The 115051-nt window shown below is 68.1% G+C and carries 93 protein-coding genes, 3 tRNA genes, 3 pseudogenes and 1 riboswitch (2 of these 100 only partly in view); of the genes and pseudogenes, 42 read left to right on the top strand and 57 right to left on the bottom strand.

From position 1 onward, the window contains the following. The 5 genes from BLQ10_RS12300 to BLQ10_RS12280 all read right to left on the bottom strand — a co-directional run. Positions 1-1155 carry the 5' portion of a glycogen debranching N-terminal domain-containing protein gene (locus BLQ10_RS12300; RefSeq protein WP_091562343.1) on the bottom strand. The gene continues 801 nt to the left of window position 1, outside the view, so only the first 1155 of its 1956 coding nucleotides appear in the window; it begins with the start codon at positions 1153-1155; the stop codon falls past the left edge of the window. 26 nt (positions 1156-1181) lie between these two features. Further along, positions 1182-2372, bottom strand: a complete 1191-nt coding sequence (locus tag BLQ10_RS12295; RefSeq protein WP_175558595.1) for an ABC transporter ATP-binding protein — start codon at positions 2370-2372, stop codon at positions 1182-1184. Continuing rightward, entirely contained in the window at positions 2369-3961 is a 1593-nt protein-coding gene (locus BLQ10_RS12290; RefSeq protein ID WP_091562340.1) for an ABC transporter permease, read from the bottom strand. Before BLQ10_RS12290 ends, BLQ10_RS12295 begins: the two co-directional genes overlap by 4 nt. Positions 3962-3966: 5 nt before the next feature. Then, on the bottom strand, positions 3967-5022 hold the full coding sequence (locus BLQ10_RS12285; RefSeq protein WP_091562337.1) for an iron ABC transporter substrate-binding protein: 1056 nt from the start codon (positions 5020-5022) through the stop codon (positions 3967-3969). 180 nt (positions 5023-5202) lie between these two features. Beyond that, complete coding sequence (locus BLQ10_RS12280; protein ID WP_091562334.1) at positions 5203-6393, bottom strand: glycoside hydrolase family 76 protein; 1191 nt, start codon at positions 6391-6393, stop codon at positions 5203-5205. A 192-nt stretch (positions 6394-6585) separates the two neighbouring features. Here BLQ10_RS12280 and BLQ10_RS12275 point away from each other — a divergent pair, with 192 nt between their 5' ends. Next, positions 6586-7419, top strand: a complete 834-nt coding sequence (locus BLQ10_RS12275) for an SDR family NAD(P)-dependent oxidoreductase (protein WP_091562331.1) — start codon at positions 6586-6588, stop codon at positions 7417-7419. Positions 7420-7514: 95 nt separating this feature from the next. Next, positions 7515-8711 carry an acyl-CoA dehydrogenase family protein gene (locus BLQ10_RS12270; RefSeq protein ID WP_091562490.1) on the top strand — a complete coding sequence of 399 codons (1197 nt, stop codon included), beginning with the start codon at positions 7515-7517 and terminating at the stop codon, positions 8709-8711. Positions 8712-8720: 9 nt separating this feature from the next. Here the strand turns inward: BLQ10_RS12270 and BLQ10_RS12265 are convergent, their stop codons facing one another. Both BLQ10_RS12265 and BLQ10_RS12260 read right to left on the bottom strand, forming a co-directional pair. Beyond that, positions 8721-9566, bottom strand: coding sequence for a DUF1684 domain-containing protein (locus BLQ10_RS12265; protein WP_091562329.1), 846 nt, complete (start codon positions 9564-9566; stop codon positions 8721-8723). Further along, positions 9553-10224, bottom strand: coding sequence for a TetR/AcrR family transcriptional regulator (locus BLQ10_RS12260; RefSeq protein WP_254785535.1), 672 nt, complete (start codon positions 10222-10224; stop codon positions 9553-9555). The genes BLQ10_RS12265 and BLQ10_RS12260 overlap by 14 nt, the downstream gene beginning before the upstream one ends. A 188-nt stretch (positions 10225-10412) precedes the next feature. On the opposite strand from BLQ10_RS12260, the gene BLQ10_RS12255 reads away from it, so the two are divergent. The 3 genes from BLQ10_RS12255 (at position 10413) to BLQ10_RS12245 (ending at position 14551) form a co-directional block, all read left to right on the top strand. Further along, complete coding sequence (locus tag BLQ10_RS12255; protein ID WP_091562327.1) at positions 10413-11093, top strand: NADPH-dependent F420 reductase; 681 nt, start codon at positions 10413-10415, stop codon at positions 11091-11093. A 239-nt stretch (positions 11094-11332) separates the two neighbouring features. Then, positions 11333-14146 (top strand): phosphoenolpyruvate carboxylase, encoded by a 2814-nt coding sequence (gene ppc / locus BLQ10_RS12250; protein ID WP_091562325.1) that lies wholly within the window; start codon positions 11333-11335, stop codon positions 14144-14146. 99 nt (positions 14147-14245) lie between these two features. Continuing rightward, on the top strand, positions 14246-14551 hold the full coding sequence (locus BLQ10_RS12245; RefSeq protein ID WP_091562323.1) for a hypothetical protein: 306 nt from the start codon (positions 14246-14248) through the stop codon (positions 14549-14551). On the opposite strand, the gene BLQ10_RS12240 is transcribed toward BLQ10_RS12245, so the two are convergent. Beyond that, on the bottom strand, positions 14548-15183 hold the full coding sequence (locus BLQ10_RS12240; RefSeq protein ID WP_091562488.1) for a DedA family protein: 636 nt from the start codon (positions 15181-15183) through the stop codon (positions 14548-14550). The genes BLQ10_RS12245 and BLQ10_RS12240 overlap by 4 nt on opposite strands. A 26-nt stretch (positions 15184-15209) precedes the next feature. Further along, positions 15210-16178: an RluA family pseudouridine synthase gene (locus BLQ10_RS12235; protein ID WP_091562321.1), complete on the bottom strand. Its 969-nt coding sequence runs from the start codon at positions 16176-16178 to the stop codon at positions 15210-15212. A 686-nt stretch (positions 16179-16864) separates the two neighbouring features. On the opposite strand from BLQ10_RS12235, the gene BLQ10_RS12230 reads away from it, so the two are divergent. Continuing rightward, positions 16865-17575: a winged helix-turn-helix domain-containing protein gene (locus BLQ10_RS12230; protein ID WP_091562319.1), complete on the top strand. Its 711-nt coding sequence runs from the start codon at positions 16865-16867 to the stop codon at positions 17573-17575. After that, a complete protein-coding gene (locus BLQ10_RS12225) occupies positions 17568-18260 on the top strand; it encodes an SRPBCC family protein (protein WP_091562316.1) in 693 nt (230 codons plus the stop codon). The genes BLQ10_RS12230 and BLQ10_RS12225 overlap by 8 nt, the downstream gene beginning before the upstream one ends. A 203-nt stretch (positions 18261-18463) precedes the next feature. Here the strand turns inward: BLQ10_RS12225 and BLQ10_RS12220 are convergent, their stop codons facing one another. Further along, entirely contained in the window at positions 18464-19999 is a 1536-nt protein-coding gene (locus BLQ10_RS12220) for a MocR-like transcription factor YczR (RefSeq protein ID WP_091562313.1), read from the bottom strand. 61 nt (positions 20000-20060) lie between these two features. Between BLQ10_RS12220 and BLQ10_RS12215 the strand changes: the two genes are divergently transcribed. Further along, positions 20061-20747 carry a membrane protein YczE gene (locus tag BLQ10_RS12215; protein ID WP_254785534.1) on the top strand — a complete coding sequence of 229 codons (687 nt, stop codon included), beginning with the start codon at positions 20061-20063 and terminating at the stop codon, positions 20745-20747. Positions 20748-20762: 15 nt separating this feature from the next. Here BLQ10_RS12215 and BLQ10_RS12210 read toward each other — a convergent pair whose 3' ends face one another. From BLQ10_RS12210 to BLQ10_RS12170, 10 genes are all read right to left on the bottom strand, one after another. Then, entirely contained in the window at positions 20763-21629 is an 867-nt protein-coding gene (locus BLQ10_RS12210; RefSeq protein ID WP_091562308.1) for a DNA-formamidopyrimidine glycosylase family protein, read from the bottom strand. Continuing rightward, positions 21622-26889: an Lhr family helicase gene (locus BLQ10_RS12205; RefSeq protein WP_091562306.1), complete on the bottom strand. Its 5268-nt coding sequence runs from the start codon at positions 26887-26889 to the stop codon at positions 21622-21624. The genes BLQ10_RS12210 and BLQ10_RS12205 overlap by 8 nt, the downstream gene beginning before the upstream one ends. 119 nt (positions 26890-27008) lie before the next feature. Continuing rightward, entirely contained in the window at positions 27009-27608 is a 600-nt protein-coding gene (locus BLQ10_RS12200) for a DUF4232 domain-containing protein (protein WP_368086515.1), read from the bottom strand. Between the two features lie 180 nt (positions 27609-27788). Continuing rightward, positions 27789-27932, bottom strand: coding sequence for a hypothetical protein (locus BLQ10_RS22385; RefSeq protein ID WP_175558594.1), 144 nt, complete (start codon positions 27930-27932; stop codon positions 27789-27791). Next, entirely contained in the window at positions 27919-28164 is a 246-nt protein-coding gene (locus tag BLQ10_RS12195; RefSeq protein ID WP_091562302.1) for a hypothetical protein, read from the bottom strand. Before BLQ10_RS12195 ends, BLQ10_RS22385 begins: the two co-directional genes overlap by 14 nt. 134 nt (positions 28165-28298) lie before the next feature. Continuing rightward, positions 28299-29399, bottom strand: a complete 1101-nt coding sequence (locus tag BLQ10_RS12190; RefSeq protein WP_091562300.1) for an ABC transporter permease — start codon at positions 29397-29399, stop codon at positions 28299-28301. After that, positions 29399-30508: an ABC transporter permease gene (locus tag BLQ10_RS12185; RefSeq protein ID WP_091562297.1), complete on the bottom strand. Its 1110-nt coding sequence runs from the start codon at positions 30506-30508 to the stop codon at positions 29399-29401. Before BLQ10_RS12185 ends, BLQ10_RS12190 begins: the two co-directional genes overlap by 1 nt. Then, positions 30505-31443, bottom strand: a complete 939-nt coding sequence (locus BLQ10_RS12180; RefSeq protein ID WP_091562295.1) for an ABC transporter ATP-binding protein — start codon at positions 31441-31443, stop codon at positions 30505-30507. The genes BLQ10_RS12185 and BLQ10_RS12180 overlap by 4 nt, the downstream gene beginning before the upstream one ends. Positions 31444-31598: 155 nt before the next feature. Beyond that, on the bottom strand, positions 31599-32174 hold the full coding sequence (locus tag BLQ10_RS12175) for an SRPBCC family protein (protein ID WP_091562294.1): 576 nt from the start codon (positions 32172-32174) through the stop codon (positions 31599-31601). 12 nt (positions 32175-32186) lie between these two features. Next, positions 32187-33197: a LacI family DNA-binding transcriptional regulator gene (locus tag BLQ10_RS12170; RefSeq protein WP_091562291.1), complete on the bottom strand. Its 1011-nt coding sequence runs from the start codon at positions 33195-33197 to the stop codon at positions 32187-32189. Positions 33198-33455: 258 nt separating this feature from the next. Between BLQ10_RS12170 and BLQ10_RS12165 the strand changes: the two genes are divergently transcribed. The 13 genes from BLQ10_RS12165 (at position 33456) to BLQ10_RS12105 (ending at position 48408) form a co-directional block, all read left to right on the top strand. Beyond that, entirely contained in the window at positions 33456-35000 is a 1545-nt protein-coding gene (locus BLQ10_RS12165) for a sugar ABC transporter ATP-binding protein (protein ID WP_091562290.1), read from the top strand. Next, a complete protein-coding gene (locus BLQ10_RS12160) occupies positions 34997-36043 on the top strand; it encodes an ABC transporter permease (RefSeq protein WP_091562287.1) in 1047 nt (348 codons plus the stop codon). The genes BLQ10_RS12165 and BLQ10_RS12160 overlap by 4 nt, the downstream gene beginning before the upstream one ends. Further along, positions 36036-37118, top strand: a complete 1083-nt coding sequence (locus tag BLQ10_RS12155) for an ABC transporter permease (protein WP_091562285.1) — start codon at positions 36036-36038, stop codon at positions 37116-37118. The genes BLQ10_RS12160 and BLQ10_RS12155 overlap by 8 nt, the downstream gene beginning before the upstream one ends. An 80-nt stretch (positions 37119-37198) precedes the next feature. Next, entirely contained in the window at positions 37199-38266 is a 1068-nt protein-coding gene (rhaS, locus tag BLQ10_RS12150; RefSeq protein WP_091562283.1) for a rhamnose ABC transporter substrate-binding protein, read from the top strand. 193 nt (positions 38267-38459) lie between these two features. After that, entirely contained in the window at positions 38460-39908 is a 1449-nt protein-coding gene (locus BLQ10_RS12145) for an L-fucose/L-arabinose isomerase family protein (protein WP_091562281.1), read from the top strand. Continuing rightward, positions 39905-40288 (top strand): L-rhamnose mutarotase, encoded by a 384-nt coding sequence (locus tag BLQ10_RS12140; protein ID WP_091562279.1) that lies wholly within the window; start codon positions 39905-39907, stop codon positions 40286-40288. The genes BLQ10_RS12145 and BLQ10_RS12140 overlap by 4 nt, the downstream gene beginning before the upstream one ends. Continuing rightward, positions 40285-41463 carry an L-rhamnose isomerase gene (gene rhaI / locus BLQ10_RS12135; RefSeq protein ID WP_091562278.1) on the top strand — a complete coding sequence of 393 codons (1179 nt, stop codon included), beginning with the start codon at positions 40285-40287 and terminating at the stop codon, positions 41461-41463. Before BLQ10_RS12140 ends, rhaI begins: the two co-directional genes overlap by 4 nt. A 5-nt stretch (positions 41464-41468) precedes the next feature. Next, positions 41469-43508: a bifunctional aldolase/short-chain dehydrogenase gene (locus BLQ10_RS12130; protein WP_091562276.1), complete on the top strand. Its 2040-nt coding sequence runs from the start codon at positions 41469-41471 to the stop codon at positions 43506-43508. Beyond that, on the top strand, positions 43505-44998 hold the full coding sequence (locus BLQ10_RS12125; protein WP_091562274.1) for a rhamnulokinase: 1494 nt from the start codon (positions 43505-43507) through the stop codon (positions 44996-44998). The genes BLQ10_RS12130 and BLQ10_RS12125 overlap by 4 nt, the downstream gene beginning before the upstream one ends. Continuing rightward, the gene (locus tag BLQ10_RS12120) at positions 44995-45798 is read left to right on the top strand and encodes a (Fe-S)-binding protein (protein ID WP_091562272.1); all 804 of its coding nucleotides are present in this window, start codon (positions 44995-44997) and stop codon (positions 45796-45798) included. The genes BLQ10_RS12125 and BLQ10_RS12120 overlap by 4 nt, the downstream gene beginning before the upstream one ends. Continuing rightward, a complete protein-coding gene (locus tag BLQ10_RS12115) occupies positions 45795-47378 on the top strand; it encodes a LutB/LldF family L-lactate oxidation iron-sulfur protein (RefSeq protein ID WP_091562270.1) in 1584 nt (527 codons plus the stop codon). The genes BLQ10_RS12120 and BLQ10_RS12115 overlap by 4 nt, the downstream gene beginning before the upstream one ends. Then, positions 47375-48013 (top strand): LutC/YkgG family protein, encoded by a 639-nt coding sequence (locus BLQ10_RS12110; protein ID WP_091562267.1) that lies wholly within the window; start codon positions 47375-47377, stop codon positions 48011-48013. The genes BLQ10_RS12115 and BLQ10_RS12110 overlap by 4 nt, the downstream gene beginning before the upstream one ends. Before the next feature lie 128 nt (positions 48014-48141). Next, positions 48142-48408 carry a hypothetical protein gene (locus BLQ10_RS12105; RefSeq protein WP_091562265.1) on the top strand — a complete coding sequence of 89 codons (267 nt, stop codon included), beginning with the start codon at positions 48142-48144 and terminating at the stop codon, positions 48406-48408. Between the two features lie 149 nt (positions 48409-48557). Here BLQ10_RS12105 and BLQ10_RS12100 read toward each other — a convergent pair whose 3' ends face one another. From BLQ10_RS12100 to BLQ10_RS12055, 12 genes and pseudogenes are all read right to left on the bottom strand, one after another. After that, a complete protein-coding gene (locus BLQ10_RS12100; protein ID WP_139164223.1) occupies positions 48558-49553 on the bottom strand; it encodes a patatin-like phospholipase family protein in 996 nt (331 codons plus the stop codon). Positions 49554-50381: 828 nt separating this feature from the next. Next, on the bottom strand, positions 50382-53510 hold the full coding sequence (locus BLQ10_RS12095; RefSeq protein WP_091562263.1) for an FG-GAP-like repeat-containing protein: 3129 nt from the start codon (positions 53508-53510) through the stop codon (positions 50382-50384). A 24-nt stretch (positions 53511-53534) separates the two neighbouring features. Further along, positions 53535-54047: pseudogene (locus BLQ10_RS23085) on the bottom strand (Ig domain-containing protein); the annotation flags it as partial. 142 nt (positions 54048-54189) lie between these two features. Continuing rightward, a pseudogene (locus BLQ10_RS23080) lies at positions 54190-54653 on the bottom strand (cyclophilin-like fold protein). Next, complete coding sequence (locus tag BLQ10_RS12090) at positions 54580-55122, bottom strand: cyclophilin-like fold protein (RefSeq protein WP_091562261.1); 543 nt, start codon at positions 55120-55122, stop codon at positions 54580-54582. Before BLQ10_RS12090 ends, BLQ10_RS23080 begins: the two are co-directional and overlap by 74 nt. Before the next feature lie 175 nt (positions 55123-55297). After that, a complete protein-coding gene (locus BLQ10_RS12085) occupies positions 55298-56059 on the bottom strand; it encodes a glucose 1-dehydrogenase (RefSeq protein ID WP_254785533.1) in 762 nt (253 codons plus the stop codon). 2 nt (positions 56060-56061) lie between these two features. Continuing rightward, the gene (locus tag BLQ10_RS12080; protein ID WP_091562256.1) at positions 56062-56466 is read right to left on the bottom strand and encodes a DUF2255 family protein; all 405 of its coding nucleotides are present in this window, start codon (positions 56464-56466) and stop codon (positions 56062-56064) included. Continuing rightward, entirely contained in the window at positions 56463-57206 is a 744-nt protein-coding gene (locus tag BLQ10_RS12075; protein WP_091562253.1) for an SDR family NAD(P)-dependent oxidoreductase, read from the bottom strand. Before BLQ10_RS12075 ends, BLQ10_RS12080 begins: the two co-directional genes overlap by 4 nt. Before the next feature lie 38 nt (positions 57207-57244). Further along, positions 57245-57910, bottom strand: a complete 666-nt coding sequence (locus BLQ10_RS12070; RefSeq protein WP_091562249.1) for an SDR family NAD(P)-dependent oxidoreductase — start codon at positions 57908-57910, stop codon at positions 57245-57247. A gap of 171 nt (positions 57911-58081) precedes the next feature. Continuing rightward, positions 58082-58978 carry a helix-turn-helix transcriptional regulator gene (locus tag BLQ10_RS12065; RefSeq protein WP_091562484.1) on the bottom strand — a complete coding sequence of 299 codons (897 nt, stop codon included), beginning with the start codon at positions 58976-58978 and terminating at the stop codon, positions 58082-58084. A gap of 352 nt (positions 58979-59330) precedes the next feature. Then, positions 59331-60284 (bottom strand): alpha/beta hydrolase, encoded by a 954-nt coding sequence (locus BLQ10_RS12060; protein ID WP_091562246.1) that lies wholly within the window; start codon positions 60282-60284, stop codon positions 59331-59333. A gap of 45 nt (positions 60285-60329) precedes the next feature. Next, positions 60330-61562 carry an MFS transporter gene (locus tag BLQ10_RS12055; RefSeq protein ID WP_091562242.1) on the bottom strand — a complete coding sequence of 411 codons (1233 nt, stop codon included), beginning with the start codon at positions 61560-61562 and terminating at the stop codon, positions 60330-60332. A gap of 617 nt (positions 61563-62179) precedes the next feature. Here BLQ10_RS12055 and BLQ10_RS12050 point away from each other — a divergent pair. Next, a complete protein-coding gene (locus BLQ10_RS12050) occupies positions 62180-62806 on the top strand; it encodes a type 1 glutamine amidotransferase domain-containing protein (RefSeq protein WP_254785532.1) in 627 nt (208 codons plus the stop codon). A gap of 359 nt (positions 62807-63165) precedes the next feature. On the opposite strand, the gene BLQ10_RS12045 is transcribed toward BLQ10_RS12050, so the two are convergent. Beyond that, positions 63166-63252 (bottom strand) — tRNA-Ser (locus tag BLQ10_RS12045). 127 nt (positions 63253-63379) lie between these two features. On the opposite strand from BLQ10_RS12045, the gene BLQ10_RS12040 reads away from it, so the two are divergent. The 3 genes from BLQ10_RS12040 to BLQ10_RS23075 are packed head-to-tail and all read left to right on the top strand — an operon-like array spanning position 63380 to position 67285. Beyond that, the gene (locus BLQ10_RS12040; protein ID WP_091562238.1) at positions 63380-64438 is read left to right on the top strand and encodes a zinc-dependent alcohol dehydrogenase; all 1059 of its coding nucleotides are present in this window, start codon (positions 63380-63382) and stop codon (positions 64436-64438) included. A gap of 3 nt (positions 64439-64441) precedes the next feature. Further along, positions 64442-64840 carry a 6-pyruvoyl trahydropterin synthase family protein gene (locus BLQ10_RS12035; RefSeq protein WP_091562237.1) on the top strand — a complete coding sequence of 133 codons (399 nt, stop codon included), beginning with the start codon at positions 64442-64444 and terminating at the stop codon, positions 64838-64840. Between the two features lie 9 nt (positions 64841-64849). Further along, on the top strand, positions 64850-67285 hold the full coding sequence (locus tag BLQ10_RS23075; protein ID WP_368086514.1) for a DNA glycosylase AlkZ-like family protein: 2436 nt from the start codon (positions 64850-64852) through the stop codon (positions 67283-67285). A gap of 10 nt (positions 67286-67295) precedes the next feature. Here the strand turns inward: BLQ10_RS23075 and BLQ10_RS12020 are convergent, their stop codons facing one another. After that, positions 67296-67796, bottom strand: a complete 501-nt coding sequence (locus tag BLQ10_RS12020; protein WP_028277768.1) for a nucleoside deaminase — start codon at positions 67794-67796, stop codon at positions 67296-67298. 89 nt (positions 67797-67885) lie between these two features. On the opposite strand from BLQ10_RS12020, the gene BLQ10_RS12015 reads away from it, so the two are divergent. From BLQ10_RS12015 to BLQ10_RS12000, 4 genes are all read left to right on the top strand, one after another. Then, a complete protein-coding gene (locus BLQ10_RS12015; protein WP_254785531.1) occupies positions 67886-68740 on the top strand; it encodes a phosphatase PAP2 family protein in 855 nt (284 codons plus the stop codon). Between the two features lie 12 nt (positions 68741-68752). Beyond that, positions 68753-69388 carry a uracil phosphoribosyltransferase gene (gene upp, locus BLQ10_RS12010; RefSeq protein WP_018774274.1) on the top strand — a complete coding sequence of 212 codons (636 nt, stop codon included), beginning with the start codon at positions 68753-68755 and terminating at the stop codon, positions 69386-69388. A gap of 72 nt (positions 69389-69460) precedes the next feature. Then, entirely contained in the window at positions 69461-69838 is a 378-nt protein-coding gene (locus BLQ10_RS12005) for a glyoxalase superfamily protein (protein ID WP_091562233.1), read from the top strand. 89 nt (positions 69839-69927) lie between these two features. Next, positions 69928-70608, top strand: a complete 681-nt coding sequence (locus tag BLQ10_RS12000) for an HAD-IA family hydrolase (RefSeq protein ID WP_091562230.1) — start codon at positions 69928-69930, stop codon at positions 70606-70608. A gap of 44 nt (positions 70609-70652) precedes the next feature. On the opposite strand, the gene BLQ10_RS11995 is transcribed toward BLQ10_RS12000, so the two are convergent. The 7 genes from BLQ10_RS11995 to BLQ10_RS11960 all read right to left on the bottom strand — a co-directional run bounded on the left by BLQ10_RS11995 (position 70653) and on the right by BLQ10_RS11960 (position 80622). Next, on the bottom strand, positions 70653-72743 hold the full coding sequence (locus BLQ10_RS11995) for an ArnT family glycosyltransferase (protein WP_091562228.1): 2091 nt from the start codon (positions 72741-72743) through the stop codon (positions 70653-70655). A 6-nt stretch (positions 72744-72749) separates the two neighbouring features. Beyond that, positions 72750-74801, bottom strand: a complete 2052-nt coding sequence (locus BLQ10_RS11990; RefSeq protein ID WP_091562225.1) for a glycosyltransferase family 39 protein — start codon at positions 74799-74801, stop codon at positions 72750-72752. Continuing rightward, positions 74802-76235 (bottom strand): bifunctional glycosyltransferase family 2/GtrA family protein, encoded by a 1434-nt coding sequence (locus tag BLQ10_RS11985; RefSeq protein WP_091562224.1) that lies wholly within the window; start codon positions 76233-76235, stop codon positions 74802-74804. A 161-nt stretch (positions 76236-76396) separates the two neighbouring features. Next, positions 76397-76870 carry a hypothetical protein gene (locus BLQ10_RS11980; protein WP_091562221.1) on the bottom strand — a complete coding sequence of 158 codons (474 nt, stop codon included), beginning with the start codon at positions 76868-76870 and terminating at the stop codon, positions 76397-76399. 181 nt (positions 76871-77051) lie between these two features. Further along, complete coding sequence (locus BLQ10_RS22040; protein WP_139164220.1) at positions 77052-77867, bottom strand: aggregation-promoting factor C-terminal-like domain-containing protein; 816 nt, start codon at positions 77865-77867, stop codon at positions 77052-77054. Positions 77868-77871: 4 nt separating this feature from the next. Further along, positions 77872-78030, bottom strand: a riboswitch (cyclic di-AMP (ydaO/yuaA leader). Positions 78031-78201: 171 nt separating this feature from the next. Beyond that, on the bottom strand, positions 78202-79860 hold the full coding sequence (locus BLQ10_RS11965) for a sensor histidine kinase (protein ID WP_091562216.1): 1659 nt from the start codon (positions 79858-79860) through the stop codon (positions 78202-78204). 21 nt (positions 79861-79881) lie between these two features. After that, positions 79882-80622 (bottom strand): response regulator transcription factor, encoded by a 741-nt coding sequence (locus BLQ10_RS11960; RefSeq protein ID WP_091562214.1) that lies wholly within the window; start codon positions 80620-80622, stop codon positions 79882-79884. 241 nt (positions 80623-80863) lie between these two features. Here BLQ10_RS11960 and BLQ10_RS11955 point away from each other — a divergent pair, with 241 nt between their 5' ends. The 5 genes from BLQ10_RS11955 to BLQ10_RS11935 all read left to right on the top strand — a co-directional run bounded on the left by BLQ10_RS11955 (position 80864) and on the right by BLQ10_RS11935 (position 85274). Then, complete coding sequence (locus tag BLQ10_RS11955) at positions 80864-81871, top strand: hypothetical protein (protein WP_254785541.1); 1008 nt, start codon at positions 80864-80866, stop codon at positions 81869-81871. A gap of 543 nt (positions 81872-82414) precedes the next feature. Further along, the gene (locus BLQ10_RS11950) at positions 82415-83278 is read left to right on the top strand and encodes a winged helix-turn-helix domain-containing protein (RefSeq protein WP_091562212.1); all 864 of its coding nucleotides are present in this window, start codon (positions 82415-82417) and stop codon (positions 83276-83278) included. A 385-nt stretch (positions 83279-83663) separates the two neighbouring features. Further along, positions 83664-83867, top strand: coding sequence for a dodecin family protein (locus BLQ10_RS11945; RefSeq protein WP_091562209.1), 204 nt, complete (start codon positions 83664-83666; stop codon positions 83865-83867). A gap of 55 nt (positions 83868-83922) precedes the next feature. After that, positions 83923-84450, top strand: coding sequence for a SixA phosphatase family protein (locus BLQ10_RS11940; protein WP_090582526.1), 528 nt, complete (start codon positions 83923-83925; stop codon positions 84448-84450). Between the two features lie 137 nt (positions 84451-84587). After that, positions 84588-85274 (top strand): hypothetical protein, encoded by a 687-nt coding sequence (locus BLQ10_RS11935; protein ID WP_091562208.1) that lies wholly within the window; start codon positions 84588-84590, stop codon positions 85272-85274. A gap of 54 nt (positions 85275-85328) precedes the next feature. Here BLQ10_RS11935 and BLQ10_RS11930 read toward each other — a convergent pair whose 3' ends face one another. The 5 genes from BLQ10_RS11930 to BLQ10_RS11910 all read right to left on the bottom strand — a co-directional run bounded on the left by BLQ10_RS11930 (position 85329) and on the right by BLQ10_RS11910 (position 91136). Next, a complete protein-coding gene (locus BLQ10_RS11930; RefSeq protein ID WP_091562205.1) occupies positions 85329-85958 on the bottom strand; it encodes a hypothetical protein in 630 nt (209 codons plus the stop codon). A gap of 17 nt (positions 85959-85975) precedes the next feature. Next, entirely contained in the window at positions 85976-86638 is a 663-nt protein-coding gene (locus BLQ10_RS11925; protein ID WP_091562204.1) for a TetR/AcrR family transcriptional regulator, read from the bottom strand. Further along, positions 86635-88707, bottom strand: a complete 2073-nt coding sequence (locus tag BLQ10_RS11920; RefSeq protein ID WP_091562200.1) for a YhgE/Pip family protein — start codon at positions 88705-88707, stop codon at positions 86635-86637. The genes BLQ10_RS11925 and BLQ10_RS11920 overlap by 4 nt, the downstream gene beginning before the upstream one ends. Continuing rightward, positions 88704-89444 carry an ABC transporter ATP-binding protein gene (locus BLQ10_RS11915; protein WP_091562198.1) on the bottom strand — a complete coding sequence of 247 codons (741 nt, stop codon included), beginning with the start codon at positions 89442-89444 and terminating at the stop codon, positions 88704-88706. Before BLQ10_RS11915 ends, BLQ10_RS11920 begins: the two co-directional genes overlap by 4 nt. A gap of 156 nt (positions 89445-89600) precedes the next feature. Further along, on the bottom strand, positions 89601-91136 hold the full coding sequence (locus BLQ10_RS11910; RefSeq protein WP_091562196.1) for a dihydrolipoyl dehydrogenase family protein: 1536 nt from the start codon (positions 91134-91136) through the stop codon (positions 89601-89603). Positions 91137-91322: 186 nt separating this feature from the next. Between BLQ10_RS11910 and BLQ10_RS11905 the strand changes: the two genes are divergently transcribed. Beyond that, a complete protein-coding gene (locus tag BLQ10_RS11905) occupies positions 91323-92051 on the top strand; it encodes a FadR/GntR family transcriptional regulator (RefSeq protein ID WP_091562478.1) in 729 nt (242 codons plus the stop codon). Positions 92052-92190: 139 nt separating this feature from the next. Here BLQ10_RS11905 and BLQ10_RS11900 read toward each other — a convergent pair. Then, positions 92191-92264, bottom strand: a tRNA-Arg gene (locus tag BLQ10_RS11900). A gap of 276 nt (positions 92265-92540) precedes the next feature. Between BLQ10_RS11900 and BLQ10_RS11895 the strand changes: the two genes are divergently transcribed. Both BLQ10_RS11895 and BLQ10_RS11890 read left to right on the top strand, forming a co-directional pair. Continuing rightward, positions 92541-94394 (top strand): phosphoenolpyruvate carboxykinase (GTP), encoded by a 1854-nt coding sequence (locus BLQ10_RS11895; RefSeq protein WP_091562193.1) that lies wholly within the window; start codon positions 92541-92543, stop codon positions 94392-94394. Positions 94395-94558: 164 nt separating this feature from the next. Continuing rightward, positions 94559-95944, top strand: a complete 1386-nt coding sequence (locus BLQ10_RS11890; protein WP_091562190.1) for an FAD-binding oxidoreductase — start codon at positions 94559-94561, stop codon at positions 95942-95944. Positions 95945-96103: 159 nt separating this feature from the next. Here the strand turns inward: BLQ10_RS11890 and BLQ10_RS11885 are convergent, their stop codons facing one another. The 3 genes from BLQ10_RS11885 to BLQ10_RS11875 all read right to left on the bottom strand — a co-directional run bounded on the left by BLQ10_RS11885 (position 96104) and on the right by BLQ10_RS11875 (position 99806). After that, the gene (locus tag BLQ10_RS11885) at positions 96104-97264 is read right to left on the bottom strand and encodes a globin domain-containing protein (protein WP_091562188.1); all 1161 of its coding nucleotides are present in this window, start codon (positions 97262-97264) and stop codon (positions 96104-96106) included. Positions 97265-97509: 245 nt separating this feature from the next. Further along, complete coding sequence (locus BLQ10_RS11880) at positions 97510-98196, bottom strand: response regulator (RefSeq protein ID WP_091562186.1); 687 nt, start codon at positions 98194-98196, stop codon at positions 97510-97512. Further along, positions 98193-99806 carry an ATP-binding protein gene (locus BLQ10_RS11875; RefSeq protein WP_091562184.1) on the bottom strand — a complete coding sequence of 538 codons (1614 nt, stop codon included), beginning with the start codon at positions 99804-99806 and terminating at the stop codon, positions 98193-98195. The genes BLQ10_RS11880 and BLQ10_RS11875 overlap by 4 nt, the downstream gene beginning before the upstream one ends. Before the next feature lie 258 nt (positions 99807-100064). On the opposite strand from BLQ10_RS11875, the gene BLQ10_RS11870 reads away from it, so the two are divergent. Genes BLQ10_RS11870 through BLQ10_RS11860 form a run of 3 tightly spaced genes read left to right on the top strand, consistent with a single transcriptional unit; the run spans position 100065 to position 102963 of the window. Further along, complete coding sequence (locus BLQ10_RS11870) at positions 100065-100913, top strand: ABC transporter ATP-binding protein (RefSeq protein WP_091562182.1); 849 nt, start codon at positions 100065-100067, stop codon at positions 100911-100913. Then, positions 100910-101788: an ABC transporter permease gene (locus tag BLQ10_RS11865; protein ID WP_091562180.1), complete on the top strand. Its 879-nt coding sequence runs from the start codon at positions 100910-100912 to the stop codon at positions 101786-101788. Before BLQ10_RS11870 ends, BLQ10_RS11865 begins: the two co-directional genes overlap by 4 nt. 59 nt (positions 101789-101847) lie before the next feature. Then, positions 101848-102963: an ABC transporter substrate-binding protein gene (locus tag BLQ10_RS11860; RefSeq protein ID WP_217635811.1), complete on the top strand. Its 1116-nt coding sequence runs from the start codon at positions 101848-101850 to the stop codon at positions 102961-102963. Positions 102964-103087: 124 nt separating this feature from the next. Here the strand turns inward: BLQ10_RS11860 and BLQ10_RS11855 are convergent, their stop codons facing one another. The 3 genes from BLQ10_RS11855 to BLQ10_RS11845 are packed head-to-tail and all read right to left on the bottom strand — an operon-like array spanning position 103088 to position 105464. Next, entirely contained in the window at positions 103088-103537 is a 450-nt protein-coding gene (locus BLQ10_RS11855; RefSeq protein WP_091562177.1) for an RrF2 family transcriptional regulator, read from the bottom strand. Positions 103538-103557: 20 nt separating this feature from the next. Further along, positions 103558-104043, bottom strand: a complete 486-nt coding sequence (locus BLQ10_RS11850) for a hypothetical protein (protein WP_091562176.1) — start codon at positions 104041-104043, stop codon at positions 103558-103560. Between the two features lie 2 nt (positions 104044-104045). Next, a complete protein-coding gene (locus BLQ10_RS11845) occupies positions 104046-105464 on the bottom strand; it encodes a phosphomannomutase/phosphoglucomutase (protein ID WP_091562173.1) in 1419 nt (472 codons plus the stop codon). A 115-nt stretch (positions 105465-105579) separates the two neighbouring features. Here BLQ10_RS11845 and BLQ10_RS11840 point away from each other — a divergent pair, with 115 nt between their 5' ends. After that, entirely contained in the window at positions 105580-107820 is a 2241-nt protein-coding gene (locus tag BLQ10_RS11840; protein ID WP_091562170.1) for a RecQ family ATP-dependent DNA helicase, read from the top strand. Here the strand turns inward: BLQ10_RS11840 and BLQ10_RS11835 are convergent. The 4 genes and pseudogenes from BLQ10_RS11835 to BLQ10_RS11820 all read right to left on the bottom strand — a co-directional run bounded on the left by BLQ10_RS11835 (position 107765) and on the right by BLQ10_RS11820 (position 113585). Next, entirely contained in the window at positions 107765-109249 is a 1485-nt protein-coding gene (locus BLQ10_RS11835) for an MFS transporter (protein WP_091562474.1), read from the bottom strand. The two genes, BLQ10_RS11840 and BLQ10_RS11835, sit on opposite strands and share 56 nt — an antisense overlap. Positions 109250-109271: 22 nt before the next feature. Continuing rightward, positions 109272-110917 (bottom strand): annotated as a pseudogene (locus BLQ10_RS22955) (phytoene desaturase family protein). A 145-nt stretch (positions 110918-111062) separates the two neighbouring features. Beyond that, positions 111063-111150, bottom strand: a tRNA-Ser gene (locus BLQ10_RS11825). 155 nt (positions 111151-111305) lie between these two features. Next, the gene (locus BLQ10_RS11820; RefSeq protein ID WP_091562167.1) at positions 111306-113585 is read right to left on the bottom strand and encodes a prolyl oligopeptidase family serine peptidase; all 2280 of its coding nucleotides are present in this window, start codon (positions 113583-113585) and stop codon (positions 111306-111308) included. A gap of 84 nt (positions 113586-113669) precedes the next feature. On the opposite strand from BLQ10_RS11820, the gene BLQ10_RS11815 reads away from it, so the two are divergent. Then, a protein-coding gene (locus BLQ10_RS11815; RefSeq protein ID WP_091562164.1) for an FAD/NAD(P)-binding protein crosses the window boundary here: on the top strand, positions 113670-115051 show its 5' portion. Its footprint extends 871 nt past the window's final position; only the first 1382 of its 2253 coding nucleotides appear in the window; the start codon lies at positions 113670-113672; its stop codon lies off the right edge, out of view.

The following is a 115051-nucleotide window of genomic DNA, read 5'->3' as shown; positions in this document are numbered from 1 at the left end:
GGCAGCGAGCAGCCACTCCGCGGCGCGTGCCGCATTCGGCAGCAGCGACCGGACTGCGTCGTCGTCCCGGCCGGCGCGCCAGAGTTCACCGAGCAGGCAAAGCCACAGCGGGGTGGAATCCACGGCCCCGAAGTACACCGGCGGCAGGCGCAGGCCCTGGCTCTCCAGCACTAGCTCCTTGGACCGCAGCTCGTGCAGGATCTTGCCGGGTTCCTCGGCGGCCGCGGCGTCCGTCCGGGTGCCCTGGAAGGCCGCCAGTGCGCGCAGTGTGCCCGCCGCAAGCCCAGTGTCCAGTCCGGTGTCCAGCGGCAGCAGCAGCCGCGCGGCCCACAGCGAATCCCGCCCGAACAGCGTGAAGTACCAGGGCGCCCCGGCGGCGATGAACGGAGCGTCAGGCAGCTGGCGGGTTGCCAGCCGGAGCCCGGCCAGCTCATCGAGGGAGTTATCCAGCAGCAGGCCCAGCGCCCCGGCCGGTCCGGTCCGCTGCGGCCGGGCCGAGGGCGGTCGGGCCGCCACCACGGCGTCGTCGTCATCGGTGAGGACGGCCTGCCATTCGGCCTCGAACGGCCGGCCCCGGCCCAGGGTTCCGCGCCAGGCGAGGTGGCCCTCCGGGGTGACGGCGCCGGAGGCCGCCACCGCAAGGGTCTTGCCGCCCTCCTTCCAGCGCAGTGCAGACTGGTCGGCAGAGATCGGCCCGGTCGCGTCGCGGAAGCGGCTGAGGCGGATCTGGGCCATGTCGGTGAAGTCGGCGGCAAGTTCAATGTCGATTTCGATGTCGAGGGAATCCAGTGAGGTGCGCAGCTGCAGGGTGTGCCGCACCACGCCCGGCGTCACGGTCCAGGTCTGGAGGAGCTCGACCGCGGGATCCTCCGTGGGTCCCGGGATGCCCCGGACCAGGCCCCGGACGCGCAGGACGCCGCCGGGCTCGGTCTCGACGGCCGCCGGCTCGGGTTCCAGGCCGTTGACGCGCACGAGCGCCCGGCAGAGCATCCGGGTGTCGCCGTGGAGCAGCCCGGTGAACCCGGCCGGGTCAGCAGGGTCACCGGCTCCGGGCGGTTTGACCTCGCCGGCCAGGCGGCCGTCCGGATCGAGCCACAGCTGAGTGGGGGCGGCAACGGAGCAGTATTGGCGGTGCAGGCCTGGCTGAACAGTCATCCGCCCACCCTATCTCCAGAGCAAGCTTACGGAGCCTGCTGCTCCTCCACCGGGAAAGCCACGGCCTCGCCCACCACGCGAAGCCGTAGCTCCGTGCCGGGGCGGGCGATAGAGGCGTTCCAGTGCCGGATGGTGATGATTTCCCCGCCGCCGGGGTAGCGGTGGTCCGGGACGGCGCCGGCGGCAAGGACCGGCGGAATCGGGAGCTGGAGCCGTACCGTGGTCTCGGGGCCGAAGTAGTCGGTGTCCACCACTGTGCCGCGAATGGGGCCGTCCTCGGAAATGCGGATCTGCTCGGGCCGCAGCATCAGCTGGACCCGGCCCTGGGCCGGCGGGCGGCGCACGGGGATCCCGCCGAGCGAGCACGTGGCCAGGGAGCCTTCCATCCAGGCATCCAGGATCACGGCGTCGCCCAAGAATTCGGCGGTAGCACGGTCCGCCGGACGCGTGTAGACGACAAACGGGTTGCCGATCTGGGCCAGCCTGCCGCCGCGCATCACCGCCACCTGGTCGGCGAAGGATAACGCCTCGGCCTGGTCATGCGTGACCAGGATTGTGGTGACGCCGGCGTCCTTCAGGACCTGGGCCACGGCGCGGCGGGTGGCCACCCGCAGGCCGGCGTCCAGGGCGGAGAACGGCTCGTCCAGCAGCATCAGCGCGGGCTTGCGGGCCAGCGCCCGGGCCAGGGCGACCCGCTGCTGCTGGCCGCCGGAGAGCTGGTGCGGGCGGCGCTTGGCCATGGCCGGGTCCAGGGAGACCATTTCCAGCAGCTCCGCGACCCGCGCCTTGACGCCGCGGTGCCCTCCGGGGAGCTGCGCGGCGTCCAGGCCAAAGGAAATGTTCTGCCCGACCGTCAGGTGGGGGAACAAGGCACCGTCCTGGGCCACGTAGCCGACATGGCGCTTGTGGGCGGGGACCCAGGCGTTCTCGCCTGCCACCTTGCTGCCGCTCAGCGAGATGCTGCCGGTGTCGGGGTGTTCGAAGCCAGCAATCAGGCGCAGGAGCGTGGTCTTGCCGGAGCCGGACGGTCCCACGATCGCCGTCGTTCCGCCCCTGGCGACGGAGAGGTTGACGCCCCTGAGGACGGCCTGGGACCCAAAGTTCTTGGTGACCGCGTCGATTTCCAGGTGGCTGTTGGTGCTGGTGGCCACGGAAGCCGCGACTCGCGGCTCGGGGAGACGCGAGGGGGCCTCACGCGATGGGTAGACATCGGTCACTGTCCGGCTACTTTCTTGGACTGCTGGAAGAGGAGATAGGTCATGGGCGCCGAGATCAGGATCATCAGCAGCGCGTACGGGGCTGCGCCAGCGTAATCGATCTCGCTGCTCTTGCTCCAGAACTCGGTGGCGAGGGTGCGCGTCCCGTTGGGAGAGAGCAAAAGGGTGGCCGTGAGCTCGTTGACAATCCCCAGGAACACCAGGGCCGCGCCGCCGGCCGCGGCTGGGGCGGTGAGGCGCAGCGTCACGCGGATGAACGCCAGCAGCGGCGGCTTGCCGAGCACCTGGGCCGCCTCGTCGAGTTCCTTCGGTGCCTGGGACAGCCCCGAGCGGATGTTCACGAGAGCACGCGGGAGGAACAATAGCACGTAGGCCGCGATGAGGAGCGCTGAGGTCTGGTACATGCTGGGCACCATCCGGATGCTCACGGTCACGAAGGCCAGGCCCACCACAATCCCGGGCATGGAGCTGGTGATGTAGTTGGACAGCTCCAGGGACTTGCTGAACCAGCTTGGACGCCGCACGGCCAGATATGCCATGGGGAACGCGACCACGGTGGTGACGACGGCCGCCGCAAGGCCGTACGCCAAGGTCTGCAGGAGGGCCGGCATGAACTCCTCGGCAGCCCAGATTTCGGGGCCGCCGGCGATGATCCAGCGCAGCACAAACGTCAACGGCAGGCCGAATGCCAGCCCGGTGAGGGCGATCAGGGACAGCTGGGCCGGGAGCTGGTAGGCGTGCAGGGGCAGGCGCAGGGCGCGCGCCTGGGCGCCCGAGCCGATCCTGGCGTACCGGGCGCTGCCGCGGCTGCGGACCTCCACGAGCAGCAGGATCAGGCACAGGAACACCAGGACGCTGGCCAACATGTTCCCCGCGGTCCCGTTGAACGTGGACTGGTACTGCACCATGATCGCGGTGGTGAAGGTGTCGAAGCGGATCATCGCGAACGCCCCGTATTCGGCCAGCAGGTGCAGCGCGACCAGCAGCCCGCCGCCGGTCATGGCGACGCGCAGCTGCGGCAGCACCACGCGGAAGAACGCGCGCCAGGCGCCGAGTCCGAGGGAGGCGGCGGACTGTTCGATCGCCGGGTCCAGGCGGCTGAGCGTCGCGGCGGCCGGGATGTACACGAGCGGGAAATAGGACAGGGTGGCGATCAGGACCCCGGACCACAGCCCGCCGAGCGAAGGCACCGCGGACACCCAGGCGTAGCTGTTGACAAAGGCGGGGATGGCCAGCGGGGCGGCGAGCAGCACGGCCCACCACTTCCGGCCCACGAGGTTGGTGCGTTCGACCAGCCACGCGCCGCCGACGCCCAGGACCAGGCACAGCGGCACCGTCACCACGGTCAGCAGCACGGTGTTCAGCAGGAGTTCGCCGACGCGCGGGCGGAGGATCAGGGCCGCGGCGGTGTCCCAGCCGGTGGAGGCCGTCATGAAGACCACATAGGCCAGAGGCACCAGGGAAAACAGGGCGATCAGGACCGCAATGATGGAAACAACAGAAACGCCGAAAGGCGGGCGAGGGCGCTTGCCCCTGCCCGCCGTCGTCGTGTCCCCTGATGTGCCGGGGACCGCCAGCTTGGTAGTCACTGCTGCTACAGCAGCCCTGCCTGGGTCATCAGCTCGGTGACCTTGGCGGAATTGAGCTTGGCGGGATCCACTGTGGGTGCCTGCAGCTCCTTGAGCGGAACCAGCTTGTCATTGGACGGGACGCCCGAAGCGACGGCGTACTCGAAGGAGGTGCCCTTCTGGAGCACTTCCTGGCCCTTCTTGCCCGTGATGAACTTCAGGAAGGACTGGGCCGCCGCGGCGTTCTTCGAGGACTTCAGCACGCCGCCGCCGGAGACGGAGACGAATGCGCCCGGGTCCTGGTTCTTGAAGTAGAACGGCGTGACCTTGTTGGAGTTCTCGCCGGTCTTGGCCTGGTCGCCGTAGTAGTAGTAGTGGTAGATCAGGGCGGCGTCCACTTCGCCGGCGTTGACGGCCTTCATGGCCGTGCTGTTGCCCTTGTACGCCTTGGAGTTCTCCTTCATGCCCTTGAGCCATGCCTGCGTGGCGGCCTCGCCCTTGAGTTCCAGCAGGGCCGAGACGATCGCCTGGAAGTCGGCGCCCGAGGGCGAGGCGGCCCACTTGCCCTTCCACTCGGGGTTGGCCAGGTCCAGCATGGACTTGGGCAGCTTGTCGGCGCTGATCTTGTTCTTGTCATAGACCAACACGGTGGAGCGGGCTGCGATGCCGGTCCACTTGTTGGTGGAGGGACGGAATTCAGCGGGAACCTGGTCCACGGTGGCCTTGTCCACATCCGCAAAGAGGCCGGCGTTTTCCACCTGGGCCATGGCGGGGGAGTTCTCGGTGAGGAAGACGTCCGCCGGTGAGGCCTGGCCTTCCTGGATGATCTGGTTCGACATTTCGGTGTCGTCGCCCTGGCGCAGTGTGACCTTGATGCCGGTTTCCGCCGTGAAGGCGTCTACCCACTCTTTGGTCAGGGACTCGTGCTGGGCGTTATAGACCGTGATCTCGCCGGCGGCCGAGCCGCCGGCCGCTCCACTGCTGCCAGCCGGGGCAGCCGAACCGGAGCCGCAGGCGGCCAAGCCCAGGGCGGCGGTGGCTGCCAGGGCGATGCCCGCCAGTGCGTTGTTGCGGATCTTCATGGGGCTACTTTCTGCAAGGAATTCGTCGTCGGTGCCCTGACCCCCGTAAGCGGGGAAGTTAGGGCATGCTCACTACGAACGACTGTAGGTTAGCCAAACCTAAGCAACCAACCTGAAGGCCCATTAAGTGATCAGGATCACATGAATTACGAAACTGTTGCATGACGTAATTGGCGCAGGTTACGGGGCGGGCGCCGAAGCGACCGCCGCGGCCGCCTCCAGCACCATCCAGGCCTGGAGCTGCGTAGACAGCTCGACGGCGGCGCCCTCCGGATAGCTGCGGCGTGCCGGCAGTTCGGTGCGGTCGGAGAAGACCAGATGGCTGCCGGGGCGCGCGAGGCGGTCCTGCGCCGGCAGGATCCGGCGGCCTTCCCAGAGGGCCTCGGCTGTATCGTTCACGAGTGCCGCCGCCGTGGCCCGGGTTTCGGCGGGCAGCCGTTCGTCGACGGCGGCCAGGGCCAGGTAGCGGACGAGGATCCCGGTGAAGAGCCCGCCGTCGCCCGTTCCCTCGCACCGCAACACCGCGGCGGTGCGCCCCAGCAGCGGGGCCGGATGCGTGAGGTTGCGCGCCGCGGCGTCCACCAGTGCGGCCGCCCGTCCGAGGTTCGCCTCGCCCCCAAGTTCCAGTAAGGCCCCGAGAACTGGCCCCTGGTTGTAGGTGTAGATGGTTTCTTCGAGCACCACGTCACCCGTCCCGGAAATCCGCAGGCCGTCCTGGTAGAGGCCCTGTGCGGGCTCGTAGAGCTTGGCGTCCAGCCAGTCCAGCAGGGCCTGCGCCTTGGCCTGGTTGCCCGTCCGGGCGTAGTAGAGGGCCACCGGCGCGGTGGCCGGCGTGTTCTTGAAATCGCGCTTCGTGCTCCAGAAGGTGCCGCCGCCCAGGTCGTCCGTGGAGGCGGAGTCGAACTGCAGAGTCAGGCGCTGCAGGACCTTGGCGTTGCGCTCCCGGCCGGTGTGTTTGCGGGTGTCCTCGGCGAGCTTGTCCAGCCGGAGGGTGGCCAGGGCCAGCCAGGCCATGTCGTCGTAGTAGTTGTTGACCACCGTGAGGAAATTGCGCAGCCGGATGCCCGTGACGAGCCGGGAGGCAAGGCGGCCGGCGCTGGGCCGGTTCTCGCCGTCGAACTTGGCGCCCGGACGCCCGGGCGAGCCCAGTTCCCGGCGGCCGGCGTCTACAAGGCAGTCGAGGTAATGCGCCTGCCACCAGTAGTGCCAGGGCCGGGACAGGTTCTTCAGCCGGCCGGACGGCCGGAGGATCGCGGCGATGTGGGTTCCCGGCAGGAAGAAGAGCCGCTGCCCGAATAGCCTGGTCACCGAGCGGGCGGCCTCGTCCGCGCGGAAGGACCAGTTGGGGGCGGAGGCGTCGGCTCGGGTCATGACCCAAGCCTAATCGCGGGAGCCGGTCCGGACCGCGATCGTGACCGCGCCACCGCGTGTGCGCCCAAAGGTGCGCAATGGCCGCATTCCAGTTAACATTCACTAACTAATGTTCCCCACGGGCCGCTGCTTCAGGCGCCGCCCGCGTTGAGGCTTCGCGGCCGGGGTTCGGTTCCACATCAAGGAGGATGGATGGACATCAAAGGTACTGTCGCGCTGATCACGGGCGGAGCCTCGGGTCTTGGAGCGGCCACGGCCAGGCGCCTGTTCGACGCCGGTGCGTCGGTGGTGCTCGTGGACCTGCCGGGTTCCGCCGGGGACGCCTTTGCCGCCGAATTGACCGCCTCCGCCGCTGGCGAAGGTGCCGCCGCTCCCGCCGAGGCGCCGGCCGGAGGCGGCCGCACGGCAGTCTTTGTCCCCGCCGACGTCACGGACGAGGTGCAGGTGCAGTCCGCCGTCGACGCCGCCGCCGCCCTGGGCCCGCTGCGCATCGTGGTGAACTGCGCGGGTATCGCGACCCCCGGCAAGGTCCTGGGCCGCGACGGCGTGTTGCCGCTGGAGGCCTTCAACCGCGTCATCCAGATCAACCTCGTGGGCACCTTCAACGTGATCCGCCTTGCCGCGGCCGCCATGGCAGCCACCGAGCCCGCCGCCACCGAACTCGGCGGCCCTGAACGCGGCGTCATCATCAACACCGCCTCCGTTGCCGCGTTCGACGGCCAGATCGGCCAGCCCGCCTACGCCGCCTCCAAGGGCGCCGTTGCCGCCATGACGTTGCCGATCGCCCGCGAACTCGCGCGCTCGCTGATCCGGGTGGTCACCATCGCACCGGGCATCTTCGAGACTCCCATGATGGCCGGCCTGCCACAGGAGGCCCAGGACTCCCTGGGCCAACAGGTGCCGCACCCCTCGCGGCTGGGCCGCCCCGCCGAATACGCGAACCTCGCCGCCCACATTGTGGAGAACGCCATGCTCAACGGCGAGACCATCCGCTTGGACGGCGCCATCCGCATGGGCCCGAAATGACCGGGCCCGACATGACCGGTTCCGAAATGACCGGGCCTGGGCCGGCCGCCACAGCTGCACCGACTGTGGCCGCACCGTCTGTGGCCGCACCGTCTGTGGCCGCACCGCCTGTGGCGGAGCTGCCCACGGCGGACTTCTTCGACTACGAATCCCTGCTCAGCGCGGCGGAGCGGGCCAAACTGGCGCAGCTGCGGGAGTTCCTTTCCGCCGAGGTCGCCCCCTTCGCGACGGACTGGTGGAACAAGGCCGAATTCCCGGCCCACATCCTGCCCAAGCTGGCCGCCTTGGAGCTAAGCGCCCCCGCCCAGCGCGGCTACAGCAACCTGTTCGCCGGAATCATCATCGCCGAGATGACCCGGGTAGACACCTCGCTCGCCACCTTTTTCCTGGTCCACCACGACCTCTTCGTGGAGTCGCTCTACGGCTTCGGCTCCGAGGAGCAGAAGGCGCGCCTGCTCGAGGACGCGGCTAACCTGCGCACCACCGGCGCCTTTGCCCTCACTGAACCGGACCACGGCTCGGACGTTGCCGGCGGCATGGAAACCCGGGCCCGGCGGATCCCGGGCGGCGCGGCCGACGGCGGCGATGCCTGGGTGCTCAACGGCGCCAAGCGCTGGATCGGCAACGGGACGTTTTGCGACTACATGCTCGTCTGGGCCCGGGACGAGGCCGACGGCGGGATCCGCGGCTTCATCGTCGACGCCACCTTGCCGGGCGTTAGCCGGAGCCGGATCGAGAACAAGATTGCCCTGCGCACGGTGCAGAACGCGGACATCGTCTTCGCCGACGTCCGCGTGGCCGAAACGGATCGTTTCGCGGGCATCGGCAGCTTCGAGGACACCAATGAGCTCCTGCGCGGTTCCCGGATCATGGTGGCCTGGCAGGGAGTGGGGCAGCAGCTCGCGGCGTTCGACGTCGCCCGGCAGTACGCCGTCGAACGCCAGCAGTTCGGCCGCCCGCTCGCGAAATTCCAGCTGGTCCAGCAGCAGCTGGTGACCATGCTGGGCAACGCCGTCGCCAGCATGGGCATGATGGTCCGGATCGCGCAGCTGCAGGACCAGGGCGCCGCGGACATGCCGCAGGTGGCCCTCGCAAAGTCCTATGTCAGCGCCCGGATGCGCGAAACCGTGGCGATGGGCCGGTCCCTTCTCGGCGGCAACGGGATCGTCACCGACTACCGGATGGCCAAAATCTTCTCCGATGCCGAGGCGATCTACACCTACGAGGGCTCGTTCGAGATCAACACCCTGATCACGGGGCGCGCCGTCACCGGCGTGTCCGCGATCGTCTAGGAGGGCCGTTTAGAAAACCCCTGGTTCCTTCTCGCCGGCTGCGATCCGGTAGTCCAGGCTGTTGTTCTTCACCGGCATGGGGCACGTGCCGTACGGGGTGAAGGCGCTGGGGTAGTTGATGGCCCGGTTGAAGTCCAGGACCACGGTGTTATCCGGGCGGGGTTTTGCCGTGGAGACTTTGCGCCACTCGGCAGTTGCTTGTCCCGGCGGGGCTGCCCCATTGGTCTCGTCGTGGAACGTCACCGTCAGTGCGCCGAGCTTCTCCTCCTCGGCCTGCAGGTGGAACTCGTGGTCCGTGCCGGGAAGCCGGAAGACGAGTTCGCCGACCGAGCGGTGGACGCCGTCCACGAGCGGGTTGGCGGTGCCGATCGGCACATCCACGGGCTCGGGATAGGGCGCGAACCGGGCCTCGACCACCAGGTCCGGGCGGAAATCGAAGGTGGGCACGCCGTCGAACTCAGTGAACGCCGGTGACTGGGAGTCGCGCGTGCGGATCGCGTACTTGTCCGCCCGCATGGCGAGCTCCACCACCACCTGGCGGCCGTCGTCGCCGCCGTACGCGACCCACATCAGGGATTCCTCGTCCGAGAGCACGGCGCTGATGGTGCCGTCCACGGGTTCGCCGGTGTCCACGAGGGTCAGGCCGTCGGACGCGGCGGCGGTGAGGAACGCCGCGGTGCCGTCCGTGGACCAGAGCCCCGGCACGAGTTCGACGGCGGCGGGCCCGTCCTCGAGCCACTGGAACGAGGTCAGTGTCAGCCAGCCGTGGTCGCTGGCGAGGGCCGCATTCCGGCTGTTCCGGAAGCGCTGCCAGCGGGCAAGCTGTGGGTCGGCCGCAGGCTCAGTGCTGTTCATGGGTTCCTTCGGGGCCTCGTCCTGGATCTCGTCCGGGGCTGCGTCCGCTGGGGGAGCTGCCGAGGCTGGCGGCCACCAGTTGGGCTGCGGTGGACCCGGCGGCGGCGGCCGCGTCCGGGTCGCCGTCGAGCACTCCGCTGGCCAGTCCGCCGTCGAGCAGCAGGGTCAGGCTGCGGGCGAGCTGGTCCGGGTCCCGGGCTCCGGCGCGGGCGGCCAAGTCCCGGATCCAGGCACGGATCTGCTGCTTGTGCGCCACCGTCCGGTCGTGGACCCTGGTGCCGGCGGCCGACTCGGCAGCTGCGTTGATGAAGGCGCAGCCGCGGTATCCATCGCGCCGGCAGGCGCTTGTCAGGGCATCGAACAGACCCACGAGCTGCGCGGCCGGGTCTTCGCCGGCGGCGTCGGCGGCGGCGTGCAGCTGCCCGGTCCAGATGCCGTCGACCTTCTCCAGATAGGCCAGGATGAGGTCGTCCTTGGCCGGAAAGTACTTGTAGAACGTGGCTTTCGCGACGCCGGACTCGGCGATGATGGTATCGATGCCGGCGGCCCGAAAGCCGTGCGCGTAAAAGAGCCGGAAGGCCGTGGCCAGGATTTTCTCTCTGGCATACCCGGCCGGGGTGCGGGCAACCGGCGGGGCAGTGGCTGCTGGCAGCGTCATGACACCATCGTACACAGACAAGTCTGTCTATGCCCGGCTCTCGGTTCACTTTCTGCGCTGCCAGGCCCCGGCCGGGCCGCGCGGCGCCGCCCCGGCCCGCGGCTATTGCCGTAGACAGGTCTGTCTGCTAGCGTCAGTCCTATAGGTAGACGAACCTGTCTACCCCACCGCTTGAGAACGAGGACGCCATGAAAATTGCAGTATTGGGAACCGGCGTGGTCGGGCGTACGATTGCCGGCGCACTGGCCGGCCTGGGCCACGACGTCGTGATCGGCACCCGCGACCCGCAAGCGACGCTCGCCCGGACCGAGCCGAACATGATGGGCACCGCACCGTTCGCCCAGTGGCACGCCGCGAACAGCGGAATCAGCCTCGCCGCCTTTGCCGACGCTGCGGACGGAGCCGAGCTGATCGTCAACGCCACGAACGGCGGCGGCTCCCTGGCTGCTCTCGCCGCCGCGGGCACCGGGAACCTCGCCGGCAAGATCATCATGGACATCGCCAACCCGCTGGACTTCTCGCAGGGCATGCCGCCGTCGCTGAACCCGGTGAACACGGACAGTCTCGGCGAGGAGATCCAGCGGGCCTTCCCCCAGTCCCGGGTCGTGAAAACCCTCAACACCATGAATGCCTCCGTGATGGTGGATCCGGCCCGCGTGGCCGGCGGCGACCACTCGGTGTTCGTCTCCGGCGACGACGCCGACGCCAAGGCCGCCGTCACAGAGCTCCTCAAGGGCTTCGGACACCGCGACGTGATCGACCTCGGGGACATCACGACTGCCCGCGGTTCGGAAATGCTCCTGCCGATCTGGTTGCGGCTCTGGGGCGCGCTGGGCACCGGCGAGTTCAATTTCAAGATCGCCCGCTAGACCCTCCACCCAACTAGCTTGCAGCTGTGGCCGTTTTAGCGCCCAAAAAGGTGCCACAGCGGCGGGCTGGTTGGGGGTCCAGGGTCGGCGGCCGCGGCGGTACGGCAAGGCCTGACACTATCTGAGACGGAATTCCAGCGGGCAGTGTCTGCGGGTAACATCCCATGGGAAGAAGTAATCAGGCTCACAGTATCCAGCGCAGTGTACGAGCCAAGTCGAACCCTCGAAAGATAGTTTCCATGGCTGACACTGCAATGCATTCCGACACCGATCTTGCCGCTGAACTCCGGGCTGATGTCCGCCGGGTCTCCACCCTCCTCGGCGAATCCTTGGTCCGCCAGCACGGGCCGGAGCTCCTGGACCTCGTCGAGCAGGTGCGCCTGCTGACCAAGGAATCCAAGGAGGCCGCCCGCGGCGGGGCCGACGCCACCGGGCCGTGGAGCTCGTACGACGTCGTCGCCCAGGTCCGTGAACTGCTCGGCTCCCTGCCGCTGGACCAGGCCACCGACCTCGTCCGCGCCTTCGCCTTCTACTTCCGCCTGGCGAACGCCGCCGAGCAGGTCCACCGGGTCCGCGGGCTGCGCACCCGGCAGGAAAAGGACGGCTGGCTCGCCAAGGCTGTTGAGGAGATCGCGGACCAGGCAGGCGACTCCGTGTTGCAGGAAGTCGTCAACGAGCTCGACGTCCGTCCCATCTTCACGGCCCACCCCACCGAGGCCTCCCGCCGCTCGGTATTGGACAAGATCCGCCGGCTCTCGGACATCCTGTCCGAATCCACGGCAGAGGGCACCTCTGCGCGCCGCCGCCAGGACCGTCACCTGTCCGAGGTGATCGACCAGATGTGGCAGACGGACGAGCTCCGCCAAGTCCGGCCCACCCCCGTGGACGAGGCCCGGAACGCCATCTACTACCTCACCGGCATCCTCAGCGACGCCATGCCGGAAATGCTCTCAGACCTCTCCGAGCTGCTCGCCGAGCACGGCGTCACACTGCCGCCGCAGAAGGCCCCGATCCGCTTCGGCTCCTGGATCGGCGGGGACCGGGACGGCAATCCCAACGTCACCGCCGCCGTCACCCGCGAAATCCTCCAGATCCAGAATCAGCACGCCGTGCGGATCAGCATCGGCCTGATCGACGGACTCATCTCCATCCTGTCCAACTCGACCGCGCTGGCCGGGTCGGACCAGGAACTTCTGGACTCGATCGACATCGACCTGGGGAACCTGCCGGGCCTGGACCGCCGCGTCCTCGAGCTGAACGCGCAGGAGCCGTACCGGCTCAAACTCACCTGCATCAAGGCCAAGCTGATCAACACCGGCCGGCGGGTCGCAGCCGGATCCGCGCACGAGTCTGGCCGCGACTACACCGCCACCGCGGAGCTCCTCGCCGAGCTCGGACTGCTGGAACGGTCGCTGCGGAACCACCACGCCGCCCTCGCCGCCGACGGCGCCCTGTCCCGGGTCCGCCGCGCCATCGCCTCCTTCGGCCTGCACCTGGCCACCCTCGACATCCGCGAGCACGCTGACCACCACCACGACGCCGTCGGGCAGCTCATGGACCGCCTCGGCGGCCCCGGTGTCCGGTACGCGGAACTCAGCCGCGCAGAGCGGCTCGAGGTGCTGGGCTCCGAGCTCGCGTCCCGGCGCCCGCTCTCCGGCCACCCGATCAAGCTCGACGGCGTCGCCGACGGCACCTACGACGTCTTCCGGGAGATCCGGCGTGCCCTGCGCACCTACGGCCCCGACGTGATCGAGACCTACATCATCTCCATGACCCGCGGCGCGGACGACGTCCTGGCCGCGGCCGTGCTGGCCCGCGAGGCCGGCCTGGTCAGCCTCTTCGGCGAGGCGCCCTACGCCAAGATCGGCTTCGCGCCGCTGCTGGAGACCGTCGACGAGCTACGCGCCTCGGCCGAGATCGTGGACCGGCTGCTCTCCGATTCGTCCTACCGCGAACTGGTCCGGCTCCGCGGCGACGTCCAGGAGATCATGCTCGGCTACTCGGACTCCAACAAGGAATCCGGTGTCATGACGAGCCAGTGGGAGATCTACAAGACCCAGCGCAAGCTGCGGGACGTGGCCGCGAAGCACGGCGTCCGCGTGCGCCTCTTCCATGGCCGCGGCGGCTCCGTGGGCCGCGGCGGCGGGCCGACCTACGATGCCATCATGGCCCAGCCCAACGGCGTGCTCGAGGGGGAGATCAAGTTCACCGAGCAGGGCGAGGTCATCTCGGACAAGTACTCCCTGCCGGAGCTGGCCCGCGAAAACCTCGAGCTCTCCCTTGCCGCCGTGCTGCAGGGCTCGGCGCTGCACCGCGCGCCGCGCACCTCGGAGGACCAGCGCGTGCGCTACGGCCACGTCATGGACACCGTCTCCGACGCCGCGTTTGCGCGCTACCGCACGCTGATTGAGGACCCCGACCTGCCCGCCTACTTCATGGCCTCCACCCCGGTGGAGCAGCTGGGATCCCTGAACATCGGATCCCGTCCGTCCAAGCGGCCCGATTCCGGCGCCGGGCTTGAGGGGCTGCGGGCCATCCCGTGGGTGTTCGGCTGGACGCAGTCCCGGCAGATCGTGCCGGGCTGGTTCGGCGTGGGCTCCGGCCTCAAGGCCGCGCGCGAGGCCGGAAACTCCGCCCAGCTCAAGGAGATGATCGAGGGTTGGCACTTCTTCCGCTCGGTGCTTTCCAATGTTGAGATGACCCTGGCGAAGACGGACATGGACATTGCCGGCTACTACGTCTCCACCCTGGTGCCGGAGGAACTGCACCACCTGTTCCGTGCCATCCGGGCCGAGTATGAGCTCACCGTGGAGGAAATCCAGAACCTCACCGGCGAGCACGTGATCCTCGATGCCCAGCCCACCCTGAAGCGCTCCCTCGAGATCCGGGACCAGTACCTCGATCCCATCAGCTACCTGCAGGTGGAACTGCTGCGCCGCGTTCGGGCCGAGGCTACGGCGGGCATGTCCGGCGCCGAGATCGACGAGCGCCTGCAGCGGGCCATGCTGATCACGGTCAACGGAGTCGCCGCCGGGCTGCGCAACACCGGGTAGCCTGCACTCTTCCGCGCTCCCTCCGTTCCGTCGCCTTACCTTCGGCGTCTTACCTCCGGGCGTTCCCTCAGGGACTGAGGGGGCGGCTAGGGTTGTTCCATGCCGTCGTTCCAGACCAGACTGAAGATCACCGGGCTCAAGCCGGGCACCGCTCCGGAAGCGGTCATGACCGCGGCCATCGAGGCGCTCGGGACGCGGCACCATGTCGAATCGCACCAACTGGAGCTCGCCGGCGGCGTACCCCAGCTGAACCTGCGCTTCCTGGTCGATGCCACCGCGTACAGCGCCGAAAACAGCCAGGCGCTGGAGTCGGCAGGCATGATGCGCGACGCCGTCGAACGCGTTGCGCTCACCGGAACGCTGACCGTGCTGCGCCGCAGCCGCGGCCGCTGGGCACCCGTCTAAAAGTCCAGTTCCTCTTCCGGGTCGACCGCTGCGGACTCCACGGGGGAGGGGCTGCCCCGGCGCCGCGTCACGATCACGCCCACGACGGCGCCGATCACCAGCCCGACACCGACACCGATCAGGGAGCTCGCCCAGAATGGGAGTCCGGTGGCGGTGCCCATGAAATAGCCCAGCGCCACGGACCAGCTTGCCCAGAGCAAGCCGCCGATGGCCGCGCAGAGGCTGAACCCGCGCGTCGAGACGTTCGCGATGCCGGCCGCGGCCGTCGTCGCCAGCCGCCCGCCGGGGATGAAACGGATGCCGATAATCGCTCCGTACGTGGAGGAACGGCCCGCTTTCGCGATCGCCGCGTGCACGGCCGCGTGGAACCGCAGGCCCCATTTCCAACGGTCGAGCACGTGGCTCAGCCGCCGCTTGAAGAGCTGGAAAACGAGAAGGTCACCCAGCCATGAAGACACCGCGGCGAGGAGCACCACGAGGAACGCGTTGATGTGGCCCTCCGCGGAGAGCGCGCCGCCGGTGATGACGAGCATTTCCGAGGGGAGAGGCGGAAAAATCGCATCGCCAATCACGAAGGGGAAGATCCAGAAATAGATCGCGGCGCCCCAGCTGTCCGCATTTCCGAAGTCCATGGGCACAAGGTACCGCACTTCGGCCGCTAGCGTGCTTCGCTGAGTTCCAGTCTGCTGCGGTATTCCACCGGGCTCCCCGTGATGGGGTCGACGAAGCGGATCCCGCGGGCCAGGAGCTGCAGCGGCTTGGTGTAGTTGTCCGGGGCCTTGTCCAGCAGTTCCGGGTAGAACGCATCGTTGACGATCCCCAGACCCAGTGAGGCCATGTGCACGCGGAGCTGGTGGGTCTTCCCCGAGTGCGGCTCCAGCCGGTACAGCGCCCGGCGTTGGGGGCCGCCGTCGGGCGCGCTGTCGGGTGCGCTGTGGAGTTGGCCGGCCGGATCAAACGTGCGCAGCCGCTCGATCCGGGTTTCCGCGTTGGGTTCCCCGGCAACCACCTCGGCCAGCAGGTAGCTGCGGGACTTGGTCATTCGGTTCCGCACCACCACAGGGAAGTCCACCGCGGGGTGGCCCGGCGCCGGTTCCGCGGCGGATACACACTCGTATTCCTTCTGAACCTGGCGCTTTTCGAAGAGCACCTGGTACTTGCCGCGGGTCTCGGGGTTCGTGGAGAGCAGCAGGATGCCGGCGGTCATGCGGTCGAGGCGATGCATGGGAATCAGGTCCGGGAGGCCGAGCTGGTTCCGGAGCCGGACCAGCGCCGATTCCTGGATGTACGTCCCGCCGGGGGTGGTGGGCAGGAAATGCGGCTTGTCCACGACCAGCAGGTGATCGTCCTGGTGCAGGATGTTCAGCTCCACCGGGATCCGGGTCTCCGGCGGCAGGGTTCTGTAGTACCAGATGAACGTGTGGTCCTGCATCGGCGTGCTGCGGTCCAGGGCTGTCCCGGCCTCGCCGACGATCTCGCCGGCGTCGAACCGGTCCTCGATGCCCTGGGGATCGATGTGCCCCCAGCGGTGCATCATGTAGTCCAGCGCGGTCTCCCAGGGCCCCTCGTCCGGCAGGCGCAGGCGCGTTGCGTTGACGCCGTCGCGCACTGGGAGGGGGGATTGCATCACGGAACCATTCTACGGGTCCGGCCTCCGGCCCCGCCCCGACGGCCCCCGCCGCCCGCCCCTGAGCCGCCCCTGGCTCCAGTTCGCCGGACGCGTGCCAGTTCGCCGGAAAGGTCCGGCGACCTCGCACGCTTCCGGCGAACTCGCGGGTTTGTGCCCTCGCCCTCCGCCCTCCAGTCCCTCCGCCCGCTCCTTCCGCCCTCCGCCCACCCCTGCCGCCTCCCGCCCCGAGCCGCCCCCTGGGCTCCAGTTCGCCGGATGCGTGCCAGTTCGCCGGAAAGGTCCGGCGACCTCGCACGCTTCCGGCGAACTCGCGAGTTCGTGCCCACTTCCTGCGTCCTTCCGTCCCCCCGCCCGCCCCTTCTCTTCCGCCCGCCCCGAGCCGCCCCTGCGCTCCAGTTCGCCGGACGCGTGCCAGTTCGCCGGAAAGATCCGGCGTCCTCGCACGCTTCCGGCGAACTCGAGACCGCGCCCACTTCCTGCGTCCTTCCGTCCCCCCGCCCGCCCCTTCTCTTCCGCCCGCCCCGAGCCGCCCCTGCGCTCCAGTTCGCCGGACGCTTGCCAGTTCGCCGGAAAGATCCGGCGTCCTCGCACGCTTCCGGCGAACTCGAGACCGCGCCCGCTGATCGGCGCCGACGAGAAAAAAGTTCTTGACAAATAAAATTGTCGGCGGGCAGGCTTGAAGCATGTTGGACATCGAAGTGATTGAAGATCCGGCCGCGGCGGAGGCTTCGCTGGACCCGATACGGACGCGGATCCTGCGCGAGCTGGCCGAGCCCGGCTCCGCAACGCAGCTCGCCGCGAAGGTGGGCCTGCCGCGCCAGAAGGTGAACTACCACCTCAAAGCCCTTGAGCGGCATGGGCTCGTCGAACTCGTCGAGGAGCGGCGGCGAGGCAACGTCACCGAACGCATCCTACGGGCGACGGCGGCGTCGTACCTGATTTCGCCGGCGGCGCTGGCCTCCGTGGCGCCGGACCCGCACCGGTTCTCGGACCGCTTTTCCGCCTTCTGGCTGCTGGCGCTCGCCGCCCGCATGGTCCAGGAAATGGGCCAGCTGATCGCCGGGGCGGCCGCAGCCAGGCAGAAACTCGCCACCTTTGCCATCGACGGCGAGATCACCTTCCGGTCGGCGGCGGACCGGGCGGCTTTCGCCGAGGAGCTCGGCGTGGCAGTGACCCGGCTCGTGGACAAGTACCACGACGGCGGAGCTGACCTCCCGGCAGGTTCGACGGCAGCTTCGCCGCCGGCGGGGCGCAAACACCGGCTGGTCGTCGCGCTCCACCCGTCGTTGAAGGCGCCGGCGCCCAAGGCAGCGCGCGCAGACCCGCACGCAGCCCCACAAACCACACACGCACAATCTGCAAACCCACACGTTAAGGAGCAGGACAATGACTGACCAGCGGAAATTCGAAATCGTCTACGACACCGAACTGCCCGGCACGCCCGAGCGGGTGTGGGAGGCCGTTACCAAGGACACCCCGGCCTGGATGTTCCCCACGGACCAATGGCCAGCGGTCCGGACTGTGGACGAGTACCCCTCCCATCTGGTGACCCGGATGGACGGCCCAGACGGCTGGTTCAACCAGCTGGAGTACGTCCTGGAACCGCTCGACGGCGGCCGCGTCCGGCTGCACTACGTGCACAGCGGGATCTTCGCGGACAACTGGGATGAGCAGTACGACGGCGCGAGCAAGCACACGGCGTTCTATCTGCACACCCTGGGCCAGTACCTGAAGTACTTCGACGGCAGGCCCGTGGTCTTCACGGACATCCAGGCACCGGCCGCGTCGCAGACCCCGGACAGCTTCGACCGGCTCAAGAGGGCCCTTGGCGTCGCCAGCTCGGCCCAGGGGGAGTCAGTGGAGCTGGAGCTCGACGGCGTTGGCCCGCTCACCGGCGAAGTCGACTTCTCCAACGAGAACTTCCTCGGCCTGCGGACCGCGGACACGATGTACCGCTTCTTCGGGCGCAACGCCTTCGGCGCACCGGTGGGCATGACCGTGCACGACTTCAGCGGCAACGGGGACGCGACGGCGACGGCGAAGGCCTGGGCCGGGTTCCTGGCGAAGGTCTACGCCTAGGCCCGCGACCCGCATCCTGCATGTGCGCAGCGCAGGAGAGGGCGGGCGTCGGCGGGGCGTGTGCGCAGCGCAGGAAAAGGCGGGTGTCGGCGGGGCGTGTGCGCAGCGCGGGAGAGGGCGGGCGTCGGCGGGGCACACGCGCGGCTCAGGGAAGAACGGATATCGCAGAACGGGCCTGCGGTCGCGCCGCGGGTGCGCGCGGCTCAGGCTATGGCGGCGGCCGGCGGGGCTGACAGGTTGCGCCGCAGCTGCGGCGCTGCCTCCAGCCGGTCCTGTGCCGCACGCAATGCCAGCACGGCCGTCTCCAGTTGTCCCGGCGGCAGGGTGAACGGCAGCCGCAGGTATTGCTCGAACGCGCCGCCGACGCCAAACCGGGGCCCCGCGGCGAGCCGGATCCCGACGTCGGGAGCCACCACCGCCAGTGCCGTGCTGATCGGCGCCGGAAGGCGGCACCAGACGGACAATCCGCCGTCGGGCCATTCCGGCTCCCAGCCCGGCAGGTGCGCGTGTATCAGTTCCAGCAGCGTGTTCCGGTTCTCGCGCAGCGCGGCGAGCCGGGCAGGGAGCGGCTCCGTCATGGCGTTGACCAGATGTGCCGCGGCGAGCTGTTCCACCACGGGCCCGCCCAGGTCCAGGGTGGTGCGGGCGGCGGCGAAGCGCTGGATGAGCGGCTCGCTGGCGCGGATCCAGCCGGTGCGCAACCCCGCCCAGTGCGACTTGCTGAGGGAACCGAGGGAGACCACGGCCGGGCTGAATGCGGCCATGGGGGTCGAGGCGGCGCCGTCGAGGTTCAGCTCCCGCAGCGTCTCGTCGGCCACCAGCACGGTGCCCGACGCCGCGGCCGCCTTCACGAGGCGGCGCCGCTGGGAATCGGGCATCAGCCGGCCGGTGGGGTTGTGGAAGTCCGGGACCACGTAGGCCATCGCGGGCCGCTGCTGCAGCAGCGCTGATTCCATGGCCTCGAGGTCCCAGCCGGCCGGTCCGTTGGCTGTGCCGAGTGGGCCTGGGCCGTTATGGACTGTACCGATGGGGTTCGCGGCGGGCATGGACACCGGGACGGGACGGCAGCCCGCTGCCCGGATCGCATCGAGGGCATTCGGGTAGCTCGGATGTTCGACAAGCACTTTCGTCCCCGAACGGCCGGCCAACGTGCGGAGCACAATGTTCAGCGCATGCTGGGCGCCCGAGGTGACCAGGATCTGTCCGGCCGTTGTCGGCACCCCGGCGGCGGTGTACCGGGCCGCAATGGCTTCGCGGAGGGGGCCCACGCCCAGGGCGTCGTAGCCGAAGCCCGGCAGCAGCGCCGGCAGCTCGGTCAGTGCCGCGGCAAAGGCCCGGTGCACCACTTCGCCGCTGGCGGGCAAGGAGGCGTAGGCCAGGTCCAGGACCCCGTCCGGCACGGCCAGGCCGGGGGCGCCACTCAGCCGCAGGGCGCCGTCATGACCACCGGCATGCGCGGGACCCTGGCTCGGGATGCAGCTCCGGCTCCGGCTGCCCTGGCCGCTGCTGAGGAAGCCCTGCTCGCGCAGCAGTGCGTAAGACGCGGTCACCGTGGTGCGGCTGATGCCAAGGGTCGCTGCCAGAGAGCGCTCGCTCGGCAGGGCGACGTCGAGGGCCACGCGGCCGTCGAGGATGAGCAGGCGGACGACGTCGGCCAGCTCGCGGTAGGCGGGGGCGGCGCCGACGTTCCACTCGCCCAGCAGGCGGGTCAACGACCCCGGAGTCAAAGAGACAGGCATAAAGCCAGTATTTCAAACTGGCTATGGATTGCAAGGCCAGTTTTCGTGGAGGATGGAGACCATGTTGACCCGCAGACTCCTCCAGCTCCTTATTGGCCTCGCCATGTACGGCGTTTCGCTCGCGATGTTCATCCGGGCCGGACTGGGACTGGATCCCTGGGATGTCTTCCACCAGGGACTCGCCGTCAAGACCGGGCTGAGCATCGGCACGGTGGTGGTGATCGTCAGCTTCCTCGTCCTGCTCCTCTGGATTCCGCTCCGGCAGTGGCCCGGCGTCGGCACGCTGTGCAACGCCGTGCTGGTGGGTGTGTTCGCCGACGTCGGACTGGCCCTCATACCGGAGTTCTCGAACCTCGGCGGCCAGATAGGAATGCTCGCGGGGGCCATCCTGCTCAACGGCATCGCCTCGGCCTGCTACATCGGCGCCCGCCTCGGACCCGGAGCCCGCGACGGACTCATGACGGGACTCGCCCGGCGCACGGGCTGGTCTGTGCGGGTCTCCCGGACCGGCATTGAAGTGGTGGTTCTCGGCGCCGGCTGGCTGCTGGGCGGTTCGGTGGGTGTGGGCACGGTGCTATATGCGCTGGCGATTGGCCCGCTGGTGCAGCTGCTGCTGCCGCGGTTCACGGTTCCGGAAGCGCGTCCCGTCTCCGTGGCGGGGGCTGGCACGGAAGCTGCTGACGTTGCCGAATCGGAACTGGCCGGGACGGCCGTCCCGGCAACGGCGTCCAGCGGCCGGACAGATTGATCACCCTGGGTCCCGTCAGCTGACGCTCTCTGTCCCGGGGGCCGGCAGGGGCTGGCACGTGGGGCAGAAGTAGATGTCCCGTTCCTCCGTGTAGGTGCCCGTGCCGTTGTCCCGGCCCAGGATTCCCCGGCGGATTGGGGTGCCGCATTTGAGGCACGGCTGGTGCTCGCGCCGGTAGACCCAGTAGCCCGGACGCCCGGCGGTGCGGCCCACGGGCACGCCGCGCGCGTTCAGCACAGTGGTCCGCCGGCCCGGCCCGAGGTTGGCGGAGAGCAGGACCTGGGCATCGGTGATGATGGCGGCAAGATCCTGCACCGCGGAGACGGGCGACGCCGGATGGACTCCCGCGAGGAAGCAGGCCTCGCAGCGGTAGATGTTCCCGATCCCCGCCAGCTTGCTCTGGTCCAGCAGGGCGACGCCGATGGGAACATCCGGGGCCGCGAGCAGCCGGCGTTCGGCCTCGGCAGCGTCCCAGTCCGGGCCCAGCAGATCCGGGCCGAGATGCCCCACGATGGAGTCTTCCTGGTCGGTGCGGACCACCTCAAGAATTCCCAGGGAGAATCCGACGGCGTCAGCCGTGGCGGTGCGCAGCACGCAGCGGGCCGTGAAGCCGGGCTTCCGCCAGCGGCCCCCGGACGGGTAGACCTGCCAGCTGCCCTCCATCTTTAGGTGCGAGTGGATCGTGAGCCGGTCCTTCGGCGTCGGTCCCTGCACGCGCATCAGCAGGTGCTTTCCGCGCGGAACCACCTCGGCCACGGTCCAGCCGCCGAGCTTCAGGGTAGCGAAGCGCGGCACCCGGAAATCGGACGAGACCAGTTCCTTCCCGGCCAGTGCGGCGTGCAGCTGTGCCGCGGCGCGAAAAACGGAATCACCCTCAGGCACGGATCCTCAGTCCCTTCGGGGTGGAGTAAGCCCCGGCCTCGGCGAGGGCGGCCGCCACCGGCGTGTCCAGGATGCCGTGGCCGTTGACCTTTTCCATGATCAGCTTGTCCACGGCGCCGCGGGTCACCACGCCCACCAGGGCCGAACCGGCCGCAGCCAGGACGTCGGTGTCGTCGCTGAAAGCGAGCAGGGTCTTGCCGCCGCGCTCCACATACAGCACCAGGGCGCCGTCGACCAGGACCACGAGGGCGCCGGCCTTCCGGCCTGGGCGGTGGCCCGTGCCGGCGTCGACGTTGAGCGCGGGCCACGGGAGCGCGGCGCCGTAGGGGTTGGCGGGATCCGTCGCGGCGAGGGCCAGGGCCACCGGCTCGGCCTTGTGCAGCTCGGCGTCCTCGACGTAGGAGCGCAGCCGGTCCACGGTGGCCGGGACGGCGAACTGCGCCGCGCCGAGGTGTTCGATGAAGTAGCCGCGGCGGCAGCGCCCGGCTTCCTCCAGCCGGGCCAGCACCTTGTACATGAGGCCGAAGCCGCCGAGGATGTTTTCTGCCATGACCGAGCCGCGGGTGACCACGCCGTAGCGGTCCAGGAGCAGTTCCGCGGTGGCCCGGGCGTGGATAGTGGGATCGAGCTCGGGGGAGGGCAGCGCGGACCAGCGTCCCGCGGCGAGCGGGGGTGCGGGTGCGGTGCCGGTCACGGAGCCGTACCGGCCGCCGGTGAGTCCCGGCGATCCCAGCAGGCCGGTGCCGTGCGCCCGTCCGAGCCGGCTGAGCCGCGGCGCGCGGGCCCGCGGGGCGCGCCCGACCTGCCGGTGCGCGGTGTGGCCGCCGGCGATCAGGGCCCTGACGGGGGCGAAAGTGTCACCGGTAATCCGGCCCGCCCAGGCGAGATCCCAGAGGGCGGTTACCACGTCCTGGTCGCTCAGCACAGAATCCATGCCGCCGGCCACCTCGGTCAGCTGCCGGAAGAAGTAGCCGCCGCCGTTGTTCTGCAGGTGTTCGAGGAGCCGCCGCTGCGCATCGCCGGGTTCGAAATCGATGGCAGGGTTCAGCGTCAGTTCGGCCGAATCCGCGAGGTGCAGGCTGACCCAGCCGTCGTTACCGGGCAACGAGCCGGCACCGGACCAGAGGACTTCGCCCGCGGCCATGAGTTCGTCCAGCATGGCCGGCTGGTAATTGGAGACGCGGCTGGCCAGGACAAGCGGCTCCCACGCGGAGGCCGGAATGGGCACGCCGGAAAGCTGGTCGATGGCCGTGATGATGCCGTCCAGGCCGCGGAGCGCGGACTGCCCGCGCCCGCCGGGGGTCCGCACGTTTTGCCAGGCGGGAAGGAACCGGCCGTACGCGGCGGCGTCCACGGGCTCGACTTCGGCGCGGAGCGCGGCGAGCGAACGGCGGCGCAGCTTGCGGAGGACCTCGGCATCGCACCATTCGCTCACACCTGCCGCAGGCAGAACGAGTGGCAGAACGACAGACGGAAGGGCGGCCGGGGCCGCCGCGCCGCCGGGTCCCTCCACACCGGAATCCTCGACGTCGGGTCCCTCAACGCCGGGTCCCTCAACGCCGGGTTCCTCGACGCCGGATTCCTCAACGCCGGGTTCCTCGACGCCGGTGGCCGTACTGCCCGACGTGACTGCCGGTGGCGTAGCGTGCGGGCGGAACTCGCCTTCCACCACACGGCCGTCCGCGGCCAGCCGCTTCAATGCCGTGCCGACGACGGCGACGCCGAGTCCCAGCCGGGCCGCGGCCTCAGCGGCGGTGAAGGGCCCATGCGTGCGGGCGTAGCGCGAGACGAGGTCGCCGAGGGGGTCAGCGACCGGTTCGATGAAGGCCAGCGGTACGCCCATGGGCAGCGGTACGCCGAGGGCATCCCGGAGCCGGGCGGCATCCTCGACCGCCGCAAAGCGTTCGCTTCCGCCGATGTTGACCTTGATGGCCCGGTTGGCGCGCTGCAGGGCCGCGAGGTGGGCAGCGGCGTCGGCCTCCGTCGCCGGGGTTTCGACGGGCAGAACCGCCGGGGTTTCGACGGGCAGAACCGCCGGGGTTTCGGTCGGCCCACCCGCCGGGCCGGCTTCGGCGGTCTCGCCCGCCAGGGCTGGGCCTGCCACTGGCTCCAGGCGGGCGGCGACTTCGTCCGGCGCGAGCGGACCCAGGAGGCGCAGGAGGTCCGCGACGCCTTCCAGCCCGCGCACCTGGCGGTCCCGGGCCAGGCGCTGGAGTTCGCGCTCGGTGGCCTCGATGACCTTCGCATCCAGCAGTTCGCGCAGCTCCACGCGGCCCATGAGCTCATTGAGCAGGGTGGAATCGAGGGCCAGGGCGGCGGCACGGCGCTCCGCCAGCGGGGAGTCGCCTTCGTAGAGGAACTGGGCCACGTAGCCGAAGAGCAAAGACTTCGCGAACGGGGAGGGCTGCTGGGTGGTGGTCTGGACGATCCTGAGCTCGCGGCGTTCCACCGAGGCGGCGATGTCTTTCAGCGCCGGAAGGTCGTAGACATCCTGCAGGCACTCGCGGACTGTCTCGAGGACAATCGGGAACGTCGGGTACTTCCGGGCAACATCCAGCAGCTGCGCCGAGCGCTGCCGCTGCTGCCACAAGGGCTGCCGTTTGCCGGGATTCTGCCGAGGCAGGAGCAAAGCACGGGCGGCGCACTCGCGGAACCGGGAGGCGAACAGGGCACTGCCGCCGACCTCCGCCGTCACAATCTGCTCGATTTCCTCCGGGTCGAACAGGAACAGCTCGGCGCCCGGCGGCTCGTCCTCCATCATGGGTACGCGCAGCACGATGCCGTCGTCGGCGGCCATGGCCGAGCCGTCCATCCCGTAGCGCTGCTGCAGGCGCTGGCCAACGGCCAAAGCCCACGGTGCGTGCACAGGCATGCCGAAGGGGCTGTGCAGCACCACGCGCCAGTCGCCGAGCTCGTCGTGGAAGCGTTCCACGACGAGGGTCGTGTCGCTGGGGACCACCTCGGTGGCGAGCCGTTGTTCGGCGAGGTACTGGATCAGGTTGTTCGCGGCGTAGTCGTCCAGCCCGCTGGCCTTGCACCGCTCGGTGGCCGGCCCGACGTCGGACGCCGCCAGTTCGCGCATGAACGCGCCGAGGGCGCGGCCCAGGTCCACGGGCCGGCCGAGGGAGTCGCCCTTCCAGAAGGGGAGCTTGCCGGGCTGGCCGAACGCCGGCGAGACCAGGACACGGTCGTGCGTGATGTCCTCGATCTTCCAGCTGGTGGCGCCGAGGGCGAAGATGTCGCCAACCCGGGATTCGTAGACCATTTCCTCGTCGAGTTCGCCCACCCGGCGCCCGCCCTTGGCCGCGGCGGCGGCCGGGCTGGCCGCCCTGCCATCCGCACTGGCACCGCCGGAGGAGCCGCCCCCGCCGGTGCCCTCGACTTCGCTGCCGATGATGTAGACGCCGAACAGCCCGCGGTCCGGGATGGTGCCTCCGGAGGTGACGGCGAGCCGCTGCGCACCGGGTCTGCCTTCGATGGTCCCGGCGTTCCGGTCCCAGATGACCCGGGGACGCAGTTCCGCGAATTCGTCCGAGGGGTACCGCCCGGCCAAGAGGTCCAGGGTGGCCTCGAACGCGGAGCGGGGGAGCGAGGCGAAGGGCGCGGACCGCCGGACGGTGGTGAACCACTCCTCCACGTCGATGGCACCCAGTGCGGTGGCGGCGACCGTCTGCTGGGCCAGGATGTCCAGCGGGTTCGCCGGCACGCTAAGCCGCTCGATCTTGCCCTCGAGCATGCGCTCGACGGTGATGGCCGTGTGGACGAGGTCTGCCCGGTGCTTCGGGAACAGGACGCCCTGGGAGATTTCGCCGACCTGGTGGCCGGCGCGACCCACCCGCTGCAGGCCGCTGGCCACCGAGGGGGGCGACTCGACCTGCACCACCAGGTCCACGGCACCCATGTCGATACCAAGCTCAAGTGAGGACGTGGCCACGACGCAGCGCAGCCGCCCGGATTTGAGGTCATCCTCGATCAAGGCGCGCTGGTCCTTGGACACGGAGCCGTGGTGCGCGCGGGCCAGCACGGGATCGGCGCCGGCGGTGCTGCCGGCCTGGGCCATCATGTGGGCCGGTGTGGCCGTGGACGTGGGCTGTGCGGCGGCATCGCCGGGCGGCACTGCATTCGGCACAGCGGCAGGCACGGCGGCCGGCACCGCGTCGAAGTCCGGCGCACCGGCACCAAAGTCAGTCCAGTCGCCGCCGGCCGCCATGAGCTGGCGTTCGGCGTAGATCTCGTTGAGCCGGGCGGTCAGCCGTTCGGCGAGGCGGCGGGAGTTCGCGAACACGATGGTGGACTGGTTGGCCAGCACCAGGTCCACGATTTTCTCCTCCACATGAGGCCAGATGGAGGCCTGCGGCTGGAGTCCGGAGGCCGGACCGGAATCGAAGGCCCCGGCGGCGCCCTGGAGATCGGACATGTCCTCCACAGGGACGGAGACGGTCAGGTCCCAGTTCTTCCGCGACGGAGGGGCCACAATTTCCACCGGCGCCGAACCGGCGAGGAACTGCGCCACCAGCTCCTTGGGTTCCACGGTGGCCGACAGCCCGATGCGCTGGGCGGGCTTGGGCAGCAGCGCGTCGAGCCGTTCCAGCGACACCGCCAGATGCGCCCCGCGCTTGGTGCCGGCGACCGCGTGGACCTCGTCGACAATGATCGTGTCCACCTCGGTGAGGGTTTCGCGCGCCTTGGACGTCAGCATCAGGAAAAGAGATTCCGGGGTGGTGATGAGGATGTCGGGCGGGTGGCTGAGCAGCGAGCGGCGGTCGGACGCCGTCGTGTCCCCGGACCGGACGCCCACGGTAATGAGCGGGGCGGGCAGGTCCAGGCGTTTGGCGGTCTGCGTGATGCCGATCAGCGGCGCGCGGAGGTTGCGTTCGACGTCGACGCCGAGAGCCTTGAGCGGGGAAATGTACAGCACACGGGTCTTCCGCTGGGCTGCCTTCCGCTGGGCTGAATTTTTCTGCGCGGCCGTCCGGCGCCCGCCCTTGGCCGCCGTGTCCAGGCCGGGCAGGGCCTCGCGCTCGGCGGGGGCGGAAACGAGCAGTCGGTCCAGCGCCCAGAGGAACGCGGCGAGCGTCTTGCCGGAACCGGTGGGGGCGACGACGAGGGCGTGCGCACCGGAGGAGATGGCATTCCAAGCGCCGTTCTGGGCCGGGGTGGGCGCGGAAAAAGCGCCCAGAAACCAGTCCCGGGTCGGCCGGCTGAACCGGTCCATGGCGTCGGCCGCGAGTGTACCTCCGGCGAGCTCTTGCCCCTTCATTCCTCCATCATGCCTTACCCCGCCGACACTATTAGCCGGGCCCGATCACGGGGCCCCGGCGGGCCTTGGCGGGCCGGGCGGTCCGTGGCCGGCGGGAGCAGAGACAGGGAGGCCTGGCGTTACTTGGGCTGGAAAGCTCCGATGGTCAGCAGGTTGATCTCCGTGTTGGCGCACGCGTCCAGCTTCTGCGCGAGGAACAGCGAGGCGGTGTCGCTGGGCGGGTAGACCCGGAATCCTGCCGCCGGTGTCCGCTTGCAGTCCGGGTAGTTGGCGGCCTGGGTATACCGCAGCGTGGCGGTGCCGGCCTTGCCCGGGGCGAGCAGGACATCGGTGACCGGGGTCGAGTCGTCGCGGGTGGCGGCGGCGCCGATCGGCTTGCCGTCGGCCCCGGCTGTCAGGGAGACACCCGCAAAGCCCTTCAGCAGGCACGGTTCTTTGCCGGAGTTGGTCATGATCAGCTGCATGTAAACGCTGCCCGCCGCCCCGCCGCCCGTGGAGTCGGTGATGGCAGTCAGGCTTCCGGCCTTGCACAGTGCCGGGCCTGCAGCCGCCGCCTGCGAGGATGCGGCGGCTGCAGAAGATTCCGTTGCGGCGCCGGAAGGTGAGGGCTGGCTTGTTTCGCTGGCCGACGGCGTGGGCGGGGACGTGGCTGCCTGACCCTGCGTCGCGCTGCCCCCGCAGCCGCTGAGCAGGAGGGCCGCCGCGGCAGCCGTTGTCACAACTAGTGCGTGATTCAATCGCTGAAACCTCATGGCTCAACCATCAGGCCCGCCGTTGCCTTAGTCAACGATGCCACGGCGGCGGAGCCCGATTGATGCCCGGATTGTAATTTCCGGGCATCAACCGAGGTCAACTGCTCCTGCGGGCCCCTGGGGCCGCGGCGCAGGGAAGCCCTTGAGCTAGTCGGTCTCGGGGCCGGAACAGTAGTGGCAGTCATCCGGGCATGAGGCGGTGCCGACTGCCCAGGTGCTCGCTCCGGTTGCGATGCCAGACACGGACTTCCGTTGCTGCATCACGGCGGCCTGGCGCTCAGTTGTCAGCATGGCCGGCTCCTTCGGGGTCTGCCACGCTCAGTTCGAAGCCGTCGGCGACATGGAACAGCTGCCGGTGCCCGCCCTTGGACACCACCCACACGACGGCGCCGTCGGCGGTGCGATTGTCCACACGGCCCGCGTGCTCGAGGCGGCCGCCCCGGCGGAGGTGGACGGCGTCGCCGATCTCGACGTCGTCCCAGTCTGTGGCGTGGCTCGAGGGCCGGTTATTCTGCAGTGTCATGAGGATTCCTGAACGGTTACGGGCAAAACGAGGATGTGATCCAGCTAACCGTGCGATGGCCTGTTGCCTCAATGGTCAAGTGAATGAGGCACTCCCGTCCTTTTGTGCAGGAGTCCAGATTCGGTCGGTGTGCGCTAGAAGGCGGCCAGCCGCCGTCGAAGGGAGATGATGCCGAGGCCGAGGCCGCCCGCGGCGGTCAGCAGCAGGACCGCGAGGTCTCGGCCCAGGTTGTCGGTTGACTCGTAGAAGATCGCAGCTTCCAGGGCGTCCACTCCGTAGAAGGTCGGAGTGAAGTGCGCGATGGTCTGGATCCACTCGGGCAGGAACGCCGCGACGCTGATTCCACCGCTGAGGAAGAACAGGTAGATGGCCACGTTGATTCCGGCCCCGGACACAGCTGAGAAACGCCGCAGCGCACCTCCCAGTGCCGTCCCGAGGCCGGCAGCTGCCAGTGCGATGAGCCCGATCGCCGCCAGCGCCGGCAGCCAATACCATCCGGCTGGCCGCAGGGCGCCAGAGACGAACGACACGACCAGCACCACCGCCGCCACCAGCATGGTTGTCATCCAGCACGCCAGGATCTTGCCGGCGATCACTGCCCCTCGGCCGATCGGTGCAAGCAGCAGGGCCTTGATGGTCAGGTCTTCGAACTCCCGGGCGGTGGCTAGGCCGCCATTGACGATGCCCATAAGGGTGAGAAGCAGGACCAGGATGGGCACAAGCTCAAACTGGGCCAGGTCGACGTCGTGCGGTCTCAGGTCCGACTCGGCGACGCCGACCATGACGGGCGTGTCCGGCTGGTCCGCGTAAAAGCGGGTTATGGCCGCTGGTACCGATCGGCGCAGGTCGTTGGTGAAGTCCAGATTCAGATTGTTGATCCGGACGCTCACAGGGTCGGGCCGGTGCCTCCGGTAGTCGTCATCGAAGGAGGCGGGGATGGTGATGACGGCCGCCACCTGGAGCGTGTCCAGCAGGTGCGTGGCCTCAACCGGGGTTGCCCGCTGGACGCGGAACGCATCCGAGTCCTCGAGAATTGAGACGAGTCGCTGCGCCTGCGGGCCACTGTCCTGGACCACCAGGGCGACCGGGTTGCGGCCGACCGCCCCGGCGGCGACGAAGATGACCAGCAGGAACGCGATCGGCGGCAACAGGTTGACCGCAATCGCCGAGGGTGTGCGGAACCACGTCACAATGTCTTTAGCCGCAATCGCGAGCACCGCCCGGAGCGATCCCATCAGTGCCGGGCCCCTCTCCGGCCGAACACCAATGCGGTGAGTGCGACGGTCACCAAGGTGAACGTGACCAGCACGATGGTGTCGGCGGTCAGGTCCTGCGGTGCGGTCTGGTAGCCGTGGAAGGCGTGTTGGAAGGCGGCGATCGCGTAGGTGAGGGGTGACACGGCCGCGATCGCGCCGGGGATGTCGCCCAGCCAGTTCGCCGGCCCGAACGGCCCGCTCAAGAAGAACAGGGGCAGGACGGCGGCGATGGACAGCGGGATCGCCTGCTGTCGTCGGCGGACGAGTGTCCCGACGAGGACGCCGAGGGAGAGGAAGGCCGCGATTATCAGCAGGCCGAAGCCCAGTACTTCGAGGGGGTGGAGCGGATGTACTCCGATCGGTAGGATCACGACGGCGAGCAGCAGCAGCGCGGACGCTGTCGCGAGGGCGGCGGCGCCGAGCACTTTGCCCACCCCGATTGCAAACCGGCTCACCGGCGCCAAGGCCAATTCGTTGATGGTTCCAAGTTCGTAGTCCCGTGCGGTGTTGACGCTGCCCTGCAGGAGCGACGCGAGCATCAGGCCGGCCACGACGATGCTCACGGCAAGGTAGGGCACGTAGCCGGTGTCGCGGGCCTGGACATCGGCTTCGCGGGCGGTCACGACGACCTGTTCCGGGAAGGCGCCCGCGTAAAAGGATGTTATCGAAAGCGGCACGGCCCGCCGGATGTCGTTAGTGAAGTCGACGTTCAAGTTATTGACTTCCACTGGAATGTCGATTCGCGTCCTGGCGGCCAGTGCGGCGTCGAAGTCCTGTGGCACCGTGATCACGGCGACGATGCTGCCGGACCGGATCTCGCGCTCGGCGTCGTCCGGGGAGGCCGTGTGGATGAGAAACGACTGCGAGCTGTTCATGGCCTGGACGAATTGTTCGGCCAACGGTCCCCGGTCATGCATCACCACCGCTACCGGCGCCTGCCCCCCGCTGAGCGCGAAGAGAAGGAAGAGCAGCAGGAAGTTGATCGGGATCAAGACGCCGATGATCGCGAAGAGCGGCTCGCGGAGGGTGAGGCGGATGTCCGCGGCGGCCACCGCCCGGACCACGCGCAGGCTGTGGCGCAGGCTCATTCCCGGAGCTCGCTGCCTGTCAGGCTCAGGAAGACCTCGTCCAGTCTCGGCTCGCGGCTCTGGATTTCCTCAAGGTTTGTCCATCCGACGACCTCCGTCACGACCTTGCCGGTGACGTCGGCACCGCCTTCCACGGTGACCTTCAGCGAACCGTCGGACTCAATGGCGGAGACGACTCCGGGGAGGGCGCGGACTTTTCGCACGACATCCTCCCCGGGCGCCGGTCGTGTGCGCATTTCAAGTACGGTGTCACCAAAACTGCGGCGCAGGTTGGACGGCGAATCGAGTGCCACAAGCCGTCCGCGGTCGATGATGGCCAGCCGGTCGCAGAGGGCGTTGGCCTCCTCAAGGTAGTTGCTGGTGATGAGTACGGTCGTACCGTGTTCCTTGAGTTGGAGGATCCGATCCCAGAGCGCGTGCCGGCTCTGCACGTCGACCCCTAGGGTGGGTTCGTCGAAGTAGAGCAACTCGGGTTCGTGGAGCAGCGCCCGGACCAGGGCTAGCCGTCGTTTCATGCCGCCGGAGAAGGTCGATACGCGGCTCTTCCGGCGCTCCTGCAGCTGCGCAAGCTCAAGGAGTGAAGTGATCCTCTTGTCGAGGCCCTGCCGGGGTACGTCAAAGAGGTCAGCGTGGAACCGGAGGTTGGCCTCGGCCGTGAGCTCCTCGTAAAGTGCGTTCTCCTGGGGTACGGTTCCGAGCGAACGCCGGATTCTGCGTGGATCCGTCAGCATGTTGATGCCCAGGACCGTGATGGCGCCGGACGTCGGACGGCTCAGGCCGCTGATCATGTTGACGGTAGTTGTCTTGCCTGACCCGTTCGGCCCGAGAAGGCCGAAGATCTCCCCGCGCTCGACTCGCAAGCTGAGGTCGTCGACGGCGGTGAAGGAACCGAACCGTTTGGTGACGCCGGTGAGTTCGATGGCCGTTTCCGTCATGCCTTTTGCTCCCGGGAAAGCGGCGCCGCCGCCGGCATGCGGTCTCTCCCGGCGATTCGGGGTCACGGCTCCATGATCCGACTGTGCCGACCAATACGCAAGGCGTCCGGAGACTCAGCCATAGCACAGCCTGACCAACAGCCCGGCGTTGTTCTCTACGCAGTCATCCGGGCAGCGCGCCGGGTCAGCCAACTAAATGTGGGCCGTGGTGGCGGTGGAACAGCAGATGCTCCGTTGGAGGTGGTCCCCGCTGCGGCCCGGCGCCGTCGCAGCTCCAGAGCGAGGCTTTCCTGGCCGCGGGCCATCGCCCAGCGATGATTGGCGGCGAAGCCCGGTTTGAGCAGCCAGCTCAGCCGGCGCAGCAGGGGCTTCGCGGCGCTGACGCGCCAGTCGTAGGTGATGACGGTTTCCGGGCCGTCCGGCTCGAAGATCCAGCGGCCGGTGCCGTTGAGGTCGCCGGCCGCCGTGAGGGCGAAGCCGCGGGGCGTGACGGGCTCCGTGACCGTGAGGGTCCACCGGAGCGTATAGGGCAGCCAGCCCTTCGTGTGCAGGCGCACGGGGCCGGGAATGCCGGGCGCCGGTTCCGGGCCGCCGGCCACCGGCTCGGCACTGAGATAGACGGAAGGCCACCAGCGGGGCATGGCCGTGGCCTCGCCGAGGACGGCCGCGACCTCCTCCGGCGTCCCCGCCACGCGCCAGACGGTCCGGAACTCATAGTCTGTGCTGCCCATCGCGACCTCCTTTTAGCCCTGCGTTGATGCCCTCACTATCAGTTCGGGCGGGAATACCACCTGGGCGGGTTCAAAGCCGTCCTCGGACGCCGCTTCCCGGAGCAACAATTCCAGTGCGGTGGAGCCGATGAGGGCGCTGGGCTGCCGGATGGAGGACAGCGGCACGACGGCGGCGGCGGCGAATTCGATGTCGTCGTAGCCGATCAGGGCGATCTCCTGCGGCACCTTTACGCCACCCATGAGCATCAGGCCCTGGAGGGCACCCACGGCAAGCAGGTCGTTGGCTGCAAAGATCGCATCCGGGCGTTCGGCTTTCGGCCGGGACCGGATGGACTCGCCGGCCGCCCTTCCCGAAAGCACGGTCAGGGATTCCGTTGCGATGACCTCGAGGGTTGCACCCGCAACGGCGTCGATGGCCTTCCGGGCCCCCGCCAAACGGTCCGCCACCTGCCGGATGCTTGCCGGGCCGCCAACAAACGCTATCCGCCGCCGGCCCAATGACAACAGGTGGGCCGCAGCCATCTCCCCGCCCGCCAGGTCATCCACGGCCACCGAGGAGAAGCTCATATTCTCTGTCTGCCGGTCCACCAGCACCGTCGGGATGCCCCGGCGCCGGAGCTGCTCCAGTCGGGGGATCACATTCCCTACCGGGGACAGCAGTACGCCCCGCACGCGCTGCTGCTCGAAGAGATCCAGATAGGCGGATTCCCGGCCCTCATCCTCATTGCTATTGCCGACGAGGACCGTTAAGTTCTCCGCGGTGGCGCGGTCCTCCGCGCCCCTGGCGAGATCCGTGAAGAAGGGGTTTGCGGCGTCCAAGACCACCAGGCCGATGCTGTGGCTCATGCCCGCGCGCAATTGGCGTGCGGCGTCGTTCCGGACGAAGCCGAGCTTGTCGATGGCGGACTGGACTCTGACGGTGACTTCGGCAGAGACCTTCTCCGGCCGGTTCAGCACATTGGAGACCGTCCCGACCGAGACGCCGGCCAGGGCCGCGACGTCCTTGACGCTCGCTGAAACCATTTCCTGTGCTCCTGATGGTGGACGCCACGGCCTTCGGGCAAGGCGCCCCGTTGGCCAACTACTCTCCTCAGGATACCCGGCGGGGCCCACTTTGAACCCTTTCATTGAAACGAATCAAAAGCTAGTAACGAATGGTTGGTGGCAGTTGACGTCTCCATTTGAAGACCTTATGATTCAAATCACAGCTGGTTATGAAACGATTCATTCCTGTGTTCAATAAGGCAGTGTTCACTAAGCCCCAAAGGTGCGGTTAATTTTATGCAGCAGACATACAGTTCCCGGTCCGGCCCCTCTGACGGGGAGCCCGTTCCGGTTCTCTCGCTCTCTCACGCAGCCAAGACCTTTGGCCCGGTGGTCGCCCTGGCCGATGGAACCATCAACATCGAGGCCGGCGAAATCCACGCGCTGGTCGGGGAGAATGGCGCCGGCAAGTCCACCTTGGTGAAAATCCTCGCCGGCCTGCACCACCCTGATTCCGGCGACTTCCAGGTGGCGGGCCAGAGCGTCCAGTTCCGCAACGTTGCCGAGAGCAAGGACGCCGGAATCTCCGTCATCTACCAGGAACCCACACTCTTTCCGGACCTGAGCGTCGCAGAGAACATCTTCATTGGCCGCCAGCCCAAGGGCCGCTTCGGGCTCATCAGCAAGGCGACGATGGTCAGGGAAGCACACAAGCTTTTCGAACGGCTTGGCGTTCCAATCGACCCGACCCGCATCGCCGAGGGCCTGTCCATCGCGGACCAGCAGATCATTGAAATCGCCAAAGCCATTTCGCTGGACGCCAAAGTCCTGGTGATGGACGAGCCCACCGCCGCCCTCAGCGGCGTCGAGGTGGAACGGCTGTTCGCCGTCGCCCGGAGCCTCCGGGATCGCGGGACCGGCATCCTCTTCATTTCGCACCGTTTCGATGAGGTCTTTGACCTCTGCGACCGCATCACCGTCATGCGGGATGGCCGGTACATCTCCACCCACCGGACCGCAGACGTCACCGTCGAGCAGATCGTTCGCGAGATGGTGGGCCGCGACATTGGCGCCCTGTTCCCCAAGACGCCTGCCGAGATCGGCGACGTGGTCCTGAAAGTGGACGGTCTCAGCCGCGCCGGAGTGTTCCGCGACATCAGCTTCGAGGTCCGCGCCGGGGAAATCGTTGCCCTGGCCGGCCTCGTGGGCGCCGGCCGCACCGAGGTGGCCCGTGCCGTGTTCGGAATCGATCCCTACGACGACGGCGCCATCACCTTCGACGGACGAACCCTAAAGCCCCGGGATCCCCAGGTTGCCATCACCGCCGGCATGGGCTTCGTCCCGGAGGACCGCCGCAAGCAGGGCCTGGTGATGGACCTGTCCGTCGCCCGGAACGTCACTCTGACGCTGCGCAACAAGTTCACGACGGCGGGCCTGATCAACGGTGCCGCCGAGCGGCGCGCCGCCCAGGAGTGGAGCAAACGGCTCCAAGTCAAGACCGGCTCCCCGGAGCACGCCGTCTCCACGCTCTCCGGCGGAAACCAGCAAAAGGTGGTGCTCGCCAAGTGGCTGGCCACGGACCCGCGGCTGCTGATCATCGACGAGCCCACCCGCGGCATCGACGTCGGCACCAAAAGCGAGGTCCACCGGCTCATTTCGGACCTCGCCGGGCGCGGGATCGCGATCCTGATGATCTCCTCGGAACTGCCCGAGGTCCTCGGCATGGCGGACCGCGTCCTGGTCATGCGCGAAGGCCGGATCACCGCCGAACTCGACCGTGCCGATGCGAATCCCGAATCGGTCATGCACGCCGCCACGTCTTCCGCAGGAGGAACCCCGTGAGCTCAGCTCTGGACCACAAGAACGCCACGACGACGGTGCCCGCCGACGGCGCCCGGGGCGCCGTCGCTGCGCTGCTGCGGATGCGCGAACTCCCCGTGCTGATCGCGCTGGCACTGCTGGTACTCGTCACCTACTTGATCAACCCGCTGTTCCTCACCGCCCAAGGCGTGAAGGACCTGCTGCTCAACGCCACCATCATCATGATTCTGGCGGTAGGGCAGACGCTGCTGATCATCACCAGGAACATCGACCTCTCCGTCGGCTCCATGCTGGGGCTGGTCGCCTTCGGTACCGGCTCCATTTTCTCCGCCGTGCCCGACGTCCCGATCATCGCAGTCTTTGCGATCGGCATGGCCTTCGGGGCGTTGCTGGGCGCCTTCAACGGCGCCTTGGTCACCTTGGCCAAAGTGCCCGCCCTGGTCATCACGCTCGGGACGCTCTACGTGTACCGCGGCCTGAACAACGCCTGGGCCGGCGGCAAGCAGTTCTTTGCGGGCGACCGTCCGGAGGAGTTCGGCGCCCTGTCGGTGAACACCCTTTTGGGGTTCCCCGTCATCACGCTGCTGGCCATCGTCGTCGTGATCGCCGTGGCTATCTACATGTCCGGCACCCGCCCGGGCCGTGACCTGTACGCCATCGGCTCGGACCCGGACGCGGCCACTGCCTTTGGCATCAAGGTCTCCAAACGCGTATTCCTGGCCTTCCTGGCCAACGGGGCGCTCGCCGGCCTGGCCGGCGTGCTCTACGCCAGCCGCTTCAACTCGGTCGGCGCCACCACCGGCACCGGCATGGAACTGACCGTGGTGGCGGCCGCCGTCGTCGGCGGGGTGGCCATCTTCGGCGGCAGCGGATCGGTGACCGGGGCCGCCCTCGGCGCCGTGCTCCTGACCACCATCACCAGCTCCCTGACCGCCCTGCGGGTGGACAAATTCTGGCAGCAGGCGATCGTCGGCGTGCTGATCCTCACCGCCATCATCATCGACCGCGTGGCCAGCCTGCGCACAGCCAAGAAACTGCGGATTAGCGAGGCGCGCAATGTCTGAAACCACGTCCACCACCAGCACGGCGCCGGCTCCCGTGGCTGACAACACCAAGCCGCTGGCCAGCGAACCGACGGGCCGGACCGGCGCGGCACGGATCCTGACCGGCCGTGACGCCATCACCATCTACGCCCTGGTTGCTTTCCTGATCTACGCCGCCATCGCGATCCCGCGCTTCGCCTCGCCGGTCACCACCGGCTTCCTGCTCCTGGACGTGATCCCGGTCCTGCTGATCGCCATGCCGATGACGCTGATCATCATCACGGGCGAGATCGACCTGTCCGTGGCCAGCACGGCCGGCCTGACCAGCGCCTTGATGGGCGTCCTCTGGGCCGGCGGGACGGACATCTGGCTGGCCCTGGCAATCAGCCTGCTGGCAGGAATTGCCGCCGGCATGTTCAACGGCTTCCTGATCGCGGTCCTCGGACTGCCCTCCCTGGCGGTCACCATCGGCACCCTGGCGTTGTTCCGAGGCCTGGCACTGGTCATCATCGGCGACAACGCCGTGGCCAACTTCCCGAAGGCGCTGACCGCCTTTTTCACCTCCAAAATTGGCGGCACCGGCATCCCCACGGTCATGATCGGCGTCGTCGCGGTGATGGTCTTCTTCGGCGTGCTGCTGCACTTCACGCCGTTCGGCCGGGGACTCTACGCCATGGGCTACAGCAAGGAAGCCGCCAGCTTTGTCGGCATCAACGTAGCCCGCAGCAAGTTCTGGCTCTACGTCGGATCCGGCGCCGTCTCGGCCCTCGCCGGGATCTACTGGACGCTGCGGTACACGAGCGCCCGCAGCGACAACGCCTCCGGCCTGGAACTGGCCGTCATCGCCGCTGTCCTGCTGGGCGGCGTGTCGATCTTCGGCGGCAAAGGCTCCATCCCCGGCGTCATCGCCGGCGTCCTGCTGATCGGCACGCTCAACTACGCCCTCCGCCTGGCCCGGGTGTCCGACGTCGTCCTCATCACGGTGACCGGCCTGCTGCTGATCGCCTCCGTGGTGGCGCCGAGCATTGGCTCTGCCATCAGGCAATGGCGCCACACCCGGCGCGTGCGCCGAAATTTTACGCGCAAGACCACCTGAAGTCTTCACACCAGCACCACCCCAAACCGTGCCCGCCTGGGGCCGGCCGTACCTACCGCACGAAGGAAAAGGGAAGAACAATGATGTTGAACCGCAAGAACAAGGGCCGGACCGGCCGACTGGGAAGCATGGTGGCCATCACCGCCGTGGCCGCGCTGGCGCTGACAGCCTGCAACAGCGGCTCTGCATCCTCAAGTGATACCAGCACCCCCTCGGCAGGGGGAGGGGACCAGAAGATCACCTTCATCCCCAAGCAGCTGAACAACCCGTACACGGACGTTGTCCTGGGCGGCGGCAAGAAGGGCGCCACCGAGGCCGGCTTCGCCTCCTCCCAGGTGGTCGGACCGCTGGAAGCTTCCGCCTCCAGCCAGGTCTCCTTCATCAACGCCGAGACCCAGGCCGGCACGAACGTCATCGCGATCGCCGCCAATGACCCCGACGCCGTCTGCACGGCGCTCGGTGAAGCACGCTCCGCCGGCGCCAAAATCGTCGCGTTCGACTCGGACACCAAGCCCGACTGCCGCGATATCTTCATCAGCCAGGTCGTCGCCAAGGACGTGGCGCTGATCCAGACCAAGCTGATCTCCGAGCAGATCGGCGGCAGCGGGGAAATCGCCATCCTGTCCGCCACCGCCAACGCCACGAACCAGAACGAGTGGATCAAGTACATGGAGGAGGAGCTCGCCTCCAACCCCGCGTACAAGGACATCAAGCTTGTGGCCAAGGTCTACGGCGATGACAACGACACCAAGTCCTTCCAGGAGGCCCAGGGCCTCATGCAGGCCCACCCGAACCTGAAGGGCATCATCTCCCCGACCACGGTAGGCATCGCCGCGACCGCCCGGTACCTCTCGACCTCGGCCTACAAGGGCAAGGTTGCCCTCACCGGGCTGGGCCTGCCCAATGAAATGCGGCCGTTCGTGAAGGACGGAACGGTCAAGGAGTTCGCTCTCTGGGATCCGGCACAGCTTGGCTACGTAGCGTCGTTCGCCGGCAAGGCCCTCACCGACGGCAAGATCACCGGCGCCGAAGGGGATACCTTCACCGCCGGAGAACTCGGCGAACGCAAGGTCGAAAAGGGCGGCCTCGTGATTGTCGGGCCGCCTACCGTCTTCAATGCCGAGAACATCGACAAGTACAACTTCTGATCCGTACCTGTTCCATCCCGAGCGGCCGGGCGGGCCGCCGACAGCCCGCCCGGCATCTCGTCCCTTTCACCTCACCCATTTCCACTTCACCGGTGCCACAGCGCCGGGTCCACGGCGCTTTCCCCACAGCCGTGCCCGGAAACCAGGTTCCCGAGCCCCAGGTTCCCTTTTTCACGCCGGAAGGCCTCCTTACATGAACCAGATACAACCGGCCGATCGGCTGCTGCACCCGCATCGGCGCCGCCCCACCCGTATCGGGCTGGTCTCAGGCGGGCTGGGCGCCTACTGGCCCCAGTTCCCGGAGCTGCTGCCGCAGCTGCGGGACTCTGTCCGCTACGTCACCGGCCGCTTCCAGGGGCTCGACGCCGAAGTCGTCGACACCGGATTCATCTCCGACGCGCAGGAAGCCGCGACGGCCGGAGAAAAGCTGCGCGTCGCCGACTGCGACCTCATCGTCATCTTCCTCACCACGTACCTGACGTCCTCCATGGTCCTGCCCATCGCCCAACGGGCCAAGACCCCCGTCCTGGTGATCGACCTGCAGCCGACCGAAGCGATGGACCACGCCAACTTCGACACCGGCAAATGGCTGGCCTACTGCGGCCAATGCCCCGTGCCGGAGGTCGCCAACGTCTTCCGCCGGGCCGGGATCGACTTCCGCTCAGTCTCCGGGCACCTCAAGCAGGAGTCCGCCTGGGAGCGGATCACGCAGTGGGTTCACGCCGCCGGCGTCCGCGCCCGGCTCCGCAATGCCCGGCACGGGCTCATGGGCCACCTCTATCCGGGCATGCTCGATGTCGCCACCGATCTCACCACCGTCTCGACCACCTTCGGCTCCCACGTCGAGGTGCTGGAATTCGATGACCTCCGCGAACGGGTCAACTCCGTGACGGACGCGGAGGTCTCCGAACGGCTCGCTCTCGCCCGCGAACTTTTCCTTGTCGATGACTCCGTGAACGACGACGACTTTGCGTGGGGCGCGAAGGTGTCGGTGGGCCTGGACCGCCTCGTGCAGGACTTTGACCTCGACTCCGTGGCCTATTACCACCGGGGACTGGCCGGTGAACAGCACGAACGGCTGGGCGCCGGGATGATCCTGGGCTCCTCCATCCTGACCGCCCGGGGCATCCCGATGGCCGGCGAATTCGAGCTGCGGACCTCCATCGCCATGCTGGCCGCCCAGGCGATCGGCGCCGGGGGATCCTTCACCGAGATCCAGGCCCTGAACTTCCTCGATAACGTGGTCGAAATGGGACACGACGGTCCGGCCCACCTGGCCGTGTCCGCCCAGGACCCGCTCCTGCGCGGACTCGGCATCTACCACGGCAAGCGCGGCTGGGGCGTCTCGGTCGAATTCGATGTGCGCCACGGGCCCGTCACCACCTTCGGCCTCGGCCAGGACCCGGACGGAAGCTACGTCTTTGTCACCTCCGAAGGCGAAGTGGTTCCCGGCCCGCTCCTGCAGATCGGCAACACGACCTCCCGGGTGGACTTCGGCGGGGACCCCGGGCTCTGGGTGGACCAGTGGAGCCAGACCGGAATCGGCCACCACTGGGCCCTCTGCGTCGGCCACCGGGCCGCCGACATCAAGGCCGCCGCGTCCCTGCTGGGCATCGAACACCGCCACGTGGTGCTCTCATGACCACGCAACGCGTCTGCTTCCAACTCCAGGTCAAGCCCGGGCTGATCGACGAATACTCCCGCCGGCACGCCGCCGTCTGGCCGGAGATGCTCCGGGCCCTCAAGGCCTCCGGCTGGAACAACTACTCACTCTTCCTCCGGCCCGACGGGCTCCTGATCGGCTACTTCGAAACGGACAGCCTGACCGGGGCCCAGGCCCGGATGGCCGCCACGGACGTCAACGCCCGCTGGCAGGCCGACATGGCCGGATTCTTCGACGATCTCGCCGGAGCACCGGACCAGGGCTTCCTCCAGCTCACCGAAATCTTCAATCTCGAGGACCAGTTGTCCGCGGCCAACGCCGCCGAGGACAACCGCCAACCGCAGAAGGAACAATCATGAACACCACAGAAACGGCCCTGGGCCGCCTCGCGGAACTCGCCATCGAGGTCCCGTCCTGGGCCTACGGCAACTCCGGCACCCGCTTCAAGGTGTTCGGCACCCCCGGCACCCCGCGCACCATCCAGGAGAAACTGGCCGACGCCGCGAAGGTCCACGAACTCACCGGCCTCGCACCCACGGTCGCGCTGCACATTCCCTGGGACAAAGTGGATGACTACGCGGCCCTGAAAGAGTACGCGGCGGGCCTGGGCGTGGACCTGGGCACGGTGAACTCCAACACCTTCCAGGACGACGAGTACAAGTTCGGCTCACTGACCTCCTTGAACCCCGCGGTGCGCCGCCGCGCCATCGATCACCACCTCGAGTGCCTGGAGATCATGCACGCCACGGGCTCGCGCGATTTGAAGATCTGGCTCGCGGACGGCACCAACTACCCGGGCCAGGACGACATGCGCGGCCGGCAGGACCGCCTGGCCGAATCCCTGCAGGAGATCTACGCCGGGCTCGGCGCGGAGCAGCGCCTGGTGCTGGAGTACAAGTTCTTCGAGCCGGCTTTCTACCACACCGACGTCCCGGACTGGGGCACGTCCTACGCCCAGACCCTGGCCCTGGGCGAGAAGGCCTTCGTCTGCCTCGACACCGGCCACCACGCGCCGGGCACCAACATCGAATTCATCGTCATGCAGCTGCTGCGCCTGGGCAAGCTCGGCTCCTTCGACTTCAACTCCCGCTTCTACGCGGACGATGACCTGATCGTCGGCGCGGCGGACCCGTTCCAGCTGTTCCGCATCATGCACGAGGTCATCCGCGGCGGCGGCTTCGGCACGTCGTCAGGTAAAGAGTCCCGCGTCGCCCTGATGCTGGACCAGTGCCACAACCTGGAAGAAAAGATCCCGGGCCAGATCCGCTCCGTGCTCAACGTCCAGGAAATGACGGCCCGCGCCCTGCTCATCGACACCGACGCGCTCGCCGAGGCCCAGCGCAGCGGGGACGTCCTGGCCGCCAACGGCATCTTCAACGATGCCTTCTACACCGATGTCCGTCCTGCGCTGGCGCAGTGGCGTGAATCCCGCGGCCTCCCCGCGGACCCGCTGGCCGCCTTCAAGGCCAGCGGCTACCAGAAGAAGATCAACGAGGACCGCGTCGGCGGCCAGCAAGCCGGATGGGGCGCCTAAAAGTTATGACTGACAACAAGACTGTTGAAGAGCTGATCTCCCGTTCCAACCGCCTCGGCGCGGACAAGCGGAACACTAACTTCGCCGGCGGCAACACTTCCGCCAAGGGCACCGAAAAGGACCCCGTGACCGGCGAGGACGTCGAGCTCCTGTGGGTCAAGGGTTCCGGCGGGGACCTGGGCACGCTGAAGGCCGAAGGCCTTGCCGTGCTGCGGCTGGACCGGCTGCAGGCGCTGAAAAACGTGTACCCCGGCGTCGAGCGTGAAGACGAGATGGTGGCCGCGTTCGATTACTGCCTGCACGGCAAAGGCGGCTCCGCGCCGTCAATCGACACCGCCATGCACGGCCTGGTCGACGCCGCGCACGTGGACCACCTGCACCCGGACTCGGGCATCGCCATTGCCACGGCCGCCGACGGCGAGGCCCTCACCAAAGAGATCTTCGGCGAGAAGGTGGCGTGGGTGGCGTGGCGGCGCCCCGGGTTCCAGCTGGGCCTGGACATCGCCGCGATCAAGGACGCGAACCCGCACGCGGTCGGCACCATCCTCGGAGGCCACGGCATCACCGCGTGGGGCGCCACCAGCGAGGAAGCCGAAGCCAACTCGCTGTGGATCATCGAGCAGGCCGAGCAGTACATCAAGGACCGTGGCAAGGCCGAACCGTTCGGCCCGAAGCTGCCCGGCTACGCTGCGCTCCCCGTGGCCGAGCGGCGCGCGAAGGCCGCCGCCCTGGCCCCCGTGATCCGCGGGCTGGCTTCCACGGACAAGCCGCAGCTGGGTCACTTCAGCGACCATCCCGCCGTCCTAGAATTCCTGGAAGCCGCCGAGCACCCGCGGCTCGGCGCACTGGGCACGTCCTGCCCGGACCACTTCCTGCGCACCAAAGTCAAGCCGCTGGTCCTGGACCTGCCCGCCGACGCCCCGGTCGAGGACGCCGTGGCCCGGCTCAAGGAACTCCACGCCGCCTACCGCGAGGACTACCAGGGGTATTACGACCGGCACGCTACCCCGGACAGCCCCGCCTTGCGCGGCGCGGACCCGGCGATCGTGCTGGTTCCCGGCGTCGGCATGTTCTCCTTCGGGGCCAACAAGCAGACCGCCCGGGTGGCGGGGGAGTTCTACCTCAACGCCATCAACGTCATGCGCGGCGCCGAGGCCGTCTCCAGCTACGCCCCGATCGAGGAATCCGAGAAGTTCCGGATCGAATACTGGGCCCTGGAAGAGGCCAAGCTGGCCCGGATGCCCAAGCCGAAATCCCACGTCGGACGCATCGCTTTGGTGACCGGGGCGGCGTCGGGCATTGGGAAGGCGATCGCCACCCGCTTCGCCGCCGACGGCGCGTGCGTGGTCATCGCGGACCTGAATCTGGAGAACGCCCGGGCCGTGGCCGCGGAACTCGGCGGCCCCGACGTCGCCATTGGCGTCCAGGCCGACGTCACCGACGAGGCCCAGATCGCCGCGGCCATCCAGGAAACCGTCCTGGCCTTCGGCGGCCTGGACCTCGTGGTCAACAACGCCGGACTCTCCATCTCCAAGCCGCTCCTGGAAACCACAGAAAAGGACTGGGACCTGCAGCACAACGTCATGGCCAAGGGCTCGTTCCTGGTGGCCAAGGCCGCCGCGCAGGTGATGATCGGCCAGGACATGGGCGGGGACATCATCTACATCTCCTCCAAGAACTCCGTGTTCGCCGGGCCGAACAACATCGCCTACTCCGCCACCAAGGCAGACCAGGCCCACCAGGTCCGGCTGCTCGCCGCGGAACTGGGCGAGTATGGCATCCGGGTCAACGGCATCAACCCCGACGGCGTGGTCCGCGGCTCCGGGATCTTCGCCGGCGGCTGGGGCGCCAAGCGCGCCGCCGTCTACGGGGTGCAGGAAGAGGAACTGGGCAAGTACTACGCCCAGCGCACCCTGCTCAAGCGCGAAGTCCTGCCCGAAAACGTGGCCAACGCCGCCGCCGTGCTCACCGGCAGCGAGCTCTCCCACACCACCGGGCTCCACATCCCGGTGGACGCCGGCGTGGCCGCGGCCTTCCTGCGATGAGCACCGCAGCCCCGGCGCCGGACGCCGGCAGCGTGTTCGCCGCCGTCGACATTGGCGCGTCCTCGGGCCGGGTCATCCTCGGCCGGGTCGCGGGCAGTCCCGGTGGGGCGAGGGCCGAGCTGGAGACCGTGCACCGGTTCCCCAACGGGGTCAAGGGGCTCGACGGCGGCCTCCGCTGGGACTTCGACGCGTTGTTCGCCGAGGTCCTCACCGGGCTCGCGGCCGCCGCCACGGCGGCAGCGGCCCGCGGCGAGTGCATCGCCAGCATCGGAATCGACACGTGGGCCGTGGACTACGGACTGGTCAACGGTGCCGGCGAGCTGGTCGCCGCGCCGTTCAGCTACCGCGACGACCGGTCCCGGGACGCCGTCGCCCGGGTCCACAAGAAACTCGACCCGGCACGCCTCTACGCCACCACGGGGCTGCAGTTCCTGCCGTTCAACACGATCTACCAGCTCGCCACCGAGCCCGGTCTGGACGGGCTGCAGGCGCTGCTGATTCCGGACCTCATCGGGTTCCTGCTGACCGGCCAGCGCCGCACCGAGGCCACCAACGCCTCCACCACCGGACTCTTCGACGCCGTCGCGGGGGAGTGGGCCACCGAGTTCCTGGCCGCCCTGGGCCTCCCCAACAACCTGTTCCCGCCGCTGATCCAGCCCGGAGCGACCGTCGGCGCCCTGCTGCCGGAGGTCGCGGAACGGACCGGCCTGCCAGCTGCCACGAAGGTGGTGGCCGTGGGCTCGCATGACACCGCCTCCGCCGTCGCCGCCGTACCTGCAGCCGAGGAAAACTTCGCCTACGTCTCCTCGGGCACGTGGTCCCTGGTCGGCGTTGAGCTGGCCCACGCGGTCCTGACCGAGGCCAGCCGGGCCGCTAACTTCACCAACGAACGCGGCGTGGACGGCACCATCCGCTACCTGCGCAACGTCGGCGGCCTCTGGCTGCTCAGCGAATGCCAGCGCATCTGGGCTGCCGAGGGCTACCAGCCCGCACTGGAGGAGCTGCTCGACGCTGCTGCAACACTTCCCACCGGCGGCCCGGTCATCAACGCTGATGACCCCTACTTCATCGCCCCGGACAACATGCCCGACCGCATCCGGGCCGCGGTCCGCAACACCGGCGCCGTCCTGTCGGAGCGTCCCGCGCACATCGTGCGGTGCATCCTGGACAGCCTCGCCGCCGGCTACGCCCGGACCATCGCCGACGCCGAACGGCTCGCGGACGTGCACGTCGGCGTCGTGCACATCGTGGGCGGCGGATCCCAGAACCGGCTCCTGTGCCAGCTCACAGCCGACGCCACCGGCAAGCCCGTCGTGGCTGGACCCGTGGAAGCCACAGCCCTCGGCAACGTCCTGGTCCAGGCCCGCGCCGCCGGCGTCCTCAGCGGCGGCTTGGGCGAGCTGCGCGCTGTAGTGCGCGCCTCCCAGCAGCCGGCGGAGTACGTGCCCTCACCCGTGGCGGAACACCAGAGGGCCGGAGGTGCCCTGTGAGGATCGCCCTCTTCGCCACGTGCATCGTGGACGCCATGTACCCGGGCACGGCGCGCGCCACCGTGTCCATCCTCGAACGCCTCGGCCACGAGGTCATCTTCCCCGCCGGGCAGGCGTGCTGCGGGCAGATGCACGTCAACAGCGGCTACTTCAAGGAGGCGCTGCCCGTCGTCGCCAACCATGTGAAGGCATTCGAGGCGGATGAGTACGACGTCGCCGTCGCACCGTCCGGTTCCTGCGTCGCCTCCGTGAAGCACCAGCACCCCATGATCGCCCGCCGCTGCGGGGACACCGGGCTGGAAGCCCGGGCCGCCGCCGTCGGACACAAAACCTACGAGCTCTCCCAGCTCCTGGTCGATGTCCTGGGCGTCACGGACGCCGCGGCCCAGCTGGGCTCCTACTTCCCGCACCGGATCACCTACCACCCGAGCTGCCACGGCATGCGCCTGCTCCGGCTCGGCGACCGCCAGCTGGGCCTGCTGCGCTCTGTCGGCGGCATCGAGCTGGCCGAGCTGCCCGAGGCCGAGCAGTGCTGCGGCTTCGGCGGCACCTTCTCGATGAAGAACGCGGACGTGTCCTCGGCGATGCTCGCCGACAAGACCGCCAATATCTGCGGCACCGGCGCGGATCTCTGCGCCGGCGGCGACGCCTCCTGCCTCCTGCATATCGGCGGCGGCCTGTCCCGGCAGGGCAGCGGCGTCACCACGATGCACTTCGCCGAGATCCTGGCCAGCACCCTCGAGAATCCCGCCACCGTCACCGGCGACGTCCACCTCACCACCGGAAGGACCGCGCGATGAGCGGCACATTCCTGGGGATGCCGTCCCTGCCCGTGTTCGGCATCGGCAACCTGCACGAACACGAGCCCTTCCCGAAAGCCGCCCACCGCGAACTCGGCAACACCCAGCTGCGGGCCAACCTCGGCCACGCCACCCGGACCATCCGCAACAAGCGGCTGGCCGTCGTGTCCGAACTCCCTGACTGGGAGGAGCTGCGTGAGGCTGGCCGGGCGATCAAGGAATCCGTGATGGCCCGGCTGCCGGAGCTGCTCGAGCAATTCGAGGCCAATTTCACCGCCCGCGGCGGGACAATCCACTGGGCGCGCGACGCCGGCGAAGCCAACCGGATTGTCGCCGCCCTCATCCGGGACCAGGGCGCCGACGAGGTGGTCAAGGTCAAGTCCATGGCCACCCAGGAAATCGGCCTCAACGAGTACCTCGAGGAACAAGGCATCGCGGCGTTCGAGACCGACCTCGCCGAGCTCATCGTCCAGCTGGACCACGACAAGCCCAGCCACATCCTGGTCCCGGCCATCCACAAGAACCGCAGCCAGGTCCGGGACATCTTCCTGCGCGAAATTGAGGGCGTGGATCCGGATCTGACCGACGAGCCGGCCCGCCTCGCCGCGGCCGCCCGGGCACACCTGCGCCGCAAGTTCCTCAGCGCCAAGGTGGCCGTGTCCGGCGCGAACTTCGCCCTCGCGGACTCCGGCACGCTCGCCGTCGTCGAATCCGAAGGCAACGGGCGCATGTGCCTGACGCTGCCGGAAACCCTGATCACCGTGATGGGCGTGGAGAAGCTGCTGCCGGCGTGGGAGGACCTCGAGGTGTTCATGCAGCTGCTCCCGCGGTCCTCCACCGGGGAGCGGATGAACCCCTACACCTCGCTGTGGACCGGCGTCACGCCCGACGACGGGCCGCAGAACGTCCATCTCGTCCTTCTGGACAACGGGCGCAGCGCCGCCCTGGCCGACGAAATGGGCCGCTCCGCCCTGCACTGCATCCGCTGCAGCGCCTGCATGAACGTCTGCCCCGTCTATGAACGCACCGGCGGCCACGCCTACGGATCCACTTACCCGGGACCGATCGGCGCCATCCTGTCGCCGCTGCTGACCGGGATCACGGCCGAGGAGAACAACTCCCTGCCGTACGCCTCGTCCCTGTGCGGCGCCTGCTACGACGCCTGCCCGGTGAAGATCAACATCCCGGACATCCTGGTGCACCTGCGCGGCGAGGACGTGGACAGCAAGCGCGGGAAGGGCGGGAAGCGCGGGAGGGAGCGCCTGCCCAGCCAGATGGACCTGGGCATGAAGGCGGCCTCCTGGGCGCTGTCCTCCGGAAAAAACCTTGGCCTGGTCGAGAAGGGGCTGCCTCTTGGCCGGCTTGCCGCCGGCCCGGACCGGAAAATCACCAAGCTGCCGGGCATCGCCGCCGGCTGGACCCAGAGCCGGGACATCCCCGCACCACCGGCGCAGTCCTTCCGGCAGTGGTGGGACAAGGAGCACCAGGCCCAGGCTGCCCCGACGGCCCCCACTGGCACCGAAGCCGCCGGCACAGGGGACGCCGGCACAGGATCCGCCGGCACAGAGGAGAACCCGTGAACGCGCGCGCAGAAATACTCGACCGGATCCGCTCGGCCCTCCGTGATGCGCCGGCGGTACCGGAGGTGCCCCGCGACTACCGCCGCACCTCCGCCCTGGGCGAGGAGGAGCTCATCGAACTGCTGACGGACCGGCTCCTGGACTACAAGGCGAACGTCTTCGTCGAGGATGCGACCGCGGTGCCGCCGCGGCTCGCCGCGCTGCTCGAAGGCGCCGGCCGCTACGCCGTGCCGCACGGCCTCGACCAGGCGCTGTTCGCGGAGGCGGACGCGCACGACGCCGGCTCCCGCCGCGTCACCGACGCCCCCGGGCACCGGCTCAGCGTCGAGGACCTGGACGCGGTGGACGCCGTCGTGACCGGCAGCGCCGTGGCGGTCGCCGAAACCGGAACCATCATCCTCGACGCCGGCCCGGACCAGGGCCGCCGGGTCATCAGCCTCGTCCCGGACCGGCACATCTGCATGGTCCGGGCCGGGGACATCACGGCGATCTTGCCCGAGGCGCTCGGCCGGCTCGATGCCACCCGCCCGCAGACCTGGATCAGCGGCCCCAGCGCCACCAGCGACATCGAACTCGAACGCGTCGAAGGCGTCCACGGCCCGCGGACCCTGGACGTGGTGATCGTGCGCGGGTAGGCGGGTAGGCGAGTAAACGGAAGAAGGGCCTTCCTGTTTGGCGGTGACGCGTGCTGGGGGAGTGCGGCAGACCCGATCACTCAGAGGATACCCATCGTCTTCTCAGCGGGGAGTTGAACCATGGAAGCATGTACTTAGTCGATCCCAGGGCCTATGCACAACGCGTGATGCACCCTGGCGCTTGGTTGCCCAAGCCGATCCGCCGGCACCTGATCGCCCGGGACCGGCAGCCCGCACACTCCCGGCTCGACTATCTCGAGGCCGGCCTCACGGGAACACTGAGCACGGTCTATTCACGGCGCCGGGCCAAGGAACTCGAGCGGGCCTTCCGGAACGGTGACATTTCCTACGAGGACGCGTGCCTGGAGATGGAGCAACTCGACGGGGAGCCCTGAGCGGCTGGCGGCGCTCGCCGGCTGCCGGGCAGATCAGGGAGGATCCGGGTGCTGCGTTTGCCCTGATCTGCCCGATAGCCGCGGTGGCAAAGCAAAAGGCCCCTGTTTCCCTTCCAAACAACCTACCGAGTCGACTGGTTTCGTAGGCGTCAGCGCCAGAATTCGGTGAGCTGCTCGGCAAGGGCTCTGCCTTGGTTGTAACCAGCTCGAGCAGCGGGCGGACGCAGCGACAGATCCATCGCATTGGCGCCGAACATGTGCTCGGAGTTGCTATCCGGGAAGATCGTTTCGACTCTGCTGCCGCGTGCTCGTAGTTCGTCGACCTGTGTTGCGAGATGCATGCCCCAGTCAACCGGAGTCCGTGATCTGCCGCCGAATGGTGACAGCACCAGCACCCGTGGATATCCGGTTGCCAGATCGGCATTCTCGGCGTTGGATCGGTAGCCGCCGTCGATGTATCGGCTGCCGCCGAAACTGTAGGCGAAGCCACTGGCACAGCTGGCGGCCACGGCGTCCACCAAGTCGACCCCGCTGTGGCGGTCGAACACGACCGGTTCACCGGTATGGGCGTCGACCGCCGTGATGAGCATTCGCTGTTGCGGCCAGACCTGACTGGGAAGCCGAGCGGCGACGGTAGCGCGCCATTGCGTTCGCGCAGAACTGTGCGACGCCGCATCCGTCTCGAGCGCCCACGCGCCCATTCTGCGGCGCATGTCGGCCGCATCCTCAGCGGCGGCGATGATTGCGCTCGTTGTCTCCATGTGGTTCGCCGTCGGCCTGATCGGAACACGTCCACCGTCGGATCCGGCCGGTTCGGTCCGTCGTGGGGGCGCAGTGGCGAGGATGTCGGCAAGCAGTTCGGTCGGGGTCGCGCTAGTTATTTGGCCCGCGGCGGTCGATCCGGCCGACGTCCCGATGATCAGATCGGCGTCGGTCACATCCAACCCGGCCTCAAACAGGCCGGCGATGACGCCGATCAGCCACGCGTTGCCTGTCGATCCGCCGCCACCGAGGACCAACGCTCGCTCGCCCGCGGCGGGCATCCGCTTTGTGGCGTCGACCTGCGGCTGATCCCGGTCGGACCTCGGCTGGTCGGAGGCCGTCGTCGAGGTGAAGTGCGGAGTTGAAGAAGGTGTTGTGTTCATGGGAGTCGCCTTTCGCGAATTGCCTGTTAGGCGCTCCCGGTGGCGACTAGCTCAGTCGCGCGATCGTGGACTGCAGGGGAGCACCCAGAGTGGATACTGCGTTCATGGGTCTCACCTCCTGCCGACGGGTCACGATCGCCAAGACGCTAGCACGCCGGCGGCCGAGCGCGCAATCGGCAGCATGCCGGTTGCCGTGTCGCTGTCGAACGCGCCGCCGACCGCTACACCCTACGACGTTGAGATCGGAAAGTGTTCAGCAGACCCTCGTAGGCCGAGAGGAGTTCAGTTCAGGCGCAGTGGCGATGCGGTACGTGGCGACGAGTTAGCGCGGGCTGCTCGCGTATAGAAACGGTGGACCGAGACCTGATTGTCCCAAGAGGGAGTTTGGATCCGTTCTAACTGCACACCCGAACGTGTCCTGACACCGATCCCTATGCGGAATGGCAACCGCCATTTCAAGCTGCCCCTAACCCCCACTCCGCGTTAATAGCCACAGATACCGCTGATCAGGATCGATCGGGGAGTGTCCCACTGGGGGTGCTCCGATTCCAAGGGAATGGAAGGGCATTAGGCGCAAAGGTAGCGGAGAGCTGCTCGGAATCGCTGATGAAATTTTTCGTCCCCAAACGCATCAGGCTCAGCAGATACAGAAGATCCAACATGAGCTCCCAGCTCCGGCGCCATCCCCTGGAGATCCCCCAGCTTCAACTCCTTGAGGCGAATCGTCTACTGACCTGTCCCACTTTCAACGAACTGGGACAACTCGGGGCGCGCTCCATCGTCCACCCGCACGCCTTCGCGGTGCGAGTCTGGGCTGCCATGCAGGGTTCACATCCTGGGACTGTAGTCGTCTCTACCCAGGTTCCTGCGGGGGAGCCAGCCGCCTTTTCCGTTGCCGGCGTAGAGCCAGAGGGTGTGGGTCGTGTCCCGGGCGAAGATGTCTGCGGTGCCGTCGCCGTTGAAGTCGCCCGCCCCGAAGATGGCGGTCATGCCGTTCCATCCGATACCGACTTTGGTGCGGGGGAGCCAGCCGCCTTTGCCGTTGCCGGGGTAGAGCCAAAGCGCGCCGGTGGCGTCGCGGGCGACTATGTCTGCGGTGCCGTCGCCGTTGAAGTCGCGCGGCGCTATGAGCGCTGTCATAGTGTTCCATCCGATACCGACTTTGGTGCGGGCGAGCCAGCCGCCTTTACCGTTGCCGGGGTAGAGCCAGAGCGCACCGGTCGTGTCGCGGGCGAGCACATCCGCGTGGCCGTCGCCGTTGAAATCACCGGCCCCGAGGATCGAAGTCATGCTGTTCCATCCGGTACCGACTTTGGTGCGGGGGAGCAGGCCGCTGTGGCCGTTGCCGGGGTAGAGCCAGAGCGCGCCGGTGGCGTCGCGGGCGAGGAGGTCCGTCTTCGCATCGCCGTTGAAGTCGCCGGGAAAGATGATCGCGCTCATGTTCGGCCATCCCGGGGACAGGATGCTGACGGTGCTCGTGGTGCCTCTCGTGGTCCCGGCTTCCGCAACAAGCTCGCCGTCCGCGTAGCGGAAAAACAGGTCGGAGATGCCGTCGCCGGTGAAGTCACGCCAGGCGCCGGTTGTGGTTGATGCAACGGTCGAGGCCGTCACGACGGTGATGGTCAGTGCCGATGCGGCGGCGTCCGGGGTGATCCCGTTACGGGCAGTAACGCTGAACGTAGAAGTTCCAGACAGGGTTGGCGTACCCGAGAGTTTGCCGGTGCGGCTGTCGAGGGTCAATCCCGCCGGGAGCGAGCCGGAGGAGACGCTGTAGCCCGGCGCCGGCATACTTCCTGCATTGAACTGATACGCGTAGGGCACGCCGAGCGTCGCTGCCGACGGTAGGACGGTACTCATCGCAGGACCAAGGTTCACAACTGAAACGTTCCTCCCGCCCGAATTTGTCACCAGCGCCCTGGATCCGTCGGGAGTGACGGCCACCCCTGATGGGCTTGTGCCGGTCGGGAATGTTCCGAGGAGTTTGCCGGACGTCACGTCGACGACTGAGAGCTCGTTACTTCCGGCGCAGGCTACGAGGGCGCGGGTGCCGGAGGCGGTGAGTGCTATACCGGCGGGGCTGGAGCCGACTTTGACGGTGCTTACCTGCTCGGTGGCGACGTCAATGACCGAGATGCTGTTGGTCCCGGCGTTGCTCACGAGCACCTTCGATCCGTCAGCTGTCACGGCGATGCTTCGCGGGCCGGTTCCGACGGGGATGGTTGTAACCACCCGATCTGAGCCGGTGTCGATCACGGACACCGTGTTATCGGTGGAGTTGGTGACGAACGCCCGCGACCCGTCCGGTGTGAGCGAGACGGCCAAGGGCCGCACTCCGACAGGTATTACCGCTTTTAGGGAAGTGGATGCGACGTCGATGACAGCCAGCGTTCCTTCCCCGGCATTCGTCACATAGGCTTTCGCGCCGTCGGGGGTGAAAGTCATCCCGGAGGCGCCCCAGCCAGACCCGACGGGCATGGTGGCGGTCAGTGTGCCGGTTGCGGTGTCGATCACGGATACTGTGTTGTCGCCGCTGTTGGTCACGTAGGCCTGGGTGCCGTCAGGTCGTATGGCCACGCCGCGGGGGCTGGGCCCGACAGCAATGGTCGAGCGGACCGTTCCCGCCGTCGGGTCGAGGACTGAGACGGTGTTGCTGCCTTCGTTGGCGACGTAGGCCGCGGTCCCGTCGGGGCTGAAGGCCACTCCCGCCGGATGCTGCCCGGTGTCTATGCCGGCCGGAAAAAGGTTCGAGGTACCGAGTTGCAAGGGCGGCAAGGAATAACCCGCGGTTCCGTCGCGAAGGCGCCGGTTGACCCCGAGCCCCCAACCCCATACGGACCGGTCGCTCGCCACGGCGTACACCGATTCGTCCCCGGGGAAAATGTCGGTGACGCTGCCCAGGCCTGGAACCCGGACGGGGACAGTCGAACCCGCATAGTTCCCGAAGCCCGTGCCGAATTCGTCCAGACTGCCCTCTCCCCAGCCCCAGACGCTGCCGTCCGTTTTGACCGCGTAGATGGCCCGGCCGAAGCTATTCGGTAAAACCCTCTCGACGCCGGTGAGCCCTGGGATGAGCGCCGGCACGGCAGACCAGGGGACGGGGGTTGCCCTGCCGAGCACACCGAAGGTGTTCTCCCCCCAGGACCAAACCGTGCCGTCGGTCTTTACCGCGAACGCCGAATCGGGGCCGCCGTCGCGTGTACTAGTACTGACGCTCTTGACACCGGAAAGACCGGCGACGGGCGCAAAGTGATCGAACGCAGCCGTGTCCGTCCAGAGCGTTCCGTCGGACTTGAGCGCGTACACAGTCCCGGCGGCGCGGCTGGCCACCAGCGACCGGATGCCGGAAATATGGGGGACTGCGACGGCCGGCAAGGGAATGTTATAGCCGGACAAGCCGCCCCAGCTCCAGAGCGTGCCATCGATCCTGAGCGCGAAAATGACGCCGCCTGGGCTAGGAGCCAGCGATTTCACCCCGACTAGCCCAGCGACCTGCACGGGCGTCGAGGAATTGCGAATCGTCGCGTTGCCCAGTTGGGCATAGTCATTTCTGCCCCACGCACGGACGGTTCCGTCCGACTTGACAGCGAATACTGAATCGCCGTCGACAGTCAATGCCCGGACCCCGGTGAGTCCGGGCACCTGGCGAGGGGAAAGGGAGGTGAGGGTGGTGCCGGTGCCCAGCTGCCCGTAGGTGTTGTTCCCCCACACCCAGACCGTACCGTCGGCCTTCAGCGCGTACTGGGATCCGTCGTCGTTGACGCTCATGGACACTACGCCGGTCAGGCCCGGTATCGCGGTGGGAGAGAGTACTTGTCCTGTGGTGGTTCCGTTCCCCAACCCTCCGTAGGTATTGCCTCCCCACGCCAGAACGGTGCCGTCGGCCTTCACCGCGTACTTCGAGTAGGTCCCTTCTACGACGGACCGGACTCCTGTCATCAGGAGCGGGAGCGCGGCCACGGGGGGCGCCTGGACGGACAGGGTAGTCGTCAGGAGCGCGGATGCGCCACGGGAATCAGTGAGGGCTATAGCAGGATGGGCTGTCCCTGCAGCGGTTGGGGTCCCGGCCAGCACCCCCGTTTGCGGGTCGAGAATGATCCCGCCAGGGAGCGTACCGCTCGCGATGGACCATGTGTACGGGCCCGAACCGCTCTTCGCGGCCAGAGCAACGTGATATCGCTGCCCTGCGACACCGTCCGGGACCGCGGTCGTACTGATAACAGGCCCGTCGCCTGCAATGGAAGAGGACGCCGAAGGCGACGGATCGGCGGGGGGCGTCGCTGCCCCTGACGGCGCCGCCGTCGCGACTGCAGCATTTTCCGCACCAGCGACGACCCGGCTGGTGCCAGTCCACTGGGCGGCGGCCTTCGCCTCGGACCCCGCTGACCCGGCCTGGTATGCAGAAGTGACCGGCGTTGCCGCAGTCGCCGCCGTCAAACTGGCGGAGGAAACGACGAGACCGCCGCAAAGAACCAACGTGAAAAGCGCGCGACTCATCGCGTCAGAACCAACCCCCACGGGACCACTTTCATCAGAAGAATTCAAGTGCAGGGGGAGAATGCAAGGTCAGCCGGCCCCCCAACACACTGACTTGCTGAGAGAAACGTAAACCCCAAAGAGTGTTCGCACAAGCAACTATCTAAAGATATTTCACACAGGCAGGAGAAAGGTTCCAGGGCGTCCATATCGTGGCGGAAACCGCATCATCCGCGAACTGGCCGGCGACAATCCCGAGTAGTAGTCGGGCACTGAAGTACCCGACGTGCTCGTAGTAGAGGACCAGAACCTGGCCGGGCGCGTAGTAGCCGATGGTCCGCGGGTCTGCGTCGTCGGCGGCGGGAACGCCGTCGAGCGAAAGAGGCTCCGGGACTCTGCGAGCTTTTCCTGTCCACCGTAATCGCTGAAGCAAAGCGTCAGGGGGAGCTGCTCAATCAGGGAGCGCGCCGTTGCGTTGCTGGAAGGGTCCCTGTCACGGTCGACCCGTGGAACCGGAGGGTGATCGAAGTGTCTTCTGTTGTCTGCTTGCTGCTCAGGGTCCGTCCAGGATTTCGACGGTGGTCTTCTGTCCCTCAAACCGGGCCAGCTCCCCGGCCGTGGCGTCATAGCGGCCGATGTGGATGGTTTGCTCAGAGTGACCGGTTCCGGAGGCGTTGTAGTAGAAGCCAAGGTTGTGCCACGGGGTGTAGTAGATGAGGTCGCCATCCTCCGGGTCGGATCCGGGCGAACCTTCGTAGTTGAGCTCGTGGGGAAGATCGGCGATCTTTTCGCGGCCGTTGAATTCCTTGAGTGTGAGCGTGAGCGGCAGCATGCCCAGGAAGTCGCGGGTAGCGGGGCTGTCCTCGCCGATGGTCACGTCTACGGTGTCCGTTCCTGCCGTGAAGCGGATCACTGTGCCGACCACGCTCGCGGAGGTGCTGGCGGAAGGTGCCGGGGCTGAGGGGGCCGGAGACGACGTTTGCTGCGGGGGCGAGGGCGGCGTGGCGGAGACCGGAGGGTTGGACGTGGCGGTGCACCCGGCGAGAGCGAACGCCATGGCGATGGTCACAGCCACGGTCTGTTTTTTCACTCGCATGGGAGATGATCCCTTCCAATCAGGCAGCAAACGGTCTATTCCAGCAAAACAGCTGCCGAAGCGGAGGGGGAGTCTCTGTTGTTACGGGTACCGGGAGGGACCCTTAAAATGGTGAGCCGTCCCGCCGAGGGGGTCACACTCCAGGCAGGACGGCGTCAGCGCTGCTGCGCCGCTTCTAGGCGGTGAAACCGCCATCGACCGGAAGGGCAACGCCCGTGACATAGCTGGCGGCATCGCTGCAAAGCCACAGCACAGCAGCGGCGATCTCCTCGGGCCGTCCGAGCCTGCCTAGCGGGATCGATGCGGCCGAGGCTTCGGGATCCAGCACGCCACCTGCGGTCATCCGCGCAACCATTGGGGTGTCGATGGTTCCGGGGCAGACGGCGTTGACCCGCACTCCCAGCGGCGCGTACTGCAAAGCGACGCTCTTGGCCTGCCCGATCACGCCGTGCTTGGTCGCGTGGTAGGTGGCACGTCCGCTGCCGCCGACGAGCCCTCCGAGCGAGGAACAGTTCACGATCGCACCGGATCCCTGCTTCCGCATCTGCACCAACTCGTGCTTCATCGACGCCCACACGCCACGCAGGTTGACCGCGACGATCTGGTCGAAAGCCTCTGCCGTCTCATCTGCAGAATCGACAGGCGGAAGCATGATGCCCGCGTTGTTAAACGCCATGTCGAGGCTGCCGAAGGCCTCCACGGTGCGGGCGACAGCGTTCTGTACCTGCGCCTCATCGGACACGTCGCACTGCACGGAGAGGGCACTGTGCCCCGCGGCGTTCAGTTCAGCCGCGAAGCGCTCCGCCGCCCCGCCGTCGAGATCGACAATCGCGACGGCGGCACCGGCTTCGGCGAACGCCCGCGCCGTCGCCGCGCCCATCCCGGCACTCGCGCCGGTGACGAAGGCGACCTTGCCGTTGAAGTCAAAACTGACCATGTTCATCGTTCCTTTCCGGACTCTGAAACGTGCTGCCCATTCCTTGATGTGACCTCCACGGTGGCCGCACGGGGCCCCGCGGCCACCATTGGCGGCAGGTACGGACTCCCGGCGTATTTCGTCCGGTAGGCCTCATCGATCCGCCCGTTCAGGTCCGGATCGCCGAGCGTGAATTCCACTTCGTGGGTCTCCCCTGCGGCGATAATGCGGCCGGCTCGCTGCGCCATCGCTGAGCGGTACCACCGTGACCGTTGACCGTTCCACGGCCGCACAAACAGCCGTCCGTCCACGACGACTGACCAGATCCAGGTCGGCGTTCCGTATGTCGTGCCGTCGGCGCGGAGTGGGGCGACGTGCAGGTCGTCGCTGCCGACGATGCGTTCGACGGACTGGGCCCAGTTCGTCATTTCGAACCTCCTTGGATCGTGGTTCCTGTGTAGTCGGCCAGCGAGCTGAGGAGCGCATCCTGGAAGCGTTCATCATGCACCGCCCAATGCGGTGTCTGGGTTTTCTGGTGGTGCCAGTACTGACCGCTCGGGAGAGCTTGCTCGTTGGCACCCGCCGCGAGCCAGGTCTGCGTGATGTGGCCGAGCCGAAGGTCGTCGCTGGCACCGGGGCCGCCCATCCGAGTGGGCACCCACCCCGGGTCCACGGCGTGCGCGCTCACTTCCGGCCACAACCGTGCAACCGCTGCCGCGAGGGCAGTGACGAAGAGTTTGCTGTCGGAATACGAACGGGACTCGTGGTCCCCGCTCCAGTCCACCCCGGCGAGGTCCGAGCGTCCGCCGTGGTGCATGCTGCTGCTGAGGTAGATCAGCCGGTCAGGCCGTTCCATTCCCGCGGTGAGGACGAAAGGGGCGACAACGTTCACCGGCAGCAGGGCCGGGCCGCCGATGACGCCCGCGTTGTGGATCACTGCGTCGAACCGTCCCAGGGCGTTTGCCTGTTCGGCCAGACCGCGCACCTCGTCAGGGTTGGCCAGGTTGCCCACGATTCCCTGTGCGCCGCGGTCGAGGGGGTCCTTGACGGCCGCCAGCCGCGCGCTCGTGCGGGCATGCACGACGACGGCATGACCGTCGTCGAGCAGCGCTTCGGCCGCCGCGCGGCCGAGTCCATCGCTGGAACCGGTAACGAGGATGCGGGACACGGTTCCTCCTTCCGTCCGGGAACGCTGTCTCCTGAAACTCAGTCCAGAGGTGTCACGAAGGTACGGAAGTCCTTTCCTTCGCTGTGGACGCGCCAAAGGGTTTCGGACAGGGCCGCCGGTTCGTGCGCGGGGTCCCCTCCACCGATGCCCAACGGAATAATGAGCTGCGCTACGTGGATTCCTTCCGGTGCCAGGGCGTCGTGGAGCATCTGGGCGTAAGCGGATTCGGCGGCGAACGCGGCGGAGGTGCCGGCATAGTTATGGTTAGGTCGGACGGCACTGGAGCCGTTCACGAACAGGGCGGTTCCGCGACCGAGGGCACGCATGCCGGGAAGCACCGCGTTCATGGCGGCCGCTGCTCCCAGCGTGGAGAACTCGAGCGCCGAGCGCAGTTCTTCGCGGGTTGTTTCAAGAACGGGCCGAAGATATTCCTTGGATGGCACAGGGCTGTACTGAAGAACTTCGACCGGGCCCAACTCGTCAGCCGCCCGGGCAAGGGCGGTGTTGAGCGACTCAGGGTCACGGACGTCGGCGGCGTAACCGCGGGCGGAAATTCCCGCGTCGACCAGCTCCCCGGCAAGTAAATCGACGTGTTCCTGGGTACGGGACAGCAGGGCAACGTTGAAGCCTTCGGCTCCGAAGCGGCGGGCAGAGGCGAGTCCCAGGCCGGGACCGGCACCGATGATTGCGATTGTGGTCTTCATGGTGTGCTTTCTTTCGTGGAAGGTACATCAGGACGAGGTCCGCCCTTGAGAGGGCTGGTTGCCGCTGCGGTGCTGTGGCTGTGAAGCCACGCATCAAGCCATGTCACCGTGGCGCACTTCGCGGCGACGGTAGCTACACTCCTCCATGGCGCTGGGTGGGGGGTCCCTTTATCAGCCGTCCGTCCGCGTCCGTTCGGACGCAGACTGGACAGCATTCCCATATTCGCTGGCCGTCCATGAGGCGAGCAGCTGCATTCGCTCTGCCGAAGGTGAACCCGGCTCGGCGGTATAGATTGTGAGAGTCAGACCAGGCTCAGCGGCCATCTCCAGCCCCTCGAAAGCAAGGGTCATTTCGCCGACGATGGGGTGGTTGAAGGTCTTGAAACCGGTGCCGTGGTGGCGGACGTTGTGGGCACCCCAACGCCTGCGGAACTCGTCGCTGCGGGTTCCGAGTTCGCCAATGAGGTCGTGGAGTTCCTTGTTGTGCGGGTCACGGCCTGCCTCGGTGCGCAGGATGGAGACGGTCACTTCCGCGAAGGCGTCCCAGTCCGGGTAGAAGTCGAAAGCCCGTTCGTCCAGGAAGGTGAACCGGGCGATGTTCGGGGGTTGGCCCGGCATGTCATAGCAGTCCTTGTAGAACGCCCTGGCCAAGGGATTGACCGCGAGCAGATCCATCCTGCCGTTGCGGACGAACGCCGGACCGGCCGTGATCGCGTCGAGGGCCCACTGCAGGCTCTGATGCGGCACATAGGACTTCGAGCTCCGGCGCCGCGGCGGCCGGGCAACAGGGCTGGCCGCGTGGGCGAGGTCGAACAGGTGGGCCCGCTCCGCGTCGTCCAGGCACAAGGCCCTGGCGATGCTCTCGAGCACCTGCGGAGAGGCGCCACTGACCGCGCCGCGCTCCATCCGGGTGTAGTACTCCACGCTCAAACCGGCGAGGGTGGCTACCTCGCTACGGCGCAGGCCACTTACACGCCGGTTGGTCCCAGCAGGCAATCCGACCTGCTCCGGGGCGACCTGTGCGCGCCGCGAGATCAGGAATTCGCGTACTTCCGCTCGATTGTCCATGTCCTCCACGCTAAGCCACCCCCAATCGTTAAGGGAGTCCCTTCCAGTGCCCCTGTCGCGCGTGCCCCTACAGCTGGAATGAGGGGTGGTCCCAGCGTCGGCAGGACCACCCCATCGGATCAGCCCAGGACAGGCGCGCCCGGACGTCGCCCAGTCCCCGTGCTAAGAGCAGCTCCCCTTCGCGGAGGTTTTCCCAAGTGCCGGCAGTTTCGTCCCACCGGCGAAACAACTGGAGGTCGAAGGCACCTGGACGGACGCTGTCTCTCCCGCTTGAACCTGGGCACCGGCAAGCTGGCCAGCCGCGCAGGCAGCGAATACGGTGGTCGTCTCCGGCCGTGATGTTCCCCTGCGCTCAGAGCGCGGCGGAGAAGAACTCCTCGAGCTTGTCGAAGGGGATGACGTCCGTTCGGTCGTAAAGATCAATGTGGCGCGCGCCCGGGACCACCACCAGCTCGCTCGGACCTGAGGCCTGGGCATGGACGTCTTCGCTGAAGTAGCGGGAGTGCGCCTGGTCGCCGGTGATGAGCAAGATGGGGCGCGGGGCGATGTCCTCGAGGTGCCGGAGGGCGCCGAAGTTGACGTGGGCCGCCTCGCTGGTGATCGTGAATGCGCCAACCGAGCGGGGGTGGTGGCCGCGGTCGGCCACGTAGTACTCGTGGAACTCCGCCGTCACAGGGTCCAGTCCCTCGGTGTTGAACTCGGACGGGAAGGTCGGCTCAAGAGCCGGCTCTCCCGCATCAACATCCTTCCAACGCTGCGCGGCGACGGCCTCGAGTTTAGCTCGGCGCTCCTCGTCGGCGCCCTTGTTCTCCCAGCCGTTGCGCTTCACGCCGCTGATGTCGTACATCGCCGAGGTGGCAACGGCCTTGATGCGCGGGTCGATCTGCGCGGCACTGAGTGAGAAGCCGCCGCTGCCGCACAGGCCGATGGAACCTATGCGGTCCCGGTCAACGAAGGGCAGGGTGCCAAGGTGATCGACGCCGGCGCTGAAGTCCTCCGCGAAGATCTCCGGTGACGTGACGCGGCGGGGCTCGCCGCCGCTCTCGCCGTTGTAGGACGGGTCGAAGGCGAGGGCAACGAAGCCGCGCTTGGCGAGTTCCTGCGCATAGACGCCCGGCCCTTGTTCCTTCACGCCGCTGTGCGGCGGCCCGATCACGATGCCGGGGTGGCGGACGTCGCGGTCCAGGCTCGTGGCCGTGTAAAGGTCGGCCGCGATCTCAATGCCGTAGCGGTTGCGGTAGCGCACATGCTTGCGGGTGACCTGGGGGTCGAGGGCGAACGTGTATCCATCGATATGAAGGGACATGCTTTGCTTCTTTCTTGTTGTGAGCTGCGGATCTCAGGAGTCGGGTTACGCGGCCGCCTGCCGGGTGACCCGGGCGGTTACGAGTGCCAAGAGGGCGGCCAGCAAGAGCGCCGCTCCACTGGCCAGGAAAGTGCTCTGGTAGCCGAGGGAGTCGAACAGGAGGCCTCCCACCGTGGAACCGAGGGCGATGCACGTCTGGACGACGGCCACCATAAGGCCGCCGCCCTGCTCGGCATTGCCAGGCATGGCCTCGGCGACCCAACTCCACCAGCCCACGGGCGCCGAGGTACCCAGCAGGCCCCACAGACCCAGAAGAACTACGACGGCGGCGAACGAGCCACCGAACGGAATCAAAGCCGCCGCGACGAGAGCCATCAGGGCGGGAATGATGATTAGTGTCCGATACAGCCCCGGTCCGAGGAAGCGGCCGATCAGCACGGTGCCGGCAAAACCGGTCACGCCGAGCACGAGCAAAACGATGGAAATCGCGGTCACGTCGATCAGGGTCACAGTCTCCAGGAAGGGGCGCAGGTAGGTGAACAGGATGAACTGGCCCATGAAAAAGGCTCCGCAGGCTGCCATGCCCCAAGCGACCGGACGGCTCTTGAGGGCCGCGAAAATCGTGAAGATGCCGCCGGCCCTTGTCGAACGGTGGGGAACATTCAGTGACGGCAGGCTGACCCACAGCCAGATCAAGCAGATCACAGCCACCGGCACTAGGCAGAAGAATGCTCCTCGCCATCCCATGATGGAACCCAGATAGCTGCCCAGGGGCGCTGCCAGCACCGTGGCGAGGGCGTTGCCGCCGTTGACGATCGCCAGGGCGCGGGGCACATGGGTGGTGGGTACCAACCGGATGGCGGTGGCGGCGGACATGGACCAGAAGCCCCCGATCACCACACCGATGAACGCCCGTCCGATCATGAAGGGCAGGTATCCCGGGGCCAGCGCGATCAGGGCGCCGGAGACGCCCATCAGTGCCGCCAGGCCGATCAGCAAGGTCTTGCGGTTCATGCTGCCCGTCAGGCGGGAGATCGACAGGCTGGTCAACACGGCGAACAGTCCGGAGATAGCAATTCCTTGTCCGACTGCCCCCTCGGAGACCTGCAGATCGGCTGCCATCGGCGTAAGCAGGCTGACGGGCATGAATTCGGAGGCGACCAGCGCGAAGGCGCCAAATGACATGGCGACGACCCCGCCCCAGTGCACAGGGCGGTGGTCGCTGCCGGCTGGTCCCTGCCTTTGTTTGTCAGGGGCGATGGAGGTGTCGGGTGCCATGGGTTTCGCTCTCGTTGTAGTCTTTCTTCGATCCTCCATCGGACCATGGGCCGGCCGGCCGAGGGAGTCCCGCTTGATAGGGGTACTGCGAGGGTCCCCCTGAGCCCGATGATGGGGCAAGGTCGCTACCTGGTCAGAGTCCGGCCACGCGTGTGGAGCGGGCACCGGTGCGGCGCTTGCGCCTTTCGCTGCCATGTCCGCCCCGCGACATCCTGACGAACCATCGCAGCCGTCGCCGGAGAATCAGTAGACCCAGCACGACGACAAAGGCTATATCGGGCAAGAGGGGGTGCCAGCCAGTTGTCAGGAACGGGCGGGTACCCGCCCGGGAGGCCGGCGTCCCACTCGAAGTGGTTGCGCGGACGGGCAAGGCCCCGTGGCCCCCGCAATTTCGGCCGCACCCCAAAGTTGGGGCCTGAGGACAATGCTCGGGAAAGTCACGCTAAGCCGATTCCGCGTGGTAAGGACGGGTACCTCGGTTCGTTGAGCCTGCATGACTAAACATAAATATCTGACTGACTGACTGCCGCCGAGGCGACCTTGTACGGGCGATTCGAGGCGCAGGCGACCACCACCGTCTCAGAGCGGGGGGAGGCCCGAGACGAAAGGAACATTTCATGAAGAAAATCCTCATGGTACTGACCAGCGTTTCCGAGATCGGCGATACCGGAGAGAAGACCGGTTACAACGTGGTCGAAGCTGCGCATCCCTGGAAGGTCTTCAATGATTCCGGTCATTTCGTCGACTTTGCGTCCATCCAGGGCGGCCAGCCCCCGCGCGACGAGGTGGACGCAGAAGATCCCATCCAGGTCGCCTTCACGGAGGACGAGACCACGCGCGCCGGTCTCTACAACACCGCCCGCGTCGACGTCGTTGATCCCGACCAGTACGACGCCGTCTTCCTCGTGGGCGGCCACGGCACCATGTGGGACTTCCCGGACAGCCAATGCTTGCAGAGTCTGGTGGCCAGCGTCTACAACGCCGGCGGCTTGGTGGGCGCGGTCTGCCACGGACCGGCCGGCCTGCTGAACGTGGAATTGGAGAACCGGTTCCGCCTCGTCGAGGGCCGGAAGGTGGCTGCCTCCACCAACGACGGGGCGGCCGTCAATTGTCGTATGTGCGCCAGCAACCACACACACAGGCCATCACCGCGCAGGGTTCGAGCGGGTTCGCCCCATAGGAGCCTGTCCAGCAACGGTACCGAGCCTGGGCTGCGGGGCGAGCCGTTCGAGCGGACGCCCTGATGTGCGCCGGCGAACAACTGCTCAGCAGACGTTGCACATCAACTCCGCATCTCAACCCCGCATCGAAGGGGCTCCGCTCACCGCCGTTCACCGTCCGGGGCGCCTTTGGACACGATTCCGGCCCTCGGATCCGGTGTCCGCGGCGTGTCCGTGTCAAAGTGCCCCCGGACCGCATCCGCCGGGCGAGCCAAGGACGCCCGAGTCCGGCAGCCCAGGGGTCCCGGCAGGATGCCCCTGACACGCCCGGCAACTACACACGTTTTGTCCTATAACCCTTCTTTGCCAACGAGTACGTTCCAGACAAAACAAAAGGCCCTGCTTCCCTTGTAAACAAAGGAAAGCAGGGCCTTTCTCAATCGCGGTGACGGTGGGATTTGAACCCACGTTGGCTTTTACACCAAACAACATTTCGAGTGTTGCACCTTCGGCCGCTCGGACACGTCACCAACCTGACTAGGGTACCGGAGCAAGGTGCCCATCCACAAAACGAGCCACAACGGCTCCCTCACGGCACCGCGAACCCGCGCGGCGCCCTTCCCCACGAACAGTGAGGGCACTAGATTCGTAAGCACAATGACTATTTCTGAACACGCCACTTCTGAACGGCACGCCACCGCCTATTGGACCGTCGGCCCGAAACAGGGCGAGCTCCGCAGCGAGGACCTGCCCGCCCCCGGACCCGGCGAGGCGCTCGTCCGGACCCTGTATTCGGGCATCAGCAAGGGCACCGAACTGGTGGTCCATCACGCCAGCGTTCCGGCGTGCGTGGCCGATGCCATGGCCGCCCCCAACCAGGAGGGGGACTTCCCGTACCCGGTGAAGTTCGGCTACCTGACAGTGGGGGTGGTCGAGGACGGGCCGGAGGGCTGGGCCGGCAGGACCGTCTTCTGCCTCTACCCGCACCAGGACCGCTTCATCGTCCCGGTCGAATCACTCACCGTGGTTCCCGACGGCGTCCCCGCCCGCCGCGCGGTGCTCACCGGGACGGTGGAAACCGCCGTCAACGGACTCTGGGAGGCCGGACCCCGTCTGGGCGACAGGGTTGCTGTGATCGGGGCGGGACTCGTCGGCGGCATGGTGGCCAAGCTCCTGGCCGGCTTCCCGTTGGCGCGGCTGCAGCTGATCGACGTCGACCCCGCCAAACGCGCGTTCGCGGACGCCCTCGGCGTCGACTTCAGCCACCCCGACGACGCCCTCCCGGACTGCGACATCGTGATCCACTGCTCCGCCTCGCAAGAAGGCCTGCAGCGGAGCCTGCAGCTGGTGGGCGACGACGGCGACATCATCGAAATGTCGTGGTACGCCGACCGGAAGATCTCTTTGCCGCTGGGGGAGGACTTCCATGCCCGACGCCTTTCCATCCGGGCCAGCCAGGTGGGGATGGTGGCCCGCGCCCGCAGGCACCGCCGGACCAACGCCGAACGCCTCGCGCTCGCAGTGTCCCTGCTGCAGGACCCGGTCTTTGACGTCTTCCTGACCGGCGCCTCGAGGTTCGAGGAGCTCCCCGGCACCGTCCAGCGGCTCGCCGACGGGACACTGGACGCCCTGTGCCACGTCATTGAATACCCACCCGCCGACGCACAATCCGCCGAAGCCCAGTCCACCGCCCCCTTCACCGAAGCCACGAGGTAGCCCGTGTTCAGCCTGACCGTCCGCCGTAACTTCATGATCGCCCACAGCCTTCCCCGCGAAGCCTTCGGCCCCGCCCAGGGCCTGCACGGGGCCACGTTCGTCACGGAGGTGACGTTCCGCCGTCGTGAACTCAACGACGATTCGATCGTGCTGGACATTGGCGCGGCAGGGGAGGTGCTGGACGAGGTCCTCGCGGGGCTGAACTACAAGAACCTCGACGAGCACCCCGACTTCGCCGGCAAGCTGAGCACCACCGAGGCCCTCGCCCGGTACATCGCCGTCGCCGTCGCCGCCCAGATAGGCGTCGGCGGCGACGGACGCGAGCTCGCCGGGCTGGACGTCACCCTGCGGGAGACCCCCGATGCCTGGGCAAGTTACTCGCTGGACTTCGACGCCCGTTAGGCGCCGCAGATGCCGCCGGCCAGCCCCCACATCCGGTTTGTGGTGCCCGGCAACGTCCGGCACAACTCCGGCGGCAACGTCTACAACGCGGCGCTCGCCCGGGAACTGGCGGCTCTCGGCGCCGCGGCGGAAAGCTGCCCGCTCGACGGCGACTGGCCGGTCGGCAGCCCGGGGGACCGGCGGCGGCTCGCCCGGCTGCTCCGCGCGGGGTCTCAGGGCTCCGTGACCCTGGTGGACAGCCTGATTGCCGGCGGCGCGCCCGATGAGATTGAGGCGGCGGCGGCTGCCGGGCACCCAGCCTGGATCCTGTTGCACATGCCTCTGCCGGACCCGGTGTTGGAACGGCGGGCGCTGCGGGCTGCCGCCGGTGTCATCTGCACGAGCGGTTCGGCCGCGGCGGGCATCCGCGCCCGGCACGGCCTGGACGGCATCAGGGTTGCCCTGCCCGGTACTGCGGCCGCCCCGTTGGCGGCGGGAAGCCTCTCCGCCGGCGCCGGGGTGCCGCACTTCATCGCCGTGGCGGCGCTGCTGCCAAACAAGGACCAATCGCTCCTGCTGGACGCGCTCGCCCGGCTCACGGATTTGCCCTGGACGGTGTCCCTCATCGGCTCGGACACCGCCCACCCGGCCTATGCCGCGCAGCTCCGGGACTCCGTGGAACGGCTGGGCCTGGCCGGGCGGGTCAGCGTCCCGGGCGAGCTCCGTGGCCCGGCACTGGAGACCGAGTGGGATGCGGCCGATCTCAGCCTGCTGATTTCCCGGGCGGAAACCTACGGCCTGGTGGTCACCGAATCCCTGGCCCGCGGCATTCCCGTGGTGGTGCGCGAGGGCACCGGAGCCGTTGAGGCGCTCGCCGCCGGCAACCTGCCCGGCCCGCCGGTGCCGGACATGCCGCTCACGCCGGTGCCGGACATGCCGCTGCCTGGCGCCGCCGTCGGGCTCGGGGCGGACCCCGCGCCGCTGGCGGACCTGCTCCGCCGCTGGCTCGGCGACGCCGGACTCAGGGAGCGCTGGCGGGACGCGGCAGCGGACGCCCGGGGCCGGTTGCCCGGCTGGGACGACACCGCCCGGACCGTTCTGGAGTTCCTATCGACGGAATCGACGGAATCGAAGGAGAATGAGCCCATGAGCACCTATCCTGTCGCCACGCAATCGCCGTCGGTAGAAGAGCCCGTCAATCTGCCGGAGCCGCAGAGCCTGACCCCGGAGCGGCTCCGGGCGTGGGCCTGGCACCGGCAGGGTCTGGACGGCTCCCTGGCCGGCCGCACGGCCGAGCAGGTCCTCGCCCGGGCGGGCTGGGCCCGGTCCGTGGGCGGCGCCAATCCGTACCTCACGCTCTTCGCCCGCGCCGGCATCCGCCGCGAACAGGTGGACACCGAGGTCCTGGCCCACCGGATCCTCGAACTTCCCGTCGCCCGCGGCTGCACCTACGTCCTGGGCCGGGACGACTTTGCCTGGGCGCTGAAGCTGGGCAAGGACGCCGCCGAGGCCATCCGGGTGCTCGGCCGGCTGGGCGTGGAACGGGGCGAAATCACGCTCCTGGAGGAGCAAGTGCTGCACGTGCTCGCCGAGGCGGAGGGGCCGATGGATCCGCGGCAGCTCAAGGAGGAACTGGGCGACTCGGTCCGGAACCTCGGCGAGGAAGGCAAGAAAAAGGGCGCCGCCACCACGCTGCCCACCGCCCTCGGGATCCTGCAGGCGCAGGGCAAGATCCGCCGCGTCCCGGCCAACGGCCGCCTGGACCAGCAGCGCTACGCCTACGAGCTCTGGGGCCTGGCGCCTAGCAGCCTGGACGACGACGCCGCGCGCACCGAGCTGGTCCGCCGCTACCTGGGCTGGACCGGCGGAGCCACCTTCAAACAATCGCAGTGGTTCACCGGGTTCACCGTGGCCCAAAGCAAGGCGGCGCTCGCCGCCGTCGGCGCCGTCGAGGTGCCCACCGCACTGCCCACCGCGCTGGCCACCTCACAGGCCGCCGGCGGCGACGGGCTGTGGATGCTGCCCGCGGACGTCGGCGGCCTCGCCGCATTCCAGGAGCCGGCGGCGGAACAGATCCAGCTGCTCGCCGGAACGGACTCCCTGTTCCTGCTGCGCCGGAACGCGGCGGACCTGCTCGCGGAGGAAGACCTGCACAAACCGGCGCTGGGATCTCTCGCGCTGCAGGCGGACCTCCCGGACCACCCCATCCTGGACCGCGGCCGGATCATCGGACTCTGGCAGTACGATCCGGCCAAGGAGAGGATCGTGCCCTGGCTGTTCCATGGCCCCACGCCCGCCGTAACGCAGCGGATCGCCGAGGTGGAAGCCTGGATCCGCGAGGACCTCGGTGATTTCCGGGCCTTCAGCCTGGACTCTCCGGCCTCCCGGCAGAAGCGGATCGATGCGCTCGCGGCATCTGCAGCAGCCTCCGCGGAAGCGACATCAGCCACTGGCACGGTCGGCTAGCCGGAACGGATCAGGCGCGGTGCCCGGCGAAGAAATCCCGCAACAGTGCGGCGCACTCCTGCTCCCGGACGCCTGCAACGACTTCCACCCAGTGGTTGAGCCGGCGTTCGCGAAGGATGTCGAACACGGAACCCGCGGCGCCGGCCTTCTCATCCCAGGCACCGAACACCACCCGCGGAATCCTGGCGAGGACGATCGCTCCCGCGCACATCGCGCACGGTTCCAGGGTCACCACCAGGGTGCAGTCCTCCAGCCGCCAGCCGTCGTCGCCCTTGCCTTCCAGCGCCCGGTGCGCCCGCAACCGCGCGGCGGCCTCCCGGATGGCGACCATCTCGGCATGGGCCGTCGGGTCGCCAAGGGCCTCGCGTTCGTTTCGGCCGGCGCCCAGCACCGAACCGTCCGGTCCGATCACGACGGCGCCAATCGGCACGTCCGCGGTGGCCAGGGCATTCCGGGCCTCCGCCAGGGCAAGGCTCATCCATTGGGCATGGCGGGGCTCGGGGGCAGTCATGGGTCAATGATAGTTTCGACCCTAAGCATGCTGTGCAGCTCCGCTGTGCAGCCCATGTAGTTAATTCGTCAAGTAGTCGGGAGATGGCAGTGACCACCGCAACAGAGAACTGGTTGGCGCGGCGCTGGGGCAAATGGGTCGTGCCCTACGCGGCTCTGTGGCTCACCATGCTGATCGGCGGCGTGGTGATAGTGCTGCTGGCGCTGTTCAGTGCCGAGGTCTACGACAACGTGGTGGACGACGCCGGCCTCGCGAACCTGGACAAACCCGCCTTGGCATTCATGGAACAGATCCGCAGCCCCGGCCTGGACGCCTTTGTCACCGGGTTCACCAATATCGGCGGCGGAATCGGGATGCCCATCCTGGCCAGCATCCTGACGGCATTGCTGATCTACACGTCCCGCTCTTGGCGGCCGTTGATCCTGATCGGGGGCGCCGCGGCCGTGTCGATCACGGCGACAACCGTGGGCAAGAAACTGATCGGCCGTACCCGCCCGGACCACGCCGACGCCGTGCCGCCCTACGAGAGCTCCCCGTCGTTCCCGAGCGGCCACACCCTGAATACCACGGTGGTGATCTCGCTCGTGGTGTATCTGGCCTGCCTGCAGATCAAACGGACCAGCGCCCGGATCGCCCTGATCGCCGCGGGTGTGGTCTTCATCGCCGCGATGGGCCTCAGCCGGGTCTTCCTGGGCCACCACTGGATGACCGATGTGATCATCGGGTGGGTCATCGGGCTGGCCTGGGTGGGGATTGTGATCCTGGCGCACCGGCTCTTCCACGTGCTCCGGCACCGGGAACACGCCGGGGCCGCGCCGACCTTTGAGCACCCCGCCCACCTCCATGACGGCGCCGCCGGCGGCACTGCCGGCGGCACTGCACAGACCGAGACGAACGACGCCGATAAGCCCGGCCCTGCGGGACGGTCCTCAGCATCCGGGTGATAGTTTTGACCCATGCGCACTCTCGTTGTGGACCACCCGCTGGTCGCCCATAAGCTCACCGTTCTGCGGGACAAGAACACCCCGTCCCCGGTCTTCCGCCAGCTCACCGAGGAGCTTGTCACGCTCTTGGCCTACGAAGCCACGCGTGACGTCCGCACCGAACCGGTGACCATCGAGACGCCCGTCAGCACCACCGTGGGCACCGCCTTCACCAAGCCGACCCCGCTGGTGGTCCCGATTCTCCGGGCCGGGCTTGGCATGCTCGAGGGCATGACCAAGCTGGTCCCCACCGCCGAGGTCGGCTTCCTGGGCATGGCCCGCGACGAAGAGACACTGGACATCATCACGTACGCCGAGCGACTCCCGGAGGACCTCACGGACCGGCAGATCTTCGTCCTCGATCCCATGCTGGCCACCGGCGGAACCCTGCGCGAGGCCATCAAGTTCCTCTTCAAACGCGGCGCCTCCGACGTCACCTGCATCTGCCTCCTCGCCGCCCCGGAGGGCCTGGCCAAGCTGGAGGAAGAGCTCTCCGAGGCCAACGTGACGATCGTCCTGGCCTCGATCGACGAGAAGCTCAACGAGAAGTCCTACATCGTGCCCGGCCTGGGCGACGCCGGGGACCGCCTGTACGGCATCGCCGGCTAGGCCGGCCGCCACTCCTTAGAGAGTCAACAAGGTCCCTTCCGCATTGCCGCGGTCCGCGCTAGCGTGTGCGGCATGGATTGGAAACTTGAACTCGTGTTTGTGCCGGTGTCCGATGTGGACCGGGCCAAGGATTTCTATGTCAACAAGGTGGGCTTCAACGCCGACTACGACGAGCGGCCCATGGACGGCCTCCGGTTCGTCCAGCTGACGCCGCCGGGCTCCGGCTGCTCCATTGCCATCGGTGAGGGCCTCAACGACGCCCCGCCCGGTACGGCTCCCAGCCTGCAGCTTGTGGTCAGCGACATCCAGGCCGCGCACAAGCAGCTCAAGGACAACGGCGTGGACGTCAGCGACGTCGACGTCCAGGACTGGGGGCACTTCGTCCACTTCGCCGACCCCGACGGCAACAAATGGGCCGTGCAGTACATCCCCCACCGGCCCAACGGCTGATCCACCCCGACTGCCCGTGGCGGCTCCGCTGTGGGCCGACGGGGAGGTCCGGCCAGCGGTAAGCCGGGTCCATGCGGCAGGATAGGGGCATGAGCCTTCCAGCGCGTTCCAGTACCGCCACCCTGACGGCCCGCGCCGTCCTGTTCGACATGGACGGCACGCTGGTGGATTCCACCAGCATCGTGGAGCAGGTATGGACCACGTTTGCAGGGCGCTACGGCCTGGATATCGGCGAAATCCTGCGCTCCTCCCATGGGGTCCAGGCCATGGACACGGTCCGCCGGTTTGCCCCGGCCGGTTCCGACGTCGAAGCCCTCGCCGCCGAGCTGGGACGGATGGAGCTGGCCGAAACCCGCGGCATTGTCCCGGTGCCCGGCGCGCCGGAGCTGCTGGCGAGCCTGCCGCCGGATGCCGTAGCGCTGGTGACGAGCGCTTCGCGGGACCTGGCCGAGGTCCGGATGGCAGCTGCGGGGATACCCGTCCCGGCCGTCGCGGTCACATCCGAGGAGGTCCTGAGGGGCAAACCCCACCCTGAGGGATACCTCCGGGCGGCCTCCCTGCTGGGTGCTGCCCCGGCCGACGCGGTGATATTCGAAGACGCCCCGGCGGGCATCGCCGCGGGACTCGCCGCCGGCATCCGGACCGTGGCAGTAGGACCCAACGCCGGCGAACTGCCGGACGGTGTCCTTCACATTCCCGACTACACCGAGGTCTCCGTGACCACTCACGTCACCGGCGCCGGCCTGCGCACCCTGTCCTTCACCTTCTAGGCCCATCCGGGCCCCGGCATTACCGAGGCCCGGCCCCTGCCCGCCTAGCCTGCCAGCAGGTAGACGCTGGTCCCGCCCACGGTCTGGGCGGTGAAATGGTCCTGCACCCACGCGGCAATCTGCGCGGCATCGTTGGATCCGCTTTCGCCCTGCATCATGCGCCCGGCGATGAAGTAGTGGATCTTGCCGTCGGCCACGTACTGCTGGAACTGTGCCAGGGTCGGCGCAGGGTCCGTGCCGTTGAACCCGCCCACGGCCATCACGGGCAGCTGCGTTGCCAGCTGGTAGCCGGCGGCGTTGTTGGACCCGACGACGGCGGCAGCCCACGTGTAGGGGCCGGCGTTTGTCTGCAGCGCGGTCACGAGGGCCGACGCCGGCGTGCTGGTCCCCAGCAGGCCGCCCATTCCGCCCGCCCCGCCCGCTCCCGGGCCGCGGCCAGCGCCAGCGCCGTTGACCGCCGTTGCACCGCCGAGGCCACCGCCTGTTGCACCGCCGAGGGATAACGGCAACCCGGCCCCGCCCCGGCCGGACACGGCCGGTCCGGCACTGACAATCGAGCCGCTGTGCGCCGTGGACGCGGTGGACAGCGAATACGCCAGCGGTCCGGCGAGGGCGGCGACGACGGCGAGCGTCGCCGTCGTCCGCGCCATGATCCCGTTCACTTTCATCCCCGGTCCCACCCCCGGGACCCCCTTGATCCCCGGGGCCGCGGCGGCCAGCACTAGGGCCGCGGCTGCGAGGGAACCCAGGAGCGCCACCCAGCGCAGCCACGGCAAGTACGCCGCGGTGCGGCCGAGGAGTGTGGTGGCCATGGCCCCGGCCGCCACGACCGCCAGGGCGAGGACGGCGGCCGCCACGGGTTGGTCCCGCCGCTGCCAGAGCAGGACGCCGCCGAGCCCGGCGAGCCCGGCGATCCCGGGAGCCAGCGCCACCATGTAATACGGGTGGATGATCCCGGCCATGAAGCTGAACGTCAGGCCGGTGACGGCAACCCAGGAGCCCCAGATGATCACCGCGGCCCGTACTGCGTCGGTGCGCGGCGCGCGGCGGCCCAGCCAGAGCAGCCCCGCGCCGAGCAGCAGCACCGAGGGCAGCAGCCAGGCGATCTGGCCGCCGAACTCGCTGTTGAAGAGCCGGAACAGCCCGGGTGTGCCCCAGCCATTGCCGCCGCCCACACTCCCGGTTTCATCGCCGTTCAGCCGGCCCAGGCCGTTGTAGCCGAGGGTCAGCTCCAGGATGGAGTTGTTCTGCGAGCCGCCGATGTAAGGGCGGTTCGCCGCCGGAATCAGTTCGACGGCGGCCAGCCACCACCCGGCCGCGACGGCCATCGCCGCGCCTGCGGAGAGCAGGTGAAGGATCCGCCTGCCTGCCGTGGCCGGCGCCGCGAGCAGGTAGGCCACGGCGAAGCCGGGGACCACCAGCAGGACCTGCAGCTGTTTGGTGAGGAACCCGAAGCCCAGGAACACCCCGGCGAACAGCAGCCAGCGCAGGCGCGCATCCTGGATGGAACGCAACACGGCGTAGGCGGCCGCGGTCATCAAAAGCACCAGCAGGGCGTCGGGGTTGTTGAACCGGAACATCAGCACGGCCACCGGTGTCAGCGCCATGACCGCACCGGCGAGGAGCCCCGCGCGGTGGGCCAGGCGGGCATCGGCCGTGGCGGGGGCCGCGGCCCGGCGTACGGCCAGATAGAGCAGCCAGACCGTGCCGGCCCCCATGAGCGCCTGCGGCACGAGGACGCTCCAGGAGCTCAGCCCGAAGATCCGCACCGACAGCCCCATCACCCACAGCGACGCCGGAGGCTTGTCCACGGTGATGGCGTTGGCGGCGTCGGACGAGCCAAAGAACCAGGCCGCCCAATCCTGCGACCCCGCCTGGGCCGCCGCGGAGTAGAAGGCGTTCGCCCAGCCGGAGGCGCCGAGGTTCCACAGGTACAGCACGGCCGTGGCCAGTACCAGGGCCGCGAGTTCCAGCCGTCGCCGCAGCGGCCGGGCGGCAGGGACGGCGCGCGTGCCGCCGGCAGCCGGGGGCTCCAGACGCCGACGACGTTCTGGGACTTGCGGCTGCGGCGGGCTTGGCGTGCGGGCCGGCGCCGCCGGCGCTGTGTCGGGGCGGGGGCTCAGGGTGTCAGTCATGGCGGCCTATGCTCCCAGCTTGTAGACGGTGGTGTTGCCCACGGTCTGGGCCTGGTAGTTGGCCGCGACCCAGGTGGTGACCTCGGAGTTGCCCCCGCGGCCCCCGCCCATGCCGCCCATGCCGCCGGAAATGAAGTAGCCGATCTCGCCGCGGTCCACCATCGCCTGGAACTGTGCGAGCGTCGGGTAGGGGTCGCCGCCGTTCCAGCCGCCGAGGGCGATCACGCTGGTGCCGGTGGCGAGTTCCAGGCTCGCGGCCTGGGTGGCGCCGGAGACAATCGCTGACCACTTGGCGCCGGAGGACTTCAGCAGCGCGTTCAGCTCCGCCGAGGATGTCTCCCCGCCGGGGCCGCCGCCGGCCGCGGCGCCGGCGCTGCCATCAGCACCGTCACTGCCGGCCCGGCCTGCTGCCCCGAAGCCGCCGCCCATCGCGGACGCGGTGGGACCGGACGTGGGGATCGAACCGGAATGCGGCTGGGCCACGGTCGCCAGCGTCCAGGCGGTGCTCCCGAGGCCGCCAGCGAGCAGCGCGAGGATCACGAAGCCCGCCGTCGCGGCCTTGCGGAACCGCGCCGGCAGCGCAGCCATGCTGTCGGCCCGCAGGAGCAACGCCGCGGCCGCGAGCACGCCCAGGACCACTGCGATCACCCGGAGCCCGGGAAGCCAGGCCGGATCGCGGCCCAGGAGCACGGCGGACCAGACCGAGGTGGCCAGTACTGTCACGGCCAGGACAACCCGCGCCGGCCAGTAGGCCCGGCCCCGCCACAGTTCCAGCGAGCCGATGCCCGCCAGGGCAGCGATCGCGGGGGCCAGCGCCACGGCATAGTACGGATGCACGGTGCCGCTCATGAAGCTGAAGATTCCGGCCGTAATCACCAGCCAGCCGCCCCACAGCAGGAGCGCCGCACGGGTTTTTGAGGTCCGGGCCTCGCGCCGGGTGAACCAAAGCCCGGCGGCCAGCAGGATCAGGGCCGCCGGCAGCAGCCAGGACACCTCGCCGCCGAAACTCGTCCCGAACATCCGGGTGATCCCGGCCGTGCCGCCGAAACCTACATTGCCGTTGCCGCCCGGGCCGCCGGCGTTCCCGCCCAAGTTCCCTCCGCCCGGCATGCCCCCGCCGGACCCGGTAATCCGGCCCAGGCCGTTGTAGCCGAACGTGAGTTCCAGGAAGCTGTTGGTTTCCGAGCCCGCCATGTACGGGCGCACCGAGGCGGGGGTCAATTGGAACAGCACAAGATAGCTTCCGGCCACCACCGCAATCCCTGCAGCGGCGGCCAGCAGGTGCAGGAGCCGGCGGCCGAGGGTGGTGGGGGCCGCCCACAGGTAGGCCAGGGCCAGCCCGGGCACGATCAGGAAGCCCTGCAGCATCTTGGACAGGAAGGCCAGGCCGATCACCGCGCCGGCCGCGGCGAGCCACTTCCACCCGCCCTTCTCGATGGCGCGGGTGGTGAGGTAGGCGGCCAGCACCAGGCACAGCGTGAGCATCGCGTCCGGGTTGTTGAACCGGAACATGAGGGCGGCCACCGGGGTCAGCGCCAGGGCGCCGCCGGCGAGCAGCCCCGCAGCCGGTCCGGACACCCGCTTGACGGTCAGGTAGAGGAGCCCGACGGCGGCCACTCCCATGAGTGCCTGGGGAATGAGCATGCTCAGTGCCGAGAAGCCGAAGATCCGCCCCGCGAGGGCCGGGATCCACAGGGCGGCCGGCGGTTTGTCCACGGTGATGGCGTTGCCGGCGTCGAGGGAACCGAAGAGCAGGGCGGTCCAGTCCTTGGTCCCGGCCTGGATCGCCGCGGCGTAGAAGGAGTTGGCGTAGCCGGTGGCTTCCAGGTTCCACAGGTACAACGCTGCGGTGACCACCAGCAGCAGCGCCGCCGAGGGCCGCACCCAACGGGGCTGCGGTCCGAACAGGAGACGTTCCTTGCGGCTCTGGGACGCGGACAGGTGCGGCGCCGTCGCGGCTGCCTCGGGTGCTGAGGCGGGCGAATCATGGGCTGCCGGCGGGTTGCCGGCCGGGGAGCCAGCCTGGGCTCCGGCGGTGGGGCTGATGGTTGCCGTCATTTACTTGGCCGTTTCTGTGCGGGGGAGGGAAGCGTCGGTGGCGCCGAGCGTCGGAACAGCGGGGGTGGGCCGGTGGCGGAAGACCACCAGCCGGAAGAGCAGGAATTTGACGGCCGTGGCCGCGAGGTTGGCGGCGGTGACCGTGAGCAGTTCAAGCCAGCGGTCCGGTGCCCCTCCTGACGCGCCGTGGACCAGGGCGAGTGCGCCCGAGGTCAGGGCCAGGCCGATACCGAAGACCAGCAGTCCCTCGAAGTGGTGGCGGGCCGCCTGGCTGCTGCCCTGGATACCGAACGTGAAGCGTCGGTTGGCCGCGGTGTTGGCCACGGCGGTGGTGAGCAAGGCGAGGAAATTGGCCAGCTGCGGGTCCATGATCCCGCGGCAGAGCAGGAAAATCGCAAGGTATGCCAGGGTGGAGGCCACGCCGATGCTGCCGAAGCGGACGAGTTGTCCGAAGAGGCTGCCGCCGGGGCTTTGTTCCTGGGTCCGCGAGGAGGCCGGCAGCGGTCCGCGGGCCAGTGCGGCGCGGAGTTCGGGCACCGGGATCTGGCCCGAGACCAGGTCCCGGCTCAACCGTGCCATGCCGCGCAGGTCCGCGAGGGCAGTCTGGACAATGTCCACGCTGGAATCCGGGTCGTCGGTCCAGTCCACCGGGACTTCGTGGACGCGCAGGCCGCACTTTTCTGCCAAGACCAGCAGCTCGGTGTCGAAGAACCAGGCGTTGTCCAGGGTGTGGGGGAGCAGTTGCCGTGCCACGTCCGCCCGGATCGCCTTGAAGCCGCACTGGGCGTCGCTGAAGTGGGCTCCCATGAAGGACTGCAGCAGGAAGTTGTAGCTGCGCGAGATGAGTTCCCGCTTGGGTCCGCGGACCACGCGCGAGTTGCGGGTCAGCCGGGTCCCGATCGCCAGGTCGGAGTGTCCCGAAATGAGCGGGGCCAGGAGGGGGCCAAGCGCAGCCAGATCGGTGGACAGGTCCACGTCCATGTAGGCCAGGACCGGCGACGGCGAGGCGAGCCACACCTTGCGCAGCGCGTTTCCGCGGCCTTTTTCGGCCATGTGGACCACGTTCACTTCGCGCAGCTCGCGGGCTACGCGTTCCGCGGTCTTGAGCGTACCGTCGGTGCTTGCGTTGTCCGCCACCGTGATCCGGAAGGAATGCGGGAATTCGCCGAGCAGGTATGTATGGAGCCGGCGCAGGCATGCTTCGAGGTCCCGTTCCTCGTTGAAGACCGGGATGGTGACGTCCAGCAGCGGTGTGCTGGTACGCGTGTCAATGGCTGAGCGCCGGCCGCCGGGGCCGGTGAACGCCGCGGCGAACGGGTCCGGGACGGACGCGTCGGCCAGGGCCAGCCCGGACGGTGCGGCGGGTGCCGCCGGCCCGGCCGGGGTCGCCGTGGAGTGGGGCAGGGTTCCTGAGGCCTGGTCTGTGAACGTCATGGTTCAACATTCCCGGCGGCGCATATGAGGGCTTTAGGGTCAAGCTGTGCGGGGGCTGTGGAAGTTCAAGGTCCGGTGGAGGCCCCGGCGACAGGCTTGTGAACCCAGGAAAGCGGCGGCGGTGCGCCATACTTGGTGCACCGCCGCCGCGGCGTGCTTCGTCAGGGAGCCAGCAGCGGACAGACGTTCGTCGCCGTGCCTGGTCCGGTGAATCTCCTCACCTCTCCCAAGCCATCCGGGGTGAGGGCATAGTTGACGTTGCCGGTCGTCAGGTAGAGGCCGTCCGGCGAGGGGAGCAGCAGGAGATTCCTGCCCGTGGAGATTACCTCAATCCTGTCGCTGAGGAATGTGTAGCGGCTGGTGCCGGTGATCACATAGTTGAGGGTCTTGCCGTTGGCCGTCAGCGTGATTTTCAGGCCGGGCGACGAGCTGATGACGGTGCCGGAAGGCGTAGTGATGTTCTTGACCCGACCGGTGAGCTGGTAGGCGACGGGAAAGCCGCAATTGTCCAAGGTGCCCGAAACAGGATCGGGTGGCGCCGGTGGCCCGTGCCCCTCGGGCGGCGCCGCCGCGGCCGGACCGGCGCCGGCGAAGATTGCGGCCGCGAGGACCGCCGGAATTGCCCATTTTTTCATGTTGTGCTCCTGGAATTTGACTCCGTGCCCTGGAGCGGGCACCCCGCGTGCTTGGTTAATGGAGGCAGCGGTGACCAAGCCTCCCTCCCCGACCTTGAGAAAACCTTGTCAGCCGAAACATGCGGAGGCCCCGGATCCATGTGGATCCGGGGCCTTCTGTGCGGGGCGGGCTAGTGCCGGTTTAGTACCAGTTGTGCGCGTAGTGGAAGCTCAGGGCGCCGCAGGGGGAGCCGTAGCGCGACTTGACGTAGTCCAGGCCCCAGTTGATCTGGGTCCGGTAGTTGGTCATGTAGTCGGCACCGGCGCTCGCCATCTTCGAGGCGGGCAGGGACTGGACAACGCCGTAGGCGCCGCTGCTAGCGTTCGTGGCGGTCGTCTTCCAGTCCGATTCCTTGGTCCAGAGCTTTTGCAGGCACTGCATCTGTCCCGGCGCCCAGCCGTAGCGGCCCAGCTGGGCGGCGGCGTAGGCCTGCGCCCCGGCGGGGTCGTTGACGGCGGTCGGCTTGGCTGCGCGGGCCGGTGCGGGAGCCGCTGCTTTGGCCGGCTTCGGCGCGGCCGCGTGGGCCCGTGCCGGAGCCGGCGCGGCGGCAGGCTTAGGGGCGGCGGCGGGCTTAGGAGCCGCTGCGGGCTTAGGAGCGGCGGCGGGCTTAACCTCAGCGGCGTGGGCTGTCACGCTGCTATCCGATGCCGCGGACGGCGCAGCGGCCTGGACTCGTTCGAAGTTGAGCTTGGCCAGCGGGACGGCGCTAGTGGCCGTTTGGCTCGCAACGTTCGCCGTGTGGAGGCCCGGCTCTGCCGCCTGGCTGGCGGCGGCGCCCCCCACCAGCATGGCGCAGGCGGCGGTGACGACGGCGGCGCGGCGGCCGGTGATGCCGAGCCCGGTGGCCAGCCTGGACAGGGCGGATGCCTGTGTGGCTGGTTCGGCGCGGTGGCGCGACTTGGTGGAGCGGGAATCGGAATCGCCGTCAGGGCGCGTTTGTACCTGGAATTCAGTCATGATGATGGCCTCTCAACGCCGGCGGAGTTAGCTGTCGGGTTCGGATGAGGTCATCCGGCCGCACGGAATATCACGTGTCGGCTTCACCCCGAGGGCGCATGAAATGCAGAATGCCCGGGAACTCTGGGTCCCCCGCCTCTGCCTGGTCCAGCGGAATCCGGGAAGCGGCAGAGTTTGGCGTCCGTCCGGATATGCGGCACCGATGGCGGCGCACTCCAAAGACGCTACAGGACCCAAGCGCTTAAGTCACATTTTGGTAACAGGAGTCACAGTGGCGGGGTGTCGGCTTGTGCCGGACTCGCCGGTGGGTTCGGGCCAGGAATCCGGTGGCTGGCTACGCCGAGGGCGGCGCTGCGGGCAGCCGCACGGCGAACTCCGTGCGGCCCGGCCGGGACGTGACTTCGACCGTCCCTCCGTGGGCCTCCACGATCGACTGGACAATGGACAAACCCAACCCGCTCGTTCCCTCGGAGGTCGGCGCCGCAGTCGCCGTTCCCAGACCGCGGCTGCCTCCGGCTGGCCTGCCGGAGGCGCCGGAAGCAGCGCGGGAAGCAGCACTGGAAGCGCCGCCGGAAGCCGAGCGTGCGGCGGCTCCGGACCGGGCCCCCGCCGTCGCGACTGCCGGGTTGACTGCCGGACGCGCTGCGGGAGTGGCCGCTGGATTGGTGCGCGCTGCGTCGGCCCGTGCGAAGCGGGCGAAGACCCGGCCGACGAATTCCGGAGCGATGCCGCTGCCATTGTCCGTCACGGTGACCACGGCGCTGCCGTCAGCCGAACGCATGACGCCCGTGGCCACCTTGGTCCCGGGGTCCGTGTGCTTGCGTGCATTGGACAGGAGGTTAGCGAGGACCTGGTGAAGCTGGGCCGCGTCACCGCGCACCACCACGGGCTCCTCCGGAAGTTCCAGCTGCCAGATGCGGTCCGGGGCCATGACTTTCTCATCGCTCACCGTTTCGATTGCCAACTGCGTGAGGTCGACGTCGGAGATCTTGAGCGGCTGTCCCTCGTCCAGGCGTGCCAGCAGCAGCAGGTCCTCCACAAGGGTGGTCATCCGCACGGACTGGCTTTGCACCCGGGCGAGGGACCTCTCGCCGTCGGGGGTGAAATGCTCGGTCATCCGCATCAGCTCCGTGTAGCCGCGGATGGCCGTCAGCGGGGTGCGGAGTTCGTGCGAGGCATCGGCGACGAACTGCCGCACCTTCATCTCGCTCTCCTGCCGCGCCTCGAGGGCATTGGAGACGTTGTCCAGCATCTTGTTCAGCGCGTAGCCCACGCTGCCCACTTCTGTTCCGCGGTGGGCCGCCGACGCCGGTACGCGTACCCCCAGCGCCACCTCGCCGGCGTCCAGCGGCAGGCGGGAGACCTTAGTGGCCACCTCGGAGAGCTGTTCCAGCGGCTTCATAGTGCGCCGGATCAGGGCCGTGCCGGCGAGCCCGATCAGCACGAGTCCGCCGGCGGAGACCACCACCATGGTCCACACCAGCGAGGCCAGGGTGCTTTCCTTTTCTGCCAGCGGAAGCCCGGTGACAATCACGTCGCCGTAAGGTGCACGCGCGGCCGTGAGCCGGTACGCGCCGGCCGAGAGGGTCCGGTCCACGGGCACACCGTTCGGGGTGAGCGCCAGGAGGACCGCGTTGTCGTCGCGGGAGAGGCTCTTGAGGGTGGCGTCCCCGGCCAGGAAGCCGGCGCTGCTGACCGCGCCGTCCTCCAGCCGGGCATTAAGCATCCCGACGCCCTGCCCACGGGCTTCGAGGGGGTCGCGGCGGCCGCCGGAGTTACCGGGCCCGGGCCGGCCGAACTCGATCGCGCGGTGGGAAGCATTGCTGAGCTGGTCATCGAGCTGCCGGGTCAGGAACAGATCCATGGAGGCATAGCTGAACAGTCCCACGGCGCCGCAGATGGCCACGAGCAGTGCCATGGCGACGAGGACCAGCCGGGTGCGCAAATGCCACGTGGACGGGTTGCGCCAGTCGCGTCCGGGGACGCGGGTCATGCCAGAAAGCGTGGGCACGGATCAGTCCGCCGGCTTTAGGACGTAGCCGGCGCCGCGGACCGTGTGGATCATGGGAGTGTGGTTGGTGTCGACCTTCTTGCGGAGGTAGGAAATGTACAGTTCCACGATGTTCGCCTGGCCGCCGAAGTCATATTCCCAGACACGGTCCAGGATCTGGGCCTTGCTGATGACCCGTTTGGGGTTTTCCATGAGGTAGCGCAGCAGCTCGAACTGCGTGGCGGTCAGATGCAACTCCTCACCCGCCCTGGTGACTTCGCGGGTGTCGACATTGAGCACAAGGTCTCCCACCACCAGTTCGGCGGTATCCATGGCGGCCACCCCGGAGCGCTGGACCAGCCGGTGCAGGCGCAGCAGCACCTCTTCCATGCTGAACGGCTTGGTGACGTAGTCATCGCCGCCGGCTGCCAGGCCGGTAATGCGGTCCTGGACGGCATCCTTGGCCGTGAGGAACAGCGCCGGCACCTCCGGCGCGAACGCGCGGATCCTGCTCAGCAGCTCGACGCCGTCGAACCCGGGCAGCATCACGTCCAGCACCAGTACGTCGGGGCGGAACTCCTTGGCAAGCCGGACGGCTCCGGGCCCGTCCTCCGCCACGGTCACTGACCAGCCGGCCATCCGCAGGCCCATGCTCATGAGCTCGGAGAGGCTGGGCTCGTCGTCCACCACCAGCGCGCGGATGGGGGAGCCATCCGGATGCGTGAGCTGGGGAAGGTTGTTAGTCATGGAGTGCGAAGTGGCCATGGGACAACTCTCCGATCTGCCGGTTAGGCGGGGCTTTGGGGACCCTGTGCGCCACCTGTGAATCCCAGCCTAGCGAGCTGGACGCCCTTCCGGGGCCGCAGGGGCCGCTCGGGCAACGCCCAATCCGGCCTTCCCGTCCTGCCAGAAGGTCACAGGCCCGGCTGTCGGCCCGCACAGCCGAGGCACAGCATCGCTCAGCACTCTGGGGTAAACACCGATCCGCACCCTAAGGAGATACATCATGAGCGGTCAGCATCCCGGAACCGGCTCCGGACCAGCCCCCGAGCCCGCCTCCGAACCAGCCCCCAACGTAATAGCGTCAACAGCGGCGCCGGCGACCGTGACCACGCCCCAGGCGGTCGGGCAGTACGACGCCCGCCTCCCTGACGCCGGGCAGTACAACGCCGGACACGCCGACGGCCGGCAGTACGACGCCGGGCAGCACGACGCGGGGCAGCACGACGCGGGGCAGTACGACGCCGGGCGGCCGGCAGCGGGCACCGCCTCCGGCTGGGGTGCGCCCCCGGTTTCGAAAGTTCCGGCATCGGCCCCGGCCTGGGGCATGCCCCGGCAGGAGCCTCCGGCTCCGGCTGCCGCAGGCTGGGGCGCGCCGGGAGCCGCCGCCAGGACGGGCTCGGCGGCAAAGCCCTGGACCCTCACCCGAGGACTCGCCGTCGCCGGGGCCGCAGCTGTCCTGGCAGTCGGCGCCGGGGTGGGGGTCTACGCCCTTACCTCGAGTTCAGCGGCAGCCAATGGTCCGGCCGGAACGGCCGCCGGTGGGGCGGCAGGCGGGGCGGTCGGCGGCCAAGGGATCGCTCCCGGCATGCCAGGATCTGCGCAGGGCGGATTCGCGGGCGGCGGCATGTCGGGGCAGGGCGGTCCCGGCGACTTCGCTGTCGGTGGGATGGGCGGGCTTTCCGCGGCAGTGCATGCCGAATACGTGGTGCTGCAAGGAAGCGAATACACCAGCATGGCCGAGCAGTTGGGCACAGTGAGCGAGATCAGTTCGTCCTCCGTCACGGTCAAAAGCAGTGACGGGTTCACGCGCAGCTATGCGTTGGGCGCCGATGTGGTGGTGAGTAATCTGCAACAGCGGCGCCAGCAGGCCGGCGGTACGGGCACCCAGCTGAGCGTGGCGGACATCGTCGCGGGCGGGACGGTGCGGATCGTGGCGGCCAAGGACGGGTCCGGCTACGCGGCGTCGTCCGTCATGGTTGTGGCGGCGACCGCCACCGGCCAGTCCAACTAACCCCCCGCCGCGGCCGCCGTTGCCGCCGAGCCAGGCGGCAACGGCGGCTGCCCACTCCGTGGACCCCCTCGCAGGAAACGACGCAAAGGCACGGTTTTGCCAATTTGGGATGCTGTGAATGATTCCAGTCGCATCCCAAGAAGGCCCGAATAATATTCGGAGGATGCCACTTCCTGACCTTCCGGTCGGAAAAACACTTGTTATTTTATTGCAGTCGCAGAATTGTGACTTACGCTACAATCCTCCGATCTGTCTCACTATGTGGAACCGGGGGTCCATTGTTACTTGCAAGTTCGCATTGTTACGTTGCACACTTCAATTGTGAACAAGAACTCAACAGCACCTGCAGTCGCAGCTTCCTGGATCAGCGCACCCGCTGGTACCGAGATGCGCTGTTGTCGAATGCACGCCTAACTTTTACACCCCTATGAGTTTCTAGGCATTCGCCCCCAGCCCAGAGTCGGGCGCCCCTCCCCAATTTCATTGCGGGGAAAGAAGCATTCGAGCCGCGATGACGGCCATTCACATTGAGGTAAGCATTCCATGTCAGTTGCATCCGGATACGTCCACATCTCCGTCCGTAACGCCAGCAAGGCCGGCCAGACCTCCGGGATCCGCCAGGGCTTTGGCGGCCGCTCCGCGTTCGCACCCGCCGGATCCGCCGGCACCTTCCCCGCCCCCGGATATGCAGCGCAGGGCTACAACCCTGACTCCTACGGCCAGCTCCGTGCCGTTCCGCCGGCCCCCGCCACGGCGCCTACCCCCGTGATTGCCCCCGGTGCCGGCAGCCCGGTCCGTCCGGCTCCCAGCGACAACGTGGCCCGCGGCTTCGTGCTGTACATGGGGATCGACGAGGAAACCGCAGCTGCGGCAGGCACGTCCATCGCCAAGCTTGCCCAGGAAATCCGGGCCTACGCACAGTCGCTGGTTGCCGGCGCCGAAAGCTATGCCGCCGTCGCCGTCGCGCCGGCCAGTGCCCCCGGTTCCGCCCTCGACGTCGTCCGCTCGACCTTCGGTGACCCCACCGCAGGGGCCCGCCAGCGTACCGAGGCCGCGCGCCTGCAGCAGCCGCAGGATCCGCGGCCTTCCGGAGTGCTGATCGATCTCGCCCGCCGTGAGGTGCACCTCGACGGCGAATCCCTGAACCTGACATTCAAGGAGTTCGAGCTCCTGAACTACCTCGTGGAGAACGGCACCCGCACCGTGGGCCGCGACGAGCTCCTCGAAGGCCTGTGGCGGAACGCCGAAGAGGTCCCGAACGAACGGACCATCGACGTCCACATCCGCCGCCTGCGTTCCAAGCTCGGCCGCCTCGCCAACACCGTACGCACCGTGCGCGGCCAGGGCTACCGCTTCTACGAGCACCCCGAAGTAGTCGTCTGGGCCGCTCCGGAATACTCGATCTAGCCTTAGCTTCACGCAAAGCGTCCGTTCCCCTTAGGGAGCGGGCGCTTTCGCGTTTCCGGAAGCTTCAGTGGCTTTCCGCCGTGCCTTAGACACCTCCTTCGTTCCTCAGTCGGCGATGCGGCACTGCGCGGAAAGCCACTTCGCTTCCGCCGGGCAGCCCGTTCCCGTCGCGAATGACGGCCTTGCGTGGTCCCGCTGACGGGCATGTGCCTCCGCGGCTGAGGCGGCGAGGCCGGATTTTGGGGCCGCGGCGTGGCGGGCACCGCGAAGCGGGCACGGCCCCAAATCCGGCGAAGCCGCCGTTGGTGAGTCGCTATTGGACTCTGTTGCGTTTCTTGGCTCCGGCGTAGGCTTCGGATCGTTCATTCGACTATTGGGAGGAACCATGTCTGTTGCACGTATTACCACTGTGAGCGCCAACTCCAAGACCTCGTTTGAGGACGCCATCAAGGAAGGCATCGACCGGTCCAACAAGACCCTGCGCAACGTCACGGGGGCCTGGGTGAAGGAACAAAAGGTCGAAATCAACGACGGCGCCGTCGTTGCCTGGCACGTTGTCCTCGAAGTGACGTTTATCCTCGAGGGCTGACCGTGCCCGGGCGGCGGGGGCTCGTTGCGCACAGCCACCGCACTAGGATTGGGGCATGAGCGCGCATCACATCAAACGGCTGGTGATCATGCGGCACGCCAAGTCCGACTGGCCCGGCGGGGTTGCCGACCACGAAAGGCCGCTCGAAGAGCGCGGCCACAACGATGCCCCGGTCGCCGGAAAGTGGCTGCTAAAGCACGGCGTGGTCCCTGATTTCATCCTGTGCTCCAGCGCGCTGCGGACCCGCCAGACCTGCACCTGGGTGTGCCATGCCCTCGGGGACAAGGCGCCGACGCCCAAGCTCGAGGATGGCCTGTACGCCGCGTCCGCCTTGCGCATGCTGGCAGTGATCAACCACGTCCCGGACACCGTGAGCACCCTCATGGTGATTTCGCACATGCCCGGGGTGCAGGACCTCGCCATGCACCTTGCGTCGCGCGATTCCGACCACGACGCCTATATGGATGCCGCCACCCGCTTTCCGACCAGCGCTCTGACCGTCCTGGAAACGGAAAAGTCCTGGTCCGAACTGGACGGGCAGGACGCCAAACTGACCCACTTCAAGGTACCCCGCGCCAAATAGCCGCAGGCCCGCCCGGATATCGCTTCCCGAGACCATAGCTACCGGCCCAGTTCTGCGGTTTACTGTTGCTGTTTGCTGATGTGTTTCTCCAGTGGTTTTTGGGGCAGGTTAAGTAACCTAAGAAAAGGCGGATCAACGTGGATTCAGGGCAGCTCATAGGAATTATCGTCGGCATCATCGTGGTGCTCGCGATAGTGGCAGTCGCAGTCATGGTCAGCCGCAAGCGCAAGGTGGCCGCGGACCGGAACCGCGCCGCCGAGATGCGTGAACAGGCCAAGGCCGACGAATTGGGTGCGCGGGAACGTGAGGCCAAGGCGGTGCGTGCCGAGGCCGACGCGCAGGAGGCCGACCTCGAAGCCGAGCGCCTGCGGCAGGAAGCCCGCAGCCGCCAACAAGAGGCAGAAAGCGTCCGCTCCGGCGCGCAGGAGCAACTGCGCAAAGCCGACGAAGTGGACCCTGACGTGGTTACGTCCGAACGTGAAGGCGAGACCAAGGAAATGCCGACCCGCAAGGATTTGCGCTCCGAGAGGGCCGCCGGCGAGCCAGCGACCGGCATGCCCGCATCCGGCGCGCCCGCATCCGGCGACCAAGCGACCGGCATGCCCGCATCCGGCGCGCCCGCATCCGGCGACCAAGCGACCGGCATGCCCGCATCCGGCGCGCCCGCATCCGGCGACCAAGTGTCCGGCGAGCCAGCGACCGGAGCGCCGGCATCCGGCGACCAAATGTCCGGCGACCAGCGCAGCCGGGACGACGTGACCCAGGCGGACACCGCACAGGGCCCGGATACCACCCCCCGGGAAGACAAGCCTCGAAACCTCTGAGTCCGGTACCTCTAACCCGAAACCCCTGAGCCTGCAGGGGCCGGCGCCCCGGACTTAGCGGCGGGCGGAGGTCCGGGTGGGTGACTTGGCAGCGGGCGACTTTACCGGTGGCTTGGCCGGTGCCTTCGCGGGTGACTTTGCCGTGGGCCGGGCCACCGCCCGCGGAGCCGCCGGGCGCGCGGCGGTTCCCCTGGGCGTCGGACGCGGCGCGGACGGCCGCGGGCTTGCCGGCCTGGCTGCCGCGCCTCGTGCGGCAGGCGCCGGGCGGCGTCGCGGAGCCCGGCCCGGGGAACGCCGGCCGCGGCTCTTGCCGGGCAGGACAGTGCCGGCGAACAGCAACAGCAGCGTGACGGCTCCGGCGGCCGCAGCCAGATAGAAGTACAAATCCGGATGCTCGGAATCGACGCGCGTGGACAGGGCGTCGGGATCGGGGTTGAAGGCCAGTCCCCACTGGCGCAGGAATGCGATCCCGAACGCGATGAAGAGGATGCTGCCGACCCCGCTCGCGGCCAGGGTCTTGTGCCGGCGCCGGACCACCACCTCCGCCACACAGGCCACATAGGCCGTGGCGGCAGCCCCGACAAACCACACCAGCACCCACTCGTGCAGGGTTATTCCGGTCAGGACCAGAAGTGCCAGGGCGGCGAGGAACGCTCCGATGGCTATCTTCCCGCTGGTACCCATGTGACGCATGTGAACAATCATGCCCGAGCGGGCGGCTGCTTCACGACGTAGCCGCGCATGGAGGCCATAATTGCGGCGACACTCTGCTCCCTGGTCCGCTCCGGGTTGTACGTCTGGCGGTCCAGGCCCACCACGAAACAGGCCCCAAAGATTGCCGTTTCAAGGCTGCCCCGGGATACGGCGGGATCCACGGGATAGGCGGCGGCGACACCGTCGATGGCAGAGCCGATCACCGCGAGCAGGCGCCCCCGGAGCTCGGCGAACGTGTCCTGCCATTCACTGGGGGTGCGCCAGTTTTCGCTGACCCAAAGCCGGGCGAAGGACGGGTACTCGGCCATGAAGTCCATGGCCTGGCCGATCATCTCCTCCATGGCTGCGAGGGGATCGGCGGAGTCGTCCCTGACGCTCAGGAGCCGTGCCATGAGGATGTCCACGCCGTGGCGCAGCAGCTGGGCAATCAGGTCCGACTTGCTGCCAAAGTTGTAATACACCGTGCCCTTGGACACCCCGGCTGCCGTGGCGATCTCGTCCACCGTCACGCCCGCCGCGCCGCGCTCCCCGATCAGTTCCATGGACGCCTCGAACAGTTTCTGCCTCGTGGCGTTCGTGCGGGCTGGCCGGAGCTTTTTCTGCGCGTCCCCGGAACCTGCCGGGCTGTCGCCGCTTTGGCTGGTGGTCATACGGCGATCTCCGGTTTCAGTGTCTTGAGGGTCCAGTATTTGTTCTTGCGGACGGCAACGGTTGACATTGCCAGTCCCAGCAAAGTGTAGCCAACCAGTCCCAGCATGGTGGGCAGGATGATGGCGAGATCAGCGCCGTAGATCAGGTGCCGCATGCCGCTGACCACGTAGCCCATCGGCAGGATCTGGTGCACCACGTGCAGCGGCTCGGGCGTGGTCTGCCACGGGAAGGTGCCGCCGGAGGACACCAGCTGCAGCACCAGCAGGATGAGCACTACGAGCTTGCCGGGCGAGCCCAGCAGCGCCACCACACCCTGGATGATTGCGCTGAACGCCATCGCGGCCGCCAGCATGAGGAACCACATGAGCACCGGGTGGGCAGGGTCCAGCCCGAGCCCCACGTCCACCACCAGGGTCAGCAGGCTCGCCTGCACGGCGGACACTGCCAGGAACGGAAGCCAGCCGCCGGCGGCAATCTTCCAGGCCGGTGCATTGGAGGCCAGTGCGCGCTGGGTGACCGGGCGCATCGCCTGCACCAGCATGAAGATGCCGATCCACAGGGCCAGCGTCAGGAAGAACGGCGCCAGCCCGGCGCCGTAGGACCCGGCCTTGGCCTGCGAGACATTGCTGACGGTGACCGGATCCGCGATGACCTTGGAGAGGCTGTCCTTCTGGGCGCCGTCGGGATTGGGGACCTTCCCGGCGCCCTGGGCGAGTTCCGCGGCGAGCGTTCGCGCGCCGTCGGATGCCGTCGCCGCGCCGCTCTCCAGCTGCGCCGCGCCGTCGTCGAGTTTCTGGGCTCCCTGCACGAGTTTGCCGGCGCCGTCGACGGCGTTCTGCTGGCCGGCAGCGAGGGCCGCCGAACCGGCGGCCAGCTGGTCCGCCCCGGCGGAGGCCTGGCCGACGGCGTCGCTGAGGGCGGGTGCGGCGCCGGCCAGTTGGGAGGCGCCGGCGCTGACGGCGGCGGAACCGTCGGCCAGCTTCTGGACCTGCGCGGCGGCGGCCTGCAGTTTGGCGGCGGAGGCAGAAGCGGCGGCAGAAGCCGCGGGCGGTGCAGCGGTGGCGTCGACGTCGGCCACCACCTTGTCGGCCTGCTCCTGGCTGAGGACGCCGGCGGCGACCAGTCGGCTGGTGGACGCCACGACCCTGCTCCGCTGGGCCTGTGCAGCGGCCTGCTGCGCGGCCGTGAGTTGTCCGGGAAGGGCCTGGGCTTGGGTTTTGAAGGCGGCGTTGAGGGCGGCGTTGCCCGCGGCCACCTGGGCGGCGCCGTCGGCCAGCTGTTGTGCGTCGGCAGGCAGGGCTGCGGTCTTGTCCTTGAGCTGGGTGAGGCCGCTGCTGAGCTGACCGGCCCCGGCGCTGAGCGAAGTGGCGCCGTCCCGGAGCTTGACCTCGCCGTTGTAAAGCCCGGTGGCGCCGGATTTGAGCTCGCCGGTGCCCTGGTGCAGGGTCACGGTGCCGTCGTGGAGCCGGGCGACGCCGTCGGCGAGCTGGCCTGCGCCATCGGAGGCCTTGAGCATCTGCGTATGGATGGTGCCGAATCCGGTGAGGAGCTGGTTGGCGGTTTCCTCGCCCACCTCCTTGGCGACCGTCGTGTGCACCGCGGTGGTCAGTTTGTCCACGATAGTGCTCAGGAGATAGTTGTTGGCATCGTTGGTGGTGACATTGAGCATGGCCTGGTTGGCGGCGTCGAAGCTGCCGGGGGAGACCAGGTTCGCGGAAAAGTCCTGCGGAATTTTCAGGGCGAAGGCGTAGGTGCCGTTGCTGACGCCCTGGTCTGCTTCCTCTGTGCTGGCGACCGTCTTCCAGTTGAAGACGTGGCCGTCCACCAGGCTCTCGGCCACCTTCCGGCCGGCCTCCAGCCGCGTGCCGTCGGCAGCCGCGGCACCGGAGTCCTGCACCACCAGGGCCGCATCGATCTGATTCAGCTTGCCGTACGGATCCCAGTTGGCGTAGAGGTACACGGCGCCGTAGAGCAGCGGAACGAGGGCCAGGGCCAGGATGGTCAGCTTGGGCAGTAGCCCGCCGGTCATTCGTTTGAGCTCGGAGCGGGCCAGCCGCAGCACTGTCACTTTGCGTCCTCGGTTTCGGGGGAGAGGGATTCGGGCAAGAAGGTTTCGGGAGGGCCAGCTTTGTGAGCCTGGACTCCGTCAGCGTCAGCTCCGGCAGCATCGGGGTCGGCTTGCGGGATGGCGTTGCCGATCACGGCGGCGGGCCCGGTCCAGCTGTCCGGAAGACGGGTGACGGTGGCGACGACGGCGAGCGGCCGCCCGGCGTCGTGCGCCAGTTCCTGCAGCCGCGGCAGCCAGTCGGCAGCATCGCCGCTGTGCCGGTCGGGGGAGTCCACCACGAGGAGATCGGTGTCCGGATTGGCGAGGGCGAGCGCCGTGAGGAGCTCGGTCCGTCGGCCTGCCGGCAGCTGCTCGGTCCAAAGCCCGGCGATATCTTCGAAATTGTTGAGCCTCAGCCAGGGCGTGCTGCGCGCGGCGCCACGGTGGCGGCGCGGCACCAGGGCCAGGTCCTCGGTGACGAGGTCGCGGACGCTCAGGTGCTGTTCGGGCTCGTTGACGCCGGGGGAGTCGACCACGCTGCTCGCCTGCCGGAGCACCTTGATCCGGGCACTTCCGTCCCAGTTCACGATCCCCGCCGAGGGCTTCATGCGTCCGCTCAGGGCCAGGGCCAGGGCCGTCCGCTGGTCCTGGCGGACACCTTCGACCAGCAGGAGGTCCCCGCGGGCGGCCTCCAGCGAAGTTGGCGGCAGCAGGTCATCCCGCCGGCCGGTCACGGAGAGCTGTTGTACGCAGAGCAAAGCGGGCCTTTCGCAGAAACGATGTCCACTCAAGGCTAACTAAACTGACCAGTCAGTTCAAATAGAATCCGGGCGATGTGATGAACAAGACGTGCCGCAGGCCGCAGCGGCGGCCGGGCTGTCCGGGTCTGCGGTGCCGGAACGCCTCCTGCCGGTTCAGAGGCCGTACTCCTCCAGCAGGCGGAGCCAGACCTCGCTGATCGTCGGATAGGAAGGCACCGCGTGCCACAGGCGGTCCAGCGGCACTTCCCCCACCACCGCAATGGTGGCGGCGTGCAGGAGTTCAGCCACATCCGGTCCGGCGAACGTGGCGCCGAGCAGCACGTTGCGGTCCTCGTCGATAACCAGCTGCGCCCACCCTTCGTAGTGTTCGGCGTGCAGGGAGGAGCCGGCCACCTGGATGGGAAGCTCCACGGCGGAGGCCCGGAAGCCGTCTTTCTCGGCCTGCGCCATGGTGCGGCCGACATTCGCCAGCTCCGGGTCGGTAAACACCACATTCGGCACCGCGTGTTCATATGCCGTGTGGGCAAAGCGGCTCCACGGTGCCGGCTCGCCGGTGAGTTCACCCTTGGCCCGGGCGGCAATGGCGTCTCCGATAGCGCGGGCACCGTACTTGCCCTGATGGGTCAGCATGGCCCGTCCAGCGGCGTCGCCGGCAGCGTAGAGCCATGGATTGCCGGAGACCTCGTTGTCAGTTGCGCGGTGGACTAGTCCGGTGGAATCGGTGGTGAGTCGCAGGGTCCCGCCCTCGGGCGCCGAGAGCCCGACGCTGTCCAGGCCGAGCCCGTCGAGCGCGGGGTGCCGGCCAGTAGTGACGAGCAGCTTGTCCGCCGTGACCGTGGCGCCCCGGGCGGGGCCGTCCGTAGGGCCGTGGGCCGGGCCGTCCGCGGGGCCGACGCCCGGACTGTCCTTGGGGCCGCCGTCGAGCACGACGGTGAGGGAACCGTCGTCGTTTTCGTGCACGCTCCGGGTCCCGGTATGCAGGCGGAGGTCGACGCCGTCGGCGCGCAGGCCGGCCGCGACCAGATCGGCGGCCTGCCCCGGGAAAACGCCCAAGAGGCCGCCGCGGGCCACGAGGGTGACGGACGCGCCAAGGCGGGCATAAGCCTGGGCGAGTTCGACGCCGGCAACCCCGCCGCCCAGGACCGCGAGCCGCGCCGGGACCGCGCGGGCAGAGGTCGCCTCCCGGGTGGTCCAGTAGTCAACGTCGTGAAGCCCCTCCACCGGCGGCTGGTTGGGGGTGGATCCCGTGGCGACCACCACGGCATGCCGGGCCGTCAGCGCGTAGCTGTTGCCGTCCTGCCCTGCCACTTCGACCTGCCGTGGAGCGGTGATCCAGCCGCGGCCGCGGATCAGTTCGATCCCGGTGTCCTCCAACCACTTGACCTGGCTGCCGTCCTGCCAGTTCGAGGTGAAGTAGTCCCGGCGCTTCAGGACGGCTGCCGGATCCAAGGTGCGGGTGACCGCTTCCCGGGCTCCCGGGACTGTCTGCGCGCCGTGCAGTGCGGTGCCTGGACGCAGGAGCGCTTTCGAGGGCATGCATGCCCAGTAAGAGCACTCGCCGCCTACCAGCTCCGCCTCGACGAGCACCGCTGTCAGGCCGCCACGGACCACACGGTCCGCCACGTTCTCGCCCACGGCGCCCGCGCCGATCACAATGACATCGAATTCCCGCAGAAGCTGTGCTGTCATGGCACCAGCCTACGCCGGGGCCATGGCCGGATCCGGCCGTGCCCGGGCGGGCTCCCGGGGCGCCCCGGGCGCCGACGCTGCTGGGTTCCGACGTAATATGCCGGGCCGAACCCTTTGCAGGAGGGGGGACGGTCGCTACTGTTGGGACCATACTTGGGGGAGGAGGCGGCCATGGCCGCACGCAACATGACAACAGGCACGGCCATACCGCTGGCGAGGTTCAGTGCCCAGGCCCGGCTCCGGGCGCTTCAATCGGACATCCTGGAGCTGATCCTGGAGCGCGACCTTGTTGCCGGGGACCCGTTGCCGACGGAGAACGAGCTCACTGCGGCGCTCGGCGTCGGCCGCAACACGCTGCGGGAGTCCCTGAAGGCGCTCCAGGCGCTGGGCATCATTGAGATCCGCCACGGCTTCGGCATGTTCGTGGCACCGAACAATTTTGAAGCCCTGACTGATGGGCTCACCTTCCGGGCCAGGCTGTCGCTGCGCCATCACGGTGAGGAAGCCCAGCAGCTCGTGGAGGTCCGGCAAGCACTCGAATCCGGCCTGGTCGGCGCCGCCATGGACCGGATCAGCGAGGAGCAGTTGGCCGCGGTGGAGGAATCCGTGCGCCGGATGGAAGCGCTGGCCACTGCGGGGGAGCCGTTCATTGAGGCCGACGCGGAGTTCCACCGCAGGCTTTTCGAACCGCTGAACAACGATCTATTGATCAGCCTGATGGATGTCTTCTGGAAGGTCTACCGCCGGATCCACCTTGAACTCGGCGGTCCCTACGCCGTCGACCTCCTGGCGACGGCCGCGCAGCACAGGGGGATCTATGAGGCTGTCGCCTCGGCGGACAAGGCCCTGGCAGCGGAACGGCTCAGCACCCATTTCGACGCAATCCGCGACATCATCGCCCAGACCACGGACTGATCCCTGCTGTTTGGACCGCGGTTCGCCCCTGGCCGGTGATTCCCGGCTGTTGGTCCCCGGCTGTTGGTCCCTGCGCCTACCGGGGGCGCTTTAAACAGAAGATCCGCCCCGGCGGACCGGGGCGGATCTTCTTCTTCTGTGCGCCCAAAGGGATTCGAACCCCTGACCTTCTGTTCCGTAGACAGACGCTCTATCCAGCTGAGCTATGGGCGCATTCTTGGCTCTTGGAGAACTTCTCGCCCCCGAACCTCGAATTACTTTACGCGAGGCCGCGCCCAGTTACAAATCGAAGTGAGTGTAATTTGGCCGACTAGACCGGTCTACGTGACCTTAGTCACAAAAGGGGCGCCTGTTGGCTTGCTACTTCCTTGGATTTCCGCGGTTTTTGATTTGTACCGCCCTGGTCATCCCATGTCCGGGCCCGAAATGGGCCCCGTGCCGAGCCCTAGCATTTAGGACACACCACTGAACCCGAGGAAGGGAACCGTAATGGGAGATCTGGCGCGACTGCCGTTGCTTGAAGAGGCACCCACCACACATGCCGGTCTGCTGGCATGGGTAGAAGAGGTGGCTGAACTGACTCAGCCGGACAGGATCTACTGGGTTGACGGGTCGGAAGCGGAAAACACGCGGCTCACTGACGAGCTCGTCGCCGCAGGCACCCTGACCCGGCTGAACGAGGACCTCTTCCCCAAGTCCTTCGCGGCGTTCTCCGACCCCGCCGACGTGGCCCGCGTCGAAGAGCAGACCTTCATCTGCTCCGAAAAAGAGCACGATGCCGGTTTCACCAACAACTGGATGGCCCCGGCGCAGATGAAGGACAAGCTGCGCGGCCTGTTCGCCGGCTCCATGCGCGGCCGCACCATGTACGTGATCCCCTTCGTGATGGGCCACCTGGACGCCGAGGACCCGAAGTTCGGCGTCGAAATCACCGACAGTGCCTACGTTGTCGCCTCCATGCGCATCATGGCCACGATCGGCACCAAGGTCCTGGACAAGATCACCGCTACCAACGCGTTCTTCGTCCCCGCACTGCACTCCCTGGGCGCCCCGCTGGCCCCCGGCCAGGCCGATGTCCCGTGGCCGTGCAACCCGGACAAATGGATTGTGCACTTCCCGGAGGAGCGCTCCATCTGGTCCTTCGGCTCCGGCTACGGCGGCAACGCCCTGCTCGGCAAGAAGTGCTACGCCCTGCGCATCGCCTCGGTGATGGCACACGACGAAGGCTGGCTTGCCGAGCACATGCTCATCCTCAAGCTGACCTCGCCGGAGAAGAAGAAGTACTACATTTCCGCGGCCTTCCCGTCGGCCTGCGGCAAGACCAACCTCGCCCTGCTGGATCCGACCATCGAGGGATGGAAGGTCGAGACCCTCGGTGACGACATCACCTGGATGCGGTTCGGCAAGGAAGGCGAGCTCCGCGCCGTCAACCCGGAGGCCGGCCTGTTCGGCGTGGCTCCGGGCACCGGCTGGGGCACCAACCCCAACGCGATGCGCGCCATCGCCAAGGGCCACAGCATCTTCACCAACGTTGCCCTCACGGACGACGGCGGCGTGTGGTGGGAGGGCATGACCGAGGAAGTGCCCGCGCACCTGACCGACTGGCAGGGTAACTCCTGGACCCCCGATTCGGACAAGCCCGCTGCCCACCCGAACTCCCGCTTCTGCACGCCGATCGACCAGATCGACATGCTCGCCGAGGAGTACTACAACCCAGACGGCGTGGAGCTTTCCGCGATCCTGTTCGGTGGCCGCCGCAAGACCACCATCCCGCTGGTCACCGAGGCGCGCAGCTGGTCCAACGGCATCTTCATGGGCTCCACGCTCTCCTCCGAGACCACTGCCGCGGCCGCCGGTGCTGTCGGCGTTGTCCGCCGGGATCCGATGGCGATGCTGCCCTTCATTGGCTACGACGCAGGCGATTACCTGAACCACTGGGTCAACCTGTCCGCCAAAGCCAACCCGGAGCGCCTGCCCAAGATCTTCCTGGTCAACTGGTTCCGCCGCAATTCCGAGGGCGGCTTCGCGTGGCCCGGGTTCGGTGACAACGCCCGTGTCCTGAAGTGGGCCATCGAACGCCTCGAGGGCAAGGCCGAGGCCGTGGAGACCCCCATCGGGTTCGTCCCCGCCGCCGACGCGATCGACCTCACCGGCCTGGACATGACCCCCGCCCAGGTTGAGGACGCCGTCCGGGTTGACCCGGCCGAGTGGGCCACCGAGCTGGCCTCCATCGAGGAATGGTTCGCCAACTTCGGCAGCTCGCTGCCCGAGGCGCTGCAGGCCGAGCTGGACGGCCTGAAGGCCCGCATGGCCGTTCAGCAGAAGGAAGCCGGCCAGCAGTAGCAGCCGCACCCAGCGACAACGACGGCGGCCCCGCACCTTTCAAAGGTGCGGGGCCGCCGTTTCCCGTTGCGCCGTTTGCCGCCGGGACTTAGGTCCCTAGGCCGCCTCCGGGCCTGTCCCTAGGCTTGTCCGCATTCCAGCCAGCGAGAATTCAGGAGTGCAACATGCTTGTCAACGACGACATCCATGCCTTGTCCAAGGCGGTCAGCGGTCCGGTCGTGTTGCCGGACAGCCCCGAATTCGCGGAGGAGACATTCGCCTTCAACGTCGCAACTGTGCACCGGCCCGACGTCGTTCTTGGCGCCGCTGATGCCCAGGACGTCGCAACCGCGGTGAAATGGGCGGCGGAACACCGGCTTCCCGTGTCCGTCCAGTCCACGGGGCACGGCGCCAATTCCGCGATCGATGGCGGCCTGCTCATCAACACCCGGCGCCTGCAGGACCTGCAGATCGATCCGGTTGAACGCACCGCACGCGTCGGCGCCGGAGTGAAGTGGCGCACCGTGCTGGAGGCGAGCGTGCCGCACGGGCTAGTCGGATTGCATGGCTCAAGTACCGATGTGGGCGTCGTCGGGTACACGGTGGGCGGCGGGCTGCCCGTGCTCGGCCGCGCCCATGGCTTCGCGGCTGATCACGTCCGCAGCATGGACATCGTCACCGCCGACGGTGCGCTGCGCCGGATCGACGCCGATGCCGAGGCCGAGCTGTTCGCGCTGATGTGCGGAGGCAAGGGCAATTTCGGGATCGTCACCGCACTCGAGTTCAGTCTTTTCCCGCTCGGGGATTTCTACGGCGGCGGAATCATCTATCCCGGGGCGGATGCGGACCTCATCTTTGCGGCGTTCCGGAAGTGGCTGCCCACGCTTCCTGACGATGCCTCCCCGTCGATCTCCCTGCTGCGCCTTCCGGACATGGATTTCGTTCCCCCACCGCTACGGGCCAAATTCGTGGTGCACCTGCGCTTTGCTTACATGGGGAACCGCGAGGACGGCGACGCGCTGCTTGCCCCGATGCGCACGGTCTCCACACCTTTGATGGACACGGCCGGCCCGATGGACTACTTGGACGTAGACCAGATCCACATGGATCCGGCGGATCCGTTGCCCTTTACGGATGGCGGGGCGCTCCTGAAGGATCTCGGCGAAGAGACCGTGGCACAGCTGCTCGAGCTAGCCGGCGAGGGCTCGGACTGTCCGCTGCTCCTGGTCGAAATCCGCCCGCTCGGCGGGGCGCTGGCCCAGGGCGGTGCGCTGGCGGACGCCGTTTCCGGGCGGGATGCCGCGTTCCTGCTGTTCCTTGTCGGCTTCAACATTCCGCCCATGGCCGCCGCGTCCATCGCCTCCATCCGCGAGATCCTTGCCGCGATGGCTCCCCACTCAACCGGATATACGCTGGTCAATTTCCATGGCGAACCGGGCGACGAGGCCGACCGGGCCAGGGCCTGGTCTCCCGCGGTCTACGAGCGGATGCGGTCCGCGAAGACCACTTACGACCCGGGCAACCTCCTGCGCTTCGGCCACGCGATCACCGGGCTGCCTGCCACGGGATGACTCCGGGGCGGGCGGCGCAGTGCACAACGCGTGACAACGACGGCCGCCCCGCACCTTTGCCGCGAAAGGTGCGGGGCCGCCGTCGTACTTTCATCGATTGCTCCGCAGCGGCCCTTTTGACCCCTCAAAAGGGCGGTTGCGGAGCAATCGATGACCATTTTAGCTGGCGAGCCAGATGTCCGGGCCGAAGACCTCGTAGTGGATTTTCGTGGCCGGGATGCCGGCGTTGATGGCCTCGTTGCGGATGTTCTTCATGAACGGCAGCGGACCGCACAGGTACAGCGACGCGTTGGCGGGAAGGTCCACCTCGCGCAGGGACATGAAACCGGTCTTGGACCCGGCTTCCGGCTGCTCGAGCCAGAGTTGGAGGTCGGCGCCGTCGAGGCGTTCGACGTCGTCGGTCATCTGGGAGCGCAGCGCCCAGCTGTCCAGGTTGCTTTCCGCGTGCAGGACCAGAACCTGGCGGTCCGAGCCGGACTCGGCCAGAGAGCGCAGGATGGACGCCGTGGGCGTGCAGCCGATGCCGGCCGAAGCCAGGACCACGGGGCCGTCGCCCTCCTTGAGCGTGATTTCGCCGTAAGGGTTGGAGATTTCGATGACATCGCCCACCTGGATGTTGTTGTGCAGCACGGGGGAGACCTCGCCGCCGTCATCGAGCTTGGTGGTGAAGCTGCGGCTGGTGCCGGCGTCGCCGGAGAGGGAGTACTGGCGGACCTGGCGGAGTCCGTCCGGCAGCGTGACCTTAACGCTGACGTACTGGCCGGGGAGGGCGGCGGTGACGGGGGTGTCGTCGGCCGGTTCGAGGGTGAAGGTCATGGAGCCGACGCCGGCGGGGGCCTTGGCGGCAACCTTCCAGGGGGTCCACATCTTGCCGTTGGCCTGGGCGGCGTAGAGACCCTTTTCGAGCTTGATCAGCGCGTCCGCCATGAGCCAGTAGACCTCGGTCCAGGCTTCGGCGATTTCCGGGGTGATGACCAACGCAAGGTCATCGGCGATGGCGGCAAAGAGGTGCTCATAGACCACCTGGTACTGCGGTTCGGTGATGCCGAGGGAAGCGTGGCGGTGCGCGATGCGGGACAGCACGGTCTCCGGCAGGGTGCCCGGGTTGGTCACGAGGTGGCTGGCAAAAGCGGCGATGCTTCCGGCCAGGGCCTGCTGCTGATTGCCGTTGCGCTGGTTCGAGCGGCTGAACAGGCCATCCAGCAGTTCAGGGTGGGCAGCGAAGAGACGGGAGTAGAACTTGGGGGTGATTTCCCCGATCCGGGAACCGACCAGCGGCAGGGTGGCCTCGATGACGGGGAAGGACTTGTCCGAGAGCATGTTGACTCCTGAGATAGAGGCCCGGGGATCTTCAACCGGACCGCGATGCAAATACTGTCATTTTGAATACGAGTATTTACAACTAAGTTCTACATGTCGTAGAAAACCGATGCAAATCGGCCGCTTTTCGGGCGTGTCGGGCAGAACCCCGACAACAGCACGGCTGTGAGGTCTTGACGGCTTACTGGGCTGCCTGGACGAATTCGTTCGTGAGCGTCTTTGCCGGCGCCGATTTAGGAGACACGCTAGCGGGAGGGTGCGGGGATGTACGTGTTGACCGGGCGGCCGGTGGTTCCGTACTCGAGGTGCAGGGTCACGCGGTCCTTGCGTTCGAGCTCGCTCAGGTAGCGCTGCGCCGTAGGTCGGGATATCCCGATGAGGTCCGAGACGTCCTGCGCGCCCACGGGCCGGCCGGCCGCGGCCACGGCATCGAGCACCTTTTGCATGGTCGGCGGGAGGCGCCGTGCGGAGCTCGAACCCGCAGTGGGCGCCACAGAAGGCCGCCGTGAGGCAAACAGCGCGTCAACGTCCGTCTGCCCCGTGATCCGCCGTGAGACCGCGTCCGCGCGCCACTTCTGATAGGCCTGCAACTGCTCGGCGAGCTGCTCGAACCCGAACGGCTTCACCAGGTAGTACACCGCTCCGCCGCGCATCGCCGCACGCACCGTCCCTACATCCCGCGCCGCGGTGATGATGATGACGTCTACGTCCTCGCCCGCCTCGCGCAGCGACTGCAGGAGCGAGATGCCGTCCTCGTCCGGCAGGTAGATGTCCAAGAGCAGGAGGTCGGGGCGCTCCCTCGCGATCGCGGCGCGCGCCTCGGCGACGGTGTGCGCCTCACCGACGCACTCGTACCCCGGAACATGCGCCACCTGCGCGGCATGCAGCCGCGCCACGCGGAAGTCGTCGTCGACAACCAGCACCCGGATCATCCTTCTGCCCCAACTTTCGGAATCCACACTTCGAAGCGTCCGCCCGGTCCGGCGAACACATCCATCGTGCCACCCGCGCGGCGCACGATCCTCGCCACGAGCGCCAGGCCAATGCCGCGCCGCAGGGCCGGGCCCCCGGCCTGGCCCGCCCGTTCTGTTTTCGTCGTATAGCCGTCGCGTACGACGTCGTCTACCGCCTCCGCGGGCACGCCCGGTCCTGTGTCGATCACCGACACAAAAACGCCGGAAGAATCATCCAGGGTAAGAGTCACTTCGTGGGGTCCCGGGAGGCTGGAGACGGCGTCGATTGCGTTGTCCAGCAGGTTCCCCACGATTGTCAGGAGGTCCTGCGTTCCGAGTCCCGGTTCGCGGAGGAATGATTCGTCGGACACAGCCACGCGCACATCCTGCTCCGCCGCTACCGTGATCTTGGCGTAGATGAGCGCCGCGAGCTCGGGCGGCTCGATCCGTGCGCGCAGTCCCTCGCCGAGGGAGCGCGTCGTGTCCGCGATGCCCGCGATGAAGGTGCGTGCCTGCCCGATATCGCCCAGATGGAGGAGGGCGCCCACCGTGTGCATGCGGTTGGCATACTCGTGCTCCTGCGCGCGCAGGGCAGTCATGAGCCCTTCCAGTGCACGCAGGTCCCGCATTAGCGCTTCCACTTCGGTGCGGTCGCGAAGGGTCACGACAGCGCCCACGCTCCGGCCGCCAACGCTTACCGGCATGCGGTTGGCCACGAGAAGGGAGTCGTCAGTGATGATCGTCTGGTCAGCGCCGGGCGCCTCACCCGTGAGGACGTCGCGGAGCCGTCCCTCCGGGATAAGCTCCTCCAGCGGGCGGTCGAGCAAAGTGTTTTCGAGGCGCAGAAGGCGCCGGGCCTCGACGTTAATCACGGTGACCCGGCCGGCGTCGTCAATTCCCACCATGCCCTCGCGGATGCCGTGCAGGAGGGCCTCCCGCTCCTGGAGGAGCGAGGCAATCTCCGCAGGCTCGAGACCGAACGTCGCGCGCTTGATGGCCCGTGCCAGCAGGAACGAACCCGCACCGCCGATCAGGAGGATGAGCGCCGAGGAGCCGCCGACGATGCCAGCGTCCCGCTCGAGCTCCATGCTGACGGTCGTCTCGAGGATGCCCACCGAGACCTGTCCGACGACGTTTCCCGATGCGTCCAGGATCGGTGCCTTGGCGTTGGCCGAGTCGCCGAGGCTGCCGGGGTCGGTGCCCACGTGGGTCTGGCCGTCGAGGACCGCGACAGGCTCCTCGAGGCGCTTCCCGATGAGCGATGGCGTGGGGTGCGAGAAACGAATCCCGTACCGGTCGGAAACCACCACGTAGTCCGTCTGGGCGCGGGTGCGCACCTGTTCAGCCGCCGCCTGAATCTCGTGGCCAGCATCGCCGGTGGCCACACCCGTGGCCACCTCCGGCATCTGTGCCACCGATTCCGCGACGCCGAGGGCACGCAGGCGGAATTGCTCGTCGAGTACCTGGCCGGTGATGCGGTTGGTCACCAGGCCGCCGAGGGCCACGGTGACCACGATCAGCACCAGCGTCCACACGAGAATCTGCGATGCGAGCGGCCGGGCACCCCACCATGCCCGCGCGCTGCTCACTGCTGGCCCCGGACGGCGTTCAGAGCAGTCCGGACGGCATTTCGAGCAAAAGGTTCAAAAGATGAATGAAGGCTAATAACCCTCACAAGGCACGCAAGCGTGGCTGTACCACGGCAGTCCTTTCTAGGGTGGGTGCACTGATCATGACTCATGTCACACGGCACGAAGAGTTGCGAGGCATGACTAAAGGATCCACCGGACAATGGCGTCGCCGCAAATGAGGCGGCTGGCGTCGATTCAACAGAGAGGCTTTACGCCATGGGTGTAAACCATCGAATTCGCCCACCAGGGGATGCTGGCGACGATGCCGGCATTGAGATCACCGGGCTGACCAAGCGCTACCTCACGCCGAAGGGTGAAACGTTTACGGCGATCCGGGACGTTGCGCTTTCCGTGGAACCCGGGCAGTTCTGCTCGATCGTCGGCCCCACGGGCTGCGGCAAGTCGACCACCTTGGCCCAGGTTTCCGGGCTGGAGCGTCCCAGCGAGGGCTCCGTGCTCGTCGGCGGCAACACCGTCGAGGGTGTCACGGACGGCGTCAGCTACATGTTCCAGGCGGATGCGCTCTTCCCCTGGAAGAGCGTGCTCAGCAACGTGATGATGGGACCGATCCTGCTGGGAACCCCGAAGCGCGAGGCCACTTCGCTCGCTAGGGACTGGCTGCGCCGTGTGGGGCTGGCCGGTTTCGAGGACCGCTACCCGCATCAGCTCTCGGGCGGCATGCGCAAGCGCGTGGCCATGGCCGCAGCGCTCATCAACAACCCGAGGATCCTGCTCATGGACGAGCCGTTCGGTGCCCTCGACGTGCAGACCAAGGCCATCATGCAGAACGAGCTGCTGAAGCTCTGGGAGGAGCTTCGGCCCTCGGTCCTGTTCATCACGCACGATCTGGACGAGGCCGTAGCGCTCTCCGACCGCGTCGTCATCATGACCAGCAGCCCCGGCACGGTCAAGGACGTCTTCGACATCGATCTGCCCCGGCCGCGCGGCAACGTCCAGGAAATCCGCCACGAGGAACGCTTCCTTGACCTTCAGGGCCAGATTTGGGAATCGCTCAAGGACGAGGTCACCCGTGCCTACGCCCGATCGGCAGGTGCAGCAGCATGACCACTCTTGTGCAAGGGGAAAAGGTGAACTCGCAGGAGCAGCAGCAGGCAGCGGCCGTGCAGTCCGGGAAAGCGTCGCACCGGCGCAGCACGATTGCCATCTGGGTGGGCCGCACCGCCCTCGCAGTGGCTGTGGTGGGCGGGTGGCAGTGGTTTACCGAGGAAGGCTGGGTGGACAAGTTCTTCTTCGGCCAGCCTAGCGAGATCTGGAACAGCCTGGTGATGCTCTTCACGGAGGGAACAGCGTTCGGGACAATCTGGGAGAACCTCGGGGTCACGATGGAGGAAGCTGTCCTCGGTTTCCTGCTCGGCACGTTCGTAGGCGTGGTGCTCGGGATCCTGCTGGGCTCGAACAAGTACCTCTCGGCTGTCGTAGGCCCGTACATCAGGATCGTTAACTCGATTCCCCGCATCGTCCTCGGCTCGATCTTCATCGTGGCCTTCGGCCTCGGCGTGTTCCCCAAGGTCCTGCTCGCCGCGGTGCTGGTGTTCTTCGTCGTCTTCTTCAACGCCTTCCAGGGCGTGCGTGAGGTAGACCAGAACCTCGTCGCGAACGTCCGCGTACTCGGGGCATCCCCGGTCCAAGTCGCGATTCACGTGACCATTCCCTCGGCGATGACGTGGATCATCGCAAGCCTCCACACGGCCTTCGGGTTCGCGATTATCGGCGCCCTGGTCGCGGAGGTGCTCGGTGCCCAGCAGGGTATCGGCCTGATTATCAGCCAGGCCCAGGGCACCTTCGATCCGAACACGGTATTCGCGTGCATGGTGATCATTGCCGTAATCACGCTAGCGGCCGAATACCTGATCAGCCTGCTGGAACACTCACTCCTCAAGTGGCGGCCGCCAAACCGTTCCGAAGCCCAGGCTATCTGACAAATTTTCCACCCGTCCATAACGCAATATCCATGAAGAGAATAAGGAAAAGTGCCCCAATGATGAAGCACAAGATCTACGCCACCGCTGCCCTGGGCGTGGTTGCGCTCAGTCTCGCCGCCTGCGGCGGCAGCAGCACGGCCAGCTCCACCGCCTCAAGCGGTTCCGGCAGTACAGCGTCTGCGGACAGCTCGACGATGCCCACGGTCAAGCTCATGGTCGGCGGCATCGACAAGCAGATCTACCTCCCGTACCAGCTCGCGGAAAGCCTCGGCAACTACAAGAAGTACGGGGTGAATGTCGAGCTCTCCACGGAGCAGCACGGCGGCGTCGGCGCGGAGGAAGCCATGGCGTCCGGACAGGTGGACATGGCCGGGGCGTGGTACATCCACACCGTCGACTTCCAGTCCAAGGGCAAGAATGTCATCGACCTCGTGCAGCTCTCCAGCGCCCCGGGCGAGCGCATCATGTGCAGCCCCAAAGCCAACGTTCACTCCGCGGCGGACCTCAGGGGCAAGACCGTCGGCGTGACCGACCTCGGCTCCGGAACCGACGAGCTCACCCAGTTCATCGCCGCCAAGGCCGGAGTCACGAAGAACGACTACCACACCATCGCCGTGGGCGCTGGTTCCACTGCCATCGCTGCGATCCAGCGCGGGTCCGCGGACTGCGTCATGACAACTCAGCCCACCGTCGGCGCGCTTGAGAGCAAGAACCTGGCCGTCTCCGCGATCGACCTCGCGACCTCGGACGGTACCAAGGCCGCGCTCGGCGGCTCCTGGCCGGCGGCCAGCGTCCTTGCCCAGTCCGACTGGGTCAAGTCGCACGAGGATGCGGCCCAGAAGGTGGTGAACGCCCTCGTTGACACCATGCACTGGATCAGCACCCACTCGGCGGCGGATATAGCGGACAAGCTGCCCTCCTCCTTCGTCCAGAACAGCACCATCTCCAAGGACCAGTACGTCAAGGCGCTGGACACCGACAAGGGGCAGTTCCTGCCTGACGGGCTCATGCCCGCCGGCGGCCCCAAGACGATCTTCGCGATGGAGCAGCAGAACGGCGTGAACACGTCCAAGGTCACCTTCGGCGGCACGTTCACCAGCAAGTACGCGGAGGCCGCGCTCAAGCTCGAGGGCTACACTCCCACGACGACGCCGGCCGGCTCAGACGGATAACGCCACTGGCTGACGTTTATCTAGTATGGAACGACGGTAATGAACGACGACGGGTCCCCACCTTTAGCGCGAATGTGGGGACCCGTCGTCGTGCTTAACGGCGTCCCCGGTGGGAGAGGCGGGCCTAAAGCCCAGGGCGTAGCCCGATCGACTCGAAGACGGGTGCCATCTGCCGGGAAGTCGGCAGCGAGGCGATCACGATCCCGTCGAGTTCGCGATAAAAAGCTTCGCGGGCCCGGGCAAGCGCGGCGCGGAGGCGGCATTCGGTGATGAGCGGGCACGTTCCGTCCGTGGCGATGCAGTCGGCCGGGTCCAGTCGGGTGTCGAGTTGCCTCAGCAGCTGGCCAACCGTGGCGCTCCGGCCCGCGCTGCTCAGCCGGGAACCGCCGTTGCGGCCGCGTTCGACGTCGATCAGGCCCAGTGCGCGCAGCTTCGCCATCGCCTTGCTGACGTGGTTGTACGGCGTGCCGACGGCGTCGGCGACGCTCTGGGTGGTTAGGAGCCCGCCGTGCGGAGCAGCGGCGAGCACCAGCAAAGCGCGCAGGCTCACATCGGCGAACGCATTGATCTTCATATCCCCAGCCTAAGGGAGGTCTAGTCCACCCAGACGGCGGGCTCGTTGGTATCGGCGGCCAGCTGGCCGAATTCAAGTTCGTGCGTCCCTGCGTTCGCGGCGTAGGGCAGGACCGCGGCGAACAGGGAACCGTCCCGGTGCTCTGCGGCAACGTGGATGGCGTCCGAGTCTTCCTCGAGCAGCGTGATGTCACAGACGACGGCGGCGGCCCGGAACTCCTCCCGGTGCTGCCGGAGCAGCTCGTGGAGATCCCGGATCATGGCGTCCGCGTCGAAGTCCGCGTCCGATCCGTCGCTCGCGTCCGCGGGAGTCACGGCAACCAGCCGGACTTCGCCGTCATTCTGGACCACCAGGGCGAAGGGCAGGAAACCGCCGTTGCGCTCCAGCTGCTCCTGCGCGGCGCCGACGCCGGTGCCGAGCAGGTTCTCCAGGTCGGTGGCGCTGGCGTCCGGCACGGAATCGCGCCAGGAACCGGCGTTCGGGGATTCTTCGGGGTGTACGGCCACGGCTAGCCCCGGACCAGCGCCAGGACGCGGTCGCGGACGCGTTCCATGATGGCGGTGTCCGTGGCTTCGACGTTGAGGCGCAGGAACGGTTCGGTGTTGGACGGGCGCAGGTTGAACCAGTAGCTGCCGTCGGCGGCGATAAAGGTGCTGCCGTCGAGGTAGTCGACCTCGACGTCGTCGTCGTGGAAATCCTTGCGAACCCGCTCGACTGCGGCGGCCTTGTCTTCGATTTCCGAGTTGATCTCGCCGGAGGACTGGTACGGCTCGTATTCGCGGCCGAGCTCGGAGAGCGGGCCGTCCTGTTCGCCCAGGGCGGCAAGGACGTGCATGGCCGCCAGCATGCCGGTGTCCGCGTTCCAGAAGTCGCGGAAGTAGAAGTGGGCCGAGTGCTCTCCGCCGAAGATGGCTCCTTCCGCGGCCATGACGGCCTTGATGAAGGAGTGCCCCACACGGGTGCGGACGGGGCGGCCGCCGAGGCGCTCCACGAGCTCCGGAACCGCGCGGGAGGTCAGCAGGTTGTGGATGACGGTGGGCGTGTCTTCGCCGAGGCCCTGGGCGCGGGCGATTTCGCGGCGGGACACCATGCCGGTGATGGCCGACGGCGAGACGGGCTCGCCCTTTTCGTCGATCACGAAGCAGCGGTCGGCGTCGCCGTCGAAGGCCAGGCCGATGTCCGCGCCATGCTCGATGACGGCAGCCTGCAGGTCGCGCAGGTTTTCCGGCTCCAGCGGGTTGGCCGGGTGGTTCGGGAATGATCCGTCGAGCTCGAAGTACAGCGGCACGATCTTCAGGGGGAGCGTGGGCAGCAGGGCATCGCCAAGCACGGCCGGGGTGGTGAGGCCGGCCATGCCGTTGCCGGCATCCACCACAACCTTCAGCGGCCGTGAGCCGCGCAGATCCACCAGGCTGCGCAGGTATTCCGCGTAGCCCTTGAGGACGTCCTGCACGCCAATCAGGCCAATGCTGCCGGCCGCGGGGATGGTGCCGGCGTTGAGGTATTCCTCGGCGCGGGCCTGGATTTCCATGAGTCCGGTTTCGGAGGAGATCGGCACGGCGCCGGCCTTGGCCATCTTGATGCCGTTGTATTCGGCCGGGTTGTGGCTCGCGGTGAACGTGGCGCCGGCGGCGTTGAGGGCGCCGCAAGCGTAGTAGAGCTCGTCCGTGGAGATCAGGTCCAGCAGCTGGACGTTTGCCCCGCGGGTGGCTGCGCCGTTGGCGAAGGCTTTGGCGAACTCGGGGGAGGAGGGGCGCATGTCCCCGCCCACCAGCACGGTCTGCCCCGCGAGCTCCAGGACGTCGACGAAGGCGGCGCCGACGGCTTCGACGATCTCCGCGGTGATGGATTGCCCCACGATTCCGCGCACGTCATAGGCCTTGAACGAGGTCGAGAGGTCAAAGGTCTTTGTCTTGTCCGTAGTCACGCGTCTTATCTTACGTTGCGGCCCGGACGCCGTGACCTGCGTCCATACGCTGGGATTGTGCACATAGCGGACCCCTGGCTTCATGGCTGTCGGAGGGGGCTGGGATACTGAAGTAATGGCCAGTAACCCGAACGCCCTTTCCAGCACCGCCCTCGCCGACACCACACTTACCGGCGCAGCCGCTTCCGGCCCCGCACCTTCCGGCACCGCACCTTCCGGCACCGCGTCCCCGACCCGGGAACAGGCCCAGACTGTGCTGCGGGAGCTCGTGGGCCACCCTGAGGCGGAGTTCCATGACGGCCAGTTCGAGGCCATTGAGGCCCTGGTCGACGGCGGCAGGCGGGCCCTTGTGGTACAGCGCACCGGCTGGGGGAAGTCGGCCGTGTATTTCGTCGCCTCCCTGCTGCTGCGCCGCCGCGGCGCCGGCCCCACCCTGATCGTGTCACCGCTCCTGGCGCTCATGCGCGACCAGGTCGCCGCCGCGGCACGGGCCGGGGTGCGGGCGGTCGCCATCAACTCGGCCAACCAGTTGGAGTGGGACACCGTCCGCGAGCAGCTCGCCGCCGATGAAGTGGACGTCCTGCTGGTGTCGCCGGAACGCCTCACCAACCCGTCCTTCCGGGAAAACCAGCTCCCCGAGCTCGTGCGCCGGACCGGGCTGCTGGTGATTGACGAGGCCCACTGCATCTCGGACTGGGGCCACGACTTCCGCCCCGACTACCGGCGCATCGCGGACCTCATCACGCAGCTGCCGGACACCGTGCCGGTGCTCGCCACCACCGCCACTGCCAATTCCCGGGTGGTGCATGACATCGAGGAGCAGCTCGGCAAGGACGTGCTCACCATCCGGGGCGCCCTGGGCCGGGATTCGCTCCGGCTGGGCGTCCTGACCCTGCCCGATTCCCGGGAACGGCTGGGCTGGCTGTTGACCCACCTGCAGGATTTGCAGGGCAGCGGCATCATTTACACGCTCACCGTGTCGGCTGCCGATGACACTGCCCGCCTCCTGGCCGAAGCGGGGCACGAGGTGCTGGCCTACACCGGCCGCACGGACCCCGCGGACCGGGAACGCGCCGAGCAGCTCCTCAAGGACAACCAGGTCAAGGCGCTCGTGGCCACGTCCGCGCTCGGCATGGGCTTCGACAAGCCGGACCTCGGCTTCGTGGTGCACCTTGGCGCACCGTCCTCGCCGGTGGCGTACTACCAGCAGGTGGGCCGTGCCGGGCGTGGCGCGGCGAACGCCGACGTCCTGCTGCTGCCCGGTTCGGAGGACCGCGACATCTGGCAGTACTTCGCCACCGCGTCCATGCCGTCCGAGGAAAAGGCTGCCGCCGTCCTGACAGCCCTCGCCGAGGCCGGAACGGCAGTGTCCACCGTGGCGCTCGAGGCCCGGGTGGACCTGCGACGCACCCCGCTGGAGCTGCTGTTGAAGGTCCTGGCCGTGGACGGCGCCGTCGAACGCGTCGGCGGCGGCTGGCGCTCCACGGGACAGCCGTGGAACTACGACGCCGAGCGGTACAGCCGGATCGCCGAGGCCCGGGTGGATGAACAGGACTCGATGGTCATCTACCAGGACACCGCCGGCTGCCGGATGGAATACATCACCTCGGTGCTGGACGACGAAACAGCCCGCGCCTGCGGGCGCTGCGACAACTGCGCGGGCCGCTGGTTCAGGGCCGACATCGCCGAGGACGCCACGGAGACCGCCGGGCAGACCCTTCGCCGGGCCGGCGTCGTCCTTGAACCGCGCCTGCAGTGGCCCAGCGGCATGGACCGCCTGGGTGTGCCGGTCAAGGGAAAGATCAAGCCGGATGAAGCCCTCGCCGACGGCCGGGTGCTGGCGCGCCTGACGGACCTTGGCTGGGGCGGGGCCCTGCGCGAGGCGTTCGCCGCCGGTGCACCCGACCGGCCCGTGGACCCTGGCATGCTGCAGGCCTGTGTCCAGGTGCTCCGGGAATGGGGCACGGGAGATGCCCGGACCCCGGGCTGGAGCGGGGCCGGCCGCCCCGCCGCGATCATCAGCCTGCCCTCCCGCGGGAAGCCGCTGTTGGTGGACTCCCTGGCCCGCGGGATCTCCGAGATCGGCCGCATCCCGTATCTTGGCCAGCTGCAGCTCAACCACGGCGGACCTACCGGCGGCCGCGGCGGGAACAGTGCCTACCGGCTCGCCGGAGTCTGGGACCGTCTGGTGGTGGGCCCGGAACTGGAGGGCGCCCTGGCTGGCATCCGTGGCCAGAGCGTCATGCTGGTGGACGACCTCGTGGACAGCCGCTGGACCCTGACCATCTCCGGGCGGGCGCTCAGGCTCGCGGGCGCCGGCGCCGTTCTGCCGTTGGTGCTGGGCCAGGCAGGCTGACCTCGGCGCCGGCGTGGCGGGGGAGGGCCAGGCTGTCCATCGTGCTCAGGAGCATCAGGACCGCGATGGCCACGAACGCTGCCCGGTACGGCGCCGCCGGATCGCCGGTGGCGATGCCGGCGGCGACACCGGTGGTTCCTGCGGCGTGGCTGCTTGCCTCGAAGACCCGCAGCAGGAGCGCCCCGACAGCGATTCCTGCCGCGGTGGAGAGCTGCACGAGCGTGGCGGAGACGGCGTTGGCGGACGGCAGCTGGGCCGGGGCGACGTCGGCGTACTGGACGGATGCGTAGGCCGAGAACCCGATCGAGCGGAACGCTCCGCTGGCGACCAGCACGGCGACAATCAGCGGCTCCGGCGTGCCGGCGTCGAGCAGTGCGCACAGCGCGAAAGTGGCCGCGGAGGCCAGCGACGCGAACACCAGAACGGGTTTGAAACCGAAGCGCCGGATCAGGGGCGTCGTCGCGGGCTTTATCCCGATGTTCCCCACGAACACGGCGGACACCATCGCCCCGGCGCGCAGCGGGTCCCAGCCGAAGCCGGCCTGGAACATCAGCGGCAGCAGGAACGGCACGGCGCTGATGGTCAGGCGGTAGACGAAGCCTCCCGTCGCCGTCGCGCGGAACGTCCGCGCGCTGAAGACGGACAGATTGAACAGCGGCGTGCTGGTCCGTCGCATCCAGGCCACGGCGGCGGTCAGAAACAGCAGACCCACTACGATCCCTGCGGCCGCCGGGAGTCCAGAGTCCCGGCCGCCGGCCAGTTCCAGACCGACCAGCAGGGAGCCCACCCCGAGCGTGGTCAGGGCCAGGCCGAGCCAGTCCAGGCGCCGCGTCCTGTCGCGGCCCACTGTGGGAACCAGGCGCAGCGCGGCCAGGAACGCCGCCAGGCCCAGGGGGAGGTTGACCAGGAAGATCCAGTGCCACGACAGGTAGGTTGTAAGCGCTCCGCCCACGAGCGGGGCGAGGACCGGGGCCAGCAACCCGGGCCACACCAGGAAGGCGGTGGCCCGGAGCAGCTCCTTCTTCGGAGTTCCGCGGAGCACCACCAGCGTGCCCACAGGGACCATCATGGCGCCGCCGGCACCCTGCAGGACGCGGCTCAAGGTCAGCAAGGTCAGGTCCTGGCTGAGCGCGCAGAGCAGCGACGCAGCCGTGAAGATTGCGATGGCGAGACAGAAAACCCGGCGCGCACCGAGCCGCTCCGCGAGCCAGCTGCTGAGCGGGATGCCCATCGCCACCGTCATCAGGTACGCCGTCATGGTGATGTTGACGTCGGCGGCCGGCACGGCGAAATCGGCGGCGATACTGGGTATGGCCGTGGTCAGGACGGTCCCGTCGAGGAATTCCATGAAGAACGTCGCGGCCACCAAGAGGGCCAGCCGAGGGCTCCAGCTGCCCCCGGCCGGGACGGCGCGCGACGAGGCTTTCATGCGCGAGTCTCCGAGTTCCGGTTCACCCATTGCGGAGGGGCGGTTCCGATTCCAACACGGCCATGGCGGCGTTGTGACCGCCGATGGCACTGACGGCGCCGCCGCGGCGGGCGCCGGAGCCGCAGAGCAGGATCTGCGGATCGTCCGTCGCCACGCCCCAGCGCCGCGCCGGGGTGTCCAGCGGTTCGCCGTCCTCCACGAACGGCCAGTCGAGGCCGCCGTGGAAGATGTTGCCCCGGGGCATGCCGACGGCGCGTTCAATGTCCAAGGTGGTCTTGGTTTCGATGCAGGGCCGCCCGTCCGGGTCCGTCAGGAGCAGATCCTCAATGGGCTCGGCCAGGACGGAGTTCAGGGATGCCAGGACGGCGGCCTGCAGTTCGGCGCGCCGGTCCTCGTTGTTCCCGGCCGTGACCAGCCGTCCGGGACGTGCAGGCCAAAGACGGTCAGCGTCTGGGCGCCGGCGGCCTGCAGTTCCGGGGACAGGATGCTGGGGTCGGTCAGCGAATGGCAGTAGATTTCGCACGGCAGCGGCGAGGGCACGGATCCGGCGGCGGCGGTGCCGTAGGCGGCGTCGAGCTGGGACCACGTCTCGTTGATGTGGAACGTCCCGCCGAAGGCGGCCTCCGGGCTGACGGATCCGTCCAGCAGCCGGGGCAGCCGTTTGAGCAGCAGGTTGACCTTGACCTGGGCGCCCTCGCGGCGATGGTTCGGGTTGCCGGCGGCGGCGGCGCCAGCGGCGGCGGCGCCGGTGGCAGGCAGGTCGCGCAGCCGGCTGCGCAGCCGATCCAGGACGGCCGGCGCCACATTGGACAGCACCCACCGCGCGGAAGACGAGTGGTCCTGGCCGCCGTGGCGGTAGTCCACGACGCCGCCGGGCCGAACGGCCGTGACGTCCGCGGAGGTCAGGATGGTCGCGCCGGCGTCGCGGGCGGCCCGCTCCAGCTCGCCGGACACCGCGCCCATGCCGCCGACCGGCACGTCCCAGTCACCCGTCCCGCCGCCGAACAGGTGGTAGAGGAAGCAGATGTTTTGTTGCAGGTCCTCGTCGTCGGCCCGGGCGAAGGTCCCGATCAGCGCATCCGTCAGAACCACACCGCGGACCAGGTCGCTGCCCAGCTCCCTGGTGATGGCGTGCCCGATGGGATGTTCGATCATGGCCTCCCATGCTTCGGCGGCGCCGGCCCGGGTGGCGAGGGATCGCGCTTCGGACCGCGGCAGCAGCGGAGAGGTCATGGTCGGCCAGAGGGCCTCCGTGAGCTGCCGGCAGGCGGCGTAGAACGCGGTGAAGGCGCGGAACTCGCCGTCGGGCGCGCCGACGGCGGCGAAGGACGCCGCAGTGGCGGCCTCGTCCCCGTTGTCCACCAGCAGGGCCCGGCTGCCGTCCGCGGGGTCCGGGGTGTAGGAGGAATAGCGCCGCCGCGCCAGCGTGATGCGCAGGCCGAGGTCGTCGATGACCTGCTTGGGCAGGAGGCTGACGAGGTACGAGTAGCGCGAGAGGCGGGCATCGACGCCGTCGAACGCGTGCGCGGACACCGCGGCGCCGCCGGGGTGCTCCAGCTTTTCCAGGACCAGGACCTCACGCCCGGCCTTGGCCAGGTACGCGGCCGCGGCCAGGCCGTTGTGGCCGCCGCCGACGATAATGGCGTCAAATTCCTTGTTGCTCGACATGGGCCTATCCTGCCATCCGGATCCGCCGGCGGGCGGGAGGCGTCCGGCCACCGGACGGAGCGGTTTGCCGCCCGCCGGGCTCGGAGCCTGGGCCGGTGCGTGCCGGGAACGCAAAAGGCCCCGGTCCAGGGACCGGGGCCAAACGCGGAGACGGGGGGATTTGAACCCCCGGTGGAGTTGTGCCCCACACTTCATTAGCAGTGAAGCCCATTCGGCCGCTCTGGCACGTCTCCAATTGCTATTAACTAGCCAACCAAGGATACGCAGAAGGTGCCACGCAGTGCAAAACGGCCCGCCCGGGGCATCGCAGGGTCACTGCCGGCCCATGACGGGCGCCGGATCGACGCGAAGTGACCCCGCGTTGCTTATCGCTTTCGGGGGTGCGGAATCAGGCATCCCGGCCGGCCAGGGCCCGCCACAGGAAATGCTGGCTGCGGCTCTGCAGGGCCGCCGCTTGCCGGTTGTCCGAGGCCCCCGCGTGGCCGCCCTCGAGGGCTTCGTGGAACCAGACATTGGGGATGCCCATGGCCTGCATGCGGGCCGCCATCTTCCGGGCCTGGACCGGCCCCACCCGGTCATCCGAGGTCGCCGTCCAGATGAACGTCTCCGGGTAGTCCACGCCGTCCTTGAGCAGGTGGTACGGGGAGAACGTCTTCAGGAACTCCCACTGCTCCGGCACGTCAGGGTCGCCGTATTCGCCAATCCAGGAATAGCCCGCGGAAAGTTTGGTGTACCGGCGCATGTCCAGGAGCGGGACCCCGCAGGACACGGCGCCGAACAGCTCCGGGTACTGCGTGAGCATGTTGCCCACCAGCAGCCCGCCGTTGGAGCCGCCCACGCAGCCGAGCCGCTCCCGGGACGTGACACCGCGGGAGATCAGGTCCTTCGCGACGGCGGCGAAGTCCTCGTAGGCGCGGTGGCGGTTGCCCTGCAGCGCGGCACGGTGCCAGGCCGGCCCGTACTCGCCGCCGCCGCGGATGTTCGCCACCACGTAGACGCCGCCGCGGCGGTGCGGGGCCTCACCCTCGGCGCCGCCGGACTCCGCGGTCCGCCGCTCCAGCCACGCCCGGCCGATCGCGCCGCTGTACGCCGGAGTCCGGGATATCTCGAAGCCCCCGTAGCCGGACAGCTGGGTGGGGTTCTGGCCGTCCAGCACCAGGTCCTTGGCGGCCACCTGGAAGTACGGAATCCTGGTCCCGTCGCTGGAGACCGCGAAGTGCTGCTGGACTTCGTAGCCGGCCTCGTTGAAGAACGACGGCGAGGTCCGGATCACCCCGTGGGTGCTGGTGACGGAGCCACTGTCGCGTGTGAGTGTCCCGCGGGTCAGGGTGGTGGGCGTCGTGAAGCCGGTGGCCACGAGCCAGAAGTCGTTCCCTGCGCCCGGAGCCTCGCCCTCGGTCACCGAGGCGGCGCCGCCGGTGCCGTCGTCGTCCGAGCCTTCCGCGTCGTCTTCGTCATCCACCGCGAAGGCATTGACGTCGTGCAGGGGCGGGCAGGCGTCCAGCACGGTGGCCTCCCAGGCGGCGTCCGTACCCGGGCGCCGCGGATCCAGGACGTGGATTTCCGAGGACACGTCCCGGAGCAGGTTCAGCAGCAGGAAGTCCCGCGTCCAGCTCCAGGACTGCAGGGAGGTGTGCGGATCGGGTGTGAAGAGCACGTCCAGGTCCCGGGAGCCGGCGAGGAAGTCCTCGAACCCGGCCGCGAGCAGGGAACCCGCCGGGTAGGTGGTGCCGTTGACGGTCCAATCACGCTGCGGGCGGAACAGGAGCCATTCGCGGTGCGAGCTCAGGTTCACGTCTGCGGGCACATCGATCTGCACCCACTGACCCTCGCGCAGCACGGAGGTGTTCTTCTCGAAGAAACTGATCCAGTCGACGGCGAACGTGCGTTCGAAGCCCGGAGTGGAGTCGTGGGCCACGATCGCCATCATGTGGTCCTCGGGAATGTCGAAAATCTGCTCTGCCTGCGCCAGGGAAGCACCCCGGTTCAGCTTCACCCCGGTCCGGGCATAGGACGAGGTGGTCCGCGGCAGGTCCTGGGCGGTGGTGGCGACGAGCAGGGTGTCCGCGTCCAGCCAGGAGGCGTTGCCCTTGCCGGTCGGGAGGTCGAAGCCGCCGTCGGCCGGGTCCACGAAGCCGCGGGCCTCGACGTCGAACTCCCGGTGGCGGTTCGCGTCCCCGCCGTCGGGGGAGAAGGCCAGCAGGGCCCGCCGGTGGGGTTCACCCGGGGCCGGACGGAGGAAGTTCGCGCCGTGGAAGACCCAGTCCTGGCCCTCGGCGGCGGCGAGGGCGTCGACATCCAGCAGGACATCCCACGCGGGAGTCCCGGCCCGGTAGCTGTCCCAGCTGGTTCGTCGCCACAGGCCCTTGGGGTTGTCCCGGTCCTTCCAAAAGTTGTAGTACCACTCTCCGTGCTTGCCCACCATGGGGATCCGGTCGGTGGAGTCGAGGACCTCCAGGATCCTGCCTTCCAGATCGGCGTAGTCGGCATCCTCGAGGAGTTCCTCGGTGCGGGCGTTCTGTTCACGGACCCACGCCAGCTGCTCTTGGCCGTAGATGTCCTCCAGCCAGATGTTCTCGTCGACGGGTTCGGGGGAAGTTCCTGCAGCGGGGAGGGCGCCGCTGGATTGGCCGGACGCGGACGGGTGGTCAGCTTCTGTGGTGGTCATTTGTCAATCCAAGAACATCGGTGCGGCAGTAGCAAGTCACGCGGGCGTCAAGCCAGCGGCCGGGATGCCGATACGCTGGATGCCGTGGGCATATCGCGAAGCATCCGGACGGCAGTGATAGGCGCCGGTCCCCGGGGCACGAGCGTGCTGGAACGGCTCCTCGCCAACTGGGCCTCCGCCGGCTCCGCGGGAACCCTGCACATCGACGTGATCGACCCTTACCCGGCGGGCCCGGGGCACGTCTGGCAGCCCGGACAGTCGCGGCTGTACCTGATGAACACACAATCCTTCTATCCCACCGTGGTCCCCGAGGACCGGGAGCTCGCTCCGCCCCTGGCCGGGCACACATTCGACCGGTGGCGCGAACTCCAGCAGGACCACCCGCAGCCAACACTTACCGAAGAGGAACGCGCCGAGGTGGCCAGGCTCGGCGAGGCGGACTTCCCCAGCCGGGCCCTCTACGGCCGTTACTTGCGGTCCACCCTCGAGGAACTGCTCAGCGTCCTGCCGGCCGGCGTCAGCGTGGACTTCCACCTGGCGACGGCGACGTCCGTCCGTCACGCCGCCGCGGAGCCGGTCGATCCGGCGGCCGGCCAGGTGGAATTTGCCGAACCAGTGGAATTTGCTGAACCAGTGGAATTTGCCGAACCAGTGGAATTTGCTGAACAGAAGGAACCTTCGGTGCGGTTCGACGTCGTGCTCGACGACGGCACGGTGCTTACGGTCGACTCGGTGGTGCTGGCCATGGGCCATCTGGACGCGCGGTTGAACGCCGAACAGCGGAAGCTGCTCTCCGCGGCGGAGGAGCTCGGACTCCTGTACGTCCCGCCGGCGGCGCCCGCCGACGTCGACTGGTCCGTGGTGCCGGGCGGAGAACCTGTCCTGGTGCGCGGCATGGGCTTGAACTTTTTTGACGTGATGGGACAGCTGACGGAAGGGCGGGGCGGCCGGTTCGTTGCCGAGGAGAGGAACGGTGAACTGACGTATCTGCCGTCCGGCCGCGAACCGCTCCTCATCGCCGCCTCACGCCGCGGAACCCCCTACCGGGCGAAGGCGACACTCGCCGGCTACTACCCGGGCGAGGTCCAGTTGCGGTACTGCACCGAGGACGCGATCGCGAAGTTCGCCGACTCCGGAATCCGGCCCTCATTCGACTTCGACCTCTGGCCGCTGCTGCACCGGGACGCGATCTGGGCCTACTATTCGACGCTCGCGCGCTCGCAGCCCGATGCCATCCTGACCGGCCCGGGCGAGTTCCTGCGCGCCTTGGAGGAGGCCCTGCGGCCGCACGCGCATTCGACCGCGAAGTGGGAGCACGCCACGGAATCGGTGATTGCCGTCCATGTCCGGTCATCCCACCGCCTGGACCTGCTCGGTCTCGCGGCGCCCCTGGCCCGGCGTTCATTTGGCTCCCGGACTGAACTGGACGCCGCCGTCGTCGACTACCTGCTCGACGACGCCCGGCG

The sequence above is a fragment of the Arthrobacter sp. ok362 genome (assembly GCF_900102785.1).
Classification (GTDB): Bacteria; Actinomycetota; Actinomycetes; order Actinomycetales; family Micrococcaceae; genus Arthrobacter.
The sequence above is the reverse complement of the archived record's forward strand: the minus strand, read 5'-3'. Positions and strand labels throughout refer to the sequence as shown.

Bases quoted from the DNA above. Each gene is read 5' to 3' on its own strand.
- BLQ10_RS11940 (WP_090582526.1), top strand. From the start codon at position 83,923: ATGAGCGCGCATCACATCAAACGGCTGGTGATCATGCGGCACGCCAAG.
- BLQ10_RS12100 (WP_139164223.1), bottom strand. From the start codon at position 49,553: ATGAACACAACACCTTCTTCAACTCCGCACTTCACCTCGACGACGGCC.
- BLQ10_RS12080 (WP_091562256.1), bottom strand. From the start codon at position 56,466: ATGACGAACTGGGCCCAGTCCGTCGAACGCATCGTCGGCAGCGACGAC.
- BLQ10_RS12020 (WP_028277768.1), bottom strand. From the start codon at position 67,796: ATGACTGCCCCCGAGCCCCGCCATGCCCAATGGATGAGCCTTGCCCTG.
- BLQ10_RS12140 (WP_091562279.1), top strand. From the start codon at position 39,905: ATGACCACGCAACGCGTCTGCTTCCAACTCCAGGTCAAGCCCGGGCTG.
- BLQ10_RS11955 (WP_254785541.1), top strand. From the start codon at position 80,864: ATGAGCGGTCAGCATCCCGGAACCGGCTCCGGACCAGCCCCCGAGCCC.
- BLQ10_RS11945 (WP_091562209.1), top strand. From the start codon at position 83,664: ATGTCTGTTGCACGTATTACCACTGTGAGCGCCAACTCCAAGACCTCG.
- BLQ10_RS12070 (WP_091562249.1), bottom strand. From the start codon at position 57,910: ATGAAGACCACAATCGCAATCATCGGTGCCGGTCCCGGCCTGGGACTC.
- BLQ10_RS12050 (WP_254785532.1), top strand. From the start codon at position 62,180: ATGAAGAAAATCCTCATGGTACTGACCAGCGTTTCCGAGATCGGCGAT.
- BLQ10_RS12060 (WP_091562246.1), bottom strand. From the start codon at position 60,284: ATGTCCCTTCATATCGATGGATACACGTTCGCCCTCGACCCCCAGGTC.
- BLQ10_RS12130 (WP_091562276.1), top strand. From the start codon at position 41,469: ATGACTGACAACAAGACTGTTGAAGAGCTGATCTCCCGTTCCAACCGC.
- BLQ10_RS12260 (WP_254785535.1), bottom strand. From the start codon at position 10,224: ATGACGCTGCCAGCAGCCACTGCCCCGCCGGTTGCCCGCACCCCGGCC.
- BLQ10_RS12000 (WP_091562230.1), top strand. From the start codon at position 69,928: ATGAGCCTTCCAGCGCGTTCCAGTACCGCCACCCTGACGGCCCGCGCC.
- BLQ10_RS12265 (WP_091562329.1), bottom strand. From the start codon at position 9,566: ATGAACAGCACTGAGCCTGCGGCCGACCCACAGCTTGCCCGCTGGCAG.
- BLQ10_RS11860 (WP_217635811.1), top strand. From the start codon at position 101,848: ATGATGAAGCACAAGATCTACGCCACCGCTGCCCTGGGCGTGGTTGCG.
- BLQ10_RS23075 (WP_368086514.1), top strand. From the start codon at position 64,850: ATGCCGCCGGCCAGCCCCCACATCCGGTTTGTGGTGCCCGGCAACGTC.
- BLQ10_RS12245 (WP_091562323.1), top strand. From the start codon at position 14,246: ATGCCGTCGTTCCAGACCAGACTGAAGATCACCGGGCTCAAGCCGGGC.
- upp (WP_018774274.1), top strand. From the start codon at position 68,753: ATGCGCACTCTCGTTGTGGACCACCCGCTGGTCGCCCATAAGCTCACC.
- BLQ10_RS12180 (WP_091562295.1), bottom strand. From the start codon at position 31,443: ATGACGGAAACGGCCATCGAACTCACCGGCGTCACCAAACGGTTCGGT.
- BLQ10_RS12235 (WP_091562321.1), bottom strand. From the start codon at position 16,178: ATGCAATCCCCCCTCCCAGTGCGCGACGGCGTCAACGCAACGCGCCTG.
- BLQ10_RS12005 (WP_091562233.1), top strand. From the start codon at position 69,461: ATGGATTGGAAACTTGAACTCGTGTTTGTGCCGGTGTCCGATGTGGAC.
- BLQ10_RS12220 (WP_091562313.1), bottom strand. From the start codon at position 19,999: ATGCCTGTCTCTTTGACTCCGGGGTCGTTGACCCGCCTGCTGGGCGAG.
- BLQ10_RS12165 (WP_091562290.1), top strand. From the start codon at position 33,456: ATGCAGCAGACATACAGTTCCCGGTCCGGCCCCTCTGACGGGGAGCCC.
- BLQ10_RS11895 (WP_091562193.1), top strand. From the start codon at position 92,541: ATGGGAGATCTGGCGCGACTGCCGTTGCTTGAAGAGGCACCCACCACA.
- BLQ10_RS11960 (WP_091562214.1), bottom strand. From the start codon at position 80,622: ATGGCCACTTCGCACTCCATGACTAACAACCTTCCCCAGCTCACGCAT.
- BLQ10_RS11925 (WP_091562204.1), bottom strand. From the start codon at position 86,638: ATGACCACCAGCCAAAGCGGCGACAGCCCGGCAGGTTCCGGGGACGCG.
- BLQ10_RS11905 (WP_091562478.1), top strand. From the start codon at position 91,323: ATGACAACAGGCACGGCCATACCGCTGGCGAGGTTCAGTGCCCAGGCC.
- BLQ10_RS11820 (WP_091562167.1), bottom strand. From the start codon at position 113,585: ATGACCACCACAGAAGCTGACCACCCGTCCGCGTCCGGCCAATCCAGC.
- BLQ10_RS22040 (WP_139164220.1), bottom strand. From the start codon at position 77,867: ATGACTGAATTCCAGGTACAAACGCGCCCTGACGGCGATTCCGATTCC.
- BLQ10_RS11835 (WP_091562474.1), bottom strand. From the start codon at position 109,249: ATGAAAGCCTCGTCGCGCGCCGTCCCGGCCGGGGGCAGCTGGAGCCCT.
- BLQ10_RS22385 (WP_175558594.1), bottom strand. From the start codon at position 27,932: ATGCTGACAACTGAGCGCCAGGCCGCCGTGATGCAGCAACGGAAGTCC.
- BLQ10_RS12065 (WP_091562484.1), bottom strand. From the start codon at position 58,978: ATGGACAATCGAGCGGAAGTACGCGAATTCCTGATCTCGCGGCGCGCA.
- BLQ10_RS11990 (WP_091562225.1), bottom strand. From the start codon at position 74,801: ATGACGGCAACCATCAGCCCCACCGCCGGAGCCCAGGCTGGCTCCCCG.
- BLQ10_RS11890 (WP_091562190.1), top strand. From the start codon at position 94,559: ATGCTTGTCAACGACGACATCCATGCCTTGTCCAAGGCGGTCAGCGGT.
- BLQ10_RS11930 (WP_091562205.1), bottom strand. From the start codon at position 85,958: ATGGGTACCAGCGGGAAGATAGCCATCGGAGCGTTCCTCGCCGCCCTG.
- BLQ10_RS12255 (WP_091562327.1), top strand. From the start codon at position 10,413: ATGAAAATTGCAGTATTGGGAACCGGCGTGGTCGGGCGTACGATTGCC.
- BLQ10_RS12145 (WP_091562281.1), top strand. From the start codon at position 38,460: ATGAACCAGATACAACCGGCCGATCGGCTGCTGCACCCGCATCGGCGC.
- BLQ10_RS12195 (WP_091562302.1), bottom strand. From the start codon at position 28,164: ATGACACTGCAGAATAACCGGCCCTCGAGCCACGCCACAGACTGGGAC.
- BLQ10_RS12215 (WP_254785534.1), top strand. From the start codon at position 20,061: ATGTTGACCCGCAGACTCCTCCAGCTCCTTATTGGCCTCGCCATGTAC.
- BLQ10_RS12225 (WP_091562316.1), top strand. From the start codon at position 17,568: ATGACTGACCAGCGGAAATTCGAAATCGTCTACGACACCGAACTGCCC.
- BLQ10_RS12085 (WP_254785533.1), bottom strand. From the start codon at position 56,059: ATGGTCAGTTTTGACTTCAACGGCAAGGTCGCCTTCGTCACCGGCGCG.
- BLQ10_RS12205 (WP_091562306.1), bottom strand. From the start codon at position 26,889: ATGAAGGGGCAAGAGCTCGCCGGAGGTACACTCGCGGCCGACGCCATG.
- BLQ10_RS12105 (WP_091562265.1), top strand. From the start codon at position 48,142: ATGTACTTAGTCGATCCCAGGGCCTATGCACAACGCGTGATGCACCCT.
- BLQ10_RS11995 (WP_091562228.1), bottom strand. From the start codon at position 72,743: ATGACTGACACCCTGAGCCCCCGCCCCGACACAGCGCCGGCGGCGCCG.
- BLQ10_RS12040 (WP_091562238.1), top strand. From the start codon at position 63,380: ATGACTATTTCTGAACACGCCACTTCTGAACGGCACGCCACCGCCTAT.
- BLQ10_RS12090 (WP_091562261.1), bottom strand. From the start codon at position 55,122: ATGCGAGTGAAAAAACAGACCGTGGCTGTGACCATCGCCATGGCGTTC.
- BLQ10_RS12115 (WP_091562270.1), top strand. From the start codon at position 45,795: ATGAGCGGCACATTCCTGGGGATGCCGTCCCTGCCCGTGTTCGGCATC.
- BLQ10_RS11885 (WP_091562188.1), bottom strand. From the start codon at position 97,264: ATGCTCTCGGACAAGTCCTTCCCCGTCATCGAGGCCACCCTGCCGCTG.
- BLQ10_RS12055 (WP_091562242.1), bottom strand. From the start codon at position 61,562: ATGGCACCCGACACCTCCATCGCCCCTGACAAACAAAGGCAGGGACCA.
- BLQ10_RS12125 (WP_091562274.1), top strand. From the start codon at position 43,505: ATGAGCACCGCAGCCCCGGCGCCGGACGCCGGCAGCGTGTTCGCCGCC.
- BLQ10_RS12170 (WP_091562291.1), bottom strand. From the start codon at position 33,197: ATGGTTTCAGCGAGCGTCAAGGACGTCGCGGCCCTGGCCGGCGTCTCG.
- BLQ10_RS11840 (WP_091562170.1), top strand. From the start codon at position 105,580: ATGGCCAGTAACCCGAACGCCCTTTCCAGCACCGCCCTCGCCGACACC.
- BLQ10_RS12280 (WP_091562334.1), bottom strand. From the start codon at position 6,393: ATGACCCGAGCCGACGCCTCCGCCCCCAACTGGTCCTTCCGCGCGGAC.
- BLQ10_RS12240 (WP_091562488.1), bottom strand. From the start codon at position 15,183: ATGGACTTCGGAAATGCGGACAGCTGGGGCGCCGCGATCTATTTCTGG.
- BLQ10_RS11910 (WP_091562196.1), bottom strand. From the start codon at position 91,136: ATGACAGCACAGCTTCTGCGGGAATTCGATGTCATTGTGATCGGCGCG.
- BLQ10_RS11965 (WP_091562216.1), bottom strand. From the start codon at position 79,860: ATGACCCGCGTCCCCGGACGCGACTGGCGCAACCCGTCCACGTGGCAT.
- BLQ10_RS11865 (WP_091562180.1), top strand. From the start codon at position 100,910: ATGACCACTCTTGTGCAAGGGGAAAAGGTGAACTCGCAGGAGCAGCAG.
- BLQ10_RS12275 (WP_091562331.1), top strand. From the start codon at position 6,586: ATGGACATCAAAGGTACTGTCGCGCTGATCACGGGCGGAGCCTCGGGT.
- ppc (WP_091562325.1), top strand. From the start codon at position 11,333: ATGGCTGACACTGCAATGCATTCCGACACCGATCTTGCCGCTGAACTC.
- rhaI (WP_091562278.1), top strand. From the start codon at position 40,285: ATGAACACCACAGAAACGGCCCTGGGCCGCCTCGCGGAACTCGCCATC.
- BLQ10_RS11985 (WP_091562224.1), bottom strand. From the start codon at position 76,235: ATGACGTTCACAGACCAGGCCTCAGGAACCCTGCCCCACTCCACGGCG.
- BLQ10_RS11950 (WP_091562212.1), top strand. From the start codon at position 82,415: ATGTCAGTTGCATCCGGATACGTCCACATCTCCGTCCGTAACGCCAGC.
- rhaS (WP_091562283.1), top strand. From the start codon at position 37,199: ATGATGTTGAACCGCAAGAACAAGGGCCGGACCGGCCGACTGGGAAGC.
- BLQ10_RS12190 (WP_091562300.1), bottom strand. From the start codon at position 29,399: ATGGGATCGCTCCGGGCGGTGCTCGCGATTGCGGCTAAAGACATTGTG.
- BLQ10_RS11855 (WP_091562177.1), bottom strand. From the start codon at position 103,537: ATGAAGATCAATGCGTTCGCCGATGTGAGCCTGCGCGCTTTGCTGGTG.
- BLQ10_RS12230 (WP_091562319.1), top strand. From the start codon at position 16,865: ATGTTGGACATCGAAGTGATTGAAGATCCGGCCGCGGCGGAGGCTTCG.
- BLQ10_RS12175 (WP_091562294.1), bottom strand. From the start codon at position 32,174: ATGGGCAGCACAGACTATGAGTTCCGGACCGTCTGGCGCGTGGCGGGG.
- BLQ10_RS11980 (WP_091562221.1), bottom strand. From the start codon at position 76,870: ATGAAAAAATGGGCAATTCCGGCGGTCCTCGCGGCCGCAATCTTCGCC.
- BLQ10_RS12285 (WP_091562337.1), bottom strand. From the start codon at position 5,022: ATGAAGATCCGCAACAACGCACTGGCGGGCATCGCCCTGGCAGCCACC.
- BLQ10_RS11880 (WP_091562186.1), bottom strand. From the start codon at position 98,196: ATGATCCGGGTGCTGGTTGTCGACGACGACTTCCGCGTGGCGCGGCTG.
- BLQ10_RS11870 (WP_091562182.1), top strand. From the start codon at position 100,065: ATGGGTGTAAACCATCGAATTCGCCCACCAGGGGATGCTGGCGACGAT.
- BLQ10_RS12155 (WP_091562285.1), top strand. From the start codon at position 36,036: ATGTCTGAAACCACGTCCACCACCAGCACGGCGCCGGCTCCCGTGGCT.
- BLQ10_RS12185 (WP_091562297.1), bottom strand. From the start codon at position 30,508: ATGAGCCTGCGCCACAGCCTGCGCGTGGTCCGGGCGGTGGCCGCCGCG.